Genomic DNA, 115,343 nt, shown 5'->3' with positions numbered 1-115,343 from the left:
TTAAGAGAAAGCGGTAAAGTTCGCCATTTTGGTGTGAGCAACCAGAATCCGATGCAAATCGAATTGCTGCAAAAGTATTTAGATGAAGATTTAATTGTTAACCAAATGCAGTTGAGTGTTGTACATACACCGATGATTGATGCAGGGTTCAATGTCAACATGAGCCATGATCCGGCTATTGTCCGAGACAGTAATGTTCTAGATTACTGTCGGTTGAATGATATTACGGTACAAGCGTGGTCGCCGTTTCAACACGGAATGATCGAAGGGCCGTTTGTGGGCAATAAAGAATTTCCAGAAGTGAATGCGAAGCTTCAGGAACTTGCCGAGAAAAAGGGTGTAACGGATTCCGCTATTGCGACTGCCTGGATTTTACGTCATCCGGCAACAATCCAGCCGGTTGTTGGAACGATGAATCAGCAGCGTTTAAGAGATATTGTGAAGGCTTCTGATATTGAACTAACGAGAGAAGAATGGTACGAACTTTATCGTGCAGCAGGGAATGAGCTGCCTTAGTTTTATAATTACGCTAATAGAATGGGAGGTGCTTATCTGTTATAGGTAAGCACTTTTTTAATGGAAAAATAGGGTGGAATATGATGTAAGGATTAAAGATACAATCGATATCAAATCAGTGGCTATAGTCTTATCGTCCTGTAATGAATGGAAAATATAGTGGATTCATTCAATGTAGTGAAAATATATCAAATTATTTTAAATAGTTTGAATTGGAATAAAATTCATGTTAAGGTGAGGTCTATGTTTTTAAGGGAGGAGGATAAAGATTTTATTTTCTTGTTTGTGCAAACGGTTGCATTAATTGCGCGTGGTCAAATGTTACTGTTGTAGATTCAGAAAAAAAGACTGAAAAGCTCGGTTGCCAAAGTTAGATAGTCGTAGTTAATAAGCGCGGTCAATAAGTTAATACACGATGGAGGGAAAATATGATGAATAGGAGAATTGCTTTCCTAAAGATGATTATTGGTTTAGGCCTTGTAATTTCTTTTCTTACATTATCATCTGTGTTTGTAAGTGCTGAAGAGAGTTCTAGTGAAAAAGAAAATAAACCTGTGACTTCAATAGATTCCCCTAATGGGAAGGTCCATTTGAAGTTTCATTTATCTGATAAAGGGGTTCCTCATTATCAGCTTTCTTATAAAGACGAGGAACTAATTGAACCTTCGTCTCTTGGATTTCAGTTTAAAAATCAAAAGGCCTTAGCAGATCAATTTGAAATTGTGAAGACTTCCACAAAAGTATTTGATGATACTTGGGAACCTATATGGGGAGAAAAATCGAAAATTAGGAATCACTACAAACAATTAACGGTATTCTTACAAGAAAAAGAAGCCCCCCACAGGAAATTGAATGTAGTATTCAAAGTTTATAATGATGGAGTCGGATTTCGATATGTGCTCCCTGAACAGGAAAATTTGGGAGAGAATATTAGGATTACAGCAGAGAATACTGAATTTCGATTTTCCAGCAACAATACATCCTGGTGGATTCCTAATGACTGGGACAGTTATGAATATAACTATCATAAAACCCCATTAAGCGAAGTAAAAGAAGTCAGTACACCTTTTACAATGAAAACACCAGAAGGTACACACCTTACTGTTCATGAGGCAGCTCTCATTGATTATGCTGGTATGGCTTTGAAAAAAGCAGAGGGAGGGGACACTGCCTTAAAGAGTCACTTAGCTCCATGGCCAAATAGTAATGTGAAAGTAAAGAAGGATGAGCTTCCTATAAAGACACCGTGGAGAACGATTCAAATTGGCGAAAATGCCGGTGATCTGGTTGAATCTGATATGATATTAAATTTAAATGAGCCAAACGCTCTACAGGATACCTCCTATATTGAACCTATGAAATACGTAGGGGTATGGTGGGAGATGATCAGCGGCAAATCAACTTGGGCTTCTGGCCCCAAGCATGGAGCAACCACTGAAAATGCGAAGCGCTATATAGACTTTGCTCACAAGTATCTCGATACAGAAAATCAAAATATTGGTTTGCTTGTTGAAGGCTGGAACAAGGGCTGGGATGGAGACTGGATCCAAAACGGCGAAAAATTCAGCTTTACAGAGTCATACCCGGACTACGACCTAAAAGAAGTGGTTCAATATGCTCAAGAACATGGGATCTCCTATATTATGCATAATGAAACAGCCGGAGATATCATCAATTATGAGGAACAAATGGCCGAAGCTTATGATTTGTATCAGAAGCTTGGAATTCATGCCATTAAGAGCGGGTATGTTGCTGACTATGGAATTCATAACCCCGAAGGACAGCACCATCATGGCCAATATATGGTGAATCATTATTTAGAAGCTGTAAAAAAAGCAGCTGACCACCAAATCATGATTGATACACATGAACCAATTAAAGGCACCGGTCTTCGTCGTACGTATCCGAACTGGATGAGTCGCGAGGGAGTTAGTGGAATGGAATATAGCGCTTTTAGCGATGACACGAACCCCCCTGAACATACAACGATCTTGCCATTTACAAGAATGATGGCAGGGCCGATAGATTTTACTCCAGGAATATTCGATGTTCAAATTTCTCATGCAGATACACGTGTTCATTCAACACGGGCGAAACAATTGGCGTTGTATGTCACCATATCCAGCGGCACGCAGATGGTAGCAGATTTGCCATCAAATTATAAAGACGAGAATGGGAATATCTTACCAGCCTTTGAATTTATTAAAGATGTGCCAGTAACCTGGGATGATATTAAAGTTCCAAACGCCAAAATTGGGGATTATGCAAGTATCGTACGCCGTAGTGAAGATGAATGGTATATCGGAAGTATTACAGATGAAAACGCGAGAGTATTAAAAACAGAGCTCAATTTCCTTGAAAAGGGTCAAAAGTATGTGGCGGAAATTTATTCTGATGGGCCAAAAGTGGATCTAGAAAGTAACCCAGAGCCGGTCTCTATAAACAGGGTAATTGTTAAAGCTAATGATACCTTGGTTTCTTCCCTTGCAGGCGGGGGAGGACAGGCAGTCAGAATATATCCTGCTTCTACAGAAGAGATCGCCAAGCTTCCGAATTATAAAGCGCCGAAGCTTAAGGTGTCCTATAATGAAGTGCCTAGAGCTATCCAGTCGAATGATACGTTCCACATCAAAGTTGATGTGGAAAATAAAAATAATATCGTAACAGGGAAAGAATTAGAACTTCAAATAGACGGGGAAACCATAGCTTCTCAACATGTAAGGGTTGCCCCTGAGAGCACCGAAACAGTTATCTTATCTTATGACCAATTATTTAAAACGGGCAAGCACCGTATAAGTGTAAAAGGATTAGCTTCTAAAAAAATTACAGTTGAGGAGAAAAAACCAACATTTGAATATAGCAACTTTGAAGTATCTGCACAGGAGCAAACCATAACCGCGACCGCGACCGTAACAAACAAAGGCAGTTACGCGGGCAGTGTAGAGGTACCATTTTATATTAACGGTGAACTAGTAGAAGAGAAGAAAATAGAAGTGCCTGCTGCAGCAGGTGGTGGAAGTAAAGAAGTAGCCTTTACTTATACAACTCCGAACGAAGCTGGCATTTATAAAACGGCCATAGCCAACTTGGAAGCAAAGCTGGCTGCACTGCCAAATATTGAGCTTACGGGGAAATGGTTATTCAATCAAGGAGATGACCCCAGCTGGATGGATCCAGAGTATGACGACAGTCAGTGGCAGTCAGTAACACTGCCTGCAAGCTGGGAAGATCATTCTAACTACACGGAAGCAAATGTGTATGGCTGGTATCGAAAATCTATTAAAATTCCGGAAAAGTGGAAAGGATATTCTCTTAAAGTTACTTTAGGGAAGATAGATGACGTAGATACAACCTATATGAATGGCCAGAAAATCGGACAAACAGGAGAATTTCCAACTGGGGACAACGGAGAAGGCTTGCAGACCGCCTGGAAGAAAGAACGTGAATACGTCATTCCTGCCGAGACCATAAAATATGGCGAAGAAAATGTGATCAGTATCCGCGTGTTTGACGGCTCAGGAGGTGGCGGGATGTATAGTGGACCTGTTAATCTTGAAGTTGTTCCTCAACAATAAATTACGTCTAGCTTTCTATTTCAGACCATAATAATGGAAGGCCTCAAGCCATCGAAATGGCTTGAGGCTTTTTTAGTCTCTATTGCACTCGTTTAAGGTGATCGTCGAGCTTGTCCATTTGCGAGGAAAATCCCTGGACAATCCCCATATCCATAATTGCTTCTAGGGTCTCAACAGAGGCAAATTGGTTTCGCACAATTAGTTTCGTCTGTCCATCCTGATCCTGAAATATATAGCTGGCCTGGATCTCTGGCATGCCTTCTACAGCGTTTCCTTTTTCATCGGTGAATACATCGCTGTACACGATTTTATTTGGTGCTTCAATTTCTTGATAGACTGCTTTGCCCCAGGATTCCTGACCATAGAAATCACCCTGTCCTTCATCTACACAGCGCATGCAATAATGCCACACACCGTCAGGCTCAAATTCAAAGGTGCGATTCTCAGTCTGCCAGCCTTGTGGCCCCCACCAGCTTGCCAGTTGGTCAGATTCCGAAAAAGCTTTAAATACAAGTTCCTTTGGAGCGTCAAATGTCCGTTCCATCACAAGATTCCGTCCCTCTACTGCTGTCTCCAAATTGCTACACCTTTTGTTCTCAGACATGTCCCTTCTTCCTCCTCGTAAAAATGTTCCCTGCAATAGGCAGGCAGAATGTGATCTAGGAGTCGTTTTCTGTTGTTGAGTATGTACATTATATAACAAGGAAGTCGTGAATAGTTTGATTTAAAGATATATTGTTATTAATTTTAGTAAGGAGAAATACTCTTGTGATTTGCTCCGATACGATCGCCTGTTTTTTTACGAAAAGAAAAACACCTCTCAGTTTAAGAGGTGTCCTTGAATAATATATCGATCTGGGGCATTGCCAATAAAATCGAAAGGATAGCATGTCGTTAATGTTAAGGTTGGTTGATCTTTTTTTACGATCACCGTTCGGTCATCTGCATCGGTGATCCAAATCTTATCAACTTTATAATTGTATTCCTTACCATTATAAACTGCAGTCAAAATGTCACCCTTTTTAATATCGCCTAACTCAGTAAATACAGTATCCCGATGTCCGCTTAACACTGTATGACCTTTCTTTTTGTTAGGAACCGTTGTCCATTTGCTGACATACATGCCGACCCCTTTATCCAGGGTATCCTCACCTGTTCCCCAAAAGACTTCAAACTGCTGATTAATCGCAGGTATTTTTAATTTGGCGATATTTTTGCCATGCTCATGATCGTAAGAAAGAGTCTGTATGGGCTGATTTACAGTTTGACTAGAATGATTTTCTTTGTCTGTTCCTGCTGCCTGAACTGTTTCAGTCGATTCCTGTGCTTCGGGTTCAATTTCGGAAACTGATTGAGTGCCTTGCCACCATTGGAAACCACTCCACCCAGCAAGAGCAATGCCTATTACAACCAATGCTGTGGCTATATATTTCATGTACTCACCAACTTTTTTTGTTTAGATCGAACAAGAAGATCAGTCTATCCGTACTAAGAATTATATTACTGTGCAAATAAAAACTGCCTATCAACAATTTACCATTTGTTTATGAGAATAAAAAGGGCAGGCATCAGCCTGCCCAGAAAGGGATGATTATGTATGATTATTGGAATCGCTTACGAATTACAAACAGTGATCCGCCTAACACCGTAAGAATTAGACCAAGAAGTGTGTAGGAAGCGTATGAAGTAGATGTGTTTGGAAGCTCCCCGCCTTGTTGTGCAGTAGTTTCTTCTGAATCGGAAGTGCTTTGCTCGTCAGAAGGATTAGCAGCAGACTCATCGCCATCTTCACATGGGATGCTATCACCATCTCTGTCTAAGCGTTGTGGATCATTTCCTGCAGTGAAACCATTCTCGTCCCAATATGCTTGAGCTTCTTCTTGTGAAGCAAAATGTTTACAGTCTTTATCGGCAGCTGGTGTTGTCTCTTCTGTGCTTTGCTGGTCCTCCGTGTTGTTGTTTTCCTCGTTATTAGCATTGGAACCATCTGATGGAAGGCTTTCACATGGTACCCCATCGTTGTCATTGCCATCCAGGTCATGCGGGTCATTACCTACGCTATAGTTATTATCGTCCCAAAATGCTTGAGCTTCTTCCTTCGTGTCGAAATCACTACAGTTTTTATCTGCTGCACTAGCTACATTTACTCCGGAAAAACCGCCAATTGTCATCAATAAAGCAAATAGACTTACTATTAGTTTTTTCATCCTTATAATTTACCCCTTTCCAGATAAATCATCCCTCCCTAGGAATATATTTCCTATTAATACCAGCCTAAATAATATTGTCGAATATGTAAAGTCAAAAACTAGTTTTTTTTATACTGATTTTTAGAAAAAAATAGAATTTTAATAGGGTTTGATTTACTAATTACCCATTTTTAGAAAGGTGAACAGAGTAAATTAACACAGGACTATAGATACCGAGTTGCAGTATCTGTCGTGGAGTGACTGACTGGGGAGATTTTTATAGAAGGTTTATTCCCAATTTTTACATGAACGATACATTCTTATAAAATGCATTTCACAAATCCCTCTTAGAATGATAATTGAACATCGTCATTGATGTTATTCATATAAGGAGCATTCCTGTAAGGAAGAAATTTGAGGGGAAACCGAGGTAGGATCCAGATGCATAAAAAAAGTCCCCTTGGTACGATAGAGAGTGTCATGCATGACCTCGAATTAAGTACCAAAAGGAGACTTCTATTATGGATTTTACACAAAATGAGCGCCTTGCGCAAATCAATGAACAGACGTTAATTATCGGTGTCGATGTGGCTAAGCATAAACATGTTGCCCGTGCAATTGATGATCGAGGTAGAGACTTATCCAAACGACTCATCTTTTCCAATTCGATGCAAGGATTCAGTGATTTACTGGAGTGGACGGCAGGTTTAGCTGCAGAAAACGGACGACCTAAACTTCTGATAGGAATGGAACCTACAGGTCATTATTGGCTTAACTTAGCCTACTACTTAAAAACTAAGGGTGAAAAGCCTGTGGTTGTTAATCCGATGAAGGTGAAGCGCTCCAAGGAGCTTGATGATGATTCCCCCACCAAGAATGATACAAAGGATGCGAAAGTCATCGCTCAGGTAGTGCGTAATGGTCGGTATCACGAACCAATTTTACCGGAGGATGTGTACGCCGAGTTACGGGAAGGAATCAAACTTTATGACATGATCCAAGAGGATCTCTCTTCGATCAAAGCTCAGATGCATAATACGCTGGATCGATATTTTCCGGAATTCTTGACGGTATTTAAGGATTGGACCGGGAAGGCTGCGTTACATTTCTTGGAAAATGGCTATCTTCCTGAGGATATTGATCAAAAAACGGAAGAAGAGCTTCTTAGGGAAGTCAAGAAATCGGCTAAACGAGCGATTGGATTAAAACGTATGCGTCAGCTAAAGCAAGCTGCTTCAGTCAGTGTAGGTTTGACTGTGGGATTACGTATGGCCCGTCAAGAGTTTCGTTTTCTCGTCGATCAATTTCGAGCGTTACAAGAACGCCTCGAAGCTCTTGAAACTCAACTTGAAGACCTAGTTCTTCACGTGCCTGGATCCGATCGTATGATCGCGATGAAAGGCATTGGTACCATGACAGTAGCTGGTTTCTTCGCTGAAGTTGGTGATCTATCTAACTACAGAGATCCACGCCAAATTATTAAATTAGCGGGACTCAATTTGAAAATGAATCAATCCGGTCTGTTTAAAGGGAAAACCACCATCACGAAACGGGGACGTAGAAGGTTACGGTCCATTTTGTATCAAGTCGCTCGATCGTTGTCTTTTCATAACGAAGGATTCAAAACCTTACATGCGTATTATAAGAATCGCGCAAAGAACCCACTGACAGGAAAACAGTCGTTTATTGCCCTAAGTCGCAAGCTCATCAAGATATTCTTTGTGATTGGAACACGGAAGTGTTCGTTTAGTGAAAAACGTATGGTTCGAGATATTCCTCAGTTACCAAATGTGCAGGAAGTCGCTTAAGTCGAAAGAACTTTGATTTTTGTCTTTTTCTTATTGATTTCACAATTGAAGCACGGAGAAGCCGGTCGTTATTTTCACCATAAGGGCTTAGACCCACTTGAGGAGCATTTCCGGCATCCACACATGGTCAGGTCGAACGAAGGAATTTGCGCGCGATGACGCCGAGAGAAATGGGAGGGTCCACCACCATGTCTAACGTGGAGATCCAGAGGTGCGATTATAAACAGAAACCCATTACCTGGAAAATAACCATCCCAGTCTATTCAACCGCAATCCTCAGTACCAAATTTAATAAAAATTGGGCAAACTTGGCACGTAACTTGGCTATAGCTTCAATTGATGATTAAGAAAGTGGAAGGAAAACAGAGTAATTCTAAGAAAACTTTAATTTATAGAGGGAGTGGAAGGAAAACAGAGTAATTCTAAGAAAACTTTAATTTATAGAGGGAGGGTCATAAGAATGAAGCTGAAAAAATTTATATTATCCATTTCACTTGGTACAGGGTTGGTTTTAGCGGGATGTGCGGAAGAACCAGCAGAAGAGGAGTCCGAAACTGAACAGGAAGAACAGCAGGCTGAAGAAGAAACAAATACTGAACAAGACGAACAGCAAGCTGAGGAAGAAACAAATACGGATCAGGGTCAGACAGAAGGAAATGAGGAGTCTGGCACAGAAGAGTCTTCTGAAAACACAAATTGATAGATTGTAAGGGCTGAATGGGGAGTGTGTCTCTCTATTCAGCTTTTTTATAGAAAAGGAAGATCAACTGTTGGAGGAAGTTAGAAGATCCAACATCCTGGTAAATCCAATGTACTGAAGTTTCTTTGTAGCATCCCGCTTCCTTTAAAGCAAAGTAGGGATAGTTAGAAAGAGAGGGGAATTTGTCGATACACCTTTTTTCGGATAGAATGAAAGTGATTTCATAGTACAGAAGGTGTAGAGAAATGAACGACAGACAAAGGGAACTTGTCCACACATTGATTTTAAATACGAATGAATATACTCATGTCCACGCTTTAGCAGAATCTATCCATTGTTCTGAAAAAACGGTTCGTAATGATTTGAAGAGGATAGAGGAATTTCTGAAAAACTATCCTGGTGCTATTCTTGATCGTAAGCCAGGCGTTGGGATTCAGCTTGTAGTGGAAGCCGAGGAGAAATCCCGCATGCTCGATCATCTATCACAAGCGGAATCAAAGTCTCAGGAAGATCGCCTTATTGAAATCACTTACCAGTTACTAGTCAGTAAGAAGCCAGTTACTTTAAGCGAACTGTCCTCACAGTACTTCACGAACAAGTCAACGATAAAAGGAGACTTGAACCAAATAGCTCTTTGGCTTGAACGGTTTGATTTAGAGCTGGTCTCCAGGCAGCGTCTCGGTCACGGCGTCAAAGGAGGAGAGTTACAGAAGCGAAATGCTCTGGCTCGTTTGCCGGAATTGGCCACATCTCAGTTATCCACCAGCAAGGAGATATTGAATCTCTTTTCCTCATACGAAGTAAATATAGTTCGCAAGCTGCTTCGTGATATGCAGCATCATTTTTCTGTTTTTTCTGTAGAGGGTGATTATGAAAGCTTACTGATCCACACTCTAGTTATGATTAAACGAACTACACAACGTTTCCAGATTACGCTCGATGAATCAGCAGAGGACACGATTTCTCATACAGAGGAATATGGAATTTCAGATTGGTTTTTGACACGGTTAGAGCGAATTCTTCGGATCGTTTTTCCTCAGGAGGAACGAATTTATTTCACGAGACATTTAATCAGTAGTAAAAGCAATTCCCGTTCATCGAAAAAGGACTCTAATCGTTTGATTGAAGATATGGTTGAACAGTTGATTTCCCGGATGGGGAATTTTACGATGATCGATTTTTACGATGACCAAATCTTAAAAGATGGGCTGAACACCCACTTGGAATCAACGGTCTATCGTTTACACTATGGCTTTACGATTCATAATCCGATGTTGGATGAGATCAAAAAGATGTATCCGTATATGTTCCGTATGGTGGTGCTGGCTCTTGAAGAAGTAGGGTCAGCGCATGAGTTGTTAATCCCTGAGGATGAAGCGGCCTATGTGGTCCTGCATTTTCAAGCATCCGTAGAACGGTTGCAGAAACAGCGGAACAAGGCGAAGAAAGTGCTGATTGTTTGTGACCTGGGTGTGGGGATGTCTCATTTACTGCAGGCCAAATTGGAACAGACGTACAGGGGATTTGACATTATTGATTGTGTAGGAATGTGGGAAGTTGAAGAGGTTTTAGCAAAGCAAGCTGTCGATCTAGTGATTTCAACAAAATCATTGCCACATCAGTCTCTCCCTGTGATCGTCGTTTCGCCGCTGCTAGAAACTAAGGATAAAAAACGTCTGGATCAGTTCTTGAAGTCCATCGACCAAGACAGCAGAGCAGGTCAAGGGTCGGGGGCAATTGAGAGATTCGTTGAAGATGAGCTGATTTATTTGGATGTAGATCTTGAACATCGTTTTAAGGTGGTAGAGCTACTTGCCAATGGGCTTGTGACGAAAGGAAATGTTACGCAGGCATTCCCTCATAGTGCTTTACTGCGAGAGCGGTCGTCAGCTACTTCGATTGGGGGAGGAATCGCCATACCTCACGCACATCCAGAAGAAGTATTGCACTCAACGGTGGCGATCGCCATTCTCCAAGAACCATTGGAATGGGGGCGTGAATATGTTTCGGTCGTGTTTCTTTTGGCGATGACCAAACAGGATCGATCTTTGATCAAACCGCTGATCCAGAGAATAGCGAGCATGAGTGCAAGTCCTGAATTTATTCAGAACCTGAAAGAAGCCCGAGGTGTATCATCCATTCGGCAAATTCTCCTTAAATAATTCATTTTTACCACATCTCCGGTAATAATGAATTATTTTTTTTAAGGAAAACTAGCTTAAAATGGATGTATAACAAAGCAGTGAGGGAGGAAATCGCTTATGAAAATACTAGCTGTTACCGCATGTCCCGTCGGAATTGCCCATACGTATATGGCTGCTGAAAACCTTCAGAAAGCCGGCGAAGACATGAATGTTGACATCAAAGTGGAGACTCAAGGGTCGATCGGTGTTGAGAATGCTCTGACAGAGAAAGATATTGAGGGAGCAGACGGAATTATTATTGCCAGTGATAAAGATGTTTCTAAAGAGCGCTTTGCCGGGAAGAATTTGATCGTTGTAGGAGTACAGGAAGGAATCCGCCAGCCAAAGGAATTAATTAAGCGAATTATGGACGGAAATGTATCCGTTTACAGGGGTGAAATGCCTTCTGCTGAATCTGTTAAGCAGAAAAAGAAACAAAAGGAAAATCCTATCTATCGTCATTTAATGAACGGAGTTTCCTACATGATTCCGTTTATCGTTGTTGGTGGGTTACTGATCGCTATCTCTCTTGCACTTGGAGGAGAACAGACAGATGGCGGCATTGTTATTCCTGAGGGATCATTCTGGAAACAAATTGAAAGTTTAGGTGCTGCTTCATTCAGTTTCATGGTACCGATCCTAGCCGGATTTATTGCGGTTAGTATTGCAGACCGTCCGGGTTTAGCTCCCGGCATAATTGGCGGATACATCGCGGCTAATGGAAGTTTTTACGGCAGTGAAGCAGGTGCAGGGTTCATTGGCGGCATCATCGCCGGATTTCTAGCCGGATACGTGGTACTTGGCATTAAGAAAATCAAGGTACCTCAAGCAGTTCAGCCAGTAATGCCAATCATTTTTATTCCAATCATCGCTTCATTGGTCGTCGGATTGTTATTCATTTTCGTAATTGGAGCCCCTGTAGCCGCTATTTTCGAAGGTTTGACGCAGTGGCTTGAAGGCATGCAGGGCACCAGTTCGATTGTACTTGCCCTCATCCTCGGTGGAATGATTGCGATTGATATGGGAGGGCCTTTTAATAAGGTAGCCTTTTTATTCGGAGCGGCAATGATAGCAGAAGGAAATTATGAAATTATGGGTCCGATTGCCGTCGCAATCTGTATCCCGCCTCTTGGTATGGGACTTGCAACGTTCTTGAACAAGAAAAAATATAACCAGGCTGAGCGGGAAACGGGGAAAGCCTCGTTCACGATGGGACTATTCGGAATTACTGAAGGAGCCATTCCGTTTGCCGCTCAGGATCCATTGCGCGTTATACCAAGTATTGTCGTTGGTTCAATGGCCGGTTCAGTCGTAGCCGTGTTAGGTGCTGTTGATCATGTACTGATGTTCTTCGTAGCTGCAGCAATCGGCGTCGTGATCACAGCACTTATGGCAAACGCATTGAAAAAAGATGTCGTCGCAGCTGGAATGCCAGCAGGTGAAGATGCTGACTCTGAGGTACCGACTGAAGAAGTCTTTGAGGATAAGGAAAAAGTGGACAGCCAGCCATCTCAGGAGCAAGATCATATCAACATTACCAAACTTACAGACATTACGACACCAGACCTTATCGATATCGATTTGGCTGGCTCAGCCCGTGATGAAGTGATCGAAGAGCTGATCCAGACACTGGATAAACAAGACGTCCTGCATTCATCTGAAACCTTTAAAGATGCGATAGTGAATCGTGAACAGGAAGGCACCACGGGACTTGGAATGAATATCGCGATTCCGCACGGTAAATCTTCAGCTGTCAAAAAGCCCGCCGTCGTGTTTGGCATTAAGCGGGAAGGTGTTGACTGGAACAGTATGGATGGAACGGACGCGAAACTGATTTTCATGATTGCGGTTCCGAAAGCGAGAGAAGGAGACGATCATTTGAAGATTCTTCAAATGCTTTCGCGTCGTTTGATGAATGAGAGTTTCAGAGAGGAACTGTTAAACGTGTCGTCGAAAGAGGAAGCGTATCGTTTGCTTGAAACAATTCAATAGAAATTTTACGTTTTAATATAATCTAGCTTCTGTGCCAACGATGTTTCCTTGCATCGTTGGTTTTTTGTATGAATGTTTGCACAGGTAAATGGTGCTATAACCATTGTCCTGTTTTGGGAATATTCAGAAAAACTTAGTTTATTCACTGGATGAACTAAGTTAATGCGGGTATAATGAAAGTGCTTACATAAAGGAAGGTTTAGGAGTGCGAATCTTTGTGTTAGCCAATCTATTGAAAAGGAGGTTGGTTAAGAGCAACGTTATAAAGCCTCGTCCATTTCAAAAAAAGGAGTTTTATTTATGTTTAAAGTTCTACGAAAACCTCTTTATTTTGGGTTAGCATTATCCTTGGTGTTGCCGTTGGGCAGCAGTATCGTGGCAGACGCGCAAGAAGCAAGTGAACCGATGAGTGCATTAGAAGTTGCGTCGATTGAGAGCAGATATGAAGATTCTTTTGCCGTAGGAGCTGCAGTTGAACCTGACCAGCTGGATGGAATTCAGGGTGAAATTCTCAAGCGTCACTATAATAGCATTGTGGCCGAAAATGTGATGAAACCAATCAATATTCAGCCAGAACAAGGGCAATTTAACTTTGAGGAAGCCGATAAAATTGTCCAGTTTGCTGAGAAAAATAATATGGACTTGCGCTTCCACACGCTCGTATGGCATAGCCAAGTCCCAGATTGGTTCTTTATGGACAAGGAAGGAAATCCAATGGTAGATGAAACCGATCCTAAACAGCGTGAAAAGAACAAAAAAATCGTATTGAAGCGTCTGAAAAAACATATTAAGAAAATTGTAAAACGTTATAGAGATGAAGTAGACGCGTGGGATGTGGTTAACGAAGTCATCGATCCTAATGCCTCTAATAACCGGGGGTTGCGTGAATCTCCCTGGTATCAAATTACCGGAACAGAATATATAAAGACAGCTTTTGAGACGGTTAGAAAATACGCGGGAGAGGATGCAAAACTTTATATTAATGATTTTAATACAGAAGTTAGTCCTAAGAGAGATTACCTGTATGACCTTGTGAAGGAATTGTTAGAGCAGGGGGTTCCGATTGATGGGGTTGGACATCAGTCCCACATTCAATTGAGCTGGCCATCGATTGAAAACATGAGAAAATCGATCAATATGTTTGCAACTCTTGGCTTAGACAACCAAATCACGGAGCTGGATGTCAGTATTTATGGATGGCCTCCAAGTGGTGAATATAAATCTTATGAAGAGATTCCGCAGACTGTTCTTGCTGCTCAAGCAGAACGTTATAATGAACTATTCGAGTTATATGAAGAATTAGATGACAAAATCAGTAACGTTACGTTCTGGGGGATCGCAGATAATCATACTTGGCTTGATGATCGAGTAAGTGATGTAGAAGGCGGACCAGGAAAGGATGCCCCATTTGTGTTTGATCCATATTACAATGTAAAGCCAGCTTACTGGGGTATTATGGACTAGGGATATAAACTAAATCATGATGACTTGGGCCAGACATCTTGTATGAATTCATCTGTAAGAAAAGCAAAGCCTCTCTATGAAGTACTAGTGGCTTTGCTTTTTCTTTATTGTAGGAAGTGATGTCAGATAAACTTTGTTCATCCACTGTACAAACAAAGTTTATACTGGTACAATCACATCATGAAAGCGATTACGAATTAGAAGGGAGGAAGGAGTAGTCTTTGTTTCTACTCTGATCGGGATGAAAAGAAACAAGAATACTTATATTGTCTTAATTACGTTAGTTGCTACCCTTGGTGGTTTGCTCTTCGGCTATGATACAGCCGTTATCTCAGGTGCAGAAGGGTCCTTGCAGATTTATTTTGCGGAAAGTTTGAGTTTAAGTTCATTTGTCCATGGTTTAACTGTTTCCAGTGCTTTGATTGGGTGTATTATCGGAGGGTTCATTTCTGGAGCATTATCGACTAAGTTTGGACGCAAATATACGTTAATCATAGCTGCCATTTTATTTTCAATTTCAGCATTGGGGTCTGCTTATCCAGAATGGTTGTTCTTTTCGTTTGGGGAGCCTAGTTTTGCTTTGCTATTTATGTTTAATGTGTACCGAATCATTGGTGGAATTGGTGTGGGGCTTGCATCGGCTGTATCACCGATGTATATAGGAGAGATTGCACCCTCCCATATAAGAGGCAGATTGGTGTCTCTTAATCAGTTTGCCATTATTTTCGGTATGCTCGTTGTTTATTTTGTCAATTGGGGGATTGCCAGAGGTCAATCTGCAGAATGGATTAACGAAGTAGGGTGGAGGTATATGTTTGCCTCTGAAGCGATCCCTGCTTTATTGTTTCTTGTTCTGTTATTTGCGGTTCCTGAAACGCCCAGATATTTGGCTTCTCAAAACCAAAATGACGAGGCTTTGAAAATTTTAGGTAAAATTTATAATCAAGCGAGGGCTAAAGCTACTTTATCAGAGATCAACCAATCGTTTGACGAGGGAAAAAGAGGGAAGTTATTCTCTTTCGGGGTTCCTATCGTGGTAATTGGAATTTTGTTATCTGTCTTCCAACAATTTGTTGGAATTAATGTAGCTTTATACTATGCACCAAGAATTTTCGAAAGTATGGGGGCTGGTCGTGATGCCTCAATGTTCCAAACAATTATAATGGGGCTGGTGAACGTCATTTTCACCATAATCGCAATTCTAACCGTCGATAAATTCGGTCGTAAGCCATTGCTTATTATTGGTTCGATCGGTATGACGGTTGGCATGTTTGGTGTAGCGGGAATGGCTTATGCCAATGCAATAGGCATCGCAACGCTTATCTTTATCATTGTGTACACGGCTTCTTTCATGATGTCATGGGGACCGATCGTTTGGGTGCTCATTTCAGAGATTTTTCCAAATAAAATTCGCGGCCAAGCTGTTGCCATTGCTGTGGCTGCGCAATGGGCTGCGAACTACTTGGTTTCTTCTACGTATCCGATGATGATGGAGTTCAGCGGTGGATTAACGTATACATTTTACGGGGTGATGAGTATCCTATCAGCATTCTTTGTTTGGAAGTTCGTTCCGGAAACAAGAGGGAAATCTTTGGAACAGTTAGAGATGAGACTAAAGGACAGCTCCAAAGAGGAAATGGAGCGATCCTCAGCGCATTAAAACAGAAGCCGTTCTCTTTTGGGAGAACGGCTTTATTAGAAATTCGTTGCGATAAATCTCTCTGTTACAAAATGGGAGGCTCCTAAAGATGTGGAGTACGGTGTTAAGGAAGAGAATAGTATCTCTGCTTGCTCCTTATGAAAATTCAAAGTGTGACGGTCAATCGCCGCCTTAACAGGTTCGCTAAGTAATGGTTCAGCCAGGGCTAAACGATTGCCGATTACTACCTTTTGGGGATTAAACACGTTTAGAATACTGCTAATTCCTGAACCAAGGCAGTCACCAATTTCAGTAAATAGGGAAGTCACTTTGGGGTTGATTTCCGCCTGATCTATAAGTGATTCGAGACTAAGCCCTTCAGCTGAGTCAAGCACCTTTTCTGCTTCTAACAAGAGCGCTTTTTCTGAGGCATACATTTCCCAGCACCCCACACTCCCACAAGAACATTTTCGACCATTCATGTCGATCATCATATGCCCAAATTCTCCAGAATAACCTTTTTCTCCCCGGTAAATCTCCCCATTGATGATTACCCCTGCACCGATTCCAATTCCCGCACTCACATAAACGAGGTTATCGGAAAGGTGGGAGGAAGAGTTATGTTTCTTTTCACCATATGCCCCTGCATTCGCCTCATTTTCAATTGTTACAGGGACATCAAATGCATTTTCGAGCTCTTCTTGCAGATCCACCTGTTCCCATCCCAAGTTTGGTGCGAACAGAATCGAGCCTTGATGATTCACAATTCCTGGGACACCGACCCCGACTCCAATGATTCCATAAGGAGAAGGGGGAGAAGCATCGATTAGCTTTTGGATCGATTGGATAATGAGTGGGAGCATGTAATCAAAGTCATGTACTGAAATCGTTTGTTTTTGTTCGGCTATTTTTTCTCCCCTTAAATTTGTCAGAATCCCCATAATGTAATTTACCCCGACATCGATGCCGATCGAATATCCGGCTTTTTCGTTAAATAGAAGCATGAGCGGCCTTCTTCCGCCACTTGAAGACCCTGGTCCATATTCATAGATGATTTCGCTTCCAATTAACTCTGTCGAAAGCGAGGAAACAGTCCCCTTAGCCATGCCTAGTTGTTTAGCTATAGCTGAGCGGGAGATCGGGGCATGGTCGATAATCAATTGAAGTATTTGTTTCTTATTCTGGGATTTAATAGATTGCTGATATGAAGACATGTATTCCTATTCCTCCAATCTCGCTGTACCGATTGTTTATAAGTTCATTGTATCACATACCCTTGGTAACTTAGCACAGCTTTCCCCTATGGTCATTTGGTTAATCATAAGGAAAAAACCTCAAACCAGCTAACAGGTTTGAGGTTTTGTTAATGGGAGAAATAAAGTTAGGATTCTTCATGACCTTTGTAACTGAAATAGTCGAAGTCTGCGTACTGATTCTGTCCGGAAGTGTCCTGGCATTGCATCCCAACAAATGCTCCGGTAAAGAATCCGCCGCCTTCGATATAATCATCAGATAGTTTATAGGATTCAAACGTGACAGGAGTCTCATGCCACGATTCACCATCAAAAGAATAAGAGTACTTATAAGTTGATGTCTGTGCATCTACTTTTAGATAAACGTATTCCGTATCATTCGGAATTTTAATTTTGTTCGCAAGGGGCTGGCTGAATGTAAAGTTATCACAAACTGTTAAGTCTAGAATTCGCGAGTTTAACTCCTCATCCCATGTGATTTGGAAAGCTGTCCAATTTTTCGTATTGTAATAGTTTACGAGGCCCGCAGCCTGTTGAAAGGTATTCGGCTCAAAAGCGAGCTTTGTTTCTGCAGAAAATTGAAAGTGCTGCCACCTGCGTGCTATAAAGGCCTGGGTAAACAAAGAAGTTAGCGACTCTTTTCCGTATATTCTTAAATGACCTGGACGCTCAGTTAAAGAAGCTATCGTGTGATTAAGAGGGATTCTCAATGATTGAAAATGGTCATTCAGTTTCCTCGAATCAAAATCTTCTTTCTCCTTATAGTCTGGTTCCCACTTTGTTTCCTCTATCATAGGACCTTCAATGGCAGAAGAAGGCTGATTGCCACCAACCACATAAGGCCAGTCTTTCCTCCATTCCAACCGCTGAATAGCTGTTTCCCGGCCCAATGGACAGTAACCACGTGGATCTAATAGAGCGTCCGTTTCTTTCGGCAGAGGTCGGCCTGTTAAATGTACAAGAAACCACTCGTCCGTATGAGTATGGACAATTGAGGCGTGGCCTGCTTTTTGTAAGGGGTTGCGCGGATAAGGCCATGTGGTGATCAATGGGTTATCCGGGTGTATTTCATAAGGACCTTCGAGTTGACGAGAACGTGCCAAAGTAGCTTGGTGGTCAAACTTAGTCCCGCCCTCAGCCGTTAATAAGTAATAATAGCCATTCATCTTATACAAATGTGGCGCTTCGGTGAGTTTAACGTCTGTTCCTTTAAAAATAATTTTTGCCTTGCCAATTAATTTTTGTTCTGTATGGCTGTACTCTTGCAAGCTTATGCCATAGAAGTTATGGTGAGCGACGCGGTGGTCCCAAACCATATTGACTAAGTATTTACGTCCATCGCTATCATGAAAAAGGGAAGGATCAAAGCCGGAACTGTTCAAATATATGGGATCAGACCACTCTCCTTCAATTTCATTACAGGTGACGAGATAATTATGGGAATCCTTCCACTGACCATCAACGACTTTAACATCTGTGTAAATCAGCCAGAATTGCCCGTCATGGTACGATAATGCCGGAGCCCATACCCCGCCGGAATCCGGGTTTCCTTTCATGTCCAATTGGTTTACGCGATTTAAAGGGCGGGCAGCTAAGCGCCAATTTTTTAAGTCCTTGGAATGATAGATCCCTACGCCTGGGAACCATTCAAAGGTAGACACGGCAATGTAATAATCTTCTCCTGCACGGCAAATACTTGGATCTGGGTTGAAGCCAGTTAAAATTGGATTTTGAATGTTAGACATGTACACCTCTCCTTTTATTAAACGTTAGTTGTTTACAGGCACGCTGGTGGGGATATTTGACTTTAAAAATCCTTCAAAGACAAAGGCTGACACTCCTAAAGCAGTGGAGTGTGTTGTTAGCTTTGAAAAATCAATTTCCAGATCATTTTGCTGAAACCACAGTGAATTGTTTGTCGTCTTGCTTCGAAGGGGTTGTTCAATCCATTTCTTAGCCTTCGCTATTCGATTGCCGATGATCACCTGTTTAGGATTAAATGAATTAATGATGTTAATAATGCCGGTACCTAAATACTCCCCCAGTGTTTGAAACGCTGCAATCGCCGTTTCACAGCCTTCTTCAGCCAGTTCAATTATCTTGTCAAGTTCATCAAGCTCACTTGAAATGTTCAATTGCTGTGAATAGCTTTTCAATGCTTGCTCGGAAGCATATAGCTCCCAGCATCCTTCATTGCCGCATCGGCAAGTGGTTCCATTAACTTCAATCGTCATATGTCCCATTTCTCCTGCAAAACCATTTGTGCCTCGATACAGCTGATCATTAAGAATCAATCCCACACCGATCCCAACCCCCACACTGATGTAAACGATGTCACTTTCATTTCTGCCGGAGCCAAATGTCTTTTCTCCATATGCACCTGCATTTGCCTCATTTTCGATTATGATAGGACAATCGTACTTTTCTTCCAGCAAACTTTTCAGGTCAAATTCTTTCCAACCTAAATTAGGGGCCAGCAGAATTTGGCCGCATTTGCTGACGGACCCTGGAACACCTATGCCGATCCCGACAATACCGTAGCGGCTTGGGGGAGCAGCTGCGACAAGTGAGTCGATAATCCCTAATAATTGGTTGATAATATTGGCAAACTCAAGGTTGTGGAGCGGAAGTGAACTTTCACCGCAAATATTACCTTCTAAGTCTGTCAAGATTCCGAGAATGTAATTAACACCAATATCGATTCCGATCGAATAACCTGCTTTTTGATTAAAGTGCAGCATAACGGGTCTTCTTCCACCACTGGATTGGCCAGGTCCCCGTTCATAAATTAATTCCTCTTGCAACAGTTCAATGACTTGTGAAGAGACGGTTCCTTTATTAAGGCCGGTGTTGTTAGCGATGTCTGCGCGAGAGATCGGGGAGTGCTTGATGATCGTTTCTAACACTAGTGATTTATTTCCGTTTTTAATTGTAAATTGATTCCATGTCCGCTTTTCCATATCATCATTCACTTTCATTCTTTTTTTACATTGTATCACGGTAATCTTTGTTTATCCACTGGACAAACAAAGTTAAACCTGCTAATCTTTTATTAAACATCACTTGGGATGTCACGTAAGAAAATTATAGGAGGGGAAGTACACATGAATAAGAAAGCGGTTACACTATTTTTGGCACTCGCCCTTATGTTGCTGGCGATGGTTGGATGTAGTGGGGCGGAGGAGAGCAATTCTGCCTCAGGGGAAAAAACGATTGAGTTTATGCATCTGTGGCCTGAAGGAAGCTCTGCCAAACATAACAAAATTGTAAGTGACATTGTTGCCGACTTTGAAAGCCAAAACGAAGGGGTAACAGTTGACGTAGAAGTGTTGAGTAATGAGCAGTATAAAAACAAAATTAAAGTTTTAGCCACGTCTGACGAATTGCCGGATGTCGGGATGACCTGGGCGGCAGGATACTTAAAGCCATATGTGGAAGGAAATAAATTTGCTCCATTAGACGACGTTCTAGAAGGGGAATTAGCTGGGTCCTTCGTTTCTGGTACAACAGAACCTTATGCCGTTGATGGGTCCACATATGGACTTCCTCTCGAGTTGAATATTGCCAATATTTTCTATAATAAAGCTATTTTTGAGAAGTATGGGTTAGAGGCACCGGAAACCTATGAAGAACTTAAAAATGTGGTTAAGACCTTAAAAGAAAACGATGTAGCTCCAATTGCACTTGGAAATAAAGACAGATGGACAGGGTCCATGTGGTACATGTACTTTGCGGATCGAATTGGCGGAGCTGAAGTTTTGACAGAAGCGATCAGCGGTGGTGGTTCGTTTGAAGATCCTTCCCTTATTAAAGCAGCAGAAAAAGTTCAGGAGCTTGTAGACATGGGTGCTTTTATTCGTGGATTTAACGGAATTTCTGACCAGGAAGCGAAAAGCATGTTTATGAATGAACAGGCCGCTATGTACCTCATCGCAACCTGGGATTTGCCAAACTATACAACCAATGAAGAAGTGCCGCAAGAATTTAGAGATTCCGTGGGCTACTTTAAGTTCCCGACTGTAAATGGAAAAGGGGACAAGAACAGCTACGTAGGCGGTCCTGGTGTTGGTATGTTCGTAGCTGAAAACTCTGATGTAAAAGCAGAGGCGAAGGAGTTTGTTTCCTTCTTTATTAAAGAATGGGGAGAAAAATCTGTAAAAGATGCAGGTGTGATTCCGGCAACTAAAGTAGATACAGAATCCATGGAATTACCGCAGATGTATGTAAACGTCTTAAACGATTTGAATAATGCGAGCAATTTGACACTTTATGCTGATGTGCAAATGAGTTCGGATGCAGCTCAAGTTCATTTGAATCAGATCCAGGCGCTGTTCGGAGGGGAAGTCACCCCAGAGCAATTTACAGAAGCTCATGAAGAAGCATTATCGAAGTAAAGGATTGTATGAAAAACGAGAAAGAAGAGGATAACCTATTTATGGTTTATCCTTTTCTTTCCTTAAAGGGGGGACGCATCATGAATAAAGTTATGTCTAACAAATGGATGATTACGATCTATATTCTCCCGGCGTTATTGTTAGTCGGCATTCTGATCTTTATTCCAATTATTTTAACCGCATATTATGGACTGATGGAGTGGAACGGCATAGGCGCCATGAAATTTATAGGTTTGGAGAATTATATTCAAGCAGTACAAGATAAGAAGTTTTGGGACAGTGCTTACCATTCGTTTTTATTAGCCATTTTCTCGACGTTAAGCCTGGTTGTCTACCTGGCCGTATCTATGATTCTGGCTTCTAAAATTAAAGGAGCCGACTTATTGAGGAAGATTTACCTGATTCCCATGCTTCTGTCATCTGTGGCTATTGCCCAGTTGTGGATTAAAGTCTTTAACCCTACGAATGGGATATTAAATCAATTTCTGATGTTTCTTGGAGTGGAGAAGCCTCCAATATGGCTGGCGAACCCGGATATTGTGTTGTATGCGATATTTATCCCAATCTTGTGGCAATACGCTGGTTTTTATATTTTGATCTACTACGCAGCTTTAAAAAATATTCCGAACTCGCTCATTGAAGCAGCAAAAATAGATGGGGCTACCCCTTTTCAGATCGCTTATAAAATTAAATTGCCACTGATTATGGGAGTTGTAAAAGTAACGATTGTACTTGCTATTGTTGGTTCACTGAAATATTTTGACCTTATTTATGTCATGACCAATGGGGGACCAAATGGCGCGAGTGAAGTAATGGCCTCGTATATGTATAAACTTGCTTTTAGCACGAATGATTTTGGGTATGGAAGCGCTATTGGATTCCTGCTATTGATTATTACGTTAGTCGTGACCATCATCATCCGAAGATTAACCGCCAGTGATGAAGAAGTACAGTATTAGAAGGAGGGGAAACCAATGAATCGCTTAGGGTATATCATTCTTTATTTATGTCTCGGTGCAGTTGCCGTCTTTCAAATTCTGCCGATCGTCTGGCTATTTCTGTTCTCTTTGAAGAGCAATCAGCAAATATTCGCAGGAGCGCCTTTTGCCTTGCCGAAAGAGTGGGAATGGGAAAACTACTTGAAAGTGTGGGAAGGGGGAATCGGTACCTATTTCTTTAATAGTGTCTGGATTACTGCTGTAGCGATCATTTTCACAGCCTTGTTTGCCAGTATGGCTACCTATGCGATAACCAGGATGCAGTGGAAGCTGAACAAATTAGTGCTCGGTTTGTTTATGGTTGGGTTAATGATTCCGATTCATTCCGCAATCATCCCGTTGTTCAGCATGTTTTTAAACGTGAATTTGATCGATAATCCGTGGTCGATTGTCATTACTTATACAGGGTATAACTTGCCGATTACGATGATGATTCTGCTCGGCTTTTACTATACGCTGCCACGGGAAATTGAAGAAGCGGCCATTATTGATGGTTGTTCGATCCACAGAATGTTTTTCCGGATAATTTTGCCGATGACTACACCAGTTCTCTCCACGATTGTTATTATTAATATGATTTATAACTGGAACGAATTTGTGTTTGTGAATACCTTTATTAGTTCAGATAAATATAAAACACTTACAGTTGGAATCCAGAACTTCATTGGGCAATATATGACAGATTGGGGAGCCATTGGCGCAACGCTGATCATTAGTTTACTGCCTATCCTGATCGCTTTTATTTTCTTTAGTAATAAAGTGGTTGAAGGAATCTCCTCTAGTGCTGTAAAAGGATAATCCGCTGTTAATTAAGAACCATTTGAATTTCGTGCAGCCTTAATGTGGTCGACTTTACGAAACGTATGGAGACTGAGCCACATTGTTATGAATGAATAACTGCTGATTCCAAAAATGAAGCCTAGCGCTGGCAGGTATCTTACAATAACAGCAAAAGAGATGAGAGATAGTACCATCCACAAGCTTTGTACAGGGCTGATCAGCATAATAAGAAAAGCGTTTTTCAAAGATTGGAAGATTGGGAGCTCAAAGTGAACAAATACAGGAAATAAATACATGAGCCATAGCAGGGAAATCAGCATGAAAGAGAATAAGGGAATGTATGTCCAAGTAAAGGTACTGCTCCACTGAATGTAGTAGATGTTTAAACAGATTAAAAAAATAATCATCGTGACAAAGATTCCTAACCGGTTACTTTTCCAAAATTCTGCTTTGAAATAGTGAGTAAACGATTTAAGAGTACTCGTGTCTGGGTTACCTAAAATCCAATTTCGCATAATGGAAAATGCGGCGGTTGTAGCTGGGAATAGACCAAAAACTCCTAATCCCAAAACAGTGAATACGATCCATAACACTTGTAAAAAAGCGAACCGCGTAATCCATTCCATGATTCGATATAACTGGCTTCCAAAGAGATTCATAGGAAAATTTTGCTCCTTTACATTTTGGTCGTCGAGACAAGAATCATTATACACAAAAAATTTAGACAGTAAAGATGACCTGCTTCAAAAGCAGTATTCTTATAAATTAATTTAACATTTCTGGAGGTATAATCATGACACATTTTACGAACGTGAATCACATTCAATATGAAGGACCACAATCAACTAATCCGTACGCCTTTAAATTTTACAATCCGGATGAAAAAGTAGGCGATCATACGATGGAGGAATTTCTACGTTTTAGTGTAGCCTACTGGCACACGTTTACAGAAGATTTATCTGATCCCTTTGGTGCCGGAACGGCGGTGAGGCCGTGGAATAAATTCGAAGGAATGGATTTGGCTAAAGCTCGTGTGGAAGCAGCCTTTGAATTCTTTGAAAAAATGAATGTTCCTTATTTCTGTTTCCATGATGTTGACATTGCGCCGGAAGGAAGCGATTTACGAGAATCCAATCAAAATCTGGATACAATCGTCGGCATGATTAAGGAATATATGAAAGACAGTAAAACAAAACTGCTATGGAACACCGTAAATAATTTCACACATCCACGCTTTGTCCATGGAGGCGCCTCATCTAGCCATGCAGATGTTTTTGCTTATGCTGCTGCTAAAGTGAAAAAGGGTCTTGAGATTGGAAAAGAATTGGGCTCGGAAAGCTATGTATTCTGGGGAGGCCGTGAAGGCTATGAAACGCTGCTGAATACAGATATGAAGTTAGAACTTGATAATCTGGGTCGCTTCTACCATATGGCCATTAACTATGCAGAAGAAATCGGGTATGACGGACAATTTTTAATTGAACCGAAGCCTAAAGAGCCGACCACACATCAATACGACTTTGACGTAGCATCAGGCTATGCCTTCTTACAAAAGTATGACTTGCAGGATCATTTCAAATTTAATATTGAAGCGAACCATGCAACGCTTGCCGGGCATACCTTTGAACATGAACTTCACTATGCGCGTGTCAACGGATTGCTCGGATCAGTGGATGCCAACCAGGGGCACCCTCTTTTAGGATGGGATACGGATGAGTTCCCTTCAGACCTTTATGCGACAACGCTTGCTATGTATGAAATTATTAAAAATGGAGGGCTCGGAAAGGGAGGATTGAACTTTGATGCCAAAGTTCGGCGTGGATCCTTTGCTCCTGAAGATCTATTTCATGCTCATATAGCTGGGATGGACAGTTTTGCTGTTGGATATAAAGTGGCTCAGAAGTTATATGATGATCGTGTGCTGGAGGACATTATTGAAGAAAGATACGATAGTTTCAGGCATGGAATCGGCAAAGAAATTGTGGATGGAACAGTTGACTTCCACTCGTTGGAGAATCATGCCCTGCAGTTAGGTGAGATATCCCAGGGGTCGGGTCAGCTAGAAAAAATTAAATCTACTCTTAATCAATATTTGTTGATGGCCTATGCAGGAGAATAACAAAGTGAAGTACGTTATTGGCATTGACCTAGGGACGAGTGCTGTAAAGGTTTTACTTGTGGATCAGGAGGGGGAGATCCGTTATGAGGTTTCCAAATCCTATCCCTTGATTCAGGAGCAGCAAGGGTATAGTGAACAGGACCCAAACGTGTGGGTCAGAGAAACACTGGATGGGCTTGCGGAGTTGATTCAAGCCCGTCCGTGTTCCCCTGAGCAAATAGAAGGAATCAGTTTTTCTGGGCAAATGCATGGATTGGTGTTAGTAGATGAGCAAGGGCAGCCATTAAGGAATGCTATTTTGTGGAATGATACGAGGACGACCAGTCAATGTCAGGAAATCTATCAAACGATCGGAGAAGAACGATTATTAGATATTACCAAAAACCCTGCCCTCGAAGGATTTACGTTACCCAAAATGTTATGGGTGAAACAGCATGAACCGGATATTTACGAGCGGGCGTCTACCTTCTTGCTTCCAAAGGATTACTTGCGTTATAAATTAACGGGACAGCTGGCTATGGATTATTCAGATGCCGCAGGAACGCTGCTGTTAGACATAGAGGAAAATACATGGAGTGAAGAAATATGCCAGGCGCTTGAAATCAATATCACTATTTGCCCTCCACTGGTTGCATCTTATGAGCAGACAGGGACCCTTCTTCCACAAGTTGCTGATGTAACGGGATTATCGACCAGCACAAAAGTTTTTGCTGGCGGTGCGGACAATGCCTGCGGTGCGATAGGATCAGGTATTTTAGAAGAAGGGAAAACGCTATGCAGTATTGGGACCTCCGGAGTTATTCTCTCCTACGAAACGAGTAATCATAAAGATTTTGGCGGTAAAGTTCATTATTTTAACCATGGGGCCCCAGGTGCTTACTATACGATGGGGGTAACTTTGGCAGCTGGATATAGTTTAAGCTGGTTTAAAGAAGTATTTGGTGAGGATGAAGAATTTGACGACTTTGTCCATGACGTGGAAACAGTTCCACCTGGATCAAACGGGCTATTATTTACCCCTTATGTGGCAGGAGAGAGAACCCCTCATGCTGATGCTATGATCCGTGGCAGCTTTATAGGAATGGACAGCTCTCACAGGCGAAAGGATTTTGTGAATGCTGTTATGGAGGGGATTACTTTTTCTCTGAATGAGTCTCTTGAAATTTTTCGGAACAGTGGCAAGAAAGTTGACACCATTGTATCAACTGGTGGAGGTGCGAAAAACCATCATTGGCTGCAAATGCAGGCAAATATTTTTAATGCGACTATCATCAAGCTATCAAGTGCTCAGGGGCCGGGGATGGGAGCGGCTATGCTCTCGGCATATGGGTGCGGTTGGTTTGATTCAATGGAAGATTGTGCAGAGGAGTTTCTCAAAGTTGAGCAGACTTTCACACCACAGAAGGATCAAGTTCATGAGTATGAAGAATTATTTAAAATCTATCAAGATGTCTATGTGCAAACAAAAGGCTTGAATGAACGGTTAGCTTCTTACCGCTCTTAAGGAATTAAGTCTGCTTCTGAATTATGGAAGCAGGCTTTTATATAAGAAGAAAGGCGGCAGGATAAATGAAATATAATCAGCTGGGTACAACGGATTTAAGGATTAGTGAGTTAAGTTTCGGAACGTGGGCTATCGGCGGAAGCTGGGGGAAAACGGATGATCGAGCAGCTTCAGAAGCGCTTCAGACAGCTATGGAAGCGGGCGTGAACTTTTTTGATACAGCCGATGTGTACGGTATGGGCCATAGTGAAGAACTGCTGGCAAAAGCAACTAAAGGGAAGGAAGATACGATTCATATTGCAACGAAATTTTGCCGGCAGGGAGATATCCATGATCCGAAAACTTACTCGAAACAACAAGTTTCCGCTTACTTAGAGGACAGTCTTAAACGATTGAAACGGGAACACGTGGATCTCTATCAGATTCATTGTCCCCCACTTGAGATTTTGAAAGAGGGTTCAGTTTTTGATGTACTGGATCAATTAAAGCAAGAAGGTAAAATTCGTTATTACGGTGTCAGTGTGGAATCCGTTGAAGAAGGTATGTATGTACTGGAACACACCAATGCCAGTTCACTTCAGGTTATTTTTAACTTGTTTCGGCAAAAGCCTTTGAACGCGCTCTTCCCAGCGGCCAAGGAAAAGGGGGTAGGCATCTTGGCTCGCGTCCCTCTGGCGAGCGGATTGTTGACAGGGAAGTTCACTAGGGAAGATACATTCGAAAAAGATGATCATCGCCACTTTAACCGTGATGGAGATGCTTTCAACGTTGGAGAAACTTTTGCTGGATTAGATTTTGTAAAAGGGATTGAACTGAGCGAAGAAATAAGCTGGATTAGTGAAGGGCGCGGTAACATGACACGGGCAGCCCTGAAATGGGTTCTTCAGCAGGTGGGCATATCGAGTGTCATTCCTGGTTTCCGTAATGTGAAACAAGTGGAGGATAACCTGCAGGCTTTATATGTGCCCCCGTTTACGGAAGCCGAATTACAACAATTACGGCAATTTTATCAACGGGAAGTGCACGATCACATTAGGGGAATCTACTAAAAAGTATGAGAAGACAGGGGCCAATGCTCCTGTCTTTTACATGGTTTCAAACGAAAAGGATGTCTGCTGTGAATAGGGGTCATTCGCTTTCAGTACAATGGATGGAAATCCGCTGTGATGTAGAGAGGCAGGAGTCCCCTGTGTTTCAAAACACACCCCTAAATACTTTGCAGATTGTCTGCCAGTTAATTGATGATCGTTCGTTAAGTTATTAGACGTATACATGACCATCCCGGGCTGGTCTGTGTGGATCCGCATAATACGACCACTTTCAAGATCTTGTACGACGACAGCATCTTCTTGTTTTTGGTCAAAGAGAAAGTAATGATCATAGCCCGATTTGGCGAGAAGATTTTGCTTATACTCTGAACAGATTCCTTCTTGTAAGGGTCTCATTTTTCTAAAGTCAAAAGGAGTACCCGTAACAGTGTTGCGATTCCCTGTTGGAATTAAGTCCTCATTTAGTTCTGCGTATGTGCTGCTATTCATCGAAACCAGATGGTTATGAATCGTTCTCTTTAGATTTCCGCTTAAATTAAAGTAGGTATGATTCGTTAAGGCAACAGGTGTATCCAAGTCACTGTGAGCTTGATAATCAATCGTCAGCTGATTACGGTTATTGAGTTGATACGTGACTGTCACGTAAAGATTCCCTGGATACCCTTCTTCCAAATCAGGACTATCGTATTTAAAAGCTACGCCCACAGTACTGTCTGTTTGAAAGGAATGAGCTTTCCAGACTTTTGTGTGAAAGCCATTGGACCCTCCATGTATATGATTGGCCCCATCATTGGCTTCAAGAGGATACTCTTTTCCTTTTAGTGAAAAGTTTGAGCCGTCAATACGCCCCGCAATTCTGCCGATAATAGCACCGAAAAAGTTAGGGTCGTCTTTATAGTCCTCTGCTCTTTCATAACCAAGTACAACATTTTCGATTACACCATTTTTATCTGGGACAAGGACTTCTGTAATTATCCCCCCAAAGTTGAGGGCACTTACAGACATTCCTCGATCGTTTGTGAGGGTGAATCTTTTCCAGTTATTAGATAGATGTTCTTCAGAGATTTGCATATATGTACCTCCAGAGTGACCTTTACAGCCTTTTTCTGATTTTGTATATAAGTGGACTGCACGGACGTAGAACTATGAAACCATTACTATTTTAGTGTAGAGAAGCTATACCTCATTATACTATAAGCACTAGCTTCTTAAATACCAGAAAAATCTACTGGCGAATAGCCAGTAGACCTATTGTTTTTTTCCGTACGACCAATGCTGATTTTATACTTGGATCTTCAACTTACGCCGCTGTTTTTCTAAGGGAAGAAACAAGCAACTGTGATAAGAAGTATATGATTAACCCACAGATTAACGCTAAAGCAAACCCAAATATAGTGGCTTCTGATACAAAACGTTGTTCTTCTATTTCAATACTATATAAGGAGGCACCAAATAGAGAGGGGTTGGAAGTTATATTTGTATAACCAAGTAATAGCAAGACGATAGGAGTTACAAATACCACAAACAAGTACAATAAAGCAAAACCTATGCCACTTGAAAAAGCTTTGAAAAATTTAACCATCGACTTTTTCCTCCAGTCCTGAAGTGAATTTGTATGTTTTTACCATAAAGGTTACCACCATCACCTGTTGAAAACAATGTTATTTCCATAAAAAGGTTGTAAAGGTATTATTAAACTTCCAGGGGACGTGCAGTGCAGTTCTTTTCGCCTGAAGAAAAGGTCATAAGTAAAAATTCGTCTCCTACAGGGATTGTTGTGCCGGATAGGAGTTTTACATTTCTATTATAACTAGAAAAAATCATAAAAGTCTTAGCTGTTATTGAATCCTGTGTTTGTTAAGGTTACACAAAGTGCTGAGACTATGGGGAGACTGGGTTACGAAAATGAGGAGCCACTACGAATAAATTCGGTAATTCTTACTACTTTGCTTGGGATTGGACGTCGTGTATAATAATGAGCAGTTCAAATAGGCAAGCTGTAACAACATCCCGGCGTACTTTCTATTTGCACTCTATCAATACAACAGCAAAGAGGTGAACTACATGAGCAAGCAAAAGGAGAATGCTAAGTTTTCCAAGCTCCTAAATGGAATTGAACGTGTCGGCAATAAATTACCAGATCCCTTTATCTTATTTGTTTACTTGGCAGTTGGTGTCATTATCGTATCCTGGATTATTTCTTTATTTAATGTGACGTTTACACTGCCAGGCAAGGAAGAAGAAGTAGCGATCAAGAATTTACTTTCCCGTGAAGGTTTTCAATATATGCTGACGTCCATGCTGGATAACTTTGTCGGGTTCAAACCACTCGGCATTGTACTGGCGATGATGCTCGGAATTGGACTGGCTGATGAGGTCGGCTTAATTGAAACGTTTATCAAAAACACGATCTTGAAAGCACCGAAATCTCTGATCACTTATGCAGTGATTTTTACAGGAATCTTAGGGAACCTCGCAGCAGATGCAGCATTTGTCATTGTCCCCCCGCTTGCTGCAATGGTGTTCTACAACGTAGGACGTCATCCATTGGCTGGTTTGGCGGCTGGCTTCGCAGGGGTAGGCTCTGGTTTTACGGCGAATGTGATCGTCACCAACACAGATGCAGTGCTTTCAGGCATTTCCTCAGAAGTCATGGCAACTCTTGAAACGGCTGCTACGGTAACTCCCGTCGATAACTACTACTTTATGTTAGTGTCAGTCGTTGTTTTATCTGTTGCAGGTGCCTTGATTACGGAAAAGGTGGTTGAACCTCGCCTCGGTGTATATGAAGGAAATGTACAGAAAGAATTTGAAGATACCACACCAACGGAAAGAAAAGGATTACGTAATGCAGCGATAGCCAGCATTTTATACATTGGCTTGTTCATTTTGCTGCTCTTTATCCCGGATTCACCACTTAGAAACGAAGAGGGCGGTCTTATTCCATCACCATTTCTTGATGGAATTGTACCGATTCTTATGCTCTTCTTTATTACAGTCGCCGTCGCTTATGGCGTGACCGTTGGGAAGATTGAATCCACTCGCTCGATTGCAAAATTCATGGGAGAAGCGATGAAAGATATGTCTGGTTTCATCGTCCTCATCTTTGCAGCTGCACAGTTCATCGCTTATTTTGAATGGACGAATATTGGTTCATGGCTGGCTGTAAGCGGAGCTCAATTTTTAGAATCTATAGGAGTAACAGGCCTCGGCGTAGTTGTGGGATTTGTATTATTAACTGCTTTACTAAGTATATTTATTTTCAGCGGGTCTGCTCTCTGGGCACTGGAAGCACCGATTTTTCTCAAAATGTTTTCCTTCCTTGGCTATCACCCGGCATTTATTCAGGCCGCGTATCGAATTGCGGACTCTTCTACGAATATCATTACACCGATGAATCCGTATATTATTATTGTGCTGGCCTTTATGAAGGAATACGATAAGAAAGCGGGATTAGGAACATTGATTGCCTTAATGCTTCCTTATAGTTTAACGTTCCTTATCGTTTGGATACTATTATTATTGGCTTTCGTGTTCTTGGGGATCCCGTTTGGACCGGGAGTCGACGTGTATTTGTAGGTAGAAAGTTGGGATGAGGTCTATTGAAAAAGCAAAGCTAGATAGGATAATCCTATCCATGGCTTTGCTTTTTAGTCTTTGTATAGAAAGCCTATTAAGCCAATTGCGATTTTTTAAGATGGCAAGCTAATTGTATTTCTAGCAGGTCGTCATTATCGCGTAAGTCAATACCTAATAGGTCTTCAATTTTTTTAATTCGTTGGTAAAGTGTATTGATGTGAATATGTAAGTGATCAGCTGTTTTGCTGGCAGAACGATTCAACTCGATGTAGGTAAGCAGTGTTTCCTCTAATTCTCTATTTTTTTCCGTGGCCGTTGTTAAGGGAGAGAGAGTTTCATTAATGAATTGTTCGATTTCTTCTGTAGATTGATTTAAAAATAACCGATTTAACCCAATGTCTTCATACTGAATAATACCAGTACTGGCACGTTGATCTAAGTAATCTAATGTCTTGTTAGCCTCTTCATAACATTTCTTTATGTTCTCAAGTCCCATGTAAGCATTGCTTATTCCAGCACGAAACATCGGATTGTCGCTTCTTTCCCAATCCTGCTTGATTACTTTCAGTTTGTACGTAATGTGTTTCAAGTCAGCTGGTTCCGGCAAGGAGATCAATAGAAAGATTTTATTATAAAATCCATAAATAAGTTTTTCTAAGGAAGGGAATTCTGCGTTTACTTTGGAGATGAGTTGGTAAATTATGATGTCTAAATATTGTAGATCGATCGCATGCTTGGGAATTTCTAAAATGCTAATCATCCAATAAGAAGAAGGATTGAGATTAAACTCTTTTCCTAGCTTTTTAAAATGCGAAGGGTCCTCATTGGTTAACAGCTCCTGAAATCTCTCATACATCTTTCTATTATAAATGGTTGAGATCGACTGTCTTTTGACTAACTCTAACGCTAAAATAGAACTGCCTTGTTCGAGCGTAATTTGGTCAGATTTAGATAGGGAGCCGTTGGTTTGAATAATTAAGCATCCAAGAAAAACACCCCCGTTATAAATGGGATATAAATAAAACATTTCTTCTAATTCACTAAAAACCTTCACATGGGAAGCCTGACGCTTGTTTGAAAATATAGTTTTAAGTTCGAACATACTAAATTGTGGATGTTCACCAGGGTCAGGACAATAAAATGTATTTTCCAGCCCGTTAAAAAAGACTACTGTTCGGTTCATCATTTTCTTCAGTTCGTGCACAAGTACTTTTATTCCTCGGTTTCTGATCGAAATGTTCATTAGTATCTCATGGACTTCCTGCCTTTTTTCAAGCTGGGCATTTTTTTTCGTTAGTTTCTTACTCAACGCAGTAATTTCTTGCAGGCTGTTATTGGTTTCCGTATGAAACTGAGCATTTTGAATCGCAATTGCCGCTTGCCCAGCGAATCCTTGTAATAAATTCAAATCATGTTCCGTCAACTTTCGCTTGATCTTCCACTGGTGAATGATCATCACACCAATTCTCTCTTCTTCGATGGAGATTGGAACACAAATGGCTCCTTCTGTGTAGTTTGAAGATCGATTGATATAGCTAAGGTTTTGATCGGAAATATGGTTTGTATGCATTTCCGCATATAGTTCTTGTCGTGAATTGAAGATCCTACCTTTTCCATCTTGAAAAACTTTCCCTGTAATGGCCTCTCCTACTTGTACACTAAAATGATAAATTAAGTCATTGAAACCAACAGGAGCTTTTGAAACAAGTCTTTCTTTATCTGGATCATAAAGCATGAGGTACCCTGCATCCGCTGCGGGAATAACCTTTAACGCATTTCGTATAATATTTTCTAAAACTCTGTCAAGGTGAAGGGAGGAGGTAATAGAACGAATACTATCTACCATTGTTGTCATTTCTTGTGTTTTTAATTGAATCGTTTGCTCCAGGTCGAATACACGCATAAGATGGAATGCGTGTTTTACTTCTTCCTCCGTTAAAAGAAGGGATTCCTGAAATATGCAGACAGCTATTTGATTTCCTCGTTCATAAGTAAACAACAAAATTACATAGCTTTGTTGTTTAATGATTTCATACCCACACTCGCTTGAGCGGAAATCGGTAAACTTGGTCGGCTCGCTTTGTTGATGGTCACAATCAAAAATCAAATGAGTTTTATATTTGTAATAGTCATAACCCCAGATACAAAAGTTACTATGATCTAACTTTGCTTTTAAAAATTGGACCCCATACTCAAGTGGATTCATGAGATGTTTCCCTCCTTTTATGTAAAAACCTCCATTATTTATCTGTAAATTATAGATGAACATGCATTGTTTTCCTCTTACGCTAATTGTACAGTAAACAGAATAGTTTGAAAATATATAAGTCAAAATGTAAGTGCTTACAAAGATTTGAGGTGAAGATGTACCGTTAGCTGGGATATGAAGCGTACCTACTTATTTTTCATGTGAAGGGGAGATGATTGTGGAAGATGTCATGAGGCTGGCAAATAGTGGTGTGGTTTGGGTTATTGCCATACTTGTCCTGACGGTTGTTATTTTTCAAGCCATTAAGTTTATCATGCTGGCGGCTGGAGCAGGTAAAGAAATAGGCATGAGTCGGAAGGAGGTACATAGTGCTCTGAAAACGGGAGCGATCGCGGGAATAGGTCCTTCGTTTGCGATTATCATTGTTGCCATTTCATTAATTCCTCTTCTTGGGGACCCGCTGACCTTAATGAGAATAGGAATTATCGGTTCAGCACCGATTGAGTCTGTAGGAGCGACTCTTGGCGCAGAAGCCTATGGTACGGAGTTAGGCAGTTCCGGTTTTAACTATCAAGCGTTCACGACTGTGGCCTGGACCTTATGTCTTGGAGGAGTAGGCTGGTTAGTTTTTACTGCTTTAGCTACCAAGTCGATGAGCAGGGTCGAGAAAAAAGTAACCAATAAAAGTGAAAAGAGTAAAAAAACGATGACCATCGTCACGACAGCAGCAATGGTTGCTGCCTTCGGTAATTTAGCAAGTGCTGAAATGATCAAAGGCTTTGCCTATGTTTTAGTTGTGCTTACATCAAGTTTAACCATGGTGCTGTTTACATCACTTGCCAATAAACATCAACTAAACTGGCTGCGAGAGTGGTCACTTGGATTTTCAATTATTGCCGGTTTATTTGTCGGTTACTTTGCATTGTAAGGAGGTTGAATGATGAGCGTAAATCCAGAAAAAGTGGAAGGGGAAGAACTTTCCGCAAGTACTCAAGAGATGGCAATGGAACAGTTTCACGGAAAAGCCCACTTCTGGGGGCGGTTAACACTTTGGTCTGCTATTATTCTAACGCTTTCACTACCGGTGATTCTATCATTTGTTCTTGGTTATCATCCAGGCTGGAGCGCTATTCTTGCCGGTTTTATTGCGTACGGTAGTATTGTTGCTGCTGTATGGTTTTTAGAGCCTATGATGTATTTCCCTGTATTAGGTGTATCTGGAACGTATATCAGTTTTCTTACAGGGAATATTGGGAACATGTGCCTGCCTTCTGCCGCAGCCGCTCAACATGCCATCGGTGCTGAGCCAGGGACGAGAAAAGGAGAAATCACGGCTACTCTCGGAATAGGAGCAGCCTCATTAGTGAATAAACTCTTCCTAATCCCGATTATATTAGGAGGATCTGTTCTCATATCTACCATTCCAGAAAACATACAGCGAATTTTCCCACTGGTGCTGCCGGCAATCTTTGGCGGAGTATTAGCTCAGTTTGCTATGAAGAAGCCGATTTACGGCGTGATTGCCTTAGGCGTTGGACTGATCGTAAACATGACTTCACTAGTTGTCTATTTAAAAATGTTACTATGTATAATGATAACGATTATGATTTGCGTGTGGTTAGAAAAAAGAAACGTTGCTAAAGAATAAAATTGTGATGGGGGTAGATCATCTTGAGTAAAGCAGATATATTACAATGGATGGAACAAAACGAAGAAACGTTCACAGAGATGGCGCAAAACATCTGGAACAATCCTCAACTTGCCTTCGAAGAAGAATATGCTTCCCAGCTGCAAATGAAGACATTAGAACAGGCGGGCTTTCGCATCCAAAATCCAGTTGGCGATATCGATACAGCTTTTGTCGCTGAATACGGAAACGGCAAACCAATTATCGGTGTATTAGGTGAGTTTGATGCCTTGCCTGGTCTTTCACAACAAGCGGCTGTTACACAAGAAGAAGTTGTCCCGGGCGGCCCTGGGCACGGATGCGGCCATAATTTACTGGGTACGGCCGGTGTCGAAGCAGTGACTGCCTTAAAGGAAAAAATGACACAGGAAGACTTGAGTGGTACTATTCGCTACTATGGGTGCCCAGCGGAGGAAGTTCTTTCAGGAAAAACTTATATGGCCAAAGCAGGAGTTTTTGATGATTTAGATTGTGCTTTAACGTGGCATCCTGGAAATTCGAATACGGTCATGAATATGAGGATGCAAGCGATGGTGTCCATTAAATTTCACTTTAAGGGAATTACAGCCCACGCTGCTGCTGCACCGCATGCAGGTAGGAGCGCCCTTGATGGGGTGGAGCTCATGAACGTTGGAACAAATTATTTACGTGAACACGTCAAAGATGGAACACGGATTCACTATGTGATCGAAAATGGAGGTCTAGCCCCTAATATAGTACCGGAAGCAGCTAGCGTCTGGTACTATATTAGGGCTGAATCAAAAAAACAAGTAGAAGATATTCTCGAGAGAGTTAAAAAGGTTGCAGAAGGAGCAGCCCTGATGACCGAAACAGAAGTCGATCATGAAATTACAGCGTTTCCGTACGATACACTTCCCAATGATCAATTGAATGAGATCATGTACAGGAACATGGAAGAAAGTAATGCTGCCGATTTTACAAAAGAAGAACAAACATTTGCTGAAAAATTAGTAGAAACCATTAATACCCAAAACGATAGAGGTACATTTGGCAACGAAGTAGATCGCTTATTACCTGTTGATCTTTACTATGACAAACAATTAGCCGGCAAGTCTATTCAAGGCTCAACGGATGTAGGTGATGTAAGTTGGATTGCTCCGACAGGAATGGTCAGTACGACATGCGCACCTGTTGGGGTCCAGCTTCATTCCTGGCAGGCTACCGCTTCATTTGGCTCCTCCATTGGCTATAAAGGTATGCACCTAGCAGCAAAAACCATGTCCCTGACAGCCTATGACCTATTAGTGGATAGGGACCATATCCTTGAAAAGGCGAAGGAAGAATTTAATGAACGAACAAAAGGTGAAACCTATTCAGCTGGTATTGCAGGCAAATAAACAAACAGCCACTTTCTTTTAATGAGGAAGTGGCTGTTTTTAGTTAGCAGAATTGTAGAACTTTACTGTAGAATATTGCTAAAATTTGGGTGTCTCCCCCATATGAAGGGGGTGATAACTTGAATACTAGAGATGTAGTTCGAAAATTCGACAATTCTGAGTTGATTGTGATGCATGACTGCACCCTAAAGCATCGGGGGCGTCATGGATCTGAGGTCTTAGAATTCCTGGATTACCTTTTGGATCTAATAGCTGACGAAATTCAACAAAGAGACCTTGGGTGACATCAGAATCCTTATGTCTAATTGAGAGTTCGTTAAGACTATAGTGAGAAAGGGGGAGGCGAATAGTGTTTCATACATAAAAGTTTTCATCCGATTCTGTTGCTGCTTTTGATGAGTTATTGAAAAAACATACGAACACCAATCACAATAAGTTAGGCGGAGAGCATTGAATCACTACTTTACTTGGTATCCGCTTTGCTAACGTTACACAAAGCTGGGCTCCGACCATTACCCCTATGCCTCCCCATAATACGGTCACTCAATCGATACTATTAGAAGGAGAGACTGGGACATAACTAAACTTTTAAGTGGAAAGACGAATGATGTGCTGTTTCAGCGAAGAAAATATATGGAGACTCCTGCGGGAGGAAAGGCCTAGGTGAGACCCCGAAGTGCGCAGCACAAGGAGGCTCAACAGCCGCCCGCGGAAAGCGAAGTATATTTTCGTAGCGGTTTATATGCACCAATTATAGTTTTAACTTAGTTCGGATTTTCATTTGATAAAAACACTTTTGACCCAATCTCAATTGGTCTTTTTATACCTTTTACGACTTACAAAGGGAACGGCCAGCATGATACTTACAATGGATATAACTAAACAAATTTTAAAGAAAGGCGGATAGTACACGAGCTCAATGTGATTGATGCCCTCTTTAATCGGAAAGCCGATAAAGGAATAGTTCACTTTTTTTAGAGGCTGCTTTTCATTGTTGATTTCGACTGTCCACCCTCGTTCATAAGGGATGGGCAGCATCATGTAACGATCCTGATTTTGATTATTATAGGTGATCGTAAGCTTGTTATTTATCCACTTGAATTCCGCGGATGTTGAGGCTTGTTCCTTCGCTGTTTCTAATGTTTGGTAATTTTCTTTGTATAGGGCAAGGTCTGTTAAAATGTACTCTCCTTCAGGAACGCGGATGGAAATTTTCTCAGATGCAGCTACTCGAATCGTAAGGTCATCCACGTACGTTTTATAGATCGATTGGTTGTGTTTGCGAGTCGTCCTGTAATCGTTGACTTTCACGGCAAAGCCCTCGCTTTTGGCTAGGCTTTCAAGATGAAAACTGACGTAGTAGTCCTTTGTATCTGCTTTAGGCTGCTGGACAATAAGGTCGAGACCGCCTTCTTTCTCGGTGACTGTGAGCTTGTTATTTTCAAACGAGGCGCCAACGGGTTCCACTGTCACCTGATCGATGATATTGGGCACTTCGTGAGTGTTACCATTTGTTTGTTGCGCAGGATCGGCCACTATGACGCCTTCTAACATGGCATGCTCTCTTTCTAGGATGACTGCGTTTTCCATATCCTTTTCGGAAAAAATTTCATCGGTCGTACGGACAAACGGCAGGAGATTTGTGTTCTCAAAAGCGACGTAGTGTTCTGACTCCAATATTTTCTTAAACCCATATGGAATGTCATCGGCGTTGTCCTTTTCTCTCATCATATATTTACCTTGAAGTAAGCTGTATAAGTTTGCTCGGTTCCCAAGAGTGGAAAAACGGCTGACGCTTTCTCGGCCCATGTCGATGTTTAAATCGTACAAATACAGATAGAGCAGGTTCTGATTAAGAATGCTTGAATAGGCACTGATTCCGTTAAAATCCTGCACAATCGGCGTATTATTTAAGTAACCAATTGTCCAATCGATTCTGTAAAAAGGACTGGAACCTCGTTCTTTCATTTTTTGTAACAATTCCCGCTGTTCTTTGCCGTTGTAATCCTTGCTGGTTAAGAAGTTCTTGGATACTTTCTTAACGCTATGTTCTGAAATGGCATATTGGGTCACGTTGGCCAGTCCAATATTTGTTAAAAGTACAAAGGCACACAAAAGCAGCTGCCAATGTTTTCGTCGATTCCAAATAAGTATAGTGGCCAGGGAGAGGGTAATCAGCATGATGGAAACCATTCCGATGCCCCTGGCTGAAAGAAATTCTATCGATGGGTCGCCCAGACAGGCGATCAGATAAGTGAGTACTACTAAGGCAGCTGCTCTAAAGATCGTCTTTTTCCCGACTTCACATAAATATTGTAATCCTGCGGCCACCGCTCCTCCCATCGTAAAGGACAATAAATATTCCCAGCGGTACTGAGGTGCCGAGAACCCATTAAAGGCACTGGCCACATATGGACTGAAGTGGAGCACAATAAACATGGCACTTATCAAAGAAAACAGACGGAAAATCGGAATTTTGTATAAGGAAAAGGTGAACAGAACCAGCAAGAAAATTGCAGAGACCATGATATATGGACTTGAATAGACGATATTGTACGGGAAGTCAATCGCTTCAATAGGGAGCGGATAAGCAGGCCGGTAATTGTGAAGGTAACCGTACACTGCCGGAATAAAGGCGACTGAACTGATCCCGAAGCCCAACAGTCCGCTAATGATATACAGCTTGCATTGCTTTCCTCTAGGCGTTTCATCGGTTTCTAAATGAATCATCATGCGAAACACAACATAAATCGCAACGAAAATCAGATTCACATAAGCGAAGTAAAAATTGTTAAAAAGGGTGATCGCGACAGCGGCAATCAACCAACCGCATCGGGCTTCCCGGATCACTTTTTCTACACCGAATACTAGCAGCGGAACCCAGAGCATGGCATCCGCAAAGAATTCCCAGTAGGTGACATGACGGAAGTAGATAACGGATAAGCCATATACGCTAGCTCCGACAAATCCCGGCAGCCATTGGATGTTCATATAGCGGAATACGAGGGTTGTCACTGCAATCATCAATGTCAAACGGCAAATACTAATAAAGACAGCGGCCTGTGCCCAAAAGAGTGTATCGGGTGTTCCGACTATGTTTAGTGATTCCAATATGAAAACAATTCCTGTTGTTATGATGAAGACAAAAGCTGTTGCGAAGTAAAAGGCCAGTTGGCTATATGTACCGCCTCCTAAACCGAATTGATAGGAGTAGAAGAAATTCCCGCTTGTATATTGTTCATAGAGGAGCTTTTTAAAGGTCACCATTTGCTGCAAACCGTCATTTGGCCCTACCATATATTGCTCCTGTGTCCATTCTTTTAAAAAGAATAGATGGGCAAGGATGGCGAGAACCAGGCTTGAGATGAACAGGATGGTCAGATTTCGTTTGGTTATCATGATCAAATCTCCGTTACTTTTTTAAAATTTTGCCCGTTATGATGAAGGTTAGGGGTACCGTGATTAAAACAGACAGAATGGGAGCGATCGTACTATCAATCAGAAAGTATTCCACGAATAAATAGACGAGCACAGAGGAAACCGCGACATTGAACAACTGGGTTAGCGGGAATTGCAGGAACTTAGCCAGAGTCGGTTTCACTTTGAACGTAAAGTATGAATTTAAGAAGAAAGAGATCACGAAACTGAACGAAAAGCTTGCAATATGTGCCGTCATATAACCAATGTCCAATAGTTCGTGTAAACCTAAATAACATAGGTAATAATTAGCGGTATTAATGATCCCCACTACGATAAATCTGATAAATTCCTGGCTGATTCCCTTCATCATGTTCTCCATTTGATAAATTAGTCTCCTCGATTAAATAATGAGGCCGTTTCTTCGTCTCATAATAAATCCTCCCAATGTACTCCCCAATAACTCCGAGACTGAACAGCTGCACGCCACCAAAGAACAGAAATACTGAAATCATAGGTAAGAATCCCTGAACATCAACGCCGTCCCTGATTAAAATGATTGCTGTTGTCACGATACAAAGCAGTGATAAGAGTAATAGGAATGCCCCAATGTAAAAACATATTCGGAGCGGACGGTTGTTAAATGAAAGGACACCGTCCATGCCATAGTTCAGCAATTTTGAGAACGACCACTTTGTCTGTCCTTTCTGACGAGTGACGTTGTCGTAATCAATAATTTTCTGGCTTAACCCGATCCAGGAAAACAATCCTTTTGAAAAGCGATTTCCTTCGTTTAACAACAGAAGTGCGTCAACGGCTTGGCGGCTCAATAGCCTGAAATCCCCGACTCCATCTTTTACGTCCACCTCAACAATCTTATTCACAAGGCAGTAGTAAAGGGAGGAAAGACAGGAACGCAGCAGACCGTCTCCCTTGCGATTACGTTGGGCGATTACTTGATGGTAACCTTCCTCATAACCGTCGATAAAAGGTTTAATTAAGGAGCATGGATGCTGTAGATCTGCGTCCATGAGAATCACGGCATCTCCTTTTACATGATGAAAACCTGCCAGCAGTGCGACTTCTTTCCCGAAATTTCTTGTGAATGAAATATACTTGACCTTTGGATTCGTTAATACCAGTTTTTTAATTCGCTGCAAGGTATCATCCGTGCTGCCATCATTAATAAAACAGATTTCATAATCGTAAGCGATGTCCTCGAATTCTTTATCTATGGCTTTGTAAATGAGTTCAATATTCCCTGATTCGTTATAAGAGGGAATGATGATTGAAATGAGACCAGGGTTCATGATTACACCTACTTTTAATGTATCGTTCACGACGAATCTTAACGGTTATGGATAGTTTGCTCATGAATAATATTTTTATAAGCAAACAGAAAAATGCTTGTTTCTGTCAGCTTGTACTCTTTTGGTATCGAGCATTTTGTTGTAATGGGGAATGCCTTTTTCTTGTTTGAAATCCTATGTAAGAATAAAAATATAATCCAAATCGTTAAATATTTATTGATAATCGATAAACACCATGTTAAAATCAGTTTTACAATCAATTAGTGAGGTGCTTTTTATGAAACGAGGGTCAACACTCTTTTTAAAGACAGCTGTTATTCTTATTGGAATACCAATTCTTGCTTTGTGCATATTTTTCGTGCCAGGGATAGCGAATTATGCTGCAGAATTGTATCCAGATATGGCTTATATAAACGAACTTGTATTAATTGACGTATATGCAGCGGTGATTCCTTTTTATTTTGCTCTGTATCAAGCTTTTAAACTTTTAGGTTATATTGACAAACACGAAGCTTTCTCGGAATTATCTGTGAAAGCTTTAAAGAACATAAAACTCTGTGCCATTACCATCAGTTTGTTGTATGTGGCAGGCATGCCTCTATTTTATCTTATTGCCGAGAGGGATGACGCACCAGGTCTCATCGTACTCGGCATGATCATTATTTTTGCTTCGTTGGTGATTGCAGTCTTTGCTGCTCTTCTTCAGAAGCTATTAGAAAATGCCATCGACATAAAATCAGAAAATGACTTGACGGTCTGAGGTGAAACAAATGGCGATTATCATTAATATTGATGTGATGTTGGCTAAAAGAAAAATGAGTGTGACAGAACTCTCAGAGAGGGTCGGAATAACTATGGCTAACCTTTCTATATTGAAAAATGGAAAAGCAAAAGCAATTCGATTTTCAACGTTGGAAGCGATTTGTAAGGCTTTGGAATGTCAACCTGGAGATATTTTAGAATACCGAAATGATGAAGAGACCCACGGAGAATAAACGTTGTGAAGAAAAAGAAAGTTGTTCGGCGGTGAACCTATGTACCTGAATTTATTTAGCTCCTGTCCTAAGCAGGATTTACAAATGGATAGAAAAGATCTCTGGAGGCGCATATCATGAGAGCATTAAAACAACTTGTTCGCTTTGGTTGGGAGCAGGCTCTGTCATGTTTGTTTCCTGTCGTTATTTTTGCCTCATTGGCAGTTACAGAAATGATGTCGCTCCCATTGCTGCCAAGGTATGACTGGCTGCTCATCATCTGCCTGCTGATGCAGTGGTGGATGGTGCGTTCTGGTCTAGAAACTCGGGATGAATTGAAGGTTATTACAGTTTTCCACCTTATTGGACTCGCGCTTGAACTTTTCAAAGTACATATGGGCTCCTGGTCTTATCCAGAGGATGCCTATTCCAAAATCTTTGGAGTGCCATTGTATAGCGGATTTATGTATGCAAGTGTGGCAAGTTATCTTTGCCAGGCGTGGAGGAGGTTAAATGTTGAACTGGTTAAGTGGCCGCCGACTTTGGTCGTTGTACCTCTTGCAGCTGCGATTTACTTAAATTTTTTCACCCACCATTATTGGATGGATGTCCGCTTTTGGCTATCTGGACTAGTAATGATCGTTTTTTGGCAATCATGGGTCACATACGAGGTAGGGGGAACGCGTTACCGTATGCCGCTTGCTCTGTCTTTTGTGCTGATTGGTTTCTTTATATGGATCGCTGAAAACATCGCCACGTATTTTGGAGCTTGGGAATATCCATACCAGACCGAGGCGTGGAGTCTCGTTCATCTGGGAAAAGTGAGCTCATGGCTGTTATTGGTGATTGTCAGTTTTCTTATCGTAGCATCGTTAAAGCAGGTTAAAGGGAAAGTTCCACAAAAAGATCCCGCAGCAAAGCGAAGTGTTTTGACGGAGCGATACTAAGAAGGCTTTCTTGGCACACAAATAACCCGAACTAATCGTTCGGATTATTTTATAATTAATTTAGTTTTGTCCTAAATTATTCTTCTTGTTTCTGGATTGAACAAAAAGCTAGTTCATAGGCCGGAATTACACAATTCTGTTTAAGAAATGTGAAACGAAATGGTCCACATCAATGTCGAGGCAAACCTCAACATTCTTATTTTTCTGAGCGACTTCGTGGGTATTTCCTAAAGCATCTCCTCGTTCTACATTCACCCCTACATGCATGGGGGTTGTTTTGACAAAGGAAGGATCGATCACAACTCCCACTGCCAGTGGATCATGCAGTGCACTGCCGCCTAATTCAGGGTTAAACTGATGATAGGCATCCATATAGAAGTTGCAAATCGTTTGTAAAAAGTCGCTGTAATCGGATTTAACCTCCCCCCATTGTTGAACGTCTTCAACACGTAATAAGGTTTGCATCGTAACATCAAGCCCTACAAGCGTCACAGGCATACCTGATTTAAAGACAATGGAAGCTGCCTCTGGATCTGCATAAATATTTGCCTCAGCGTTTGGGGTTACGTTCCCAGGCACCGTGACGGCTCCACCCATAATCACGACTCGCTTGGCCAGACGTACAATTTCCGGATTCTTCTGAATTGCCAATGCCATATTAGTCTGAGGACCAACAGCAATCACGGTAATCTGACCTGGGTATTCTTCCATTTTTTCAATGATAAAGTCCGCCGCTTCGGACGAATATGGTGTCCGCTTAGATAGGGGAAGGCCGCTATTTCCAAGGCCATCCTCTCCATGAATGCGGGTTGACTTTTCTTTAATATGCTGTCCCGATATCGGCTCGTTCGCTCCAGGAATGACGGGGATGTTGTCATCGGCATCCAGGACATCAAGAACTTGAAGCGTGTTACGGGTCGCTTCTTTTTGTGAAACATTTCCAAAACAAGTGGTGATTCCTAACACATCCAATTCAGGGGAGTGGACCGCATAAGCAATGGCCAGCGCATCATCAATCCCTGTATCGACATCTAATATAACGTGTTCCATGTAGACTGCTCTCCCTTTCGTAAAAAATGATGACCCTCTTTAGTTTAGGATTCTGAATCAGAAAAATCCGCTTCGAAGGCTTCCACTTCTTCCTTCTTAGGCATGCCTCCTTGAGCTCCAAACTTTGTCACCGCCAAAGCAGATACTTTACTGGCAAAACGGACTGCTTCTTTAAGAGACATGTTCCTCCCAAGTGCATAGCTGAAACCGGCATTAAAAGCATCTCCAGCGCCCGTGGTGTCGACAACTGGAACTTTATATCCAGCAATCTTATGGATTGACGAATTGTGGTCCATATAGGCAGACCCTTCATCTCCCAGCGTCGTAATCACATGTTTCACACCAAGTTCCTGTACGGCTTTCATGGACTGTGCCAAGGTAAATGACTCCAGGGCTTTATCGGATAAAATGCCAAGCTCTGAGCGGTTTGGAGTTATATAATCTACATTTTGCAATAAGGCTTCAGGTAAACGCTGGGCAGGGGCAGGATTTAACACCACCGTCTTCTCGTGATGTTTGGCTAGTTGAGCGGCTGCGGTTACCGTAGAGATTGGGATTTCCAGCTGCAGCAGCACGACATCAGCCTCTTTGATGATCGCTTCGTGGTTATATAAATCATCAGCTAGACAGGCGTCATTTGCGCCAGGAACCACTACAATGCGATTGTCTCCTTCACTTAACAAAATGGAAGCAATTCCTGTTGGATGTTCATGTACTCGCTTAATATGACTTGTATTAACGCCGCTGCTTTCTAGAGATTGCAGCAAATTCGTGCCAAATTGATCATTTCCGATTGTACCAAGCATTGTCGTGTGAGCTCCGAGTTTGGCTAATGCTGCAGCTTGATTGGCCCCTTTTCCACCGGGGATAAAATTTGCCCCGTTCCCCATGAGCGTTTCACCTGCTGATGGGGCTCGATCGGCTTCGATGACAATGTCCATGTTCAAGCTTCCGACAACGACAATAGTTGGTTCTTTCATGATTAATCCTCCCCTTATTCATTCTTCACTTACTTCGTTTTGGCTTCTCTTATTTTAAATTACCACCACCATCATTTCGTAACAAGTAACCTCTATAGCTGTGTTTCAAGGTTACCACTAAAGTAGTAACTTATTTTGTTTTAGATTACCTGAACTATATCGAACAGTCAAATAAGGGAGCCTAGTACCTATTTAATTATGCTGGATAAACGAAAGTAAAAAATAACATATTATAAAAACCTTGTTATTACCTGTCAAAGACGACAATTAAGCATTTTGTTGATAGTTTTATATCATGTTTTTTAAACGAAGGTTAAATAAAATGTTGTAATTTTCAGAAGATTACTATACGATATAAGTAACATTTTTAGGAGGAGGAAAGTATGATCTTTTGAAAGCGTTTTCTGGTTCTTTTTGAGTCTGAATGATAAGGGGGAAAATCATGAAGAAATCTGTTGTGATGTCACTTTGTGTGGTTGCGTTGCTTTTAATGTTATCTGCTTGCGGAAACAGTGCGATGAACCAGGCGGGAGGGTCTGATGAAGGAGAAGGTAATGGATCGTCTTCGGATGACACCATTAAAATTGGTACAATCCTGCCGTTTTCAGGTGTGTATGCTTCGCTTGGAAAAGATTTGTCTGCTGGAATGAAGTTGTATTTTGAGAGTGTGGATTGGAAAGCTGGCGGGAAAAAGATTGAGTTGATCGAAGAGGATACGGCAGCAGATCCTCAGGAAGCCTTGCGCCGTACGAGAAAACTAATGGACCAGGATCAAGTAGATATGTTAACAGGCGCGGTCAGTACAGCTGTGGCTTACGCGATTCGTGACGAAGTGAATTCCAATCAGCTGCCATATCTGGCTTCACATGCTGGGGGTAATGATTTAACAAGAGGGGAGAGAAGTGATTATATATGGCGTTCCTCTTTTTCTTCATGGCAACTCGGTAACTCTATGGGACAGTGGGCGTACGAAAACGTCGGAGATCAAATTTATGTGGCAGCCGCAGATTACGCTTTTGGAAAAGAAGTATCAGCAGCCTTTATGGAAGCTTATCGAGCTGCAGGTGGCGAAGTTGTCGGAGAAGTTTACCCGCCGCTAGGAAATAATGATTACGCTTCCTATTTAACCACGATTGCTGATTCAGAAGCTGACGGTGTGTATGCTTTCTTCGCTGGAAGTGACGCAGTTCGTTTTGTTCAGCAGTTTGAGGAATATGGGTTAAAAGAGAAATTTGATTTGCTTGGTTCAGGCTGGCTGGTCTCTGAAGACTTAAGAGAATCGATTGGAAGCGCAGCAGAAGGGATTTATGCAGCCAGCTTCTGGGACTACAATTTAGAAAATGAGCAAAACCAAAAGTTTGTTGAGGCTTATGAAGCAGCCTATGACAGACGGCCGACTGTAGAATCATTAGAAGGGTACGATGCGGCTCGTATTATTGTAGAAACGATTGAAGCTTTGGATGGAGATGTGTCAGATCCGGATAAAGTGATCGAGGCCATGTCAGCCGTTGAATTTGACAGCCCGCGTGGACCTTTTGCTTTTGACCAGGAAACGCATCATGTGATTCAGAACATGTACATCTTAGAGACAGTTACGGAAAATGGACGGACGGAAAATAAAGTGATTGAAAAAATTGAAGGTGTACAAGATCCAGGAGAATAACAACAAGGTAACGAGGAGGTGGACGAGATGGAGATTATCATAGCTCAACTCATCAATGGAGTGTCGTATGGGATGCTGCTGTTTGTCATCACGTGTGGACTTGCTCTAGTCTTCGGCATATTAGGTGTTCTCAATTTGGCGCACGGTTCCTTATATATGATAGGATCTTACGTCGCTTATTCATTAACAACTACCTTTACACAAAGTTTCTGGACAGCCCTTATCGTGGCACCGCTAGCTGTAGCAGTGATTGCGCTCGTTATCGAGCGCACACTGCTGCGTGTCACTTATCAATTAGGACATTTATCACAAGTTTTACTCACGTTTGGGTTGGCCTACGTGTTTCACGATCTTACTAAATGGATCTGGGGCTCCAATGTACTGTCGATTCGTGTTCCGGACCTGTTATCCGGATCTGTGACGATCGTTGGTCAAACTTTCCCGCTTTATCGGCTGGTGGTCATTGGTGTCGGGATAATCATTGCGGCAGGTCTTTGGTGGATTCAGAACAAAACGAGGTGGGGAGCGATCATCCGTGCCGGGTTAAGCGACCGCGAAATGATCGGAGCTCTTGGTGTGAATATTAACCTCGTGTTTACAACAATATTTGTACTTGGAGGAATTCTGGCCGGTTTCGGTGGAGTAGTTGCCTCTCCTATTTTAGGACTCTATCCGGATATGGAATTTCAAACATTGATTCTGGCTTTGATTGTGCTTGTGATCGGAGGGCTAGGTTCGATCGCGGGGACATTCACAGCAAGTGTACTGGTTGGCGTCTTGGAGACCTTTGGACGCTATCTATTCCCTGAATTAAGTATGTTTCTCATTTTTGGGCTTATGGCCATGATTCTCGTTTGGCGTCCAAGCGGTTTATTAGGGAAGCAGGTGGTGGAAGGGTGAAAAACGTTTATCTTCAATTTGCAATTGTTCTCCTGCTTTTCGCTGCGGCTCCGTTTTTCATATCTTCGTTTCACATCACCTTGCTTACTGAAATTCTTATTCTGGCCATTTTCGCTTTAAGTTTAAATGTGATTGTCGGCTATACAGGGATGGTGTCATTAGGCCATGCGGCTTTTTTTGGAACAGGAGCGTATGCTGCTGGCATCATCGCCCAGCATGTTTCAGCGAATATGCTTTTCACTCTGTTTGGAGCGGTCATCATTTCGGTTTTGCTAGCCGGCCTCATCGGTTTGTTTTGTATGAAGGTAAGTGGCTTTTACTTTCTTATGCTCACGCTGGCCTTTTCCCAAATGGTGTACTCATTTGTTTATCAATCAACAGAGTGGACGGGAGGATCTAATGGCTTATCGGGAATTCCGAGACCGGTCTTGTTCGGCTGGGAGATTTCAAACATGGTCTGGCTGTTCTATGTAATTGCAGCTCTGTTCATGCTGCTTTATGCAGGTCTTCGTATCCTTGTCGGGTCTCCTTTTGGCAAAATATTAGTGGGGATAAGGGAAAATGAAACAAGGCTGAAATCGATGGGATATAACACAAATATTTATAAATACTTGGCTTTTGTGATTTCCGGGGCGCTAGGCGGTGTTTCGGGCTCCCTCTATACGTACTTTAATGGGTTCATTGCTCCAAGTGATGTGTATTGGACAATGTCGGGAACCGTCCTGATCATGGTTTTAATCGGTGGATCCGGGACGATGATCGGCCCTGTTCTAGGTGCAGCCATGATCGTCCTGCTTGAAACAACTATCGCAAGCTATACAGATATGTGGATGTTGATCCTTGGCTCGGTATTTATTCTGTTTGTGATCTTTTTCCCTTCTGGTTTATATGGAATCTGGCAGGATCTTAGTGTTCGTTTTCAAAAACGAGGAGGCCCTTCAGAGGTCACCAAATTAAATAAAAAACGAGCTTCATAGAAAGGCAGGGTTCAGATGAAAATACTAGAGGTAGAGGCGATCAATAAAAGCTTTGGAGGTCTTGAAATTTTAAAAGAGGTTTCATTTAACGTCAATCAAGGAGAAAGAATCGGGATCATCGGACCGAATGGAGCCGGTAAAACCACATTCTTTAATTTATTGACAGGCGACTTAGGACCGTCAAGAGGAACGATTTATTTTAAGGGCAGCAATATTACAAAGGAACCAAACTATAAGCGGTCACGGCGTGGCATCGTGAGAACGTTTCAGAAAAACAATTTACTTGATGAACTATCAATTCTTGATAATCTATTACTCGTTTTGCAGCGAAAGCATGGATTAAAACATACCTGGTTTCGAATACGTAAAGAGAAATATTATAAGGCGCTGTACGAGGAGGCAGAGAAACTGCTTGAGACGTGGGGACTCACTGTGCAGCGGCATGTCAAAGTGAAGAATCTGTCATATGGGGAACAAAGGCAAATTGAAATTATGCTCGGAATCGCCACAGATCCTTCTATGCTGTTGCTGGATGAACCAACAGCTGGCATGTCACAGTCAGAAACAGACTATATCGTGCAATTATTAGCGAAATTACCGAAAGAGTTAACGGTCATGATCATCGAGCATGACTTAGAAGTGATCTTTGGTCTGGCTGAGCGGATGATTGTCCTTCACGATGGTCACGTGCTGATTGACGATACACCAGAAGTATCAAAGAGCGACAGCATTCGATGGGAGGTAACTTGAGTGGGGGAGAACAGCAAATGCTTGCGATTGGCAGAGCCCTTTTGACCAATCCAAGTTTACTGCTGCTGGATGAACCATCAGAAGGGTTGTCCCCGCTAATGGTCAGGGAGGTCAGTGAAATCATTTTGCGGTTGAAGGAAGAAGGACTGACCATGCTCCTCGTTGAACAAAATCTAGCAATGGCTAAGAAAATCGCTGACTATATTTATATATTAAATAAAGGTGAAGTGGTTTTTGAAGGGGCTGCGCATTTGTTTGATGAAGAAGTTCAACGGAAACACCTTGCGCTTAGTTCATAGGGTTTACGTATTAGTACCTTTTAATTATTGGACAACAAAACTGGTACCTGTTTTACAGGGCCAGTTTTTTTAGGCTGAATAAGGGTTTGCCCTTATTCAGCTATTCCCACTCATTCATCTCCTCAATATTCGTAAGGAAATGATCGACGATTGTAGAAAAAGGATAGATCGTATTATCAAATAAATATTCAATCTCGCCTTTTCCAGAGATAGGCTGTACGTTCTTATTTTGTATAAAGCTTTTCGCCAATTCTAGTGCTAGCAGTTTATCGTTGTTCAATTTATCCACCTCCCGTTTTACTCTATTCTCTAAGGAAATAGAATATGATTTGGAATTAATAGATCCTCATTTAAAAAAGGCTTTTCTAACTAAGATGACACTTCCTGTGCATAACCACACCATTTTGTTCTTCTATCATGCATGAAATAAATGCATCTCATATAGTTGATCGGCTTATTTTGACCTGACCTTTTGTTTAAAATATGATAGAGGCACAATTCAGAGTAGAAAATAACCAATGATAGGATGTTATTGATGAAAATACTATTGGTTGAAGATGATAAAACCATCGCATCCGGCTTAGACTATTCTTTGCAAAACGACGGCTATGAGACCATTCTTTGTCATAATTACGAAACTGCAGACAAGGTTCTAAATTCGCAGATGGAACAGATTGACTTATGCTTGTTCGATCTCTCCCTGCCTGATGGGAGCGGCTATGATTTATGTGGATCTGTTAAAAAGCGAAGTGAGAAACCGGTAATTTTCCTTACGGCATTTGATGATGAGGTCAACGTCGTAATGGGGCTTGATATGGGGGCAGATGATTACATTACGAAACCATTCCGTATCCGTGAACTGTTATCAAGAATCAAGTCGGTTCTGCGTCGTTATAACAGGCAAGTGCAGGCACAGCCGCGAAATACGATCGAAATTGAAAACATCGCGATCAATACATTAGAAGGTAAGGTGTTTAAAGAGGGGGAAGAAGTGTTGGTGACGGCTCTTGAGTATCGGTTGCTGCTCATTTTTGCTAATCATATTGGCCAAGTGTTAACGAGAAGTCAATTACTCGAACAAATTTGGGATGTAGCGGGTGACTTTGTGAACGATAATACTCTGACAGTCTATATAAAGCGGCTGCGCGAGAAACTTGAAGACAACCCGCAGAAACCAACGATCATTCAAACGGTTCGTGGACGGGGGTATAAGATCGGTGACTAGAATGCTCCGTAATCAAGAGATTCGTCTTCTGCTGATAACCCTATGTGTAATTAGTCTAATAGCGGCCGGAGCGGCGGCAGTGATGCTATCAGTTCAAGCAGCACTTTTCGTCATTATAACGGCTGTTTTGCTTATAAGTTGCAGCTTGTTTTATACAGCTTGGCGTTATAAGGAAATTGAAAAACTGTCCAATTATTTAAGGCGGATCAGCAGCGGTGATTATTCGTTAGATATTCGTGATAACCATGAGGGTGAGTTAAGTATTTTAAAGAACGATATGTACAAAGTTACTTTAATGCTTTCGGAACACAGTGCTCTTCTGCAACGTGACAAAGTAACACTAATGGATGCCATTTCAGATATTTCTCATCAGTTGAAAACACCGCTCACTTCTATGATGGTTATGGCTGATTTATTAAGTGATCCTAACTTGAGTGAATCAAAGCGGGAAGAATTTACTCAGAATATCCGTGTCCAATTAGAAAGGATCGAATGGCTCGTTACTTCCTTATTAAAACTGTCGAAAATAGATGCTGGCACGGCGACCTTCAAAAAAGAAAAAGTGTCCGTTAAAGACTTAATCAACAAAGCGGCTGAGCCTGTCAGGATTCCTATGGATATTAAACAACAGCAATTAACCACTACCGGGGAGGATACAGTGACTTTCCGCGGGGATTTTAACTGGACGGCTGAAGCCGTTCTCAACATTTTAAAAAACTGTGTTGAGCATACAGGAGAGGGCGGGACTATACACGTTACCTATTCTGAAAACACTCTTTTCACCGAACTTACGATTAAGGATACTGGGAAAGGAATTCCAAAAGAAGATCTTCCGTATATATTCAAGCGATTTTATAAAGGGAAAAATGCAGAAGATGATAGTGTTGGCATTGGATTAGCGATGGCCTATAGTATTGTCACTAGTCAGAACGGTGATATTGAGGTGTGGAGCGAACAAGGCGAAGGAACACAATTTCAAATTAAGTTTTATAACCATGTGATCTAAAGGGGTTTGATTTTCAACCTGTCCGATAAGCGCAGGTGACTAAATTGTCACTTAAGAGTCACTTTAAAGTCATGATAGGCAGATATACTGAAGGCAACATCAAAATCATGGGGGTTTCACAAATGGGAATTTTACAAATAGAAAATCTGTCTAAAGTGTATGGAAAAGGAGAAACGGCTGTTAAGGCGCTTGATGATGTGTCATTTTCGGTGGAAAAAGGCGAATTTGTCGTGATCGTTGGACCATCGGGCTCGGGGAAATCGACCTTGCTTCATTTATTAGGTGGCGTGGATCGACCGACAAGCGGTAAGGTTTTAGTTGATAACACAGATATCTATGAATTGGATGAAACACAGCTGGCGATTTTTAGACGGCGCCAGATTGGTTTGATTTATCAGTTTTATAACTTGATACCTATTTTGTCAGTTGAAGAAAATATTACTCTTCCTGTATTGTTGGATGACCACAAGGTAGATGAGAAACAGTTCCAGGATATTGTCCGTTTACTAGGCTTGGATAATCGGTTAAGCCACTTGCCTAATCAGCTCTCAGGCGGCCAGCAGCAACGGGTATCGATCGGCCGTGCCTTGATCAGCAACCCGGCCATGATGCTAGCGGATGAGCCGACGGGTAACCTCGATAGTAAGAACAGCAGCGAAATCATGGAACTGCTAAAGATGTTTAATAAAACCTATAATCAAACGCTCATCGTAATTACGCATGATGAACGGATTGCTTTGCAGGCAGATCGGGTCATTTCCATTGAGGATGGCAAGATTGCCAAAGATGAGGTGATCCGTCCGTGAACATTGTCAATAAATTGACCGCCAGACACTTAAAGGAAAATAAAAGGAGAACGCTGGTGACGATCTTTGGTGTCATCATCTCCGTTGCTATGGTAACAGCCGTGGTAACGCTTGCGGTTTCTTTTTTAGATTTGATGAAAAGACAATCGATTGCCATGGATGGAGAATGGCATGTGAAGTATGAAAATGTAAGTCCCGAGCAAATCGAAGCGATTAAAAAAGACGAAGCGACTGACACCGTGGTGTTAGGAAACAATCTTGGCTATGCTTCTCTCCCAGATTCAGAAATGAGAAGTAAACCTTATTTATTTGTTAAAGCCTATAATGATCAAGGCTTCGATCAGTTTCCTATCGAATTAAGCAAGGGGCAGCTTCCGAAAAGCGAAAATGAAATCGTTATCTCAGAAGAAGTGGCTGATCAGCAGGGCATAGGATATAAGATTGGCGACCGCATAAAACTCGAGCTAGGAAAGCGTTATGCAGACGGAAAAAAAGGCGCCTTAACACAAATGGATCCGCTGCAAACGGACCAGAACGGTTCCATCGAGTCTTTACAAATAGAAAAGACAAAAACCTACAGGATTGTGGGGATTATCGAACGGCCTACATGGAAACCTGCATGGGCCCCAGGTTATACAGCGTTAACCTATGTCAATCAAAGCCTTTTGTCACAACAAAATACTGGAAACGCTATTGTTGTGTTAAATGAGGTTACGCGTTCGCTTTATGAACATGCTGAGAAATTAGCTGAGCAACATCATATAGAGACCGTTAGTTTTAACGATAGATTGCTTCGGTATTACGGCGTCTCTGATAATAACAATTTAAATCGGACAATGTATTCTTTGGCAGCCATTATTATAGCTATCATCATCATTGGCTCTGTCACTTTAATCTATAATGCTTTTGCAATCAGTGTTTCAGAACGAGCGAGACATCTTGGGATGCTTTCGAGTGTAGGAGCAACGAAAAAGCAAAAGAGAAACTCGGTATTTTTTGAAGGTTTCATGATTGGAGTTATTAGTATTCCTATTGGTATCCTTGCCGGGTTGGCTGGGATGGCTGTTACTTTCTTTTCAATCAACAACTTTATTGAAGGAGCACTTGGGATTACTGAGCAGCTCCAAGTGGTCGTTACCCCTGTATCTATTTTGGCAGCCAGCGTGATTTCAATGGTGACGATCTTCATTTCCACCTATATGCCAGCCCGTAAAGCATCAAAAGTTTCGGCCATCGATGCCATACGCCAGACACAGGATATTAAATTATCAAAGAAGGCAGTCAAAACCTCTAAGCTCGTCAGAAAGATTTTCGGAATGGAAGCAGAAATTGGATTGAAAAACTTAAAAAGGAATAAGAGGAGGTATCAGGCAACTGTCATTTCGCTCATTATCAGCATTATTCTGTTCTTAACTGTCGCTTTTTGGACTTCAAATATTGAAAAATCACTGGAACTTTCTCAAACTGATATCAATTATGATATCCAAGTTACGGGTAATTCGACTTATGATGCAGAGGACTACAGATCATTCACGAACCTTGCAAATGTCACAGAATCCAGTATTGTTAAACGAGCTCATTTATTTACTTGGATTGAAAAGTCAGCTGCGATTGAGAGGGTAAAAAAACAACTGGCCAAGAGTGATGTAAAAGGCGGAAAGTATCCTTACTCTGTTCCATTCTACGGGCTTGATGAAGAAAGCTTTCGCGATTATGCTGAAAGGATTGGGGCAGATGCAGAAAAACTGCTCGAATCGAATGCTGCAATCGTTCTAAATCAGATAAGCTATCGTGAACCTGAATCGGGCAAATTTATCGAGACAGAAGCGATAAATTCGGAACAAGTTGATAAGCTCGAATTATATGCCATGGATTACAAAACAGAAGAAAAGCAATTTTTAAATACGGTAGAAATAGGTGCCTTAACTAAGGAAGTGCCGATGGGTATCAATCCACCTGGATTAGGAGGAGTAAGTGTCATTGTTTCTCATGAGACTTTTGACCAGTTCATCAAAGAGCAAGGCGGAAGAGAAGTACAAATGTATTTGTACATGAACAGTTCAGATCCTATGAAAACCCAGGAGGCTCTAGAGGAAGCTAAGCCTTCCGATATGAACGTGTTCAACGTCTATCAGAACAGGCAGCGCAATCAACAGATGCTCTTGCTTATGTCGGTCTTCACCTATGGATTTATCGGGTTGATTTCCTTAATATCCATCGCGAACATTTTTAATACGATTTCTACAAGTATCTCGCTTAGAAAACGAGAATTTGCCATGTTGAAGTCAGTTGGGATGACGCCTAAAGGCTTTAACAAAATGATTAACTATGAGAGTATTTTCTATGGTTTAAAGGCCCTCCTCTACGGTCTCCCTATTAGTGTTGCGGTGATGGGCTTAATCTATTTATCAATCAGAAATACTTTTGCGTATGGATTCTCTTTACCTTGGATGAGCATGCTGTATGCGACTATAGCTATTTTTGTTATCGTTAGTTCAGCGATGTTTTATTCAAGTGTGAAGATTAAAAAGCAAAATATTATTGATGCGTTGAAACAGGAAAATATTTAATTTATGTAAGAAAGATGGGTCGCTGCCTCTCGGTTGGTACCCGTCTTTTTTTTTGTGTATAAAGTCCATAAATAAAATGGTAAGTTTGTCCAGCAGAGTACTGAACGAAGCAACGTCATAACCCCTATCATTTCAGTGGTTTACGTTATGAAATAGGGCCATATGTTAATCAGAAGCGTGAGAAGCAGCCCAACTTCGGTGAGGTCTTATGTTTAGGTGAGATACGCGGCGGATAAACAGGGAGAGAACCAGTTGTGTAATCATCATAAAACCATGGTGGAAAGATTGTGGTTTGTGCACGTTGTTAAAAGCAAGTCACAATCGTTATAATTTTCTTAACAGATGAAATTCAAAGATTTCATTGTTTGAATCCACATGGTGTCCATAGAAAGACACAGGTAAAGGAGTGTGGTCATCTTGGAAGCCATTAGTAAGAATTTTTTCTTATACCTTTCCAATAACAAAGTATTAGATCGTTTAGCGAAGCGGTTTGGAACGAGATTTGGGGCTGACAAGATTGTAGGTGGAGAAACATTCTCCCAGGCAATTCCATTGATTAAACAGCTGAACCATGATGGATTGCAAGTTACGGTTGACCACCTTGGGGAATTTGTCGATTCCGAGGCCGAATCAAGAAAGCGCTCTCAAGAGTGTATCGAAACCATTCAGGCGATTGCTCATCACCAGTTGAATTCAGAGATATCACTGAAGCTGACGTCACTGGGGCTTGATTTAAACAAGGAGCTCGTCATGGAAAACATGGAGCGAATTTCGCAGGAGGCCGAACGTCATGATATTACAGTGACGATCGATATGGAGGATTCCTCTCGATGTGGGGAAACCCTTGAGATTTACAAAGCATTAAAAGAGAAATATCACAACTTGGGGACGGTCATTCAGGCTTATCTTTATCGTTCCAATGAGGATGTTGATGAGCTGCATGCTTACGACCCTTATTTAAGGCTAGTTAAAGGAGCTTATAAGGAATCGGGCAAAGTGGCTTTTGCAGATAAGCCGGAGGTCGATGCCAATTTAAAACGTCTCATTAAGAAAAATCTTTTAAATGGTCATTACACAGCCATAGCCAGCCATGATGATGCGATCATTAATTTTACTAAAGAATTAGTGAAAGAGCATGGCATTTCTACGGATCAGTTTGAGTTTCAAATGTTGTATGGAATGAGAAACCAAACGCAGTATGATCTGTTGAAGGAAGGCTATAAAGTAAGAGTGTATATGCCTTATGGCGATGATTGGTATGGATACTTTATGAGACGGCTAGCTGAAAGACCTGCGAATATCGCTTTTGCGATTAAAGGAATATTTAGTAAATAATCGAGAGGAGAATTTTGTTATGGTCACACCTTATAAACACGAACCATTCACAGATTTTACAATTGAGGAAAATAAAAAAGCCTTTGAAGAGGCGTTGAAAAAAGTAAAAGATGAACTAGGGCAGAAGCATGATTTGCTTGTAAACGGAGAACGAATCCGTACTGATGAACAAATCGTTTCTACTAACCCAGCGAACACGAAGCAAGTGGTTGGTACTGTATCTAAAGCTAATTCAGAGATTGCTGAAAAAGCTGTTCAATCCGCTGCTACTGCATTCGAAGACTGGAGAAAGTGGAGTGAGCGTGCGCGTGCAGAGTTGTTATTCCGCGCAGCTAGCATTATTCGCCGCCGTAAGCACGAATTTTCTGCCTACCTTGTTTATGAAGTCGGTAAACCTTGGAAAGAAGCAGATGCAGATACAGCTGAAGCGATTGACTTCCTAGAATATTATGGTCGTCAAATGCTTGAATTAAAAGACGGCAAGCCAGTGGAAAGCCGTCCAGGAGAACAAAACCGCTACATTTACACTTCTACAGGTGTAGCAGTCGTCATTCCACCTTGGAACTTGGCTTTTGCCATTATGGCAGGTACAGCGGTTGCGCCGCTTGTTACTGGAAGCACTGTTGTACTGAAACCGGCTAGTAATAGCCCGGTTATTGCAGCGAAATTCGTAGAGGTGCTTGAAGAAGCAGGTCTTCCGAAAGGCGTCTTGAACTATGTACCAGGAAGCGGCGGCGAAGTGGGTGACTACCTTGTCGATCATCCGAAAACAGCTCTAATTTCCTTCACTGGTTCACGCGATGTCGGTACACGTATCATCAAGCGTGCCGCTGAAATTCAAGAAGGGCAAAACCACTTAAAGCAAGTCATCGCTGAAATGGGCGGTAAAGACACGGTGGTTGTGGATAGCAGCGCTAATCTAGAAACAGCTGCTGAAGCAATTATCGTATCAGCCTTCGGATTCTCCGGACAAAAATGTTCTTCCGGTTCACGCGCAGTCGTTCATGAAGATGTGTACGATGAGCTGCTTGATATGGTAGCGAAGCGTGCGAAAGAGTTAACAGTCGGTAACGCATCCGAAGACAACGTCTACATGGGACCTGTGGTGGACCAGGGTGCATATGACAAAGTGATGAGCTATATCGAAATTGGTAAAGAAGAAGGCCGCTTAGTCACAGGCGGTAAAGGTGATGACTCTAAAGGGTACTTCATCGAGCCAACTATCTTTGCTGATTTAGCACCAGATTCCCGCATGCAGCAGGAAGAAATTTTTGGCCCAGTCGTTTGCTTCACAAAAGCGAAGGATTTTGACGAAGCCATTGAAATTGCCAACAATACCGAGTATGGCCTGACAGGCGCTGTTATTTCCGATAACCGCGATCACCTTGAAAAAGCGAAATACGATTTCCACGTTGGGAACCTGTACTTTAACCGTAACTGTACAGGCGCAATTGTTGGATATCAGCCATTCGGCGGATTCAAAATGTCCGGTACCGATTCTAAAGCCGGCGGTCCAGATTATCTTGCGCTTCACATGCAAGCGAAAACTATTTCAGAAAAATTCTAAGAATCTAGTTAGTGAAAAGCTCTCCCGAGGTGCGGGAGGGCTTTTTTTTCGTGGCGTGAATATGGGAGATGAGCGCCGGAATATGGGAGGTGAGCGCTGATAAACGAGGGCGAGTAATTGAATCATAGGCCTACTTTAATAGTTAGACAGATGTTTCCCTTTCTCTTTCCAGTCTAACTCGCTATAATAGTGGGTAATAACGTGAGATATGTAGTAAAATCATACTACTTGGAAAGGGGAGGGGTTATATGGAAGTAAAGGAATTGATCCTCCAGGTAGAGGATATTCATAAAGCCACTGAGCTGATCAGTTCGACATTGCGTAAGCCCGTCATTATAGAGAATAAGAATTTTGAATTGATTTCCTATAGTTCATCCATGGATGAGTTTGATCAATCCCTGCAGAAAACGATTCTCTCAAAAAAGTGCCCCATCTTCGTTATCGATCGCCTTAAAAAAGAAGGCATTGTTCAGCGTCTGGAACAGCGGCCTGATCCGATCCGTGTCCATCCGATTGAGGAGCTTGGATTTCATCAGCGGGTCGTGACGGCTGCCAAGCACATTGGTCATACGATGGGCTATATATGGGTACAGGAATCGGATCATCTTTTGACCGATGAGGAACTGACTCTTCTGGAAGAGGTTACTCCGCACCTTGGGAAGCTGATTTACGATATGTATGAAAAGGCGAACGCTAAAGAGGGGAGAAGAGAAGAGTTAATGTGGAAGCTGCTGCACCATGAATATGGGAGCGAGAGTCAGTTCCGCCATGATGCTTCTCTTGCCAAGCTGACCTTGCCGGAACGCTTTTCGGTGGTGGTTTTTTCGGTAACCGCTGCTCAGCATAATTACATGTTGGATTACCTGGAGAAATCAGTTCACCAATCTTCCACTAAAAAGAACATTCATTATTTAAAAACGGAATTTCAAATGATTATGGTCCTTTATGGCAAGTCAGAAAACAGGTTATCTACACGGGATATGGCCAGGGAATTAATAGAAGAAGTCAAATCTGAGACCGGGGAAGAGGAATTTTACAATTTCCTCATTGGAGTTGGTAAAGAGTACACATCTCTTTATCAAATTAGGAAAAGTTTCCTTGAAGCCCTTGAAGTGATTGAGATTGCCAATTTCATTACGCCACGGCCTGAATCAATGCCGCGTGAGTTTACCAAACTCGGGATATATCGTTATTTAGCTACTCTTTATGAAAAAAATAGCTCCGAAGATTATTACAGTGATGATTTATTGACTTTGATTCACAATGATACAGAGAAGCAGACTGATTTGCTGCGTACGCTTGAAGTTTATTTAGCTAATAATGGTAAAGGAAAGCAGACCGCTAATCAGTTGTTCATTCATCCAAACACGTTAAATTACCGGATAAAACAGATCCAGGAATTAACGGCAATTGATTTTAATGATTTTAATATGAAGACATACCTATACACGGAGTTGCTTTTGCTTAATAATGTAGAAGCTTATTATCAACGGTATAGGGATGCACTATGAATAAGAAGAATCTATGCCTGCCATGGATTCTTTTTTTGTTTGAGAAACAGCATGATATGTGTGAAGAGAACTAGTGTATGAATTAGAACACTAGAAAATGCAGAGGGATTTTTTTGATGAAAAAATGGTGGATTAGCTTAATTAGTCTAACCTTGCTTGCTGGAGCCGGGCTCGTATTTTCCTACGCGTGAAGAACAGCGACAGCGAGAAGCAGAAGGAACGTGGACTGACAAAGGATATAAAATGAATTTTGAGCTGTAAGATGCAGGTTTACCTCCACCACCCTTGTACTAAATGTACGATGTTTCTGCATAGTTTAGTGGTATAAAGGTCATTACGGGGGTGGGCAGGCGTGCAGCAGAAGAAAAGCAAATTACCATTCTTCCTCATAGCAGCAGTATTGGTCACCGGACTCGTGGTGCTAGGGATTTTTATGCTGCGGCAATCCCCGAGCGAGCAGGCAAGAGAAGCTGTAAAAACATTTTACGACCATGAACAAAAAGGAGAATTCGCTTCATCCTGGCAGCTTTTTCACCCGCTCATGAAAGAAAAGTTTGCCAAAGGACACTACATTCAGGACCGGGCACATGTATTTATGAATCACTTTGGCGTGACCACATTTACGTATTCTTTAAGTGATATGGAAAAAATAGAAGGATGGTCGATGACGAAAAAAGCGGAACCAATTAATGTTGTGTATACCACTACGGTTACTCAAACGTATAAAGGGAAATATGGGAACTTTGCGTTGCATCAGGAGGTTTTTGCAGCGAAGGTGAAGGAAGAGTGGAAGATTTTGTGGGATTATAAGAAGTGATAGAAAGACTCTGAATGGCTGTAAAGCTGTTTGGAGTCTTTTTTTGTGTGTAGTAGTATCGTCTGCAGTATTCCTGTTCCGCAGCATTTCGGGATTCAACCCTGGAGAGCCATGATTCTTCCCTGACTCAAGGGGATTCGGACTTAAGTCGTCAGTATTCTCCCCTAACCTTCAATGATTCTCCCCTAAAACGATAAGGTTCGGCCCCAACTCAAGAAGGTTCCACCCTAACGCTAACGCACTATCATCAGAGGTTATTTTTCTAAAGTTCTAAGCCCATTTACATTGACATAGAATGAACCAAACGAATTAGTAAGTAAACTTTACTAACTGAATCATAAGTCTAAATCCGCAGGCTAAGGGGCTTATTCAATGCAGAGTGGAAATGCCAGTTACATTAAAAAAACTAATCAAAAGCGAATTTTAACATGTGTACGGGAGGGGGGAGCTGTTTCCCGAGCCAATATTGCCAAAAAGCTTTCACTTAGCAAACCAACCGTATCTAGTCTTGTTGACACATTATTGGAGGAAGGGTGGATTCGAAAAGTTGGATGTGGGGAGGCTTCCACCAACGGGGGAAGAAAGCCGGTAAATCTCACCTTTAATCCTAAAAAAGCTTTCATGATTGGGATAGATTTTGGCGGGACGAATGTAGCCCTAGGTATAGCTGATTTAAATGGGGAGGTTTGCTCCTATCGGGAATTCCCAACTCAGGAACATTTGGATAAGGATTTGTTTACCGTCATCAAGCAGCATGTGGACATTATGAAACAGGAGTTAAAAATTGATGATCAGAAGATTCTAGGTGTCGGAGCTGGAATTCCTGGGATCACCAATATAGAAACAGGAATAGTGAAAGAGGCTCCTGCTCTTAAATGGAACCGTTATCCCGTAAGAGAAAAGCTAAAGGGGATTTTTGACCTTCCCATATATATCGATAATGACGTGAATATTAACGTTCTTGGTGAGCATTGGAAAGGAGTTGGCCGCGGCAAGAATAACCTCATTTATATCGCGATCGGTACAGGAATTGGCAGTGGAATCATGGTGAATGGAAGGTTATTTCGAGGGAGCAACTATAGTGCAGGGGAGATTGGCTATGTAGTTACGGATCGAGTACATGCCGATCATTACCATCCCGTTTATGAAGGGTATGGATTTTTGGAGAGTATAGCCAGTGGCTCATCTATTGGGAACCGGTTATCTGAGCGGCTAGGTACAATAGTTACGGCAAAAGAGGCGTTCGAGCTTTACCAGCAGCAACACAGGCAGGCTGTGGAAGTAGTTGATTTTGCACTGGAGAATTTAGCGCTAGGCGTGGCCAATTACGTGTCATTATTTGACCCGGAGCTCGTGATATTAGGGGGTGGTGTCAGCGGATCCTATTCGATCATCAGGGAACAGATGATGAAGATAATGGAGCGTTATACGCCAGGAACATATGAAGTCATGCCTACTTCCTTTGGTAAAGAAGCGGGTGTCATCGGGGCTGTGGCGCTGTTTTTGAAAGAGTCGGATACCTTGATTGAAATTTAATAGGGGGTTGTATTATGAATATAATTAAAAAGAATTGGCTCGTTTCTTCTCTCTTTGTAGCAGTACTGCTTTTTGTTCTTGCGGGTTGTATGGCGGGAGGATCAAGTGAGGAAACAGCTGAGAAGTCTAGTGAAAAAGCAAAAGATTCTGGTTCCTCTGCAGAACTGGAAGATAAGGTAGTTGTGTATTCGCCGCATGGCAGTGACATTTTAAGTGAGTTTGAGAAACAATTTGAGGCTGAATATGACGTCGATATGCAATTTTTAGATATGGGTTCCCAGGAAATTTTAGACCGGGTTCGTTCGGAGAAGAATAATCCTCAGGCCGATGTATGGTGGGGGGCACCCCAGGTGAATTTTGATAAAGCGAAAGAAGAAAGCTTGTTGGCTAAATATAAGCCTTCTTATGCAGATGCTCTTCCTGATATGTACCACGATGAGGATTGGATGTGGTCAGGAACATCTATTACACCAGAAGTTATTTTGTACAATACAAAAGAAATCTCACCAGAAGAAGCACCTAAGGATTGGGATGATCTTCTTGATCCTAAGTGGAAAGATGAAATCATCATTCGTTATCCGTTGGCTTCAGGAACGATGCGCACGATATTCTCCTCGATGATTTATCGTACGTATCAAGAAACACAGAGTCCTGAGGCGGGGTATGAATGGTTGCAGAAACTCGACGAGAATACGAAGGAATATGCGGCCAACCCGGAAATTATGTATAACCAGGTGGCAAAAGGTGTCGGCTCCTTATCCGTCTGGAATATGCCGGACACGGTCATGTTAGCAAAAGAAAAAGGGTATCCGTTTGATTATGTTATTCCGGAGAGCGGCACACCTGTGCTGACGGAAGGAATTGCTCTTGTAAAAGGTGCGCCGCATCCTAAAGCTGCCAAAGCCTTTTACGAGTTTGTGAATACGAAAGAAGCTGCCAAACTATTAGCCGAAAAATACTACCGCATTCCGACTCGTGAGGATATAGAAAGCTTGCCTGACTGGATTACGGAAACGGATATTAAGCCAATGGACATTGACTGGACTCTTTTTCAGGAAAAGTCACAAGAGTGGATGGAACATTGGGATACAAAAATTAAGAACACTGAGAAGGATAAAAGCCAGCAATAGAACTTATTAGATAAAGGGAGTTGTTGATTCATGTCAACAGTGAATTTATCAACGATTACAAAACAATTCGGTAATGTAACGGCGGTCAGAGATTTAGATTTATTAATCGAAGAGGGCGAGTTTTTTACTTTTCTCGGTCCCAGTGGCTGCGGGAAAACGACAACGCTTCGAATGATTGCCGGATTCTATTACCCTACCCACGGTAAAGTCAAATTTAACAATAAAGATATGACGACAGTCCCACCTGAGAAAAGAAATACGGGCATGGTATTTCAAAACTATGCCCTTTTTCCTCATATGACAGTGTTTGAAAATGTTGCTTTTGGTTTGAGAGTGAGGAAAATTAGTAAAGCCGAAACGAGGAAAAGGGTAGAGGATGTCCTAAAAAAAGTTCGTCTGGAATCATATATACAGCGACAGGTTAGTCAACTAAGCGGCGGACAGCAACAACGAGTTGCCTTAGCCAGGGCACTCGTGATTGAACCCGATATTTTACTGTTAGACGAACCGCTTAGTAACTTGGATGCTAGATTGCGAGATGAAATGCGCACGGAAATACTAAGGTTGCAGCGAGAGTATGGCATTACAACCATTTACGTAACCCATGACCAAGTTGAAGCTTTAACGATGAGTGATCGAATCGCTGTATTTAAGGATGGGAAGTGCCAGCAGATGGGAACCCCAACTGATATTTATAACGAACCTGTGAATGATTTTGTAGCTGAGTTTATTGGAGAAACCAATTTATCACCAGTAACACTGGATAAGAAACAAGAAGAAGTGTTCGTTTTCAATTCCGATTCTCTTAAAAGCCCCATACGTGTGAGAAACTCTAAACAGAACATAGCAACTTATCACGAAGATGATGAATTAATGATCTCCATCAGGCCAGAAGCAATTCAAGTCAGCGATGAGGAGTTGACAGAGCTGCACAATGTATGGACAGGTGAAGTGTCCCTTGTGCAGTTTACCGGCGCATCTGTTCATACTTTTATAAAAATAAATGAAGAAATAACACTTAGGGCTACTGGTTTAAATCAAGGACCAAGTACGTATTTTGCGGAGGGAGCAACCGTTAGTGTGCACATGCCGGAGGACCAAATACGCGTGATTCCAAGGGCAAGGGAGTGACACGATGAAGTTAAAGGCTGAACATCGAAAAACATTACTCCTATTAATTCCCGTACTTGTCGTCTTAGTTGGGTATGTTCTTTATCCGTCGATCGAAACGCTGCTTGAAAGTTTTAAACGAAATGGACTCTTCTCATTGCAAAATTATCAAGATTTCTTTGGAACAAAAGCCGCTGCCAATTTAGAAGCCCTTTGGCACTCCGTTTATATTTCTTTATTATCGGTACTCTTTAGTGCTTTGATTGGGATCCCTTTAGCATATATTTTTAACCGTTATGATTTTCCAGGACGTCAATTCTTTTCAAACATTGCCATTATGCCGATTGTTCTTCCTTCCCTGGTTGGGGTCATGGCGTTTATGTTTTTATATGGAGAAGCCGGCTTAGTTCCCAATGCAATCAAAGATCTATTCAACCTATCTGAGATTCCCTTCAGTATCGGAGGGGTTTCGGGGATATTGCTAGTACACGCTTATACAATGTACCCATACTTTTATATGACAACTTCATCAGCTTTAAATAATATTGATCCTTCTTTAGAAGAAGCAGCCTACAATCTAGGTTCTAGTAAATTTAGTGTGTTTAGAAAGGTGACCTTTCCTCTGTTAACCCCGGGATTGGTGGCTGCCTCTTTATTAGTGTTTATGGTTTCGATGGCCTCTTTTAGTGCGCCTTTTTTACTGGCAGGGGGTTATCGGGTATTAAGTCTGCAAATCTATTTTTCAAAAGTGAATGGCAATTTGGAAATGGCGGCAACCCAGTCTGTTATTCTATCAGCCGTCTCAATCTCTTTTCTATTATTTATGCGCTGGTACCAGGGGCGCAAGGATTATCGGATGGCCAGTAAAGGAATTGGAGCTCATCGCAGTGAAGTCAGTAACCCACTATTAAAATGGTGCATGGTATCACTAGGAATAGTGGCGATGATTATTTTGCTATTGCCACATGCCACGTTAATGCTTCTATCCCTTGTACCTGAGGGAGGATGGACATGGCAGACTTATCCGCAAGCCTTCAGCCTTGAAAACTTCAGGTTACTATTTGAAGATCCAAATATTTGGGATCCTGTGAAAAATAGTTTGATCATGTCGGCTTTAGCCTGTATCGGTGTGTTCGTATTTGGCATTATCACCTCTTATGCCCTTGTGAAGCGTAGTTTTATAGGGAAGAATCTCGTCGATATTCTCGTCATGATACCTTGGGCTTTACCTGCGACTGTTGTTGGTATGAATTTAATTCTGGCGTTTAACCAGGCTTCTCCGTTTTCATTTGGAAAAGTGCTCGTAGGGACATTTTGGATCTTGCCGCTTGCCTACTTTATCCGCTTCATCCCGCTTGTGGTCAGGTCGACATCTGCTGTACTAGAACAAATGGATGATTCGATTGAAGAGGCTGCACAAAACTTAGGAGCCAAGTGGCTTTACACCTTTAGACGTGTCGTGATTCCGATTATCATGCCGGGTGTGCTGAGTGGTACGTTGCTTGCATTTGTTCAGGCTGTAGGAGAATTTCCGACGTCCGTACTGCTTTATACCATTGGCAACCGGCCTATTTCGATTGAGATTATGAATCAATTAAGGCAGTTTAACATTGGTCAGGCAGCAGCCTATGGAATGATTCAGGTGGGTATAATTGCGATCGTCCTGTTTGTAGCTTATAAGTTTTTAGGTGTTAAATCTGAAAATACATTATAAATTTGGGGTGCATGTTTCTAATGAGCCGTGCTAAAGAACAGTTCGAACACAGTGACGGGATAACTTTTCCAGGAAAAACGTATGTAGAGTCCTTGTTGAAACCAGTGTTTTACGATCAAAAAGAACATTTATTGGATGCGATGTTTATGGTTCATAAAGCACATACGACAATGCTAGAAGAGCAGGGGATCCTGACCAGTGAAGAGAAGGCTGCTATTTTAAAAGGGATTGAAGCGGTAGAGAGTCTTGATAAACGTCAACTAAACTATTCCTCGGGTTACGAGGATTTGTTTTTTTTAATTGAATCAAAGATTGGTGATTACATCGGTGAAGAATTAGCTGGGAAAATGCACATGGCTAAAAGTCGGAACGATATGGGCGAGACGATGTATCGAATTGTAATCAGGGATTATCTTAAACAGGCAATCCGTGAGACGAAGCAGCTTGGTGAAGCTATTCTAGTGCAGGCAGAACAGCACGTTGATTCGATTATGCCAGCTCATACTCATACACAGCCGGCCCAACCGACAACGTTTGGACATTATTTAGTGGCGGTTTATGACAATTTGCAAAGAGATATAATGCGGTTAAAGCAGGCGTATCAAACCGTGAATCAATCACCAATGGGAGCGGCAGCTATTACAACAACCGGTTTTCCGATTAATCGGGAGCGAATGGTTGAACTGCTCGGTTTTGATGGATTGGTCGAAAACTCTTATGATGCGATTGCAGCGGGAGACTACTTGATTGAAGCAGGTCAAGCGCTTGTCAGCTTAATGAACAATATTGGTCGCTGGATCCAAGAGTTTCTCCGCATGGCATCTAAGGAAGTCGGTTTGTTAAACGTCTCAGATGCCTACGTACAAATCAGCAGTATTATGCCACAGAAACGAAATCCTGTTTCGATTGAACATTCTCGTGCTTTAGCGAGCAGTGCAGCCGCAGAGGGGATGGCGGTCGTTCATATGATCCACAATACACCTTATGGAGATATTAATGATACGGAAGATGACCTGCAGCCGCATATCTATAATGGGTTCAAAAAGGGTTCACGCGTGTTGCGTCTTATGCATGCTGTCATTGTAACGATGAATTTTGACAAGGAAAGGGGACAGAAGCAAGCCCGCGAAAATATGATTACGATTACTGAATTAGCCGATGTACTCGCCCGTGATTATGGAGTACCTTTTAGAAAAGCACATCAAACCGCTAGTTTGATCGCCAAAAAAGCATTGCACTTGAGTAAAGAGTTGTATGAAATATCGTTATCCCAAATTAATGAGTGGATAGGTGATGTGGAACTGAAGAAAGAAGATTGGGAGGCGATTATTGATCCTGTTTGTTTTGTAGAAAGAAGAAAGGTGACGGGCGGACCAAATCCTGACGTTGTAATGGCGATGATCGCAAGGAGAAAGTGATCGTGCTGCTGACTCGTTCATAGGGGGGTGGTTCTGATTTAATTTTCCAAGTCTTCTCTTAATCTGCATCTACTGAACATGTCAACTTAGAAAGGGGAATGGGATGAAAAAGTTTTCGTTATTAATTCTGATCGCGATGTTAATTGTTCCATTGGCTGCTCCGCTAAATTCCTATGGGAAAGGGAAAGCGGATCCGGATGTTGAGCTCTGGAACAAATTAAAGCCATTAGATACGACACTCAGTTTCCTGAATACGGGAGCACATCCCGACGATGAGCGAAGTCATCTGCTTGCTTATTTGTCGAGAGGGCTTGGGATCAGAACAGCCAGTTTGATCGCTAACCGCGGTGAGGGCGGACAAAACGAAATCGGTAAGGAACTTGGCAATGCACTAGGGATCATACGCTCTAATGAAATGAAGGAAGCCTCAAAGGTTACAGGGGTGGAAGTGTTTCATTTAAGCCAGACGACCGACGATCCGATTTATGATTTCGGTTTCTCAAAAAGTCCTGAAGAGACGTTGGAAAAATGGGGCGAAGAACTTACTTATAAACGGTTCATCCGCAGAATTCGAACCTATAAGCCTGATATTTTATTCCCTTCCTTTTTGAACGTTGAATCACAGCACGGCCATCATCGAGCGATTAACTTATTAACAAGAAGAGCCTTTGAAGATGCTGCCGATCCAACAGTTTTTCCTGAACAGCTTGAAGAAGGGCTGTCTACTTGGCAAGTGAAGAAACTCTATCTGCCTGCTGACTCAGGCAATTCCACAACTTCACTGCAAATAGGGAAATATGATCCAATCTATGGTATGACCTACCCGCAGCTTGGTGAAAAATCACGATATCTCCACAAGAGTCAGGGAATGGGGGAAGATATACCGGCTGAACCTGAAACAGTCTATTTAAGACTTGCTAAGTCCGTGACTGAAATATCAAATGAAGAAAATATGTTTGACGGTTTAGCTTATGATTTTAAGGAGATCGGGTCCCGACTAAAGAGTGAACACCCGGGTCTTAGTGCCAAACTGACGCATTTACAGAAAACACTTGATAAGGTGATCAAACAATATCCAGATCGCTCACAAGCGTTGAAAAAGGCACATGTGGCTCTTAAAGAAGTAAGGCATTTGCAGTCAAAGACTGAAAAGAGTCGTTTAGAATCGAAAGAAAAAGAAGATATCTTGTTCCGGCTTGATGTGAAAGAGGTTCAGCTTACTGAAGTAAGTAAGGTGGCTTCCAGCTTGGAAGTTCAGACAGCGGTTGAAGACGCTACCCTCGTACAGAACGGGCAAACGAATGTAACGGTCACCATGAAAAATAACGGCAAACAGCTTCTTAAAGATGTTCACCCGGCCTTAAGCCTACCTGAAGGGTGGACGGTTGAAGAATCACCAAAACCTTTTCTTTTAAAATCAGGAGAGAGTAAAACTGTTGAATTTACTGTCACTGTCCCTTCAGACGCCGAGTACTTTAAACCATATGATGAGTCTAGTATACAAACCAAACTATCTTATTCAGTCGGTCCCGCCGAAGTAAAACAAAGCTATCAAACCGAGAGTACGGTAGCCGTTTTACCAGACGTATCTATACAATCGGATCCAACCAGCTTAGTTGTTAACACACTGGATGTACCTGAAGAAATTACCGTTGAAGCCAAAGTACAAAATAACACCTCAGGATCGCTTGAAACTTCTGTGGAACTTGATATTCCAGATGGATGGACGGCAGAACCTGAGTTGAAGCCTGTAGCTTTCAGTGAAGAGAACGAAACACAAACGGTTACCTTCACGGTCTCCCCAAGCACGGAAGTAAATAAGGGAGAATTTACTATACAGCCAGTCGTCAAAGCGAATGGAAAGTCGTTAAGTACCTACGTTCAAAAAATTGACTATGCACATATCAATACCTCGTACTATCTGCAGCCAGCCAAGGTTGAAGGGGTAGCCTTTGATTTGAAAATGCCTGACAACTTAAAAGTCGGTTACATTGACAGCGGCTTTGATAAAGTAGCTGATCGATTACAGGGCATCGGCATGGATGTAACAAAACTTGGACCAGAAGATTTGAAATCAGGAGATCTCTCTCAATATGATACGATCGTAACAGGTGTCAGGGCTTACTTGTCTCGTGAGGATTTGCGGAATAATAACAAGCGACTGCTTCAATACGCAGAAGATGGCGGCCATCTTGTCGTACAGTACAATAAACCATGGGATAATTGGAACTCGGATTCGACGGCTCCATACAAACTAGTTATTGGTCAGCCATCGATTGAGTGGCGAGTTACTGATGAAACAGCTGAGGTACACGTCCAAAAACCAAACCATCCTCTCTTTAATTATCCGAACACTATCACTGAGAAGGATTGGTCCAATTGGGTTCAAGAAAGAGGCTTGTATTTCCCAATGGAATGGGATGACAGGTTTGAAACGTTCGTCAGCATGGCGGATCCGAATGAAGAACCTTTTGACAGCGGGATATTAATGACCGACTACGGCGAGGGAAGCTATTTATATACGAACCTTGTCTGGTATCGGCAAATCCAGAATCAGGTGCCGGGTGGGTATCGTATTTTTACCAATCTAGTGAGTTATCCGTTCCATGATAAATAAGGAAGTTAGAAGGGTTACCGGTTATGACTGGTAACCTTTTTTACTGATGGTTGTTTCCATTAGATAGCCTTCGAGGTTGTTAATTTGTTTTTTTAGCGTAAAATGCTATAATGCTTCTCTGTTAGAAACAGGTGATTCAATATGCGCAAATGGAAAGGAGTGAAATAGCACAGTAGGAAGAATTTCGGTAAGCATTGGTATTATGAATAGGGGGATATTATGAGAGTTTTACAGCTGGTGACTATAGGGATACTAGTGATCTTACTTTTCGTGGTGGTACAAATCAACCAGGGTCTAAGAGGTGAACGTAAACAAGCTGAAGAAGAGATAAACATACTTCAAGAAGACTTGAACTCGACAAAAGAAACTCTGGCTTTGCAAACTTCATAGATGACTTCCCCTCAGCAAAAGTCAATCTCTGTAGCTGAAGGTTTTATTCGTTCTTATTTTGGATATAACCAGCACCCTGAAAAAAACGGAGTAGACAAGTATGTAACCGACCATCTGCTGAAAGAGTTAAGCTTCAAAGGATCGAAGCAAAAGTACACAGAGGGTGTCAAGTCGAATATAAGTGATCTAAATGTTTACTATGGAATGCATACAAGCACTACTCAGTCCCTGTTTTTTACGTTTAAAAACAGGTTTATTGTAAGTGATGTTACCAGCAGTATCAGTTCCTATTTAAGAGTTGATATGATAAAGGAACATAACAAATGGAAGGTAGACGATATTTCATTAAATCAATTTTAGAGCATAGGACAGGAAAAAACTCTCATATACCTTAATTTCTAGTGTTTGAAACTACCATAACTATTACTGAATCTTATTCCTCGACATAATAAGACGAATTTATGGGTTGTATTTTCTGAAAGTTTAAAATAGTATATAATCATGACGTACTAACCAGTTGGTATGTAAAATTCGGTCTTACATTTTTTTATAAAAAATACTTATGAATGGGGATTTTTATATGCATTTACGGTTAACAGATGAACAGCAAATGGTGAAGGAAACGATAAGGAAGTTTGTAGAAAAGGAATTAATCCCTTTAGAAAACGAGGTACTTCGCAATGAGCGTGAGGGCAAGCCGAGTCTCTCGCCTGAGAAAATGCAGGAGCTGCAGCTGAAGGCGAAAGAAGCCGGGTTCTGGGGGATCAATACACCGGAAGAATATGGCGGGGCTGACCTTGGGCAGATGATGCTGGCGATTGTGCAGATGGAAGTGGCGAGGACATTCGTTCCGTTCCAGTTCGGCGGTTCGGCAGATAACATCCTCTATTATGGAAACGAGGAGCAGAAGCAGAAATATCTCCTCCCGACCATTAATGGGGAGAAAAAGTCTTGTTTTGCGATGACAGAGCCGGACGCTGGCTCGGATACGAGAAATATCCGCATGACTGCTGTGAAAGATGGCAATGAGTGGGTGTTAAATGGTGAGAAAACCTTTATCACTGGCGGAAACGAGGCTGACTTCGTGATGGTGATTGCGATCACGGATAAGGAGCTGCACCAGTCTTCGGGTGGTCGGAAAGGCGTAACTTGTTTCATTGCGGATCGGTCGATGGGCTGGAAGTCTGAATATATCGATACGATGGGAGAATGGGGGCCAGCGGGGTTAGTTTTCGATAATGTCAGAGTTCCGGAGGAGAATATTTTAGGGGAAGTGAATGGCGGATACGACCTTGGGCTGGAGTGGATTGGATTCGCCAGGTGGATTGTTGGTGCACGTGCCGTCGGCTCAGCGGAGCGGCTGTTAAACATGGCGATTGACTACGCGAATGAGCGCAAAACGTTTGGAAAGCCGATCGCGGCCAGGCAGGCGATTCAATGGCAGATTGCTGATTCAGCTGTGGAAATTGAGGCGGCAAAATGGCTCGTGCTGAATGCTGCTTTTACGCTTGATCAAGGTGAAGACAACCGTCACGCCGCTTCGATGGCTAAGTTATATGGTTCCAATATGGGCAATAGAGTCGTTGATCGCGTACTGCAAATTCACGGCGGCATGGGCTACACTAGAGAGCTGCCGATTGAGCGCTGGTACCGGGAGGCACGTTTGTGGAGAATTTACGATGGTACCGATGAGATCCAGCGGTTAATTATTTCTAGGAATCTACTGCGTGGACATGTAAAAATAGGGTAAGAGAAAAAATTTTTGTAAGGAATATCGAGGAGGTATAAATGATGGCAGGCAGATTTGATAACCAAGTAGCATTTGTAACAGGTGGAAGCCGCGGAATTGGAAAAGGAATTGTGGAGCGTTTTGCAGAAGAAGGCGCTAAGGTAGCGATCATTGATGTGAATGAGGAAGCGCTCAGTGCAACAAAGAATGAACTTGAAGGAAAAGGTGTTGAGGTCTTCGCTCAGGTGGCCAATGTGGTCGAGTTTGATGAGGTGAAAGCCGCAATGAAAGGGGCATATGAGCGGTTCGGGTCAATTGATATTCTCGTCAATAATGCCGGTGTTATCCGTGATAATATGTTGTTTAAGATGAGTGATTCAGACTGGGAAACCGTGATGAATGTACACCTGAAGGGATCGTTTAACGCAGCGCGTGCGGCTCAGGGGTATATGGTCGAGAATAAATATGGACGAATCATCAATCTTTCTTCCACTTCAGCACTTGGAAATCGCGGACAGGCTAACTATGCGACAGCTAAAGCAGGATTGCAAGGCTTTACAAAGACACTTGCGATTGAATTAGGCAAGTTTGGGATCACGGTCAACGCGGTGGCTCCAGGATTTATTGAAACGGATATGACGAAAGAGACAGCTGCCCGCATCGGCATTTCATTTGAAGATTTGGTGAAAGCAAGCGTTGAAAAAATCCCTGCCGGCAGAAGCGGAAAGCCTGAGGATATTGCAAATGCGGTCGCGTTTTACGCGGATGAAAAGTCTTCTTTTGTAAATGGCCAAGTCTTGTATGTAGCTGGGGGTCCAAAAGATTAACGTTTGTACTCAAATCTAAACCGAGGTGGTTACATGTTAACGGATAGCATTGGAAAACGTTCTAGTAAGATGAAAAACACGGTCGAAAGAGGGGCTGTAAAGAAGTTTGCGGAGGCAATTGGCGATGCCCACCCGATCTTCGTTTGTGAAGAAACAGGGCAGCAATCGCGGTATCGCGCTAATATTGCTCCGCCGACTTTTCCAAGAGTGTTTGATTATGGAGTTATCGAAGGCTTGAATTTGCCGAAAAAAGGGTTGATTCACGGTGAACAACTCTATCATTATGAGAGGCCGTTGCTCGTGGGTGAGGACATTTACTGTTATCAGGAAGTGAATGATTACTATGAGCGAAATGGAAAAAGCGGTGAAATGGGATTTTTGCAAATTAAACGTTACGGAGAAGACGTCGACGGGCAGGTTATTTTTACTGAGGAACAGGTTGTCATTATTACGGAGGCGGTTCGAAAGGGGATGGAAGTATGAGTATGCTGACAGAGCTTGAAGTTGGCGAATCGCTGCAATCGGTTACGCTTGATCCGGTTTCACGGCTGGATTTAATTAAATACGCTGGAGCATCTGGCGATTATAATCCGATTCACACGATCGACGAGGAAGCAGAAAAGGCTGGTTTGCCTGGAATTATTGCTCACGGCATGTGGACGATGGGGAATCTATCTAAACTTTTCACCCCCTTTTATGAGGAAGGATTTATCGAGGATTACACGATCCGGTTTAAAGGCATGGTTTTTCTGAATGATGAAATCACGCTACAGGCTGTTTTAGCTGAAAACAACGAAGAACAATTAGGTTTCAACGTTGCAGCCACCAATCAAAAAGGTAAGGATGTTATTAAAGGACGTGTAGCATTTCGTAAAGTATAAAAAATACGCTACATAAAAGGTGGCCCACCATAAGGAGGTTCGTTATGCAGTTTGAATACTCGGAAAAAGTTCAAGAGTTGCAGGAACGGCTGAATACGTTTATGAAGGAATACGTTTATCCGAATGAGTCGGTGTATGAAGAGCAGCTAAATCAAGAGGCACGGTTTTCCGAAGTTCCGCCAATAATGGAAGAGTTGAAGGAGAAAGCGAAGGAGCAGGGGTTGTGGAATTTATTTCTGCCAGACAGCGAATCCGGGGGTGGATTATCAAACATTGAATATGCTCCGTTATGTGAAATTATGGGGCGTTCGAGTATTGCTCCTGAGGTGTTCAATTGTGCAGCTCCTGATACAGGCAATATGGAGCTGTTGGAACGGTATGGCACAAAGGAGCAGAAGGAGAAGTGGCTGGCTCCGCTGTTGGATGGAGAAATCCGTTCTTGTTTTTCCATGACAGAACCTGATGTAGCTTCTTCAGATGCGACGAACATTAAGACGAGTATTATTCGCGATGGGGATGAGTATGTTGTCAATGGCACGAAATGGTGGTCCTCCGGGGCGGGAGATCCGCGCTGTAAGATTGCCATCGTAATGGGCAAAAACGACCCGGATGCCGCGAAGCACGAGCAGCAATCTATGATTCTCGTCCCGCTCGATACTCCTGGCGTCACAATCAAAAGGACGCTCCCCGTTTTCGGGTATGATCACGCCCCGCACGGTCATGCTGAGATTGATTATGACAACGTCCGAGTTCCTGCTGAGAATCTGATTTGGGGTGAAGGAAAAGGGTTCGCAATCGCACAAGGAAGGCTCGGTCCGGGGCGCATTCATCATTGCATGCGAACGATTGGTGCTGCCGAGCGTGCACTCGAAGATCTATGCATGCGGGTCAAGGAACGGGAGACTTTTGGCAAAAAACTGGCTGACCAAGGTGTAATCAGGGAATGGATTGCTGATTCTCGCATCGATATTGAGCAAGCTAGATTGCTAACGTTAAAAGCCGCTTACATGATGGATACGGTGGGCAACAAGGAAGCCAAAGCGGAAATCGCGATGATCAAAGTGGTAGCGCCAAATATGGCCTTGAAAGTGATCGACCGCGCCATTCAAGCTTTTGGAGCTGCAGGGGTAAGTGATGACTACTCGTTAGCGGCCAAATGGGCGAATATCCGCACACTGCGACTGGCGGACGGTCCGGATGAAGTTCATCGCCGAGCGATTGCCCGAGCGGAACTGAAAAAATATCACTAAACAGGAGGAACGTTCATGCATGTACAAGAGCTATTTAATTTGAAAGGAAAAACGGCGATTGTAACAGGCGGCGGCAGAGGTTTAGGAAAACAGATTGCTGAAGGGTTTGCTGAGTCTGGAGCTAATGTTGTCGTTTGTTCGAGGAAGGTTGAGGCATGTCAGGAAGTGAGTGAAGACTTGAAGAAGCACGGCGTTGATTCCCTTGCTTTATCATGTGACGTCACGAATACAGACGATATTCAGCACGTTGTCGAGCAGGCCGTGGAACGGTTTGGCCGCATCGACATTTTAGTGAATAACAGTGGAGCTACCTGGGGCGCGCCTGTTGAAGAGATGCCCTTAGAAGCATGGCAGAAGGTCATCAATGTCAATGTAACCGGAACTTTCCTCATGTCCCAAGCCGTCGGAAAAGTGATGCTTGAGCAAGGATCAGGCAAGATTCTCAACATTGCTTCAGTAGCTGGACTGAAAGGTTCTGATCCGAAGTACATGGATACGATTGGCTATAACTCTAGTAAAGGGGCAATCCTGACATTTACGAAAGATTTAGCGGTCAAATGGGGGCCAAGGGGCATCCATGTTAACGCGATTGCTCCCGGGTTTTTCCCAACAAAAATGTCGAAAGTGTTAATCGAACAAGGTGGAGACGCCATGCTTGAAGCGACTCCATTAAGAAAATTTGGCGGGGAAGATGATATAAAAGGCGCTGCGGTTTTTCTAAGTTCAGCGGCCTCTGATCATATAACCGGGGATGTTGTAATTATTGATGGCGGCTCTCATGCGATGTAGGATGAGTCGATTTTGCAAAAAAGGAGTGGAAGATAAATGGAACGTGATGCTGTCATTGTCTCAGCCGTTCGAACAGCGATCGGCAGACAAGGAGGAACATTAGCTTCAATCCCGGCCCATGTGTTGGGGGCAGAGGTGATCAAAGAAGCAGTTAGTCGTGCCCGGCTGTCTCCAGAAATGATCGAGGATGTGATTTTTGGCAATGTGTTAAGTGGCGGGGGAAATATTGCTAGATTATCTGCTTTGCAAACGGGGCTTTCGATCAATTTGCCAGGTTTGACGGTTGACCGTCAGTGTGGATCTGGATTAAACGCGATTCAACTAGCTGCTCAGGCCATCAAGGCTGGAGAAGGCGATGTTTATATAGCGGGCGGTACTGAAAGCATGAGCCGTGCCCCTTATTTAATGGACCGTCCGGAGCGTGCATACAGTCCGGTGCCTCCGAAGATTAGGAAATCACAGCTTTCTCCGCAGGAAATAGGCGATCCGCCGATGGGAATTACAGCGGAAAATCTAGCAGAAAAATACTTAGTTGGCCGCGAAGAACAGGATGAATTTGCAATGCAAAGTCAACAGCGGATGGCGAATGCCATGAATGAGGGACGTTTTGAGGAACAAATTGTGCCGATCAGTGTACCTGTACGAAAAAGTTCTCCGGTTGATTTCAGGAGAGATGAACACCCTCGTCCGCAAACGACGCTTGATGGGTTGTCGATGCTTCGGCCGGCATTTCTTGAAGCTGGGACAGTAACGGCTGGTAACAGTTCTGGCTTAAATGACGCTGCTTCTGCTTTAACCATACTATCCAGAGAAAAAGCTGACGCACTTGGCGTAACGCCTTTAGCAACGGTCAGGGAATGTACCGTTTCCGGAGTAGATCCGAACATTATGGGAATCGGACCTGTACCTGCGACAAGAAAGGTTTTACAAAAGGCTGGGCTCACGCTGGATGATATGGATGTAATTGAAATCAATGAAGCTTTTGCTGGGCAGGTGCTGGCCTGTAACCGCGAGCTTGAGATGAATATTCATAAGGTGAATATAAACGGCGGAGCAATTGCTCATGGTCATCCGCTTGGCGCGACAGGCGCGATCCTAACAACGAAGGCGGTTTATGAACTACAGCGTTCAGGTGGACGCTATGCTCTAATTACAGCTTGTATTGGCGGCGGTCAGGGAATCGCTATGGTTATTGAGCGAGGATAATGGGACAAATAGGACAAGAAGGTGTGAGTTAAGTGTCCTTTAGGTATGATATAATTTGGTATCATTCCTAAGTGGGGAGGACAGGGGATATGAAACAGAAAATAATCGATACATGTATCCATTTATTTGATAAAAAAGGCTTCACAGAAACTTCTATTCAAGATATTGTCGATGACCTTGGCGTCACGAAAGGAACGTTTTATTACTATTTTAAAAGTAAACAAGAGTTGTTGAGAGATATCCACCTTAACTTTATAGAATACTTGTTAAGCAAGCAGGAAGAAATTATTCACGACACGGCTAAAGACAGCCGGACGAAGCTGCGGGACGTCGTGTATATGTTAATTCACAGCATCAGGCATCGCAAACGCAGTGCCAGAATATTCTTTCGTGAAATGAGAAATCTCGGGCCAGAGTATCTCGAACAGACGATGACAAAGCGCGATCAGTTTCGCAAAAACTTGCAAACCGTAGTGGAAGAGGGGATCAGTAAAGGTGAATTTAAACATGACTTGAACCCTAATATGATTACCCGCGGTATTCTAGGTGTGGCGAACTGGAGTTATTATTGGTTCAACCCGGAAGGTGACGTCTCGGAGGAAGAATTAACAACGATTTACTTGGAGATGATTTTAAACGGAATCAATCAAGCTGATTAACGGAGCAAACGTTCCAAGCGGGTGTTTGAGCAGTTAGGATACCAACCGGTTGGTCAGCTTATGGAACGAGGGGGAAAGGCAGTGAATCATGAAATCGAGGTTAGAGTGAGATTTTGTGAAACGGATACGGCCGGCCATGTTAACAATACGAGTTACTTTATCTATTTAGAAGAAGCACGCGGTAAGTTTTTTGATGACGTATTACCGGATGAGTCGGAAACGTTAGGTCGATTCATTGTCGCTTCCACAAAGTGTGACTTTCTGAATCAGGCGTATTTCGGACAAATATTGAAGGTATCTACGTGGATTTCGCATATAGGGACGAAAAGTTTTCACTTTAATCACAAGATTAAAGCGGCAGATAGTGGAGTTGTCATCGCTAAGGCAGAAGCGGCGATTGTTTGTTTTAATTATAATGAACAAAAAAGTGAACCGATTCCTGAAAATCTCAGGGAGGTTTTAACGGGACGTCTCATTACCCATTAAGATCAAGAAGGGAGGAGAACTAATGAGTAGATTTAACGACGTCATCGCCGTTGTTACTGGTGCAGGGAGCGGCATCGGGGAACAAACAGCGATCCAACTGGCACATGAAGGAGCGAGGGTAGTTCTCGTCGGACGAACTCGCTCGAAACTGGAACGAGTTGCAGATAATATAAACGGTTCAGTAACGGAACCTGTTGCTGCAGTCTTTCCAGCTGATGTCACAAAGGAAGCAGATGTACAGCAGCTTGGGATGTTTATCAAACAAGAGTATGGAGATCTCCATGTGGTCGTCAACAATGCCGGTTCTTCAGGGAAATCATCCATCTTAGATATGGAGGCTGCTGAATGGGACCGTATCCAGGAAACCAATGTGAAAAGTGTATTTCTCATATCGAAAGTGCTCGGCCCGGTGATGATCGAAGCCAGTGAGGCAGCGGAACAGCTGGAAAACCGTGCGATTGTTAATGTAGCTTCATTATCCGGGCATAAAGCAGGGGCGAAAATCCCTCATTACAGCTCGTCTAAAGCGGCTGTGATTAACTTTACAAAATCTCTTGCCTTAGAATTTGCGCCTTACGGAATCCGCGTTAATTCAGTTTCACCGGGTTTTGCAGAGACGCCGTTAACCGCTGAAGGACTGAAGAACAAACGCTTTGAGGAAGCGATTCAGCGCAACACAGCTTTAAGCCGGGTGGGAAAGCCGGAGGAAATTGCCAGCGTTATTGCGTTCGCGGCTTCGAGGGAAGCTTCTTATATGACAGGATCAGATCTGTTAGTAGATGGGGGCTGGCTGATTAAGTAAAAACGAATAAAATTATCTCATAAATTAACTGAATATTGGTTATATTCTAAAATGATAGCGGTTACAAGGTCGTGATTCTATCAATAAAGGAGAGATCTCATGCAGACTAGCCACTTTGAATTCTGGCCAAAGTTAACGAAGTCGATCACGATTCCTGAAACTTCGCTTTATGATAATCTCAGAGTTTCTGCACATCGCTATCCTAATCATGAGGCGATTTATTACTATGGCAATACTTTAACCTACCATCAGTTGATAGAAGAAGTAGATGCCTTGGCAGGATATTTGCAGCAGGATTTGCAGGTTACTAAAGGTGAGAAGGTTCTACTGTACATGCAAAATTCACCACAGTTCGTGATTAGCTATTATGCGATCCTGCGATCTGGAGCCGTCGTGGTGCCGATCAATCCTATGCTGAAGGCAAACGAACTGGAATTCTATGTGAAGGATTGTGCCATGACAACTGGTCTGGTTGGTCAGGAGCTGATCGAAGAAGTTCAGCCGCTACTCGAAACGACTGCACTGCAGCATGTCGTGCTGGCCGCGTATTCGGATTATGCAGGTCAGTTTGACGGAGATCTGCCAGCTGAAGTCGCTGCTAAAAGACAAACGTTCGAGCATGAGTACCATTTGTGGAAGGAGATTATCCAGCAAGGAATTCAACCAGGAGAACTTAGTTCCGAAGCAGATGATTTGGCTGTGCTTCCTTATACGTCGGGCACCACCGGGCTTCCAAAGGGTTGTATGCATACGAGCCGAACCGTTCAGGCCAATACTGTAGGCGCATTTTACTGGTCACGTTCGACGACTCGTTCTAAAAGTCTGGCCACACTGCCTCTATTTCATGTAACGGGAATGGTCCACAGCATGCATATGCCGATTTTTGCAGGCAGTACGATCGTGCTAATGACGCGGTGGGATCGTGAAACAGCCCGAAAATTGATCAAAGAGCAGCAATGTACCCACTGGGTAACGATTAGTACGATGTTGATCGATTTTCTCGCCAATCCTGATGTGAAGTCTGATGATTTAACTTCCTTGCAGGGCATTTCTGGTGGAGGAGCAGCGGTCCCGAAAGCGATTGGAGAAAAACTTTACCACTTAACCGGATTGGAGTTTGCAGAAGGGTACGGTCTGTCGGAGACGATTGCGCAAACGCACTTTAATCCACCTGATCGCCCAAAAATGCAATGCTTAGGGATTCCCTCTTTTGATGTTGATTCCCGAATTATTGAGCCGGCTACACAGGAGGAAGTCGCCACTGGTGAAATCGGGGAAATTGTTGTCCATGGTCCGCAAATCATGGTCGGCTACTACAATCGGGAGGACGAAAACGCAAGTGCATTTATTGAAATCGATGGAAAGTCGTTTTTTCGAACAGGCGATATTGGGCGTGTCGATGATGAGGGTTACTACTTCATGGTTGATCGAGTCAAACGAATGATCAATGCTTCAGGCTATAACGTCTGGCCGACCGAAGTGGAATCGCTGCTGTATGACCATGAAGCGATTAAGCAAGCATGTGTGGTCGGCGTTCCTGATCCGCGCAAAGGAGAGAACATTAAAGCTTTTGTCATTTTGCATGAGCAGTTTGAAGGACAGGTATCTGAAACAGACATAATTGAATGGGCCAAGCAGCATATGGCTGCTTACAAATACCCGCGGCTCGTTGAGTTTAAAAATGAATTTCCTACGACAAACAGTGGCAAAATTCTTTGGCGTAAGCTGCAGGAACAGGAGCAGGACAAGGTTGGAAAGTTGAATAAATAAGAGGCTCGCATGTTTTTTATATAAGGTCAGAGGAAGCTGGAACAAAAATGTTTTTTATTAAATGAAAATCCGAACTATGAATTATTCACATAACATGCTACGAAAATATACTTCGGTTTCCGCGGGCGGCTGTTGAGCCTCCTTGTGCTGGCGCACTTCGGGGTCTAGCCTAGGCCTTTCCTCCCGCAGGAGTCTACGTATATTTTCTTTGCTAAACAGCACACCGTTCGTCTTTTCATTCAAGAAGTTTAGTTATGTCCCAGCCTCGACTAACTCTGGCCTTTCTCTACTCAAGAAAGGGGGAAAGCTGTATGGATATTTTAATCCAGCAATTATTTAATGGGTTAACGATTGGAAGTGTTTACAGTCTCGTTGCATTAGGGTTAACGCTCGTGTATGGAATTCTTCACATTCCAAACTTTGCTCATGGAGCATTATATATGCTTGGAGCTTATGTCACCTTAACCACAATGCTGCTATGGGGATTTCATTACTGGCTGGCGATTGCGATTTCCGTACTCATCGTTGGATTACTTGGTGTTCTAATGGATCGATTAGTGTTTCACCCGTTACGCAACGCCCCTCCCATTCATGACAAAATTGCTGCCATCGGGATACTGCTGTTTCTCGAAGCATTGGCGCAGATCGTTTGGGGAGCCGATTATCGCTCCATGGATACCCCATATGGCCAAGTGATCAATGTGTTCGGTGTAACGTTGACGATGCAGCGAATTCTAATTAATGTCGGAGCCATCTCTGTCATGATTTTACTATACCTATTTTTGAAAAAAACCTTTATCGGCTCGACGATTATCGCAATGGCGCAAAATCGCGAAGGTGCTCATCTGGTAGGCATTAATACAAACAAAGTCGCCATGTTAACATTTATGATCTCCGGAGGCTTGGCTGCTATTGCTGCTTCTTTGTCTGCGCCTATTAACCTCGTCTTCCCTGGGATGGGACATCTCGTCATTCTAAAAGCTTTTGTCATCATTATCCTCGGAGGGATGGGCAGTATTCCTGGCGCGATTATCGGTGGTTACATTATCGGGTTTAGCGAAAGCCTTGGGGCTACGTATATTTCGGGTGAATATAGTGACATCATTGCTTTCGTACTGTTAGTTGTGATTTTATCTTTCAAGCCTAAAGGGTTATTTTCCAGGGAGGGATTCTGATGACGTCACTTCTCGGAAAACGAATCACAGTCGTCGGGCTGATTGTCGCGGCGTGTGTGTTTCCGTTTATCACCTCGAACCTCTATATGCTTCATATCCTGACGCTTGCTTTCATTTGGATGATCGCCGTTTATGGACTGAATCTGCTTGCAGGATATACGGGTTATTTATCATTAGCCCAGGCTGGGTTCTTTGCCATCGGTGCCTACTCGTTAGGATTGTTAACCGTTAAAGCTGGACTCAGTTACTGGCTGGCTTTCGTATTAGCTTGTGTGATTACGAGCGCGATCGGTTTTTTAGTTGGCCTTGTAGCTTTAAGGACGAGAGAACACTTCTTTGCCATTTATACACTATGTGTCGGGTACATTATTTATCTTGTCATCGACAAATGGGACGGCTTAACAGGAGGAGTACGCGGATTGATTGGTATTCCTGCACCTGCAAACATTGGCCCAATTTCCTTCCAGAATCCACTCTCACAATACTATCTCATCCTATTTTTTCTTTTACTAACCATCTTTGTCATGTACCGAATTATTCATTCACTCTCTGGACGAACCTTTATCGCAATTCGAAATAGTGAAGAACTAGCTCAGACGATCGGAATTTCAACGATGAAAGCTAAGCTGCTGGCCTTTGTGCTGTCTACTTTTTTCGCGGGGCTTTCCGGGGCTTTGTATGCGTCATTTATCCGATTTCTCGGCCCGGACATCGCCTACATTACGGTTATCTTTGATTTGCTGACCTATTTGCTTGTGGGAGGCATCGGTACACTCGCAGGTCCAATTGTCGGGACATTTTTAGTGGTCACCGTATCCCAGTCCCTGCAATTTCTGCAGGATTACCGAATGCTGATCTTCGGCCCTCTTCTAACACTCTTAATCATCTTTTACCCGAGAGGAATCGCGGGAGCTCTTCAAGACTGGATAGCGAAACTGTCTAGTAAAAAGAAACAAACGCCTCCCAAGCAGCGCAAAAATGGGAAAGGTGCCTATGTTCACTCGCAAACGTCTGAGAAAAAGGTGAAGGAGGGATAATTTTGTTCCTGGAAACAAAACAATTAACAAAGCAATTTGGCGGGTTGGTCGCCGTAAATCAGGTTGATTTTACAATTGAACAAGGGAAAATTAATGCGATCATAGGTCCGAACGGGGCAGGGAAGTCCACTTTTTTTAATTTGATTAGCGGAACACACCCGCCTAGCTCGGGACAGGTTTTCTATAAGGATAAAGATATTACGAAACTTCCCCCCAATAAAATTGCTGAGCTTGGGATTGCTCGAACGTTTCAAACAACCCATTTATTCGAACAGTCAACGGTGCTTGATAACGTAATTGTAGGTCACCGTTTACGAACAAACTCAACCTTGTTCGATGCGATTTTACGGACGAAACGTTTTAGACGAGAAGAACAGAAGTGTCGCGAGAAGGCCATGGAAGTACTTGAGTTTGTAGGTTTAACGCCGGTCGCCGATCAACTGGCTGGCAGCATTACACAGGAGGAAAAAAAGCGGGTAGCTTTTGCCCTTGCCCTCGCAACTGATCCGGAAGTGGTGTTTCTTGATGAACCGGCTGCCGGGATCAATCCCGAGGAAACAGAGGGGCTTGCGGAATTGATGAACAAGATAGCAGCACAAGGCATCACGGTATGTTTGATCGAACACAAGATGAAAATGATTATGAAACTGGCCGATCACATTATGGTGCTGAATTACGGGGAAAAGATCGCAGAAGGTACAGCTGAGGAGATTATGAGTAATCAGGCTGTGATCGAAGCGTATTTAGGAGGGGATGCGAGTGCTTAAACTCTCAGGACTTTCTGTTAAGTATGGCAGTTACGCAGCGATCCAGGAGGTGGATATAGAAGTCGATAAGGGTGAACTGGTCGTTTTACTAGGGTCAAATGGTGCCGGAAAAAGCACGACATTTAAAGCGATCAGCGGCCTTGAGAAGCCTAGCACAGGAGGCATTGAATTTGAGGGAAGTGCCATTGGGGGGAAATCTCCCGAACGAATCGTCCAGGCCGGTATCGTTCAATGTGCTGAAGACCGAAAGCTTTTTCCAAGAATGACAGTTTACGAGAACTTGATAATGGGAGCGTACGTGCACCGGAAAAAGAAACAAGCAGTCAAACAATCCTTGCAGCATGTGTACGAATTATTTCCAATTTTGCACGAAAAAAAAGAGAACGCTGCCGGTTCGTTAAGTGGGGGGCAACAGCAAATGCTCGCAATCGGACGGTCATTAATGTCGATGCCGAAACTCATTCTGTTAGATGAGCCTTCGATTGGACTGGCTCCCCTGATTGTGGAGCAAATGTTTGATGTGATTGAAAAGATCAATCAAGAGGGTACGACGGTTCTGTTAGCTGAACAAAATGCCAACGCTGCTTTACGAATTGCCGATCGAGGTTATGTGTTTGAAAGTGGATCGATCGTTGTTCAAGGGACATCCCAAGAGTTACTCACTAATGATGAAGTTCGAAAGGCATATATCGGTGCCTGACGATAGATTTCTTGACATTCACACCACTTATTGAGGGGGAAATCAATGTGCAAAAGCTCAGATTGTTAGCGTTTTTAATGTTGTTAGCGATTGTGTTTATTTTGGCAGGATGTATTGAAAATCCTTCTAACGATGCTGCGAGTAGTGAAGGGGATACAGAAGCTCCATCAACTGAAGAAGGTGAAAAAGTCGTCAACATTGGCTATAGTGGCCCGTTAAGCGGTCCGGCGGCCTATTATGGTGAACGGACGTTAAATGGGATGCAGATGGCTGCGGAAGAAATTAATAACAACGGTGGCTTCGAGGTAAATGGTCAGACGTATAAAATGAACGTGGTAGCCCTTGATGACAAATATTTACCGAACGAGACAGCTGCCAACGCGAAACGCTTAATTCAGGAAAGCCAAACTCCTATTATTTTTACTCCGCACAGCGGTGGGGTGAAGGCGATGCAAGTATTCAATGAAAGAGAGGAATTTATAATTGGAGCCTACACGAGTGAACCGGCTATTACCGAGACGGGGAATTCTCTGACTGTAAGGATCCCTCCTCGCTATGATGGATATATGGAACCGTTCACGAACTATTCGATGGAACGGTTTGGCAAGAAGCTAGCTGCCTTGCCGACAGCCTCGCAGTACGGAAAAGATTGGACGGAAACGTTGCTGCCTTATTGGAAAGAGCAAGGTGGTGAAGTCGTGTACAATTCTTCTGTTGATTTTTCTAAGGATACGGATTTCTTTACGATGGTGACCAACGCGTTAAAAGAAGAGCCAGATGTCTTATTCATCGGCGGTCCATCTGAACCAACAGCAAAACTGGCGGAACAAGCTAGAAAACTAGGTTTTGATGGCGGCTTCATTATAATGGACCAGGCGAAGCTCGATGAAATGAAGAGTGTGACTGGAACGTACGAAACATTTGAAGGTGCGATTGGCGTTATGCCGCTCGTCAACGCTGATTACCCGGGGACCCCGGAATTTGTTGAGAAGTATAAAGAAAAATTCGGTGAAACCCCTGGGTCAGAGGCAGGTTTCCATTACATTGCGACTTACATTTTTATGGAAGCGATGAAAGCAGCGGGTACCGTAGAGGATGCCAAAGCGATTCGTGAGCATATGGAAGAAGGGATTAAACAATTACCAAAAGAGAAGCAAGTTTACACGATTGAGGGAATTGGAGAAGATGGCGGATTTATAACTGATTCAAGAGTGGCCGCTGTAGAAGACGGTGAAATTGTACCGATTGAAATGGAACAGTAGAATGTTAGAAAAGCCAACCGATGTTTCATCTAAGCATCGGTTGGCTTTTTGATTATAATGGTTGATGGATTCGGCCATTGATCCAGTCGATTCTCCCCACAACATAAATGATTCGGCCCGGGTCCAAGAAGATTCTCCCCTAACAAATTAAGGTTCGTCCCAAAGACCAACGGATTCGGACCTAACTCGCTAAGGTTCTCCCCTAGTAGATTCCCCACTTCCGCTAATTAAAATAGAAAAGGCTCAAATCCCCGAGTCACGAGATTTGAGCCTTTTTTATGCTAACATTATAAACAGCAGCTACGACTTCACCCCCGAACCCGCTACTTCTTTCACAATCTCCCTAATACTATCCTCCGGGATGCGGAAGGCGATTCCAGCAGGATCTGATTGGACAGCTGTAACGATTGACTCCATCTCCTTCAAGTCTATGTTTACGCCTTCAAACGTGCTGGCAAGCCCGATATGGTTTCTAAGGTCGCGAATATACGTAGTGACTTGTTGCAAGCATTGTTTAGGAGATTCAGAGATATTTTCAAGTTGAAGAATCTCTGCAAAATCTCTGACTCTTGGCAGATACATAGGAGCTAGATTTTCCATAACACTTGGGAGCAGGACAGCATTAGCAAGGCCATGTGGAATTCCGTATCTTGCTCCTAAAGCATGTGCGAGATTGTGTACGGGGATCGCATTAAGGGAGAGACTGAAGGCTGAGATCGCCATGCAGCTGGCCGTAAGCATGTTACCTCTGGCTTCTAGGTCTTCCCCTTCATACACAGCGTCAGCAATATTGTCTTTAATCATCCTTGTCGATTGTAAAGCATAAGCATCGGTCATCGGGTTGGCTTGTGGTGAGAAATAGGCTTCAATAGCATGCGTTAAGGCGTCGAATCCAGTGAAGGCTGTAATGTCAGCTGGCAATCCAACGGTTAGTTCCGGGTCAAGGAGAGCTAAATCTGCATTTATAAACGGGTTAATGATGCTTATTTTCAAATCAGTTTTTTCGTTAAACACAACAGAAATCGGCGATACCTCAGCTCCCGTACCGGCTGTAGTTGGAATGGCTACGTGAGGGATGGGGATCGGCTGAGCCTGAGGCCAGGCTTCGAATGTATTTCCGGCAAGGGCGTCATGGATGTCTGAAAACTGATAATGAAGCATCCACTTCACTGCTTTAACGGTATCCAGCACACTGCCCCCTCCAAGTGCTACTAAAACATCACCATCGTTTTCTTGGAAAAATTGTACACCTTTATGAATCACAGTTGACTTAGCATCCTGAACAATTTCATCAAAAACGCCTGCGAGTTCAATATTTCCAGGCTCTTGTTCAATTAACTTTGTAACTTTTTCCGTTATTCCCGCCTTTGTTAAGCCTTGGTCGGTAAATAGAACAACTTTTTTCCCGCCTAGACCTTTGATCAAATCAGGAAGCTTTGAACGGCAACCCGGACCATTATGAACGGCGGTTCGGACAGAAAATTCGAAGTTTGATGTTACCATTTCATCACCTGCTTTAGTTTATTTGTTTAACCCCTTATACATTTTCCTTCGCCTTATATAGCTCCTCAATGGTTTTGCCTCTTGCCCGGGCTATTTTTTCAATACGAAGGGATAACTGATTCTGGGAAAACTGAACGGTCTCCTCAAGCGGCGTGTCATAAGCGGATTGTTCCGCGCCTTCCTGATTTAATTGCAAGGATAACGGAGCAAGTTCATTCAATTTCTGTGTGATATGATCAAATAAGTGTGGGTGTTCACTTACAAGCCGCTGCAGCAAAAAGGTTCCATAAGCAATATGTCTCGATTCATCCCGCTTTAAATACTCGATCCCTTTCATGAGTCCAGGCATTTTCCCGAATGAATCCAGCATTCGATAGAAGGACCAATATCCGGTCTCTGCCAGCACCCCTTCGACAAACATGTTATACACAACAGCAGCCTCAGCAAGTGCTTCAGGTGATTCATCCGTACGAAGCCGATTCATAGCTTCGGGTAAAATCTCATAAAAAATCTGTTTATATGTGTCCGTGTGAAAATGAGAAAGGTCGTCTCGTTCATCGATTACGTTCAATACGATCCGGAAAAACTCGGTATGCTTGGCCTCCTCAAATAAGAAAGTGGTTAAGTACATTTCCTCTTCAATGCGGCCTTGTTTAGCGATCAGCATCATCTCGGGCAGCAGATCCAAAGTAACAGCTTCCTCACCCGCCTGGAATTGAGAGATCAATCTTAGTACAGATTGTTGCTGCGGTTTGGTTAATGTCTGCCAATCTTCTTTATCCTGGCTAAAATCGATATCGCGAGGGTCCCATACTCCTAACCGCTTTGCCTTTTGATACAATCGAAACGGAAAGGAGTCCTCCTGAATCCCGCGCGGACTTGTCGTCAGCATTTGTTTTCTCATCATCCAGCCCCTTTACATAATTTTGAATTTACTGAACATTACTGGTAAAATGTAAGCACTTACAATTATCATAATACAAGCCTCAGCTCGTTTACATTCCTGAAAATGTAGGGGGAGAATGGATGAACGCTGAAATGATTGCCAACTATATCAAGGAAATCAATCCTCGAGAATCACACGATCAAAAGATGCAGACAGCTGTTCGGGGTTTTATTGAGTTGTTTCCTTTTTTACGTGTATCTTTGTTTGCTTACTCACCGCTGACCTTCATAGGTGAAAGCATGATCAGAATGGATGATTCCGGCACCTATACCCCAGGTGATATTCGGGAAGATGTCCGCAAGATTCCAGCTGTACATTCGGTCGTTCACACTAAAAGAGCTGCACTCGTCAGCCATGCGGGTTTTCCGGACAAGTATGTAAATCGTTTCAACCTGTCGTCGTTAATTATCGTTCCCGTTATGCATTCTTCTACCGTCGTCGGTACGATTTTTCTAGACAGATACACAGGACCTGATCCTCTGGAAAAGAATATATTGACACTCCTTGAGCAATACGGCAAATGTCTGGGGCAGCTTCTATACGAGCCTCATCCCCCTGCAGTCGCCCTCAGTAAACGGGAAACAGAGGTAATGCAGCATATCGCTTACGGTTATTCAATGAAAGAAATAGCCGGGCTGCTCGGAATTAGCCCTTTAACGGTAAGGGATTACGTGGGTTCAGCCTTAAAGAAATTGAAAGTAAAACATCGAGGACAGGGAATCGCTGAGGCCATTCGATTAGGATTGATTCATTAATGCCCCACAGGATGTGGGGTAGTTAGACGTTGGCACAGGACGTGCCGTTCTTAGTCGAGCTTCCGCTATTCGGTTTAGCCGAACATCCTTTTAACGCTGAGCCTCCTAGGAATCTGTCCTCCGGTGTCTCACCTGTCATGTTCATCCCGCAGGAGTCTCGCAATTTTCCGGAGCTCTTGTGTTTGCGAGAAGAACGGAAACGCCCCGAGTCCTCTAACCGTAATGGCCTAAATGAAAAAAGTCCTGGCCAAATTACTTTGATCAGGACAATTTCCACTAAATTTCTTTGCGTTTTGATGACGGCAAAATCCTCAACTCTTCTCGGTACTTAGCAATGGTTCGTCTGGATACCTTTACCCCTTCTAGTTGTTTAAAGTGGTCAGAGATCTTCTGATCCGAAAGCGGTCTTTTCTTATTCTCATTAGTAATGAATTGTTTTAACAAGGTTTTTACCCTGGCCGATGAAGCGCCTTCTTCGTTTGCCCCCAATTTAGAAGTGAAAAACAGGCGAAGTTCATAGGTTCCTTTGGGTGTTTGAATCACTTTATTCTTTGTGGCTCGACTCACGGTTGATTCATGAACATCGACTTCTTCTGCCACCTCTTTCATCGTCATAGGCTGAAGCATTCCCATATCTCCGGATTCCAGGAAATCCATTTGTTTCGCAATGATCACTTTCGTTACGTTGATAATGGTAGTGCGGCGCTGTTCGATGCTTTTTAAAAGCCACACGTATCGCTGGTAATGTTTCGACAGATAGGCTGACGCGTCGTTATTCTGCCCTAAGTACCCGGAGTATTGTTTATTCATTTGAATGGTTGACATAAATCGATCATTTAGCGAAATCGTATAATTGCCCTCCACATTTTCAAGGACAATATCGGGTACAAGATATTTAGTTGATGGAGGCGACAAAGCTGCGCCAGGCTTTGGATCAAGACTTTGAATAAGCTTGGCAATGGATTTAACTTGTTCCAAGGGGATCGCGAGCCGGCTGGCGATCTCCTTCCATTTATGTTGAGCTAGCCAGTCGAGATATTCTGCGATGACTCGTTCAGCTGCCGGTTTATCCGTATGATGGACTCGTAATTGTAAGAGAAGGCATTCCTGCAGATTCCTCGCGCCGACTCCAGCTGGTTCAAGCTGCTGCAGCAAGCTGATCCCATTCTCTACGTCCAGTTTTGATACTTGCAGTGAACGGGCCGTGTCAGCTGCACTGATTGTTAAATACCCGTTATCATCGAGGCTGAGAATCAGATAATTTAAAATCACACGTTCCTTTTCCTGCAGATGTAGTAGGCATGTTTGTTCAATTAAATAGTCTGCTAAGCTTTTTTCTTCCCTGCTTAATGTGTCCATTTGATCTGTCTCCATATGAGAAGCCGGCCTTGCTCGGTAAGCCGACATGGGAATATCTTCTGAAAAAGAAACTTCCTGTTTAGGCTCTTCCAGTTCGATCATCGGATTTTCCAGCGATTCTTCCTGAATGAACTGTTCCATTTCCACAGTGTTATATTGAAGCATCGTAATGGCTTGATTTAAATGAGGTGTCATGATCATTTTTTGTTTTTGTAAAAGCTCCAGCTTCATTTTTTCACCCCTTTGAATACGCTTTCACATTTGTCGATTTTCCTTTCCTGTTATAGGTTAAGCGATATCCAGGATTCGAAAAAAGTTCTTGGTTTTTCTCGAGTTCTAAAAGCTCTCATACTCCTATACTATATTATATATGTTTTGAGTTGAAGTTTCATTTGTAATATTCAATGTAGACAGAAAATTAGAATAACTATATAATTAAGGTAGAAAGTTCACTTCTAGAAAGATCGCCTCTTTCATGATCAGTGAACCACGGGGAACTCGAATCAATCAATAACTGCGAATCCGTGAAGGCCTTATTAGCGTGAGGAGTTTAACATGGATCTGAGCCAGTTGTATCAAAGTTTATTTGATATGGCTGTTTTTTTATGGCATGAAAAAATTCAGGAGGGATGAATGATGATGGATTTTGAATTAACAGAAGAGCAGGAAATGGTTAGAAAAATGGTGCGTCAATTTGTTGACAAGGAAATTAATCCGTACATCCAGGACTGGGATGACCAGGGCCACTTTGAATCTTCCATCATGAAGCGGCTGGCTGATCTTGATTTGATGGGGGTTTGTATCCCTGAAGAATACGGGGGAAGCGGCATGGACTATAATACACTGGCGATTGTGTGCGAAGAACTGGAACGTGGAGATACCGCCTTTAGAACCGCTGTCTCTGTCCACACTGGGTTAAATAGTATGACATTATTGCAATGGGGCAATGAAGAACAAAAGAAAAAATATCTCACTCCGCAGGCAAGAGGCGAGAAAGTCGGCGCCTTTGGATTAACTGAGCCAAATGCTGGATCTGATGTGGCCTCTCTAAAGACAACGGCTGTCAAAGAAGGAGATCACTATATTTTGAACGGGCAGAAAACGTGGATCTCGCTGTGTGATCACGCGGACCATTTTCTCGTTTTTGCCTATACGGATAAAGATAAAAAGCATAAAGGCATTTCGGCTTTTATTGTGGAAAGGACAATGCCGGGCTTCTCCTCACGAGGGTTTAAAGGCAAGCTCGGGATTAGAGCGGGGAATACCGGTGAAATCTTTTTTGACAATGTGAAGGTGCCAAAAGAAAACCTGCTGGGAGAAGAAGGAGAAGGATTCAAAATCTCCATGTCCGCTCTAGATAATGGAAGGTTTACAGTAGCGGCTGGAGCCTGTGGGCAAATCCTCGCTTGTATGGAAGAAAGTGTGAAGTATTGTCACGAGCGTAAAACATTTGGCAAGGAAATCGGCAAACATCAGCTCGTTCAGCAGATGCTTGCTAAGATGGAAGCAGGATATCAGATGTCACGCCTGCTTGTGTTCCGCGCCGGTTCCTTAAAGAATCAAGGCAAACGAAATACGCGGGAAACGTCGCTAGCGAAATGGCAGGCTTGTGATTTTGCCAATGAAGCAGCGAACGATGCTGTGCAAATTCATGGAGCTTATGGCTACTCCAATGAGTATCCGGTGGAGAGGTTCCTGCGCAATTCTAAAGCTCCGGTCATTTATGAAGGCACGCGGGAAATTCATACGATCATGCAAGCGGAGTATATGCTCGGATACCGTTCGGATAAACCGTTATCCAACAACTTACCGGTATGGCCGTTTGAACAGTCTAAGGAAGAGGTGTAAGTATGCGATTTCTTCTGAAAAAGCAGGAGTTTACAGAAGAGAGGCGAAATTAAATTTTATAGGAAGAAGTTTATTTCTCATAGCAAAACGAAGCTTTCGCCAAGCCTCTGGCGAAAGTCTTCGTTTTTCTTATACCTGAAGGCGGTGAAACTATGATTCTTACAGATATCGTCGAGCAGATTCCGTTTCCGGCCATCATCGTGAATAAAGATGGAAGCGTGAAATCCTACAACCATCGAGTTGAGGGGGAAGGTTTACTGGCTAAAGGAACAGATATAGATAACGTTTTTTCAAAATGGGAAACGGACCCCGATTCGGAAATGAAAACGGCAATGGGAACGAATGGTAAACGATTTGTGTTTATGCAAGGCTCATGGCCTGATACAGAAGATATGCTGTTGATTGGCACGGAAACTTCAGAGTTGTCTGCTCTGAAGAATGAGAATAAGCAGCTGAAAAAATTAACACGCGAGCTCGATGCGATTATTGAAAACTCCTATGACGGCATTTATATTACGGATCACACCGGAGTGACGTGGAAAACGAATTCAGCGATCGAACGAATTACCGGGATTCCGAAAGAATATTATGTCGGGAAACATGTCGATGCGTTAAAGAAAAGAGGTATCTTGAAAAGTTCCGTTACGGAAAAAGTTGTGCAGCAGCGGCGTACCGTTTCTGTCGTGCAGGACAATTATGCCGGAAAAGAAACCCTAATTACCGGCGCTCCCGTTTTTAATGAAGAAGGGGAAGTGGAGAAGGTTGTCACGAACATTCGTGATTTATCTGATTTGAATGAACTGCAGACGAAGTTACACAAAATGAATGAGCTAAATGACAAGTACAAGAAGGAATTGGACATGCTGAAAAATAAATCGGAGCGCCTCGATGGCATCGTTATTCGAAGTGAGGCGATGAAGCGGATTTATGATACGGCAGACCGAATTGCGAATATTGATGCCACAGTTTTCATCCTTGGAGAAACCGGTGTCGGCAAAGACATTCTGGCTCAACACATCTATAGTCACAGCCTGCGCTCGAAGCAAGGAGATTTTATTAAGATTAACTGTGGGGCGATTCCACCGGATTTATTGGAATCTGAACTATTTGGCTATGAAAGCGGTGCCTTTACCGGGGCAAATCGAAAAGGGAAACCAGGCATGTTTGAGTTGGCCGATCAAGGGGTCCTTTTCTTAGATGAAATTGCGGAACTGCCGCTCATGCTGCAGGTAAAATTGCTCCGTGTTCTGCAGGAAAATGAAATTCAACGAATCGGCGGCACGAAACCGAGAAAGATAGACGTCAGGATCATTGCTGCTACAAACCGAAAAGTGAAAGAAATGGTGGCGAACGGGGAATTTCGTGAGGATTTATACTATCGTCTAAATGTGTTACCGATGGCGATTCCGCCGTTGAAGGAACGCCGTGATGATATTATTCCGTTGCAGCAATTTTTCCTGAATCAGGCGAATGAGAAATATCAGATGAACAAGAGCATACATTCTGAGTTGAAGGATTTCTTTTATAATTATGAATGGCCCGGTAACTTGCGGGAGCTTTCCAACCTGATCGAAAGGTTAGTGGTCACGACTCCAGAGGATGAAATTAAGGTGGATCATTTGCCGGCTGATTACAAGGAATCCGGTCAGACTGTCATTAGTCAAGCAGCCATTGTGCCGCTGAAAGACGCAGTAGAAACCGCTGAGGCACAAGTGTTGAAACTAGCGGTGGAGAAGTATGATAACACGTACGATTTGGCGAAAGCTTTGGAAACGAGTCAGCCTACCATTGTGAGAAAGCTGAAGAAGTATAACCTTCACTGTAAAAAAGGAGTGGAATCGTCATGAGGATAGGTGTTGCAGGCGCGGGCGCAGTAGGATCTTATTTCGGCAGCATGCTTGAGCAGGCAGGTTACCCCGTCACCTTTTTAGCACGGGGAGCGCACTTGGCAGCGATGCAAAAACATGGATTGGTAATCGACGGGGACTCAGCTGACGTTTATAGCACGAAGACATTTACCGATGATATCGAAGATCTGGCTGCATCAGATCTCATTTTATTTAGTGTAAAATCAAATGATACAGCCCGAATGGCGGAACAGCTTCTGCCTATATTACAGGACGATGCACTAATTTTGACCATGCAAAACGGTGTGGACAATGAAGAAATCCTTGAGGCTACTTTTGGCAGAGACAGGTTATTATCAGCCGCCACATATGTGCAAGCCTTCCTCGAGGCACCGGGAAAAGTCCGCCAGCGGGGCAGGGTTAAATTGCTGATAGGGGAGCTGGATTCCACTGCATCAAGTGCTTGCGAGGAGGTGATTGAAACTTTCCAGGCTGCCGGAGTCGATGCAGTGCATTCTGGTCAAATACTAAAAAGGAAATGGGATAAATTGTTGTGGAATGTAACCTTTAATCCACTAGCGGCAGCTTCTGGAGCGAAGGTAGGCCAGATTCTAGACGACCCGTCATTAAGGAAAACGGCCGCCGCCATTAGTTCGGAAGTTATAAATGTAGCGGTTGCAGCAGGGATTGCAGTTGAACCAGAACCAACGACTTCGAAGATTTTTTCTAATGCGGTATACGCACGCAATCATCAGACTTCGATGCTGCAGGATCGGCTGCAAGGCAAGCGGATGGAAGTGGAATCCATGTGCGGTTTTATTGTAAGAAAAGCTGAGGAGCTCGGCTTGGAAGTTCCCACCCTTCAATCCATTTACAGTACGTTATCTTTTATGAACCAACAAATAGAATCAGGCTAAACGGCTGGATTTTAATTCAATCCTGAATCAATGATTCAATTTTGAATTAAAATCCAGCCTGTAAACGAGGGTGAGTGATTTGATATTGAATGTTTCACACCTTAACTCTTTCGCAAAACGAACTTTTTTTGACGAGAATAATATGCGAAGAACCTGGTGTACAGGGAAAGGCTGCGGTGTGCAGCCTTTTTTTATGCCAGAATTAGATTGTTGGCATGATTATTGCATCCTTAATTTATGAACATAAAAAAGGAAGGGTGTTATGACATGACAGTAGCTGTCACGGATGAATTGCAAGCCATGAAAACGATGGTTAAAAATTTTGTTGAAAATGAAGTCGAACCATATGCTCAAAGAATCGAGGATGAAGATGCGATTCCCCAGCATTTGGTGGATCAGGCGAAGGAGCTAGGCCTTTTCGGCATGAGTATCCCTGAAGAATATGGGGGCATTGGCCTGAATGCTGTCGGTAAAGCGGTTGTGTTGGAGCAGCTGGGCCGGACCCATAATGGATTTGTTTCACTCATCAGTGCCCACACCGGTATTGGAAGTACTGGCTTAGTCAAGCTAGCTTCTGAACCATTAAAACAGAAATATCTCCCGGACATGGCGGCAGGTAAGAAAATCGCGGCCTTTGCACTGTCGGAACCGGGGGCAGGCTCAGATGCGACTAACTTATCTACCCAGGCGGAGAAAAAAGGAGATCAATGGGTGTTGAATGGGACGAAGCACTTTATTACGAATGCACCTGTCGCTGATGTATTTACGGTGTTTGCCTTAACGGATAAGGAAAAGGGTGCGAAAGGCGGAATTACAGCCTTTTTAATCGAAAAAGACTTTCCAGGCCTGATTGTTGGCAAAAAGGATAAGAAAATGGGGCTGCGAGGGTCTTATACGGCCCAGGTGATTTTTGATAATTGTATCGTACCGGAGGAAAACGTGATCGGCGAAGTAGGCATGGGCTATATGAATGCACTGCGTATTCTCGGAGAAGGACGGATTGGATTAGCCGCCAGGGCAGTGGGCTCGTGTGACAAACTGATTGAACTTTCGGCAAGCTATGCGAAAGAACGTGTGCAGTTTGGTAAACCGATTGCTGATAATCAGGCGATTCAATGGATGCTGGCCGACATGGCAACGGAGACAGAAGCGGCCCGGACTTTGACAATGATGGCAGCTGAGAAAGTCGATGACGGAAAAAAAGTGATTAAAGAAGCCTCCATGGCAAAACTGTTTGCTTCAGAAGTATTCAACAAAGTGGCGGATAAAGCCGTCCAGATTCATGGCGGGATTGGATACATAGGCGAATATCCTGTCGAGCGTTTTTACCGTGATGCACGAATTACTAAAATTTATGAGGGAACGAACGAGATTCAGCGATTAATCATTGCCAGACGAATTCTTGATGAAAATTAATCACCAGCTAAAATCCATGTAGAAAAGAGGGATTCACATGCGTTGGGTTGTTCTCGTTCTTTTATTTTTTGGGGCAATCATAAACTTTGCGGATAAATCGATCATTGGTCTTGCAGCTGTGCCGATTATGGAAGATTTGGATCTGTCCTATGCAGAATGGGGTCTTGTCGGTAGTGCTTATTACTGGCTGTATCCAGTAACCGGAATTATTGGTGCTGCTTACGCTGACAAATTTGGCGCCAAGAAAGTACTGGGAATCATTATGCTGACCTGGGCTGTATTACAGTTTGGGGTTTTAGCGGTTACCGCCCTGCCGCTGCTCGTTATCTATCGGATTCTTCTTGGAGCTTTCGAAGGTCCGTACAGCCCGATCGCCTATAGTCATGCAGATAGGTGGTTTCCACCCAAACTTCGTGGTTTCGCGAACTCTGTAATCGTTTCGGGTGGGACAGTGGGAGCCATGATTATTGCTCCTTTGCTCGTGGCGATGATCACGATGCTCGGATGGAAAGTGGCCTTCGCCTGTTTAGGAGCAGTAAGTGTTGTCTGGGCCATTGCTTTTCAGTTTTTGACAAAGGAAAATCCTGTGAAAGCCTATGAAAAAGCGAAGGAGAAAAAGAAACGAAAGCTTGAAAAAATCAGATTCAAAGATTTTGGCAAATTACTCGTTTCACCGGCAGCCCTGTTTACGACGTTAGCTTATTTCTCCACATATATACTGGTCGTATGGATTGCCGTCTGGCTTCCGGTATATCTCATTGAAGTTGTAGGGATGTCTCAAGGGCAAATGGGGATTGGCGTAATGGTAATTGGGATCGCCTCTGTGTTAATTTACATGAGCGTTTCCACCCTATCAGATCGTTTATTTAAAAAGAATCAAAACTGGCGAGTGTCACGTGTTTATATCGTGGGGGCAGCCATGATCATTGGTGCTTTGTTTCTGTCATCGATTATTATTTTTCCGAACCCCGTGTGGGCCGTCGTCGCCATGTGTTTGGCTAAAGGCTTAACGTACGCGATCTTACCGATTGGACCAACGATTATGATTAATGAACTGCCTGAGAGAGGCGGTTTAATGACGAGTATTTTAACTTCGTCAGGCAATATTGCCGGTATTCTGGCTCCGATGGTTACCGGGCTTATTATTAAGCTGTCAGGCTCGGACAAAATCTTTGGCTATAACCTTTCAGTACTATTTATGGCGGGCCTTGTTTTCCTTTTTGCCGTGCTATTTATTACCTTAGTGAAACCAACTGTACGGCAGCATCAGGATACCGCGACAGAGTCTCAGTCGGCAGAAAGCCTGTAACTGATCATCATCTAACGTTAGGAGGAAACCTACATGCAAGGAATTACAAGCCGTCCCTGGAAAAAGTACCATGCAGGACAGCCGGATCAATCGCAGTTTCCACAAGCTTCTCTTTATGCGATTCTAACGGAGTCAGCTGAGAAGTATGCCGATCAGACGGCCGTTACCTGGAATGAACAGACCATTACTTACCGTGAATTGAAGCAGCGAACGGATAAGCTGGCTGGCAGCTGGGGGAAGATGAATTTTGAAAAAGGTGAACGGATTGGATTAATGGTGGGAAACCATCCCGATTACATCGTTTCCTACTATGCAGCTCACGCACTAGGGCTAATCGTCGTTCAACTGAATCCTTCCTATACGCAAAGGGAGTTGCTTCAAATTTTAACCGATGCGGATGTTTCCTATATTGTAGCGGGGGCTCGATCCGTGGACAAAATTAAGGAAATGGACAAGATTATGTCATTTAAGGCAATGATGGTGTCGGGAATGGACTCAGAGCTGCCAGAAGGCTTCTTAAAGCTCGAGGATATCATTCAATCCGGCACGAAGCTTGCTTCTCCTGCTTCAGTCGATCTCAAAGAGGATGTTGCAGTGATTCAGTATACCGGTGGAACAACTGGGAAAGTGAAAGGCGCGATGCTGACACAGTATAACTTAACGACAAACGTGTATCAGAGTTATCTCATGTACAAACAGCGAGCAGAGCTGGGGAAGGAAGTTGTTCTGGCAGCTACCCCGCTGTATCATGTCTACGCGATGACAAGTGCTATGAATCTTGGAATCTATATGGGCGCGAACATTTTATTGATCCCTAAATTTGATGTCGGTCAGGTTATGGGATTGATTAAGAAATACCAGCCGACATTTTTTCCAGGCGTTCCGAAAATGTATATATCGTTTGTAAATTATCCTGAGGCCGATACCTATGGACTCGATTGTTTTAAAGTGTGTTCTTCAGGATCAGCTCCTTTGCCGGTGGAAGTGCTCAAAAAATTTGAATCGATCTCCGGAGTTAAGATTCTAGAAGGGTTTGGCATGTCGGAAACATCGCCAACCACTCATCGCACGCCGCTCAGTGGTGATATCAAAGTAGGCAGCATTGGTATCCCTGTACCTGAAACGGATTGCTGCATTGTCGATGAGGACCAGCAAGTACTCGGCACGAATTCAGTCGGCGAGCTGCTCGTGAAAGGTCCGCAAATCATGAAAGGGTACTGGAATAATCAAGCTGAAACACGCCATGCGCTGCAGGATGGCTGGCTGTATACTGGGGACCTCGCCATGATGGATGAGGATGGCTATTTCTATATTGTCGGCCGGAAAAAAGAAATGATTATTAACGGCGGCTTTAATATTTATCCGCAAGAAATTGAAAGCGTTTTATATGAACACCCGGATGTGAAGGAATCGGCGGTCGTTGGAATTCCGGACCAGGAAAAAGGTGAAGTGGTTAAGGCCTACCTCGTTGCCAAAGATGGCCACACCCTTGATCTCGAGGAGATAAAAGGGCATTGTTACCGCAATCTAACCCGCTACAAAGTTCCGAAGCATTTTGAAGTCATGGAGGAATTGCCGAGAAATACAGTCGGAAAGCTGTTAAAACGCACACTCATTCAAGAAGAAAAGCGGAAACAGGCAGAGGAGGAATCCAACCATGGAAATGCATAATATCAAAGAGGTTGCTGTAATTGGTGCCGGGGCAATGGGCTCGCAAATTGCTATGGTCTGCGCGCTCCATGGCCATCGCGTCATCTTAAATGATATTGCCGAAGAGAGTCTGACCCAAGCGAAAGATTCGTTGCAGGGACATATGAACCGTCGTATTCAGAAAGGCAAGCTGACAGAACAGCAAGTTGAAGAAGCTTTTGACCATCTAACGTTTGACGTCAACTTAGCAGCTGTAAAGGATGCGGACATTGTCATCGAAGCGGTGGTTGAGAAACTTGATGTGAAGAGAGAGTTGTTTGCAACGCTTGATGACATTACCTCAGACCATACGATTCTAGCAACGAACAGCTCCACCATTGTCAGTTCGAAAATAGCTGATGCCACTAGAAACCCGGATAAAGTTTGCAATGTGCACTTTTTCAATCCACCGCTAGTAATGGAGCTGGTCGAAGTAGTTCAGGGGCCGCATACATCTGAGGAAACGGCTCAAACAGCTTATGCGTTTGTTGAACAAATAGGGAAAGTTCCTGTGCTGCTGAAAAAAGAGATTTCTGGATTTATCGCCAATCGGATCCTCGGGAAATTAATGGATGAAGCGGTGTTCTTGTTAGAAAACGGCTATGCCACGCATGAAGAGATCGATACAGTCTGTACGAAGGCACTGAACCATCCAATCGGTCCGTTTGCTCTGATGGATTTAACAGGAATTGATGTGAACTATTTCGTAAGGATGCAGCGTTATCAGGAGTCTGGTGACGAAGCAGATCAGCCTGCCAAGCTCATTCAGGAGAAAGTGGAAAAAGGTGAGCTGGGCCGAAAAACAGGAAAAGGATTCTATCAATATAGCTAAATTTTGAGAGGGGGAACGACCATGAATTTATTTGTGGTGATGAAGCGGACGTTTGATACCGAGGAAAAGATCGTCATTGACGATGGCAGAGTTGCCGAGGAGAGTGCAGAGTTCATCATTAATCCTTATGATGAATATGCCGTTGAGGAAGCTGTTCAACTAAAAGAGCAGCATGGCGGTGAAGTTACAGTCGTCACGATTGGAGATGAAGAAGCCGAGAAGGAGCTGCGCACGGCCTTAGCTATGGGAGCAGATAAAGCCGTTTTAATTAACACAGAGGAAGACCTAGAAGACGGTGACGCCTATACGACAGCAAAGGCTCTGGCGGAGTTTTTCAAAGATAAAGAAGCGGATCTTATTTTAGCTGGAAACGTTGCGATTGATGAAGGTTCCGGTCAAGTCGGGCCAAGACTGGCAGAATTCCTGGACATACCGGCGATCACGACGATTACCAATTTAGAAGTAGATGGATCACAGGTGCTAATTGAAAGGGATGTAGAGGGTGACATTGAAAAAATTGAAGCGACCCTCCCATTGCTTGTGACAGCCCAGCAAGGTCTCAACGAACCCCGTTATCCTTCACTTCCAGGTATTATGAAGGCCAAAAAGAAGCCGCTTGAAGAGCTTGAGCTCGATGATTTAGATCTTGACGGAGAAGAGATAGAAGCCAAAACAAAGACGGTTGAAGTTTTCCTTCCTCCCGAGAAAGAAGCGGGGAGAGTGCTGGAAGGAGAAATCGGCGCACAAGTTCAAGAATTGGTTTCCTTGTTACAAAAAGAAGCAAAAGTCATTTAACAAAAGGGGTGTACACAAATGAGTAAAAAAGTGTTGGTACTAGGTGAAATCAATGAAGGAAGCCTGCGGAATGCCTCATTCGAAACGATTGCAGCAGCCAAAACGATTGCAGAAAATGGTGAAATTGTAGCGATACTGGCGGGGAAAGCGGTGCGGAGTCTTGCACAGGAGATGATCCACTATGGAGCAGATCGCGTAGTAACCGTCGAACATGAGAACCTTAGCCACTATACTTCGGACGGTTATACCCAGGCCATAACCGATGTCATCGAAGCAGAGCAGCCAGAAGGCCTTGTTTTTGCCCATACAGCCTTAGGAAAAGAACTTGCGCCAAGACTTGCCAGTAAGCTTGAGACGGGGCTCATCTCTGATGTGACTTCCATAGAAAAACAAGGTGATGACGTTCAGTTCACTAGGCCGATCTATTCTGGGAAAGCATTTGAAAAGAAAGTAATTACAGATGGGGTGATCTTTGCCACGATTCGGCCGAATAACATTGCCCCGCTGGAAAAGGATGAAACACGAACAGGTGAAGTTACATCGCTTGATGTTGAGATTAAAGATCTGCGAACAAAGATTAAGGAACTGATTCGCAACACAACAGACGGTGTAGATTTATCAGAGGCAAAAGTAATTATCGCAGGCGGCCGAGGTGTGAAAAGTGAGGAAGGCTTTGAACCGCTTCACGAGCTCGCCGACGTATTAGGCGGCGCTGTCGGTGCCTCCCGCGGGGCATGCGATGCCGGCTATTGTGACTATGCTTTGCAAATTGGTCAAACAGGAAAGGTAGTTACCCCGGATCTGTATATTGCCTGCGGGATCTCCGGTGCCATACAGCACTTAGCCGGGATGTCGAATTCGAAAACGATTGTAGCGATTAACAAAGATCCCGAAGCTAATATCTTTAACGTAGCCGATTACGGAATCGTCGGTGATTTGTTCGATGTCATTCCATTGCTCACACAAGAATTAAAAGCACTGAAAGTCGGTGTGTAAGCAGTGATTCAAAATGTAAGTGTAATTGGGGCGGGCACAATGGGCAGAGGTATCGCCTTTGCCTGTGCCTTCGCCAATCTTTCTGTCGTTGTGCAGGATATTTCAGAACAAGGGATAAAGAATTGTAAGCAGTACATCGCACAGCAATTCGCTAAAAGCGTCCAAAAAGGAAAGCTAACGGAGGAACAAGCCGCGCAGCGACAAGAATCTGTGCACTATTCCTTAAGCATAGAGGACGTTAAGGCCGGGCGCTTAGGCAAGAAAACAGGGAAAGGTTTTTATACCTATACATGAAGTCGGGGGGAGAACAATGGATTTTAACTTAGGAGAAGAGATTGAATTTCTAAAGAAAAATGTTCGTGATTTTGTCCAAACAGAAGTAGAAGCTGTGGCCATGGACATTGAAAAAGAAAACCACATTCCTGATCGAATAATCGAGATGTCCAAAGAAATGGGCTTGTTTGGCCTTAGTATCCCTGAAGAGTACGGCGGGTTAGGGATAGGGATGGTTGGAAAGTGTGCGCTTTATGAAGAAATCGGTGCTACTCATAATGGCTACACTACACTAATCGGTGCCCATACTGGCATCGGAACTGTGGGCATAGTTGAACTTGGCAACGAAGAACAAAAGCAAAAATACTTACCGAAGTTGGCTAGCGGAGAATCGATTGGTGCCTTTGCCCTTACTGAACCAAGTGCCGGCTCGAATGCGACAAACTTAAAAACGACAGCAGTTAAACAGGGCGATCGCTATATTTTAAACGGGACGAAACATTATATTACCAATGCCACAGAAGCTGATGTTTTTACGGTTATGGCGGTGACAGATGCCAGTAAAGGTGCGAAGGGTATTACGTCTTTTATCGTGGAAAAAGATTTTCCAGGCTTTCAAGTCGGAGCGATTGAACCGAAGATGGGGCTGCACGGCTCCCATTCAGCTGAAATCATTATGGAAGATTGTGAGGTTCCCGTTGAAAACGTTCTAGGCGAAGAAGGCCAAGGTTACGTGAACGCGCTGAAAATTTTAGCCAATGGCCGGGCTGGATTAGCTGCTAGGAACTTAGGATCGTGTCAAAAGCTGCTTGATTTATCGATGGAGTATGTTCAGGAACGTGAACAGTTTGGCGTGCCAATTATCGAACATCAAGCTGTCGCTCACATGGTCTCCGAAATGGCTGTGGAGATTGAAGCACTCCGGTCATTTACGTACCGAATCGCCTGGATGGTTGATGAAGGTCAGAAAGTCATTAAAGAAGCGGCGATGCTGAAGTTATATGGCTCGGAAGTCTATAATCGTGTGGCTGATAAAGCCGTGCAGGTCCATGGAGGAATCGGCTACATCTCAGATTTTCCAATTGAACGCTTTTTCCGAGATGCAAGGATTACTAGGATTTATGAAGGCACATCGGAAATTCAAAAGAATATAATTTCCGGTCAGTTGAAGAAAGAATATAGCTAGTCTATAAGGAGGGAAATACATGAAAGATGATATTGTCATTGTGAGTGCTGTACGAACGCCGATTGGCCGCTACGGAGGTTCCTTAAAATCCTTATCATCCGGCCATTTAGCGGCTTTTGCCATAGAGGAATCGATAAAGCGCGCAGGCATCACACCTGAACAAGTTGATGAAGCGATTATGGGGGAAGTACGGCAGACGACTGAGTCCTCAAACGTGGCAAGAGTCGCTGCGTTACGGTCGGGAATACCGGAATCTGCGACCGCTTATACGATTAATCGATTGTGTGCTTCAGGGATGCAAGCCGTCGCTTCAGCTGTTCAGCAAATCACATTTGATCAGGCGGATATTGTAGTGGCCGGCGGCGTGGAAAGTATGAGCCGTTCCCCTATTTATCTAAGAAACTCGCGATTCGGCGGGGATCAAACGAAGTTAGTGGATTCTAATCTAGAAGCGGGCCAGCAGCCACAGGAGATCTATGGAGAGACCCTGGGGATGGGCATCACTGCTGAAAATGTCGCGGAAAAGTACTCGGTTTCCAGGGAAGATCAGGATGCGTTTGCCATCGAAAGCCAGCAGCGGGCTTCACAGGCGATTGAGGCAGGAAGGTTTCAAGACGAAATTGCTCCTGTTGAGGTAAAGGAAAATAAGAAAACATTTTTAGTCGATACAGATGAGCATCCTCGTCCCCAAACTACTTTGGAAAAGTTATCAGGATTGCGACCAGCCTTTAAAGAGGACGGAACGGTAACAGCCGGGAACGCCTGCGGCAGAAATGATGGCGCGACAGCGTTAGTCATTATGAGAGAGACGAGAGCTAAAGAATTAGGACTGAGTCCGATGGCACGGATTGTTGACTGGGCGACGTCCGGTGTTTCTCCGGAAATTATGGGAGTCGGCCCTGTTCCCGCAGTAAAAAAGCTGCTGGAAAAGACAGCAAAGCAAGTTGAGGATATTGGGCTCGTTGAGTTGAATGAAGCTTTTGCTTCTCAAGCGCTTGCCGTCATTCGCGAACTCGCCTTAGATCCAGCTAAGGTTAACGTCAATGGAGGAGCCATCGCGCTCGGTCATCCCGTCGGCGCAAGCGGGGCCAGAATTCTCACGACCCTTTTACATCAAATGAAGAGGCGAAAGGAACCACTTGGGGTCGCCACTTTATGTGCAGGCGGAGGTCAAGGCATGGCGATGATGGTCGAGCTGGTTTAATCCTATATCGGTTGAGGCGTAACGCCGGAATAATGGATGTAACCGCCGGAATACGAACACTGAACGCCGGATTATACCTCTAAACTTCGAAGAAAGGAATGAAAACATGACATTTCAACAGATTGAATTAACAACAGAGAATCAGCTTGCCTACATTACGATTAATCGCCCAGACGTGCGTAACGCTTTGAATAAAGAAACGTTAGATGAAATGATGCAAGCATTGGAGACGCTTGCCGAAGACGAGGAAGTCGGAGCAGTTGTTTTTACCGGAAAAGGAGACAAATCCTTCGCTGCAGGAGCAGATATCAGCCAGTTGACAGAAAAAACGGCGGCTGACGCTCTATCGGCTAAAGGAATGCAACACGTATATGATGTGATCGAAAGCTATGAGAAGCCAACGATTGCAATGATCAACGGCTATGCGCTTGGCGGCGGATGTGAATTAGCCATGGCTTGCGATATTCGGGTCGCCTCTACCAAGGCTAAATTAGGTCTCCCAGAGTTAAATCTATCGATTATTCCGGGAGCAGGCGGTACGCAGCGGCTTGCCAGACTCGTAGGAAAAGGAAAAGCCCTTGAAATGATTTTGACAGGGAAAATTATTGATGCGCAGGAAGCCGTTCAGTTTGGCTTAGTGGCAGAGGCCGTCGAACCTGACGAACTTGCTGCTAAAGTGGAGGAGATTGCTGCGAAGATTCTAGCTAAAGGCCCTTTAGCGGTAAAATTAGCGAAACTTTCTGTGCACATGGGTACGGAAACCGATATGAAGACAGGTTTAATGCTTGAAAAACTGTCGCAGGCGATTCTATTTAATTCTGACGATAAAAATGAAGGCACGCGTGCTTTTCTTGAGAAGCGGAAAGCTGATTTTCAAGGGAAATAGGAGGAGGTTGTATTGACGCGAACTATTAATGAAGTCCGTGAAAGCTTTGAAACCAGTCCGTTTTTCTCACACATAGGCTTTGAGATTATTGAGTTTGAACCAGGCAACGTCCTGCTTAAGCTCCCGATCACGGAAGAATTAATGAATGCGAATGGTACGCTGCACGGCGGGGTGCATGCGACAATGCTTGACTTAATATTAGGCATGACGATCCGCTCGACAACGAAAACACGCTGCTCGACGATTAATCTTAACATCAATTACTTAGCACCGAGTTCAACAGGTGATGTGACGGCGCGAGGCAGGATTTTGCAGCAAGGGTATCGGACCGTAATCGCAGAAGGTGAAATGTATGATCAGGAAGGGAACATGCTGGCAAAAGGGATCGGCACGTTTAAGTTAATTCGGTCGGAACCTGACTCCGGGGAATGTAAACGTGCTGAATCAAGTCAGTTGATGTAAAATAAAGTATATTTCTAATTAGCTTTATAAAAAAGGACGTGCCTGGCGCGTCCTTTTTTTGTGAGCGCCAAAGCTTAGAGAGTACTGATAAAAACTGAGAAAGGCCTCCCCGCTGAGCTAGTTTCTTTTTAGAACAGCTTGTTTATCATATGATTAAACTACTAATAAAGTATTCAGGTGATAGGAATGACCAAATTTTCTGGAAGACCATGGCTTCTGATCGTAACAATCGGTCTCGGAACCTTACTTAATCCGTTAAACTCGTCGATGATTTCTGTAGCCGTTACGCGATTGCAGCATGAGTTTGAGTTGACTTTTGCCGATGCCTCCTGGTTAATATCGATTTTTTATATCGCGAGTGCCGCTGCTCAACCCGTAATGGGGAAGCTTAGTGATATGTTCGGTCCCAAACGGTTATTTTTATCCGGACTCGTACTTGTTGCGGTCACATCTCTGCTGGCGCCTTTTTCCCCTAATTTTCAATGGTTATTGGTTTATCGGGCGTTGCAGGCCATTGGCAGTTCGACCTTATTTCCCAGTGGAATGTCCATGATTCGAACAAGCATTACGAAGGGGCAGGGAAAAGCGTTAGCAGCTCTATCTGTGTTTGCCTCGACATCCGCTGCATTTGGCCCATCGATTGCCGGCTTTTTAATAGACTCGTGGGACTGGCCAGCCATTTTTATAATTAATTTACCATTTATCATTCTCTCTTTTGTTCTAGCCCTCTTTGTCCTACCTGAAAAAGGACAAGGGAAGGTAGAGTTAAGCAGGATTGATTTTATTGGAATGGGGTTATTTACGACAGGGACAGTATGCTTGATTTTATTTCTTCTCTCCCTGACAAATGAAGTAAAGTGGTGGGCCCTCCCCGTTGCGTTCGCAGCTTTCGCAGTTTTTTATTTTTATGAAAAAAGGCAGCAGGAACCGTTTATAGATCTCTTATCGCTCAAAAGTAACGTCCCGGTAACATGGATTTATATTCAATTTATGACGATCAACCTTATCTATTATTGTTACTTTTTTGGGCTGCCGACGTTTTTGCAGCAAGTTCGTCATTATAGTGGAAAAGAGACGGGGGTAATTATGCTGGCTATGGCGGGAGTCGGAGTCTTAGTTTCCCCGCTTGCCGGACGCTGGATTGATCAAAGTGGTTCTAAACCTCCATTATTATCGGGAGCCGTGACCTTGTTCTTAGGTACAGCACTTTTGTTAACTTTGCACGAAACGTCCCAGCTCTGGTGGCTGCTCATCATTATGGCTATACTAGGGGTGAGTAATGGATTTAATAAAATTTCCATGCAAACCGCCCTTTATGATCATGTAACGCCAGAAGAAACCGGCTCAGCATCCGGACTCTTCCAAACGAGCCGATACTTTGGCTCGATTTTATCGACCTGTCTGCTCGGAATTGTCTTTACCGGCCACATGGATATTCAGCATTTACACAACATGGCTGTGGTTTGTCTGATCTTTTGTTTGGTCGTATTTATCTTAGCTGTTCGTCATCCTAAGAAAAGACAGTCTATGTCTGTATAAATCTCAGGGAAACACATCATAAAAAAGGGAGCACAGATGATAATGTGCTCCCTTACCTTGTAGAGAACCCCCTGGTTTTTCTACAAGCTTTTTTGTGTAAAGTGCGGGTGAACACTACTCAATTTTTCCTCACAGGATGGTTAACCCTAAGATTTTTCGGTATGTAACTGATATTGTTTATAAGAATCTTTTAACGCTGCCTCTAAAGCATTGCCGGCCTTCCCTAAGTACCCTTCATGAAGGCGGGCGAGGGGGCCCTCTATTCCATCTTTTAAACTGTACCCCTTTAACAAAGTTTTAATAAAATCGCGTCCATGATCTGTTGCTAACGTACAAGAGGCATCGATAATAACACCGTATTTTTGATCTACTTCCAGTGTCAGCGTCAACGATTCTGAAATATGGTTCGCCGCGATACCCGTGGGCAACTTTGAGTGTCCTGCTACAAATAGGGTGTTCATGTGCTAAATCCTCCCACCTATAAAATTTTGTCTACTTCTATCATACCAGACAGTCAGCTTCCAGGAATGATTATTTTTTACTCCTAAAAGAATTGGGTCCGGGGCACCTTCATCCATTATTCCGATTGGGTTAAATGTTGAAAAGAGATCCAGTGATCGATTTTAAAAGGAGACCTTTTCTATGCGGCCAGTTTGACGATGTTAAACTCTTCTTTATTACATAAGTTTTTTGAATCAATCATTTCCGCTTTGCAACGGAAAAAGTCTAGGTGTAAATGTAAGCGCTTTTAAAATAGAATTGATATATTAGCACAGATACTTTAAGGAGGCACAAACAATGAAGAGAATATTACTAGCTTGTTCGGCAGGGATGTCGACTAGTCTACTTGTTACAAAAATGAAAGAGGCTGCTGAAGAAAAAGGAATGGATTGCGAAATTTGGGCTGTGGCACAGGATAAAGCTCCAAAGGATATGAAACAGGCGGATGTTTTGTTAATTGGACCACAAATGAAATTTATGAAGAAGAAATTTGAGAAAACAGCGGCCGAGGTCGGAATACCGGTTGATGTCATTGACCCGATGTCTTACGGAAGAGTGGATGGCAAAGCTGTGCTGGAAAAAGCTCTTGAACTAATAGAATTATAACTTTTTAAGGGGGATGGGTACAGTGAACAAATTCATGGATGTTTTAGAAAATATATTGATGCCTGTAGCGGATAAATTGAATAATAACCGGTATTTAACCTCATTGAGAGACGGTTTTATGATCGCATTGCCATTAATTATTTTTGGTTCCATTTTTGTGGTTATTGCAAACCTGCCATTTCTCGACATGTTAATTGGTGAGGAGGCTTATGCTGAATATCAAGCAGCATTGGCTCCTGCTTCAGCGGGTACGCTTTCGATCATGGCTACTTTTGTGATTGTCGGAATTGGTTACAAATTGACAGAGTACTATGAGGGAGAAGCGATCTACGGCGGGGTGACAGCCCTAGCTGCCTTTCTCATCTTAACTCCTCAAGTTTTGGGTGATGTAACTGGCGTTATAGCTACGGAGAATCTGGGTGCAAAAGGGATGTTTTTAGGTATTTTCACAGCTTTTACAGCTGCGGAGTTATATCGTTTTTTCGTAGCGAAAGACTGGACCATTAAAATGCCACAGGGAGTCCCGGGTGCTGTGTCCCGCTCATTTAGCGCATTACTTCCGATAACTTTTACATTGTCTATCTTTTTAATGGTACGCATAATTTTTAGCTACACGCCGTTTGGAGATGTGCAAAACTTTATTTATACCGTTGTTCAAGCCCCTCTAACAGCGCTTGGAAGCGGACTTCCGGCTACTATCGCCGCCGTTTTACTTATTCAAATCTTCTGGTTCTTTGGGTTGCACGGGCAAATTATCGTCAACTCTGTCATGGATCCAGTCTGGTATTCGCTTGCTACAGAAAACCTTGCAGCATTCCAAGCAGGGGAAGAGGTTCCTCACATCGTAAGCAAACAATTTATTGAGTCCTTCGTTGTAGGAATGGGTGGTTCAGGAATGACGTTAGCTGTCATCCTGGGAATCTTTTTAATCGGAAAAAGCAGGCAAATGAAGGAAATTGGTAAGCTCGGAGCTCCAGCTGGTATTTTCAATGTAAATGAACCGATTATTTTTGGACTGCCTATTATTATGAATCCAATTGTTCTCCTTCCCTGGTTAGTGGCTCCAGTTGTAGTAACGGTGATCACGTATATGTCTATGGCTTCAGGTTTAGTTCCGCCTCCAACAGGGGTTATCGTACCATGGACCACCCCAACGATCTTAAACGGAGCAATCGCCACCAATTCTTGGCAAGGTGGAGTTCTGCAGGCGTTCAATATCGTTATTGTATTCTTAATTTGGTGGCCGTTCTTGAAGATCTTGGATAATCAGTACTATGAGTCTGAAAGAGATGATGAAGAATCAACTAATCAAAGTGCCTAACTATACTGAACCTCAGGAGTGAGCATGGTAATGGAAAATAAAACAGAAAACAAAGATATCACGGAAATTTCCTTTCAAATTATTCTTTATGCAGGAAATGGTAAAGCCAATGCGATGGAAGCCATTCAGCAAGCGAAAGCAGGGAATTTTGAGGAAGCGGACCGTTTAATAGAAGAAGCCGGAGAAGAACTGGTCAAATCACATCAGTACCAAACAAAGCTACTACAAAAAGAGGCCAGTGGAGAGGAGAACCCTATCAATGTGTTATTGGTTCATTCTCAGGACCACTTGATGACCTCGATGACCGTTCGTGACCTGGCTGTAGAAATTATCGAAATCTATAAGAATAAGTAATGGGAGGAATCTTGTATGTCTGTAGAGTATAAATTTCCTGAAGGCTTTTGGTGGGGAAGTGCAACGTCCGCTACCCAAATCGAAGGAGCTGCTAATGAAGGGGGAAAGGGGCGGAATATATGGGACTACTGGTATTCCAAAGAGCCTAATCGCTTTTTTGGAGGGGTAGGACCGGAAGCAACCTCTGATTTCTATCACTCCTATCAAGATGATATTAAAAGAATGAAAGATATTGGCCATAATTCGTTTCGATTATCGATTTCCTGGTCCAGACTGATCTTGGGAGGCCGAGGTGAGATTAATCAGGAAGCTGTAAAATTTTATAACGATGTCATTAATGAATTAATAGCTCATGATATCGAACCATTTGTTAATCTCTTTCATTTTGATATGCCGCTAGAAATGCAAGAAATTGGCGGCTGGGAAAATAGACAGGTTGTCGATTTATTTGTTGACTATGCCGATGTCTGCTTCGATCTATTTGGAGATCGTGTTCATAAATGGTTTACCTTCAACGAACCAATTGTCCCGGTAGAGGGCGGCTATCTTTATGATTTTCATTATCCTAACGTCGTTGATGCGAAACGTGCCATTCAAGTCGGTTACAATACTATGATCGCCAGTGCTAAAGCTATCGAGAAATTTAGGTCACATCACTTTGCTGAAAGTCAAATTGGGATCATCTTGAATCTGACCCCTTCTTATCCAAGAAGTCAAAATCCAGCTGATTTAAAAGCATCGCAAATAGCCGATCTATTTTTTAATAGAAGTTTTCTGGATCCGTCCGTACTAGGCAAGTATCCCCGAGAGTTCATTCAATTGCTAGAAGAACATGGACAGCTTCCGCAAATAGAAGAAGGTGATAGCGACTTAATTTCAGCTAATACAGTTGATTTGCTGGGCGTAAACTATTACCAGCCCCGAAGAGTGAAAGCAAAAGATCATCTGCCCAACCCTTATAGTCCATTTATGCCTGATTGGTTTTTTGATAACTATGAGATGCCAGGGAGAAAGATGAACAAATACCGTGGATGGGAGATCTATGAGAAAGGGATTTACGACATTATGATCAACCTTAAAGAGAATTACGGAAACATCGAGTCGTTTATCTCCGAAAATGGGATGGGTGTTCAAGATGAAGAGCGGTTTATGAAAGATGGCAGGATTGAAGATGATTACCGAATTGATTTTATAACGGGCCATTTAAAATGGCTTCATCAGGCTATAGAAGAAGGTTGTAACGCCAAAGGCTATCATCTATGGTCCTTTATGGACAACTGGTCATGGATGAACGCATACAAGAATCGTTACGGATTCTTTTCAGTAGATTTGGAAACTAAAGAGCGGAAGCCGAAGAAGAGTGCTTATTTTATGAAACGTATTGCTGAACAGAACGGTTTTTAAATTAACATGTTAGAGGTGGGGTGAAAGAATGGAAGGGATTAAGGTTGTTACCATTGGTGGTGGCTCCAGCTATACACCTGAATTAGTCGAAGGCTTTATTAATAGATATGAAGAATTGCCAATCCGTGAACTTTGGCTGGTAGATATCCCTGAAGGAAAAGAAAAATTGGAAACGGTGGGGGCATTAGCTAAGCGAATGGTTGAAAAGGCCGGGGTACCTATCAAAATTCATTTGTCCTATAATCGTGAAGAAGCCTTGGAGCAAGCAGATTTTGTGACCACTCAAATCCGCGTCGGACTGTTAGAAGCCAGGGCATTAGATGAACGCATTCCCCTAAAGTACAACGTAATCGGACAAGAAACAAACGGGCCGGGCGGTTTATTTAAAGGGCTGCGCACGATACCAGTTATCCTTGATATATGCCGAGATATGGAACGATTATGTCCCGACGCATGGCTAATCAATTTCTCCAATCCTGCAGGCATGGTTACGGAAGCGGTTTTACGATACAGCCCTATCACGAAAGCGGTTGGTTTGTGTAATGTCCCAATCGGAATGAGGATGGGTGTTGCGGACATGCTCGAAGTTGATGCGGAGCGCATTTTTATTGATTTTGCCGGGTTAAATCATATGGTGTACGGAACCGATGTTTATTTAGACGGGGAGCAAATAACCGATCAAGTTATAGATAAACTTAGCAGCGGTGCTGGATTAACGATGAAAAACGTTGTTGATTCAGGCTGGGAGCCTGAATTTATTCAAGCTCTCGGAATCCTGCCTTGTCCTTATCATCGTTACTACTATCAAACGAGTAAAATGCTTGAGAGCGAACTTGCCGAGATGAATGAGACTGGTACACGCGCAGCAGTTGTGAAGCAATTAGAGCATGATCTGTTTGAACTGTATAAAGACCGTGAATTAGCAACTAAGCCTCCACAACTGGAGGAGCGTGGCGGGGCTTATTATAGCGATGCTGCTTGTAGTTTAATTAGCTCCATCTATAATGATAAAGGTGACATTCAGCCTGTAAATACGAGAAATAATGGGACCATTAAAGGTGTACCAGATGATTCCGCAGTAGAGGTGAACTGCGTCATTACGAAAAACGGTCCTAAACCCATTCATGTCGGAGAACTGCCTGTCGCAGTAAGAGGGCTTGTGCAACAAATTAAGTCGTTTGAGAGAGTAGCTGCAGAAGCGGCTGTCACAGGAGATTATAACCAGGCTTTACTGGCAATGACCATCAATCCGCTTGTCCCATCTGATTCAATAGCTAAACAACTGATAGATGATTTGTTAGAAGCTCATCAAGTCTATCTGCCTCAGTTCAATCATCCCGCATCAGTTGAAAAAGGATAATGAATTGATTGCCTGAAGATAGAGGCTGGGACAAAAGTGTTTTTATCAGATGAAAATCCGAACTAAGTAGAAATTATGATTTGTGCATTTAAACCGCTGCGAAAATATACTTCGCTTTCCGCGGGCGGCTGTTGAGTCTCCTTGTGCTAGCGCACTGCGGGGTCTCACCTAGGCCTTTCCTCCCGCAGGAGTCTCCGTATATTTTCTCCGCTTCAACTGCATATCGTTCGTCTTTTTACTTAAGTAATTAGTTATGTCCCAGTCCCTTTTTGGTACCAGACGATATGACTGAATTTGGAAGTGAGAGGGTGCAACATGCTAAACTCCCGAATGACCATTTTATTACGTGAGCTCATGGCTGCGGATACAGCTTTAACGAGTCAGTATTTGGCCAGTATTACAGATGTATCATCCCGCACAGCCAGAGAGGATATTAAACAATTAGAGGATTTGATTGAAGGAGCCCATATAGAGTCAATCAGGGCTAAGGGGTATAAGCTTACTATACATGATAATCAAAGCTTTCGTAACTACATAAAAAGGGCCTATCAAGAGAAGCAGTTAGATGATGCTGTTATCCCAAACTCTCCTGAAGAAAGAGTACGCTACTTAATTAAGCGCCTCTTGTTAGAGGACAGCTATGTGAAGTTAGAAGATATATGCGAGGAAATGCATATAAGCAAATCGACCATTCAAAATGACCTAAAGCACGTAAAACAAATCTTGAAAAAGTACGAGATTGTAATGGATAAGCGTCCTAACTATGGTCTGAAAGTAAAAGGAAGTGAATTTAAGCTGCGCTTTTGTATGTCAGAATACGTTTTTGAGAGGGATAAGAAAGTAAAAGCTCCCAAACGAATTTTACTGGATCAACTTCCTTTCTTAACAGAAGCTCAACTATCAAAGATATGGACGATAATCATCGAAGAAATTAAAGAAAACGACATTACTCCATCGGATATTGCCATAAATAACTTATTTATTCATCTTGCGATCGCCTGCAAGAGAATTAAATCAGGGAATCATGTTTCTATATATAAAATTAATCTAGATGAAATTCTCAACCAAAGGGAATATGCCGTGGCAGATCGGATTGTCACAAAAGTAGAGGAATGTCTTCAACTCACTTTCCCTCATGAAGAAGTGGCTTATATTGCCATTCATCTCATGGGGACAAAGACGATTTCCCAGACGAATTTGCAGGAAGAAGAAATCAGAGAGGTACTTGATGATGACATTTATCAGGTGACGTTATCGATCTTGAATAGGATTGAGGAAAAATTTGATCTTAATATCCGTAATGATCGCGAATTAATTGTAGGATTAGCTCTCCACTTGAAACCGTCTATTAATAGGTTTAAGTATGGGATGAATATACGCAACCCTATGATTGATGATATAAAGTTCAATTATCCGTTAGTTTTTGAAGCAGGCATCGTAGCAGGCATCGTTCTTGAAGAGGAGATGGGAGTATCGATAGATGAAAACGAAATTGGCTATCTAGCTCTTCATATCGGTGCTGCGATCGAGCGGGGAAAAATGAGACAAGGGCCTAAACGCTGTTTGGTTGTTTGTGCTTCAGGCTACGGCAGTGCACAATTATTAAAATACAAACTGCAGTCCGAATTCGATTCCAAATTAGAAGTAGCTGCTACAACGGAATATTATAAACTTCAGCAA

At 42.9% G+C, this 115,343-nt stretch carries 102 protein-coding genes (2 of these 102 cut by a window edge); 82 read left to right on the top strand and 20 right to left on the bottom strand.

Annotation, left to right across the window (positions count from 1 at the left end):
• Together B5354_RS08415 and B5354_RS08410 are read left to right on the top strand one after the other, a co-directional pair.
• Nucleotides 1-516, top strand: the 3' portion of a protein-coding gene (locus tag B5354_RS08415) for an aldo/keto reductase (protein ID WP_079527776.1). Its footprint begins 402 nt before the window's first position; the window shows 516 of its 918 coding nt (coding positions 403-918); its start codon lies off the left edge, out of view; the stop codon is at nt 514-516.
• A gap of 428 nt (nt 517-944) precedes the next feature.
• A complete protein-coding gene (locus B5354_RS08410) occupies nt 945-4,091 on the top strand; it encodes a glycoside hydrolase family 97 N-terminal domain-containing protein (protein WP_079527774.1) in 3,147 nt (1,048 codons plus the stop codon).
• Nucleotides 4,092-4,170: 79 nt separating this feature from the next.
• On the opposite strand, the gene B5354_RS08405 is transcribed toward B5354_RS08410, so the two are convergent.
• The 3 genes from B5354_RS08405 to B5354_RS08395 form a co-directional block, all read right to left on the bottom strand.
• On the bottom strand, nt 4,171-4,695 hold the full coding sequence (locus B5354_RS08405; protein WP_079527772.1) for an SRPBCC family protein: 525 nt from the start codon (nt 4,693-4,695) through the stop codon (nt 4,171-4,173).
• 216 nt (nt 4,696-4,911) lie between these two features.
• Nucleotides 4,912-5,526: a class D sortase gene (locus tag B5354_RS08400; RefSeq protein ID WP_079527770.1), complete on the bottom strand. Its 615-nt coding sequence runs from the start codon at nt 5,524-5,526 to the stop codon at nt 4,912-4,914.
• 166 nt (nt 5,527-5,692) lie between these two features.
• Nucleotides 5,693-6,298 carry an excalibur calcium-binding domain-containing protein gene (locus B5354_RS08395; RefSeq protein ID WP_079527768.1) on the bottom strand — a complete coding sequence of 202 codons (606 nt, stop codon included), beginning with the start codon at nt 6,296-6,298 and terminating at the stop codon, nt 5,693-5,695.
• Between the two features lie 503 nt (nt 6,299-6,801).
• Here B5354_RS08395 and B5354_RS08390 point away from each other — a divergent pair.
• The 7 genes from B5354_RS08390 (at nt 6,802) to xylE (ending at nt 16,087) form a co-directional block, all read left to right on the top strand.
• A complete protein-coding gene (locus tag B5354_RS08390) occupies nt 6,802-8,088 on the top strand; it encodes an IS110 family RNA-guided transposase (protein WP_079527766.1) in 1,287 nt (428 codons plus the stop codon).
• 188 nt (nt 8,089-8,276) lie between these two features.
• On the top strand, nt 8,277-8,435 hold the full coding sequence (locus B5354_RS20460) for a hypothetical protein (RefSeq protein ID WP_176142440.1): 159 nt from the start codon (nt 8,277-8,279) through the stop codon (nt 8,433-8,435).
• Nucleotides 8,436-8,548: 113 nt separating this feature from the next.
• Nucleotides 8,549-8,788 (top strand): hypothetical protein, encoded by a 240-nt coding sequence (locus tag B5354_RS08385; RefSeq protein ID WP_079527764.1) that lies wholly within the window; start codon nt 8,549-8,551, stop codon nt 8,786-8,788.
• Nucleotides 8,789-9,033: 245 nt separating this feature from the next.
• Nucleotides 9,034-10,950: a BglG family transcription antiterminator gene (locus B5354_RS08380; RefSeq protein ID WP_079527762.1), complete on the top strand. Its 1,917-nt coding sequence runs from the start codon at nt 9,034-9,036 to the stop codon at nt 10,948-10,950.
• Between the two features lie 99 nt (nt 10,951-11,049).
• On the top strand, nt 11,050-12,963 hold the full coding sequence (locus B5354_RS08375) for a PTS fructose transporter subunit IIABC (protein ID WP_079527760.1): 1,914 nt from the start codon (nt 11,050-11,052) through the stop codon (nt 12,961-12,963).
• Between the two features lie 300 nt (nt 12,964-13,263).
• Nucleotides 13,264-14,427, top strand: coding sequence for an endo-1,4-beta-xylanase (locus tag B5354_RS08370; protein WP_079527758.1), 1,164 nt, complete (start codon nt 13,264-13,266; stop codon nt 14,425-14,427).
• A 241-nt stretch (nt 14,428-14,668) separates the two neighbouring features.
• Nucleotides 14,669-16,087: a D-xylose transporter XylE gene (gene xylE / locus B5354_RS08365; protein ID WP_079527756.1), complete on the top strand. Its 1,419-nt coding sequence runs from the start codon at nt 14,669-14,671 to the stop codon at nt 16,085-16,087.
• A gap of 35 nt (nt 16,088-16,122) precedes the next feature.
• Here the strand turns inward: xylE and B5354_RS08360 are convergent, their stop codons facing one another.
• The 3 genes from B5354_RS08360 to B5354_RS08350 all read right to left on the bottom strand — a co-directional run bounded on the left by B5354_RS08360 (nt 16,123) and on the right by B5354_RS08350 (nt 20,279).
• Nucleotides 16,123-17,280, bottom strand: a complete 1,158-nt coding sequence (locus B5354_RS08360) for an ROK family protein (RefSeq protein ID WP_079527754.1) — start codon at nt 17,278-17,280, stop codon at nt 16,123-16,125.
• Nucleotides 17,281-17,447: 167 nt separating this feature from the next.
• On the bottom strand, nt 17,448-19,064 hold the full coding sequence (locus B5354_RS08355; protein WP_079527752.1) for a glycoside hydrolase family 43 protein: 1,617 nt from the start codon (nt 19,062-19,064) through the stop codon (nt 17,448-17,450).
• Nucleotides 19,065-19,088: 24 nt separating this feature from the next.
• Nucleotides 19,089-20,279: an ROK family transcriptional regulator gene (locus tag B5354_RS08350; protein ID WP_079527750.1), complete on the bottom strand. Its 1,191-nt coding sequence runs from the start codon at nt 20,277-20,279 to the stop codon at nt 19,089-19,091.
• A 144-nt stretch (nt 20,280-20,423) separates the two neighbouring features.
• Between B5354_RS08350 and B5354_RS08345 the strand changes: the two genes are divergently transcribed.
• The 3 genes from B5354_RS08345 (at nt 20,424) to B5354_RS08335 (ending at nt 23,509) form a co-directional block, all read left to right on the top strand.
• Nucleotides 20,424-21,713, top strand: a complete 1,290-nt coding sequence (locus B5354_RS08345) for an extracellular solute-binding protein (protein ID WP_079527748.1) — start codon at nt 20,424-20,426, stop codon at nt 21,711-21,713.
• An 80-nt stretch (nt 21,714-21,793) separates the two neighbouring features.
• A complete protein-coding gene (locus tag B5354_RS08340; protein ID WP_079527746.1) occupies nt 21,794-22,672 on the top strand; it encodes a carbohydrate ABC transporter permease in 879 nt (292 codons plus the stop codon).
• A 15-nt stretch (nt 22,673-22,687) separates the two neighbouring features.
• A complete protein-coding gene (locus tag B5354_RS08335) occupies nt 22,688-23,509 on the top strand; it encodes a carbohydrate ABC transporter permease (RefSeq protein ID WP_079527744.1) in 822 nt (273 codons plus the stop codon).
• Between the two features lie 11 nt (nt 23,510-23,520).
• Here B5354_RS08335 and B5354_RS08330 read toward each other — a convergent pair whose 3' ends face one another.
• A complete protein-coding gene (locus tag B5354_RS08330; RefSeq protein ID WP_079527742.1) occupies nt 23,521-24,150 on the bottom strand; it encodes a YesL family protein in 630 nt (209 codons plus the stop codon).
• 134 nt (nt 24,151-24,284) lie between these two features.
• Here B5354_RS08330 and xylA point away from each other — a divergent pair, with 134 nt between their 5' ends.
• The 3 genes from xylA (at nt 24,285) to B5354_RS08315 (ending at nt 28,163) form a co-directional block, all read left to right on the top strand.
• Entirely contained in the window at nt 24,285-25,610 is a 1,326-nt protein-coding gene (xylA, locus tag B5354_RS08325) for a xylose isomerase (RefSeq protein ID WP_079527740.1), read from the top strand.
• 4 nt (nt 25,611-25,614) lie between these two features.
• Nucleotides 25,615-27,114 (top strand): xylulokinase, encoded by a 1,500-nt coding sequence (gene xylB / locus B5354_RS08320; protein ID WP_079527738.1) that lies wholly within the window; start codon nt 25,615-25,617, stop codon nt 27,112-27,114.
• Between the two features lie 65 nt (nt 27,115-27,179).
• Nucleotides 27,180-28,163 (top strand): aldo/keto reductase, encoded by a 984-nt coding sequence (locus B5354_RS08315; RefSeq protein ID WP_079527736.1) that lies wholly within the window; start codon nt 27,180-27,182, stop codon nt 28,161-28,163.
• Between the two features lie 36 nt (nt 28,164-28,199).
• On the opposite strand, the gene B5354_RS08310 is transcribed toward B5354_RS08315, so the two are convergent.
• Complete coding sequence (locus B5354_RS08310; protein WP_079527734.1) at nt 28,200-29,234, bottom strand: aldose epimerase family protein; 1,035 nt, start codon at nt 29,232-29,234, stop codon at nt 28,200-28,202.
• 229 nt (nt 29,235-29,463) lie between these two features.
• Nucleotides 29,464-29,745 carry a hypothetical protein gene (locus tag B5354_RS08305; RefSeq protein ID WP_079527732.1) on the bottom strand — a complete coding sequence of 94 codons (282 nt, stop codon included), beginning with the start codon at nt 29,743-29,745 and terminating at the stop codon, nt 29,464-29,466.
• A 482-nt stretch (nt 29,746-30,227) separates the two neighbouring features.
• On the opposite strand from B5354_RS08305, the gene B5354_RS08300 reads away from it, so the two are divergent.
• On the top strand, nt 30,228-31,742 hold the full coding sequence (locus tag B5354_RS08300; RefSeq protein WP_079527730.1) for an AbgT family transporter: 1,515 nt from the start codon (nt 30,228-30,230) through the stop codon (nt 31,740-31,742).
• 94 nt (nt 31,743-31,836) lie between these two features.
• Here B5354_RS08300 and B5354_RS08295 read toward each other — a convergent pair whose 3' ends face one another.
• Entirely contained in the window at nt 31,837-33,948 is a 2,112-nt protein-coding gene (locus B5354_RS08295) for a helix-turn-helix domain-containing protein (RefSeq protein ID WP_176142438.1), read from the bottom strand.
• Nucleotides 33,949-34,168: 220 nt separating this feature from the next.
• Between B5354_RS08295 and B5354_RS08290 the strand changes: the two genes are divergently transcribed.
• The 4 genes from B5354_RS08290 to B5354_RS20455 all read left to right on the top strand — a co-directional run bounded on the left by B5354_RS08290 (nt 34,169) and on the right by B5354_RS20455 (nt 37,280).
• Complete coding sequence (locus B5354_RS08290; protein ID WP_176142437.1) at nt 34,169-34,879, top strand: DUF5058 family protein; 711 nt, start codon at nt 34,169-34,171, stop codon at nt 34,877-34,879.
• A gap of 12 nt (nt 34,880-34,891) precedes the next feature.
• Nucleotides 34,892-35,599 carry a small-conductance mechanosensitive channel gene (locus B5354_RS08285; RefSeq protein ID WP_079527727.1) on the top strand — a complete coding sequence of 236 codons (708 nt, stop codon included), beginning with the start codon at nt 34,892-34,894 and terminating at the stop codon, nt 35,597-35,599.
• A gap of 23 nt (nt 35,600-35,622) precedes the next feature.
• Nucleotides 35,623-36,996: an amidohydrolase gene (locus B5354_RS08280; RefSeq protein ID WP_079527725.1), complete on the top strand. Its 1,374-nt coding sequence runs from the start codon at nt 35,623-35,625 to the stop codon at nt 36,994-36,996.
• 119 nt (nt 36,997-37,115) lie between these two features.
• Nucleotides 37,116-37,280 carry a hypothetical protein gene (locus B5354_RS20455; protein WP_176142436.1) on the top strand — a complete coding sequence of 55 codons (165 nt, stop codon included), beginning with the start codon at nt 37,116-37,118 and terminating at the stop codon, nt 37,278-37,280.
• A 523-nt stretch (nt 37,281-37,803) separates the two neighbouring features.
• Here B5354_RS20455 and B5354_RS08275 read toward each other — a convergent pair.
• From B5354_RS08275 to B5354_RS08265, 3 genes are read right to left on the bottom strand one after another with little or no spacing between them, the layout of a single operon-like run.
• Complete coding sequence (locus tag B5354_RS08275) at nt 37,804-40,395, bottom strand: YfhO family protein (RefSeq protein ID WP_079527723.1); 2,592 nt, start codon at nt 40,393-40,395, stop codon at nt 37,804-37,806.
• 13 nt (nt 40,396-40,408) lie between these two features.
• Complete coding sequence (locus tag B5354_RS08270; protein ID WP_079527721.1) at nt 40,409-40,795, bottom strand: GtrA family protein; 387 nt, start codon at nt 40,793-40,795, stop codon at nt 40,409-40,411.
• Complete coding sequence (locus B5354_RS08265) at nt 40,731-41,723, bottom strand: glycosyltransferase family 2 protein (protein WP_079527719.1); 993 nt, start codon at nt 41,721-41,723, stop codon at nt 40,731-40,733. The genes B5354_RS08270 and B5354_RS08265 overlap by 65 nt, the downstream gene beginning before the upstream one ends.
• A 277-nt stretch (nt 41,724-42,000) precedes the next feature.
• On the opposite strand from B5354_RS08265, the gene B5354_RS08260 reads away from it, so the two are divergent.
• The 3 genes from B5354_RS08260 (at nt 42,001) to B5354_RS08250 (ending at nt 43,644) form a co-directional block, all read left to right on the top strand.
• The gene (locus B5354_RS08260) at nt 42,001-42,483 is read left to right on the top strand and encodes a DUF2975 domain-containing protein (protein WP_079527717.1); all 483 of its coding nucleotides are present in this window, start codon (nt 42,001-42,003) and stop codon (nt 42,481-42,483) included.
• A gap of 10 nt (nt 42,484-42,493) precedes the next feature.
• The gene (locus tag B5354_RS08255) at nt 42,494-42,718 is read left to right on the top strand and encodes a helix-turn-helix domain-containing protein (protein ID WP_079527715.1); all 225 of its coding nucleotides are present in this window, start codon (nt 42,494-42,496) and stop codon (nt 42,716-42,718) included.
• A 116-nt stretch (nt 42,719-42,834) separates the two neighbouring features.
• Nucleotides 42,835-43,644 (top strand): DUF817 domain-containing protein, encoded by an 810-nt coding sequence (locus B5354_RS08250; RefSeq protein WP_079527713.1) that lies wholly within the window; start codon nt 42,835-42,837, stop codon nt 43,642-43,644.
• Nucleotides 43,645-43,770: 126 nt separating this feature from the next.
• Here the strand turns inward: B5354_RS08250 and B5354_RS08245 are convergent, their stop codons facing one another.
• Nucleotides 43,771-44,694, bottom strand: coding sequence for a nucleoside hydrolase (locus tag B5354_RS08245; protein ID WP_079527711.1), 924 nt, complete (start codon nt 44,692-44,694; stop codon nt 43,771-43,773).
• A 44-nt stretch (nt 44,695-44,738) separates the two neighbouring features.
• Nucleotides 44,739-45,674: a ribokinase gene (gene rbsK, locus B5354_RS08240; protein ID WP_079527709.1), complete on the bottom strand. Its 936-nt coding sequence runs from the start codon at nt 45,672-45,674 to the stop codon at nt 44,739-44,741.
• Nucleotides 45,675-46,116: 442 nt separating this feature from the next.
• Between rbsK and B5354_RS08235 the strand changes: the two genes are divergently transcribed.
• The 5 genes from B5354_RS08235 to B5354_RS08215 are packed head-to-tail and all read left to right on the top strand — an operon-like array spanning nt 46,117 to nt 50,263.
• Nucleotides 46,117-47,337, top strand: coding sequence for an ABC transporter substrate-binding protein (locus B5354_RS08235; protein ID WP_079527707.1), 1,221 nt, complete (start codon nt 46,117-46,119; stop codon nt 47,335-47,337).
• A 27-nt stretch (nt 47,338-47,364) separates the two neighbouring features.
• Nucleotides 47,365-48,237: a branched-chain amino acid ABC transporter permease gene (locus B5354_RS08230; protein WP_079527705.1), complete on the top strand. Its 873-nt coding sequence runs from the start codon at nt 47,365-47,367 to the stop codon at nt 48,235-48,237.
• A complete protein-coding gene (locus B5354_RS08225) occupies nt 48,234-49,214 on the top strand; it encodes a branched-chain amino acid ABC transporter permease (RefSeq protein ID WP_079527703.1) in 981 nt (326 codons plus the stop codon). The genes B5354_RS08230 and B5354_RS08225 overlap by 4 nt, the downstream gene beginning before the upstream one ends.
• Before the next feature lie 15 nt (nt 49,215-49,229).
• Nucleotides 49,230-49,964 (top strand): ABC transporter ATP-binding protein, encoded by a 735-nt coding sequence (locus tag B5354_RS08220; protein ID WP_079527701.1) that lies wholly within the window; start codon nt 49,230-49,232, stop codon nt 49,962-49,964.
• A complete protein-coding gene (locus B5354_RS08215) occupies nt 49,961-50,263 on the top strand; it encodes an ATP-binding cassette domain-containing protein (protein WP_245804741.1) in 303 nt (100 codons plus the stop codon). Before B5354_RS08220 ends, B5354_RS08215 begins: the two co-directional genes overlap by 4 nt.
• A gap of 100 nt (nt 50,264-50,363) precedes the next feature.
• On the opposite strand, the gene B5354_RS08210 is transcribed toward B5354_RS08215, so the two are convergent.
• Nucleotides 50,364-50,543, bottom strand: a complete 180-nt coding sequence (locus B5354_RS08210; RefSeq protein WP_079527697.1) for a hypothetical protein — start codon at nt 50,541-50,543, stop codon at nt 50,364-50,366.
• A gap of 255 nt (nt 50,544-50,798) precedes the next feature.
• Between B5354_RS08210 and B5354_RS08205 the strand changes: the two genes are divergently transcribed.
• From B5354_RS08205 to B5354_RS08055, 32 genes are all read left to right on the top strand, one after another.
• Complete coding sequence (locus B5354_RS08205) at nt 50,799-51,488, top strand: response regulator transcription factor (protein WP_079527695.1); 690 nt, start codon at nt 50,799-50,801, stop codon at nt 51,486-51,488.
• Nucleotide 51,489: 1 nt separating this feature from the next.
• Entirely contained in the window at nt 51,490-52,494 is a 1,005-nt protein-coding gene (locus B5354_RS08200; RefSeq protein WP_079527693.1) for a sensor histidine kinase, read from the top strand.
• Nucleotides 52,495-52,616: 122 nt separating this feature from the next.
• Entirely contained in the window at nt 52,617-53,300 is a 684-nt protein-coding gene (locus B5354_RS08195) for an ABC transporter ATP-binding protein (protein ID WP_079527691.1), read from the top strand.
• Nucleotides 53,297-55,870 carry an ABC transporter permease gene (locus tag B5354_RS08190; RefSeq protein WP_079527689.1) on the top strand — a complete coding sequence of 858 codons (2,574 nt, stop codon included), beginning with the start codon at nt 53,297-53,299 and terminating at the stop codon, nt 55,868-55,870. Before B5354_RS08195 ends, B5354_RS08190 begins: the two co-directional genes overlap by 4 nt.
• 417 nt (nt 55,871-56,287) lie before the next feature.
• Nucleotides 56,288-57,205, top strand: a complete 918-nt coding sequence (locus B5354_RS08185; protein WP_079527687.1) for a proline dehydrogenase family protein — start codon at nt 56,288-56,290, stop codon at nt 57,203-57,205.
• Between the two features lie 19 nt (nt 57,206-57,224).
• Entirely contained in the window at nt 57,225-58,772 is a 1,548-nt protein-coding gene (gene pruA, locus B5354_RS08180; protein WP_079527685.1) for an L-glutamate gamma-semialdehyde dehydrogenase, read from the top strand.
• A gap of 248 nt (nt 58,773-59,020) precedes the next feature.
• Entirely contained in the window at nt 59,021-60,283 is a 1,263-nt protein-coding gene (locus B5354_RS08175) for a PucR family transcriptional regulator (RefSeq protein ID WP_079527683.1), read from the top strand.
• Nucleotides 60,284-60,635: 352 nt separating this feature from the next.
• Nucleotides 60,636-61,100 carry a hypothetical protein gene (locus B5354_RS08170; RefSeq protein ID WP_079527681.1) on the top strand — a complete coding sequence of 155 codons (465 nt, stop codon included), beginning with the start codon at nt 60,636-60,638 and terminating at the stop codon, nt 61,098-61,100.
• Nucleotides 61,101-61,472: 372 nt separating this feature from the next.
• Nucleotides 61,473-62,636 carry an ROK family transcriptional regulator gene (locus B5354_RS08165; RefSeq protein WP_079527679.1) on the top strand — a complete coding sequence of 388 codons (1,164 nt, stop codon included), beginning with the start codon at nt 61,473-61,475 and terminating at the stop codon, nt 62,634-62,636.
• Nucleotides 62,637-62,650: 14 nt separating this feature from the next.
• Entirely contained in the window at nt 62,651-63,766 is a 1,116-nt protein-coding gene (locus B5354_RS08160; protein WP_079527677.1) for an extracellular solute-binding protein, read from the top strand.
• Between the two features lie 30 nt (nt 63,767-63,796).
• Nucleotides 63,797-64,897 carry an ABC transporter ATP-binding protein gene (locus tag B5354_RS08155; protein WP_079527675.1) on the top strand — a complete coding sequence of 367 codons (1,101 nt, stop codon included), beginning with the start codon at nt 63,797-63,799 and terminating at the stop codon, nt 64,895-64,897.
• Between the two features lie 4 nt (nt 64,898-64,901).
• A complete protein-coding gene (locus B5354_RS08150) occupies nt 64,902-66,590 on the top strand; it encodes an ABC transporter permease (protein ID WP_079527673.1) in 1,689 nt (562 codons plus the stop codon).
• A 20-nt stretch (nt 66,591-66,610) separates the two neighbouring features.
• A complete protein-coding gene (argH, locus tag B5354_RS08145) occupies nt 66,611-68,008 on the top strand; it encodes an argininosuccinate lyase (RefSeq protein ID WP_079527671.1) in 1,398 nt (465 codons plus the stop codon).
• Nucleotides 68,009-68,111: 103 nt separating this feature from the next.
• Nucleotides 68,112-70,625 carry an NEW3 domain-containing protein gene (locus B5354_RS08140; RefSeq protein WP_079527669.1) on the top strand — a complete coding sequence of 838 codons (2,514 nt, stop codon included), beginning with the start codon at nt 68,112-68,114 and terminating at the stop codon, nt 70,623-70,625.
• Between the two features lie 219 nt (nt 70,626-70,844).
• Nucleotides 70,845-71,015, top strand: a complete 171-nt coding sequence (locus B5354_RS20450; protein WP_176142435.1) for a hypothetical protein — start codon at nt 70,845-70,847, stop codon at nt 71,013-71,015.
• On the top strand, nt 71,016-71,375 hold the full coding sequence (locus tag B5354_RS08135) for a hypothetical protein (protein WP_079527667.1): 360 nt from the start codon (nt 71,016-71,018) through the stop codon (nt 71,373-71,375).
• 220 nt (nt 71,376-71,595) lie between these two features.
• Complete coding sequence (locus B5354_RS08130; RefSeq protein WP_079527665.1) at nt 71,596-72,765, top strand: acyl-CoA dehydrogenase family protein; 1,170 nt, start codon at nt 71,596-71,598, stop codon at nt 72,763-72,765.
• A gap of 41 nt (nt 72,766-72,806) precedes the next feature.
• Nucleotides 72,807-73,571: a 3-oxoacyl-ACP reductase FabG gene (gene fabG, locus B5354_RS08125; protein WP_079527663.1), complete on the top strand. Its 765-nt coding sequence runs from the start codon at nt 72,807-72,809 to the stop codon at nt 73,569-73,571.
• A 33-nt stretch (nt 73,572-73,604) separates the two neighbouring features.
• Nucleotides 73,605-74,054, top strand: a complete 450-nt coding sequence (locus B5354_RS08120; RefSeq protein WP_079527661.1) for a MaoC family dehydratase N-terminal domain-containing protein — start codon at nt 73,605-73,607, stop codon at nt 74,052-74,054.
• Nucleotides 74,051-74,452, top strand: coding sequence for a MaoC/PaaZ C-terminal domain-containing protein (locus tag B5354_RS08115; RefSeq protein ID WP_079527659.1), 402 nt, complete (start codon nt 74,051-74,053; stop codon nt 74,450-74,452). The genes B5354_RS08120 and B5354_RS08115 overlap by 4 nt, the downstream gene beginning before the upstream one ends.
• Before the next feature lie 44 nt (nt 74,453-74,496).
• Nucleotides 74,497-75,702, top strand: a complete 1,206-nt coding sequence (locus tag B5354_RS08110) for an acyl-CoA dehydrogenase (RefSeq protein ID WP_079527657.1) — start codon at nt 74,497-74,499, stop codon at nt 75,700-75,702.
• A 15-nt stretch (nt 75,703-75,717) separates the two neighbouring features.
• Nucleotides 75,718-76,491 carry an SDR family oxidoreductase gene (locus tag B5354_RS08105; RefSeq protein ID WP_079527655.1) on the top strand — a complete coding sequence of 258 codons (774 nt, stop codon included), beginning with the start codon at nt 75,718-75,720 and terminating at the stop codon, nt 76,489-76,491.
• A 36-nt stretch (nt 76,492-76,527) separates the two neighbouring features.
• Entirely contained in the window at nt 76,528-77,697 is a 1,170-nt protein-coding gene (locus B5354_RS08100; protein ID WP_079527653.1) for a thiolase family protein, read from the top strand.
• An 89-nt stretch (nt 77,698-77,786) separates the two neighbouring features.
• Nucleotides 77,787-78,356, top strand: coding sequence for a TetR/AcrR family transcriptional regulator (locus B5354_RS08095; RefSeq protein ID WP_079527651.1), 570 nt, complete (start codon nt 77,787-77,789; stop codon nt 78,354-78,356).
• Between the two features lie 81 nt (nt 78,357-78,437).
• Complete coding sequence (locus tag B5354_RS08090; protein WP_079527649.1) at nt 78,438-78,842, top strand: acyl-CoA thioesterase; 405 nt, start codon at nt 78,438-78,440, stop codon at nt 78,840-78,842.
• Nucleotides 78,843-78,864: 22 nt separating this feature from the next.
• On the top strand, nt 78,865-79,644 hold the full coding sequence (locus B5354_RS08085) for an SDR family NAD(P)-dependent oxidoreductase (protein WP_079527647.1): 780 nt from the start codon (nt 78,865-78,867) through the stop codon (nt 79,642-79,644).
• A 99-nt stretch (nt 79,645-79,743) separates the two neighbouring features.
• Nucleotides 79,744-81,414 (top strand): long-chain fatty acid--CoA ligase, encoded by a 1,671-nt coding sequence (locus B5354_RS08080; RefSeq protein ID WP_079527645.1) that lies wholly within the window; start codon nt 79,744-79,746, stop codon nt 81,412-81,414.
• A 311-nt stretch (nt 81,415-81,725) separates the two neighbouring features.
• Nucleotides 81,726-82,589: a branched-chain amino acid ABC transporter permease gene (locus B5354_RS08075; RefSeq protein ID WP_079527643.1), complete on the top strand. Its 864-nt coding sequence runs from the start codon at nt 81,726-81,728 to the stop codon at nt 82,587-82,589.
• The gene (locus tag B5354_RS08070) at nt 82,589-83,626 is read left to right on the top strand and encodes a branched-chain amino acid ABC transporter permease (protein ID WP_079527641.1); all 1,038 of its coding nucleotides are present in this window, start codon (nt 82,589-82,591) and stop codon (nt 83,624-83,626) included. Before B5354_RS08075 ends, B5354_RS08070 begins: the two co-directional genes overlap by 1 nt.
• Nucleotides 83,627-83,628: 2 nt before the next feature.
• Nucleotides 83,629-84,393 carry an ABC transporter ATP-binding protein gene (locus tag B5354_RS08065; RefSeq protein WP_079527639.1) on the top strand — a complete coding sequence of 255 codons (765 nt, stop codon included), beginning with the start codon at nt 83,629-83,631 and terminating at the stop codon, nt 84,391-84,393.
• Entirely contained in the window at nt 84,380-85,093 is a 714-nt protein-coding gene (locus B5354_RS08060; protein ID WP_425432104.1) for an ABC transporter ATP-binding protein, read from the top strand. Before B5354_RS08065 ends, B5354_RS08060 begins: the two co-directional genes overlap by 14 nt.
• Before the next feature lie 47 nt (nt 85,094-85,140).
• The gene (locus B5354_RS08055; protein WP_079527635.1) at nt 85,141-86,355 is read left to right on the top strand and encodes an ABC transporter substrate-binding protein; all 1,215 of its coding nucleotides are present in this window, start codon (nt 85,141-85,143) and stop codon (nt 86,353-86,355) included.
• A 300-nt stretch (nt 86,356-86,655) separates the two neighbouring features.
• On the opposite strand, the gene B5354_RS08050 is transcribed toward B5354_RS08055, so the two are convergent.
• Together B5354_RS08050 and B5354_RS08045 are read right to left on the bottom strand one after the other, a co-directional pair.
• A complete protein-coding gene (locus B5354_RS08050; protein ID WP_079527633.1) occupies nt 86,656-87,858 on the bottom strand; it encodes an iron-containing alcohol dehydrogenase in 1,203 nt (400 codons plus the stop codon).
• Nucleotides 87,859-87,892: 34 nt separating this feature from the next.
• Nucleotides 87,893-88,762, bottom strand: a complete 870-nt coding sequence (locus B5354_RS08045; RefSeq protein WP_079527631.1) for a R2-like ligand-binding oxidase — start codon at nt 88,760-88,762, stop codon at nt 87,893-87,895.
• A gap of 122 nt (nt 88,763-88,884) precedes the next feature.
• Between B5354_RS08045 and B5354_RS08040 the strand changes: the two genes are divergently transcribed.
• Nucleotides 88,885-89,559 (top strand): LuxR C-terminal-related transcriptional regulator, encoded by a 675-nt coding sequence (locus B5354_RS08040; protein WP_079527629.1) that lies wholly within the window; start codon nt 88,885-88,887, stop codon nt 89,557-89,559.
• A gap of 276 nt (nt 89,560-89,835) precedes the next feature.
• On the opposite strand, the gene rpoN is transcribed toward B5354_RS08040, so the two are convergent.
• Nucleotides 89,836-91,149 carry an RNA polymerase factor sigma-54 gene (gene rpoN, locus B5354_RS08035; RefSeq protein WP_079527627.1) on the bottom strand — a complete coding sequence of 438 codons (1,314 nt, stop codon included), beginning with the start codon at nt 91,147-91,149 and terminating at the stop codon, nt 89,836-89,838.
• A gap of 408 nt (nt 91,150-91,557) precedes the next feature.
• On the opposite strand from rpoN, the gene B5354_RS08030 reads away from it, so the two are divergent.
• The 15 genes from B5354_RS08030 to B5354_RS07960 all read left to right on the top strand — a co-directional run bounded on the left by B5354_RS08030 (nt 91,558) and on the right by B5354_RS07960 (nt 108,117).
• The gene (locus B5354_RS08030) at nt 91,558-92,766 is read left to right on the top strand and encodes an acyl-CoA dehydrogenase family protein (RefSeq protein WP_079529120.1); all 1,209 of its coding nucleotides are present in this window, start codon (nt 91,558-91,560) and stop codon (nt 92,764-92,766) included.
• A gap of 152 nt (nt 92,767-92,918) precedes the next feature.
• Entirely contained in the window at nt 92,919-94,613 is a 1,695-nt protein-coding gene (locus B5354_RS08025) for a sigma-54 interaction domain-containing protein (protein WP_079527625.1), read from the top strand.
• The gene (locus tag B5354_RS08020; RefSeq protein ID WP_079527623.1) at nt 94,610-95,530 is read left to right on the top strand and encodes a ketopantoate reductase family protein; all 921 of its coding nucleotides are present in this window, start codon (nt 94,610-94,612) and stop codon (nt 95,528-95,530) included. The genes B5354_RS08025 and B5354_RS08020 overlap by 4 nt, the downstream gene beginning before the upstream one ends.
• Before the next feature lie 267 nt (nt 95,531-95,797).
• Nucleotides 95,798-96,946 (top strand): acyl-CoA dehydrogenase family protein, encoded by a 1,149-nt coding sequence (locus B5354_RS08015; protein ID WP_079527621.1) that lies wholly within the window; start codon nt 95,798-95,800, stop codon nt 96,944-96,946.
• 37 nt (nt 96,947-96,983) lie between these two features.
• A complete protein-coding gene (locus B5354_RS08010; RefSeq protein WP_079527619.1) occupies nt 96,984-98,255 on the top strand; it encodes an MFS transporter in 1,272 nt (423 codons plus the stop codon).
• Between the two features lie 33 nt (nt 98,256-98,288).
• Nucleotides 98,289-99,926, top strand: a complete 1,638-nt coding sequence (locus tag B5354_RS08005; protein WP_079527617.1) for a long-chain-fatty-acid--CoA ligase — start codon at nt 98,289-98,291, stop codon at nt 99,924-99,926.
• Entirely contained in the window at nt 99,913-100,776 is an 864-nt protein-coding gene (locus B5354_RS08000; RefSeq protein WP_079527615.1) for a 3-hydroxyacyl-CoA dehydrogenase family protein, read from the top strand. Before B5354_RS08005 ends, B5354_RS08000 begins: the two co-directional genes overlap by 14 nt.
• 21 nt (nt 100,777-100,797) lie before the next feature.
• Nucleotides 100,798-101,571, top strand: coding sequence for an electron transfer flavoprotein subunit beta/FixA family protein (locus B5354_RS07995; RefSeq protein ID WP_079527613.1), 774 nt, complete (start codon nt 100,798-100,800; stop codon nt 101,569-101,571).
• A gap of 18 nt (nt 101,572-101,589) precedes the next feature.
• A complete protein-coding gene (locus tag B5354_RS07990; RefSeq protein ID WP_079527611.1) occupies nt 101,590-102,567 on the top strand; it encodes an electron transfer flavoprotein subunit alpha/FixB family protein in 978 nt (325 codons plus the stop codon).
• Nucleotides 102,568-102,570: 3 nt separating this feature from the next.
• Nucleotides 102,571-102,861, top strand: coding sequence for a 3-hydroxyacyl-CoA dehydrogenase NAD-binding domain-containing protein (locus B5354_RS07985; protein WP_079527609.1), 291 nt, complete (start codon nt 102,571-102,573; stop codon nt 102,859-102,861).
• Between the two features lie 16 nt (nt 102,862-102,877).
• Nucleotides 102,878-104,026, top strand: a complete 1,149-nt coding sequence (locus B5354_RS07980; RefSeq protein WP_079527607.1) for an acyl-CoA dehydrogenase family protein — start codon at nt 102,878-102,880, stop codon at nt 104,024-104,026.
• Nucleotides 104,027-104,045: 19 nt separating this feature from the next.
• Nucleotides 104,046-105,230, top strand: coding sequence for a thiolase family protein (locus B5354_RS07975; protein ID WP_079527605.1), 1,185 nt, complete (start codon nt 104,046-104,048; stop codon nt 105,228-105,230).
• 106 nt (nt 105,231-105,336) lie between these two features.
• A complete protein-coding gene (locus B5354_RS07970; protein ID WP_079527603.1) occupies nt 105,337-106,116 on the top strand; it encodes an enoyl-CoA hydratase/isomerase family protein in 780 nt (259 codons plus the stop codon).
• Between the two features lie 12 nt (nt 106,117-106,128).
• Entirely contained in the window at nt 106,129-106,578 is a 450-nt protein-coding gene (locus tag B5354_RS07965) for a PaaI family thioesterase (RefSeq protein ID WP_079527601.1), read from the top strand.
• Between the two features lie 186 nt (nt 106,579-106,764).
• The gene (locus B5354_RS07960; RefSeq protein WP_079527599.1) at nt 106,765-108,117 is read left to right on the top strand and encodes an MFS transporter; all 1,353 of its coding nucleotides are present in this window, start codon (nt 106,765-106,767) and stop codon (nt 108,115-108,117) included.
• Between the two features lie 146 nt (nt 108,118-108,263).
• On the opposite strand, the gene B5354_RS07955 is transcribed toward B5354_RS07960, so the two are convergent.
• Nucleotides 108,264-108,578 carry a DUF3870 domain-containing protein gene (locus tag B5354_RS07955; RefSeq protein WP_079527597.1) on the bottom strand — a complete coding sequence of 105 codons (315 nt, stop codon included), beginning with the start codon at nt 108,576-108,578 and terminating at the stop codon, nt 108,264-108,266.
• Between the two features lie 337 nt (nt 108,579-108,915).
• Here B5354_RS07955 and B5354_RS07950 point away from each other — a divergent pair, with 337 nt between their 5' ends.
• The 6 genes from B5354_RS07950 to B5354_RS07925 form a co-directional block, all read left to right on the top strand.
• On the top strand, nt 108,916-109,224 hold the full coding sequence (locus B5354_RS07950) for a PTS sugar transporter subunit IIB (RefSeq protein WP_079527595.1): 309 nt from the start codon (nt 108,916-108,918) through the stop codon (nt 109,222-109,224).
• Nucleotides 109,225-109,246: 22 nt separating this feature from the next.
• Nucleotides 109,247-110,545 (top strand): PTS cellobiose transporter subunit IIC, encoded by a 1,299-nt coding sequence (celB, locus tag B5354_RS07945; RefSeq protein WP_079527593.1) that lies wholly within the window; start codon nt 109,247-109,249, stop codon nt 110,543-110,545.
• A gap of 30 nt (nt 110,546-110,575) precedes the next feature.
• Nucleotides 110,576-110,899, top strand: a complete 324-nt coding sequence (locus B5354_RS07940) for a PTS sugar transporter subunit IIA (RefSeq protein ID WP_079527591.1) — start codon at nt 110,576-110,578, stop codon at nt 110,897-110,899.
• A gap of 15 nt (nt 110,900-110,914) precedes the next feature.
• Nucleotides 110,915-112,303 (top strand): glycoside hydrolase family 1 protein, encoded by a 1,389-nt coding sequence (locus tag B5354_RS07935; protein ID WP_079527589.1) that lies wholly within the window; start codon nt 110,915-110,917, stop codon nt 112,301-112,303.
• 28 nt (nt 112,304-112,331) lie between these two features.
• Nucleotides 112,332-113,663: a 6-phospho-beta-glucosidase gene (locus B5354_RS07930; RefSeq protein ID WP_079527587.1), complete on the top strand. Its 1,332-nt coding sequence runs from the start codon at nt 112,332-112,334 to the stop codon at nt 113,661-113,663.
• 315 nt (nt 113,664-113,978) lie between these two features.
• Nucleotides 113,979-115,343, top strand: the 5' portion of a protein-coding gene (locus B5354_RS07925) for a BglG family transcription antiterminator (protein WP_079527585.1). It continues 576 nt past the right edge of the window; the window shows 1,365 of its 1,941 coding nt (coding positions 1-1,365); its start codon is at nt 113,979-113,981; the stop codon falls past the right edge of the window.

Source organism: Halobacillus hunanensis (genome assembly GCF_900166655.1).
In the GTDB taxonomy this organism is placed as follows: domain Bacteria; phylum Bacillota; class Bacilli; order Bacillales; family Halobacillaceae; genus Halobacillus_A; species Halobacillus_A hunanensis.
Note: the sequence above shows the minus strand (reverse complement) of the source record. Positions and strands in the feature narration are given on the sequence as shown.

Bases quoted from the DNA above. Each gene is read 5' to 3' on its own strand.
- B5354_RS08410 (WP_079527774.1), top strand. From the start codon at position 945: ATGATGAATAGGAGAATTGCTTTCCTAAAGATGATTATTGGTTTAGGC.
- B5354_RS08405 (WP_079527772.1), bottom strand. From the start codon at position 4,695: ATGTCTGAGAACAAAAGGTGTAGCAATTTGGAGACAGCAGTAGAGGGA.
- B5354_RS08400 (WP_079527770.1), bottom strand. From the start codon at position 5,526: ATGAAATATATAGCCACAGCATTGGTTGTAATAGGCATTGCTCTTGCT.
- B5354_RS08395 (WP_079527768.1), bottom strand. From the start codon at position 6,298: ATGAAAAAACTAATAGTAAGTCTATTTGCTTTATTGATGACAATTGGC.
- B5354_RS08390 (WP_079527766.1), top strand. From the start codon at position 6,802: ATGGATTTTACACAAAATGAGCGCCTTGCGCAAATCAATGAACAGACG.
- B5354_RS20460 (WP_176142440.1), top strand. From the start codon at position 8,277: ATGTCTAACGTGGAGATCCAGAGGTGCGATTATAAACAGAAACCCATT.
- B5354_RS08385 (WP_079527764.1), top strand. From the start codon at position 8,549: ATGAAGCTGAAAAAATTTATATTATCCATTTCACTTGGTACAGGGTTG.
- B5354_RS08380 (WP_079527762.1), top strand. From the start codon at position 9,034: ATGAACGACAGACAAAGGGAACTTGTCCACACATTGATTTTAAATACG.
- B5354_RS08375 (WP_079527760.1), top strand. From the start codon at position 11,050: ATGAAAATACTAGCTGTTACCGCATGTCCCGTCGGAATTGCCCATACG.
- B5354_RS08370 (WP_079527758.1), top strand. From the start codon at position 13,264: ATGTTTAAAGTTCTACGAAAACCTCTTTATTTTGGGTTAGCATTATCC.
- xylE (WP_079527756.1), top strand. From the start codon at position 14,669: ATGAAAAGAAACAAGAATACTTATATTGTCTTAATTACGTTAGTTGCT.
- B5354_RS08360 (WP_079527754.1), bottom strand. From the start codon at position 17,280: ATGTCTTCATATCAGCAATCTATTAAATCCCAGAATAAGAAACAAATA.
- B5354_RS08355 (WP_079527752.1), bottom strand. From the start codon at position 19,064: ATGTCTAACATTCAAAATCCAATTTTAACTGGCTTCAACCCAGATCCA.
- B5354_RS08350 (WP_079527750.1), bottom strand. From the start codon at position 20,279: ATGGAAAAGCGGACATGGAATCAATTTACAATTAAAAACGGAAATAAA.
- B5354_RS08345 (WP_079527748.1), top strand. From the start codon at position 20,424: ATGAATAAGAAAGCGGTTACACTATTTTTGGCACTCGCCCTTATGTTG.
- B5354_RS08340 (WP_079527746.1), top strand. From the start codon at position 21,794: ATGAATAAAGTTATGTCTAACAAATGGATGATTACGATCTATATTCTC.
- B5354_RS08335 (WP_079527744.1), top strand. From the start codon at position 22,688: ATGAATCGCTTAGGGTATATCATTCTTTATTTATGTCTCGGTGCAGTT.
- B5354_RS08330 (WP_079527742.1), bottom strand. From the start codon at position 24,150: ATGAATCTCTTTGGAAGCCAGTTATATCGAATCATGGAATGGATTACG.
- xylA (WP_079527740.1), top strand. From the start codon at position 24,285: ATGACACATTTTACGAACGTGAATCACATTCAATATGAAGGACCACAA.
- B5354_RS08315 (WP_079527736.1), top strand. From the start codon at position 27,180: ATGAAATATAATCAGCTGGGTACAACGGATTTAAGGATTAGTGAGTTA.
- B5354_RS08310 (WP_079527734.1), bottom strand. From the start codon at position 29,234: ATGCAAATCTCTGAAGAACATCTATCTAATAACTGGAAAAGATTCACC.
- B5354_RS08305 (WP_079527732.1), bottom strand. From the start codon at position 29,745: ATGGTTAAATTTTTCAAAGCTTTTTCAAGTGGCATAGGTTTTGCTTTA.
- B5354_RS08300 (WP_079527730.1), top strand. From the start codon at position 30,228: ATGAGCAAGCAAAAGGAGAATGCTAAGTTTTCCAAGCTCCTAAATGGA.
- B5354_RS08295 (WP_176142438.1), bottom strand. From the start codon at position 33,948: ATGAATCCACTTGAGTATGGGGTCCAATTTTTAAAAGCAAAGTTAGAT.
- B5354_RS08285 (WP_079527727.1), top strand. From the start codon at position 34,892: ATGAGCGTAAATCCAGAAAAAGTGGAAGGGGAAGAACTTTCCGCAAGT.
- B5354_RS08275 (WP_079527723.1), bottom strand. From the start codon at position 40,395: ATGATAACCAAACGAAATCTGACCATCCTGTTCATCTCAAGCCTGGTT.
- B5354_RS08270 (WP_079527721.1), bottom strand. From the start codon at position 40,795: ATGGAGAACATGATGAAGGGAATCAGCCAGGAATTTATCAGATTTATC.
- B5354_RS08265 (WP_079527719.1), bottom strand. From the start codon at position 41,723: ATGAACCCTGGTCTCATTTCAATCATCATTCCCTCTTATAACGAATCA.
- B5354_RS08260 (WP_079527717.1), top strand. From the start codon at position 42,001: ATGAAACGAGGGTCAACACTCTTTTTAAAGACAGCTGTTATTCTTATT.
- B5354_RS08255 (WP_079527715.1), top strand. From the start codon at position 42,494: ATGGCGATTATCATTAATATTGATGTGATGTTGGCTAAAAGAAAAATG.
- B5354_RS08250 (WP_079527713.1), top strand. From the start codon at position 42,835: ATGAGAGCATTAAAACAACTTGTTCGCTTTGGTTGGGAGCAGGCTCTG.
- B5354_RS08245 (WP_079527711.1), bottom strand. From the start codon at position 44,694: ATGGAACACGTTATATTAGATGTCGATACAGGGATTGATGATGCGCTG.
- rbsK (WP_079527709.1), bottom strand. From the start codon at position 45,674: ATGAAAGAACCAACTATTGTCGTTGTCGGAAGCTTGAACATGGACATT.
- B5354_RS08235 (WP_079527707.1), top strand. From the start codon at position 46,117: ATGAAGAAATCTGTTGTGATGTCACTTTGTGTGGTTGCGTTGCTTTTA.
- B5354_RS08230 (WP_079527705.1), top strand. From the start codon at position 47,365: ATGGAGATTATCATAGCTCAACTCATCAATGGAGTGTCGTATGGGATG.
- B5354_RS08220 (WP_079527701.1), top strand. From the start codon at position 49,230: ATGAAAATACTAGAGGTAGAGGCGATCAATAAAAGCTTTGGAGGTCTT.
- B5354_RS08205 (WP_079527695.1), top strand. From the start codon at position 50,799: ATGAAAATACTATTGGTTGAAGATGATAAAACCATCGCATCCGGCTTA.
- B5354_RS08200 (WP_079527693.1), top strand. From the start codon at position 51,490: ATGCTCCGTAATCAAGAGATTCGTCTTCTGCTGATAACCCTATGTGTA.
- B5354_RS08195 (WP_079527691.1), top strand. From the start codon at position 52,617: ATGGGAATTTTACAAATAGAAAATCTGTCTAAAGTGTATGGAAAAGGA.
- pruA (WP_079527685.1), top strand. From the start codon at position 57,225: ATGGTCACACCTTATAAACACGAACCATTCACAGATTTTACAATTGAG.
- B5354_RS08175 (WP_079527683.1), top strand. From the start codon at position 59,021: ATGGAAGTAAAGGAATTGATCCTCCAGGTAGAGGATATTCATAAAGCC.
- B5354_RS08165 (WP_079527679.1), top strand. From the start codon at position 61,473: ATGCAGAGTGGAAATGCCAGTTACATTAAAAAAACTAATCAAAAGCGA.
- B5354_RS08160 (WP_079527677.1), top strand. From the start codon at position 62,651: ATGAATATAATTAAAAAGAATTGGCTCGTTTCTTCTCTCTTTGTAGCA.
- B5354_RS08155 (WP_079527675.1), top strand. From the start codon at position 63,797: ATGTCAACAGTGAATTTATCAACGATTACAAAACAATTCGGTAATGTA.
- B5354_RS08150 (WP_079527673.1), top strand. From the start codon at position 64,902: ATGAAGTTAAAGGCTGAACATCGAAAAACATTACTCCTATTAATTCCC.
- argH (WP_079527671.1), top strand. From the start codon at position 66,611: ATGAGCCGTGCTAAAGAACAGTTCGAACACAGTGACGGGATAACTTTT.
- B5354_RS08140 (WP_079527669.1), top strand. From the start codon at position 68,112: ATGAAAAAGTTTTCGTTATTAATTCTGATCGCGATGTTAATTGTTCCA.
- B5354_RS20450 (WP_176142435.1), top strand. From the start codon at position 70,845: ATGAGAGTTTTACAGCTGGTGACTATAGGGATACTAGTGATCTTACTT.
- B5354_RS08135 (WP_079527667.1), top strand. From the start codon at position 71,016: ATGACTTCCCCTCAGCAAAAGTCAATCTCTGTAGCTGAAGGTTTTATT.
- B5354_RS08130 (WP_079527665.1), top strand. From the start codon at position 71,596: ATGCATTTACGGTTAACAGATGAACAGCAAATGGTGAAGGAAACGATA.
- fabG (WP_079527663.1), top strand. From the start codon at position 72,807: ATGGCAGGCAGATTTGATAACCAAGTAGCATTTGTAACAGGTGGAAGC.
- B5354_RS08120 (WP_079527661.1), top strand. From the start codon at position 73,605: ATGTTAACGGATAGCATTGGAAAACGTTCTAGTAAGATGAAAAACACG.
- B5354_RS08115 (WP_079527659.1), top strand. From the start codon at position 74,051: ATGAGTATGCTGACAGAGCTTGAAGTTGGCGAATCGCTGCAATCGGTT.
- B5354_RS08110 (WP_079527657.1), top strand. From the start codon at position 74,497: ATGCAGTTTGAATACTCGGAAAAAGTTCAAGAGTTGCAGGAACGGCTG.
- B5354_RS08105 (WP_079527655.1), top strand. From the start codon at position 75,718: ATGCATGTACAAGAGCTATTTAATTTGAAAGGAAAAACGGCGATTGTA.
- B5354_RS08100 (WP_079527653.1), top strand. From the start codon at position 76,528: ATGGAACGTGATGCTGTCATTGTCTCAGCCGTTCGAACAGCGATCGGC.
- B5354_RS08095 (WP_079527651.1), top strand. From the start codon at position 77,787: ATGAAACAGAAAATAATCGATACATGTATCCATTTATTTGATAAAAAA.
- B5354_RS08085 (WP_079527647.1), top strand. From the start codon at position 78,865: ATGAGTAGATTTAACGACGTCATCGCCGTTGTTACTGGTGCAGGGAGC.
- B5354_RS08080 (WP_079527645.1), top strand. From the start codon at position 79,744: ATGCAGACTAGCCACTTTGAATTCTGGCCAAAGTTAACGAAGTCGATC.
- B5354_RS08075 (WP_079527643.1), top strand. From the start codon at position 81,726: ATGGATATTTTAATCCAGCAATTATTTAATGGGTTAACGATTGGAAGT.
- B5354_RS08070 (WP_079527641.1), top strand. From the start codon at position 82,589: ATGACGTCACTTCTCGGAAAACGAATCACAGTCGTCGGGCTGATTGTC.
- B5354_RS08060 (WP_425432104.1), top strand. From the start codon at position 84,380: ATGCGAGTGCTTAAACTCTCAGGACTTTCTGTTAAGTATGGCAGTTAC.
- B5354_RS08050 (WP_079527633.1), bottom strand. From the start codon at position 87,858: ATGGTAACATCAAACTTCGAATTTTCTGTCCGAACCGCCGTTCATAAT.
- B5354_RS08045 (WP_079527631.1), bottom strand. From the start codon at position 88,762: ATGAGAAAACAAATGCTGACGACAAGTCCGCGCGGGATTCAGGAGGAC.
- B5354_RS08040 (WP_079527629.1), top strand. From the start codon at position 88,885: ATGAACGCTGAAATGATTGCCAACTATATCAAGGAAATCAATCCTCGA.
- rpoN (WP_079527627.1), bottom strand. From the start codon at position 91,149: ATGAAGCTGGAGCTTTTACAAAAACAAAAAATGATCATGACACCTCAT.
- B5354_RS08030 (WP_079529120.1), top strand. From the start codon at position 91,558: ATGGATTTTGAATTAACAGAAGAGCAGGAAATGGTTAGAAAAATGGTG.
- B5354_RS08025 (WP_079527625.1), top strand. From the start codon at position 92,919: ATGATTCTTACAGATATCGTCGAGCAGATTCCGTTTCCGGCCATCATC.
- B5354_RS08020 (WP_079527623.1), top strand. From the start codon at position 94,610: ATGAGGATAGGTGTTGCAGGCGCGGGCGCAGTAGGATCTTATTTCGGC.
- B5354_RS08015 (WP_079527621.1), top strand. From the start codon at position 95,798: ATGACAGTAGCTGTCACGGATGAATTGCAAGCCATGAAAACGATGGTT.
- B5354_RS08010 (WP_079527619.1), top strand. From the start codon at position 96,984: ATGCGTTGGGTTGTTCTCGTTCTTTTATTTTTTGGGGCAATCATAAAC.
- B5354_RS08005 (WP_079527617.1), top strand. From the start codon at position 98,289: ATGCAAGGAATTACAAGCCGTCCCTGGAAAAAGTACCATGCAGGACAG.
- B5354_RS08000 (WP_079527615.1), top strand. From the start codon at position 99,913: ATGGAAATGCATAATATCAAAGAGGTTGCTGTAATTGGTGCCGGGGCA.
- B5354_RS07995 (WP_079527613.1), top strand. From the start codon at position 100,798: ATGAATTTATTTGTGGTGATGAAGCGGACGTTTGATACCGAGGAAAAG.
- B5354_RS07990 (WP_079527611.1), top strand. From the start codon at position 101,590: ATGAGTAAAAAAGTGTTGGTACTAGGTGAAATCAATGAAGGAAGCCTG.
- B5354_RS07980 (WP_079527607.1), top strand. From the start codon at position 102,878: ATGGATTTTAACTTAGGAGAAGAGATTGAATTTCTAAAGAAAAATGTT.
- B5354_RS07975 (WP_079527605.1), top strand. From the start codon at position 104,046: ATGAAAGATGATATTGTCATTGTGAGTGCTGTACGAACGCCGATTGGC.
- B5354_RS07970 (WP_079527603.1), top strand. From the start codon at position 105,337: ATGACATTTCAACAGATTGAATTAACAACAGAGAATCAGCTTGCCTAC.
- B5354_RS07960 (WP_079527599.1), top strand. From the start codon at position 106,765: ATGACCAAATTTTCTGGAAGACCATGGCTTCTGATCGTAACAATCGGT.
- B5354_RS07955 (WP_079527597.1), bottom strand. From the start codon at position 108,578: ATGAACACCCTATTTGTAGCAGGACACTCAAAGTTGCCCACGGGTATC.
- B5354_RS07950 (WP_079527595.1), top strand. From the start codon at position 108,916: ATGAAGAGAATATTACTAGCTTGTTCGGCAGGGATGTCGACTAGTCTA.
- B5354_RS07940 (WP_079527591.1), top strand. From the start codon at position 110,576: ATGGAAAATAAAACAGAAAACAAAGATATCACGGAAATTTCCTTTCAA.
- B5354_RS07935 (WP_079527589.1), top strand. From the start codon at position 110,915: ATGTCTGTAGAGTATAAATTTCCTGAAGGCTTTTGGTGGGGAAGTGCA.
- B5354_RS07930 (WP_079527587.1), top strand. From the start codon at position 112,332: ATGGAAGGGATTAAGGTTGTTACCATTGGTGGTGGCTCCAGCTATACA.